The organism is Paenibacillus sp. J31R98, from assembly GCF_056269245.1.
This window is the reverse complement of record NZ_JBWDNO010000004.1, coordinates 1-115,343: the sequence shown is the minus strand read 5'-3', so window position 1 is coordinate 115,343 and position 115,343 is coordinate 1. Positions and strand designations below refer to the sequence as shown.

Below are 115,343 nucleotides of genomic sequence, written 5' to 3'. Positions count from 1 at the left end.
GCGCTCTTCAATCATATCGCTAATGATTTTGTCGCCATTGATTGTCAGTCTGCTGAGATGTCTGCCATGAACCGCATCATCGGTCAGCTTGCTCGTTGTAATGCTTTGATCCGCAATCTTGGAGGACGTTACCGCCTGGTCAATGAGCTTGATTGTCGAGATCGAGAAATCAGCTAGCTTCGGAGTCGAGATCGCCTGGTCACGCAAGTGCGTCGTAACAATCTCGCCATCTGTAACATGCTGCGACTTAATGGACCCTGCCTTTATTTCCGCCGATCCGACTGCTCCTTGCGCGAGAATTTCCGTTGTTACGCTTCCGGCCTGCAGCTCCCTCGTTCCAACCGCGCCCTCGACTAGATGCTCTGCTGTGATTTCGCCGAGTGCCAGATGCTTTCCCCGCAATACTCCCGGCGAGACATGCTCTGCGAGCAGCAGCCCTGGCTGCAGATGGCCTGACTCGATCGCGCCGTTGCTAATTTTCTCGCTCGTGATGGAGCCATCTCTCAGCTTGGAGCGTGTTACGGAGCCTTCGGCAAGCTTCGATGTCGACACCGCTTCATTCGCAATGTTCTCCGTACGGATGGCTGCGCTTCTCAGTTTCCCCGACGTAATGGACTGATCATCAAGCAGCTCCGTCGTCACGATCATCGGCTTCAGATGCTTCGTTTCAATCGATCCCTCGGCAAGCTTATCCGCGCTAATAGTACGGTCCGCCAGCTTCTCGGATGTAATGCTGTTATCGCGCAGCTTCTCGCCAGTAATGGAGCGATCGCGGATCTTCATACCGGAAATCGCGTTCTTCACGAGGTGATCGCTCGTGACGGATTCCGATGCAAGCTTGGAGGAGATGATCGCACCATCGGCAATTTTAATGCTTTCGACGGCAAAATCAGCAATCGTCTGCGTGATGACTGCACCAGGCTTAATGCGCGATGAATCCACTGCGTTATGAGCCAGCTTCTCCGTCGTAATCGCATCATCCGCGATGTCATCGGTGTGTATGAACGGAAGCGGTGAATCCGGCATGCGTTTCTCTTCGAGCATGACTTCTTTCTTTATGAGCTCCTGTTGAAGCAGCTCTTCCATGTATACCGCGTGGATCTCTTCTGCCTGCTTCACAGCTTCAGGGACAGATGGTTCTGCAGGAGCTGGGGCTGCTAGAGCTGCTGGGGTTGCTTGAGTTACGGGTGTTGCTGGAACTACTGGAGCTGCTCCCGCTTGCTCAGGCGCTTGTGCTTGTTGCACCGCAGCTTCTGCTACTGGCTCCGGCTTCACTTCCGCTGTCTCTACGGCTGAAGTACTAACCGCTTCGAAAGACACTGTAGGCGTTTCAACAATTGTTTGCTGATCGACTACTGTTTCTTGATTATGCTGCTCTTGTTCAGAAGCTTCTTGCTCCAATGCTGGCGCTGCACCATTTACCTGCACCAGTTTCTTGTCAGTTACGCCAGCTTTCGCCGTTGTTGTGGGTTTCTTCTTCTTCAATTCCTCGAGCCATTTTAACTCCGATGCGTTCGGATTATCCACGTAGAATAACGGCTTGCGCCCTTTGGGGCCTTTTCCTTTGCTGCTCTTCGCCATAGCCCTCTCCTTCTTCCACCTCAATGTCATAGACATCATATGCATTCACCCATGGGCAGGTCACACTACCGCTATGTCAAAATACGCCTGCAAACAGAAAAACTGCCCCCATATGGAGGCAGTTTAATAATATTTAACCGCTTTTATTGCCTGCGGTGAACTCCGACAGTCTGCTGAATATTTCCAGCGATGACAATTGTCACCGACGTCTGCTTCACTGTACCGTTGCTGTAAATGGCTTTAAACGTAAACGTTAGCGGACCTTCCGGCAGCTTCTCAAAATCCGTCTGCCACATATCCCCGCTCCAACTCGTATGCGCGGAATTCGCTGCAGTGAGGCTTATGGTTACCCCATTCATCGTGACCTTCACTTCATCGGCAACCGTAGCCGTGCCCGTGTCCGTTGTATTGGCGTTCAGCATGAACCGCTCTCCTGCCCAAAACACCTGATATTCACGTGGACTATTCTCGTCTCCGGAAGCTTTCTTGTTGCTCTCTTTACGGCGTTGCTCCCACTGACCTGTGTGCTCCACTTGCCCACTAACGGTAAGGGGAAGCACAGTAAGGAGCTTGTTCACCTTAACAGGCGAAGCTTTCCCATCAGAGACGGTCATCTGAACGGTATATGAGCCTGCGAGTTGCGCTTTGAAGGTTGGTCCTGCTGCTGCATAAGGATAGCTATCTACATAAGCAAAGTTCTGCTTAGCCCCAGATGAGTCCGTGACCAGATAAGTGACTGTTACATGATCCTGATCAGGATCATCAATTGACGGCAGCAATGTAATATTGTCACCTTCATAGATTGGCTTCGGCTTCCAATCAAAATCGGCTGTCGGCGGCCGATTCGTCTCGATATAGAAGTACTTCGGATCGCTGTACTCGCTCCATTCGTAACCGTCGAACACCCGGACAATGGCATACATATTAACCTTCTCAGGCAGATCCGCGCCTGGCGTCCAGAACTGATTACCCAGATACTTCGTACCTGACTGATATTCGAGCGTTCCTCCATAACGGTAAATTTTCATGTCAAACTGAGTCTGCGCATCATCATCCTTATCCGCGTAGTTCCATTCGAACTGAGGACGCAGCACCGCAAGCTTCGTTGGATTGTCCTGATCGTCGCTCGCCGGTGCATTAATATCAGCCGTTGGCTGCTGATTAACAATGCTCACTTGCTGGCTGTACTCCGCGGTTGCCCCCTCAGAGTCTTCGACAACCTGCCTAATCGTAAACAGTCCCATGGTGTTAAATGCCTTGTCCCAACTCGTACGCGAATCGCATGCAAACACTTCAGCGCTTCCCGTTGTCTCATTCTTAATGTTGTACTGATGTGGCAGGTTCGTACGATCGCCATCTTCTTTGTCAAAAGCTTCGGAGTCAATTGTGATCGGATCGCCGCGGAACGTGCTATCAACACTCGTTGTAAATCCTGGTTCCGGCGGTGTGTTCGGAGCTGGCAGCGCTGCGATTGGCAGATCCACAACCATGTAGTTGGACCAAGCTCCGTACTCGTCTTTAACCGCCATCCCTACCTCGTACGTACCCATTTCTTTCGGACTTACGAGTTTCTTTTCTACGAAGTCACCACTAGGGGTGATGTAGTAGAACATTTTTTGCATGATTCCTTTTGTCGCCAGATAATCAATGCCCGTGTTCTCCGTAGAGTAATCGATTGGGCTTTCATATCGGTCCGGATCATGACTGTGGTCTGTCCATAGAACCGTGTTGTCATCTGGTGATATAGCAAGCTCGAAATCCGAGATCGGCCTGCGGTGAACCGTAATTTTCTTCGTGAACATATTGGACAATTTGCGGTAGTCGTCAAAAGTGTCATCCGGTGATAAATAGTCCGGATTCGGGTCGTCCTTTGCTCTTAACCCCACAACATAATCACCGACTTTATCAAACTTCAGCTGCGCGATACTAAATGATTTACCATTCAGATCAGAGACACCTTGGTTATGAATAAATCGCGGCGTGTGACTGACGTTCCATGTATATTTGCCCTCGGTTGGCGGGTCGCCTTCTGGGTCGTTAAACACAATATTGCTGTATTCAACTTCAGCTGAAGCGTCGGTCCCTGAATCATCCAGGATCGCATATTGATCGGACCAGATGTTCATTTCACTTGCCTGCTTAGCTGAGATGCCCCAAAAGTTTACGTTGCCCTTATCGGAATATGGGCCAAAACGACCGGAAGAAAATGAACTATCTTGCGTCTCGATAATCGGCACTTTGTTCAAATAGACCGTCAGCTCTTTCCCGATCGCCTTAATTCTAAAGACAGCATTCGTATCATCCTTGAACGGGTATGTCGCGCTGCCAAGTACCGTTCGAATTCCTCCAACGTATTTCACTAGCTGCACAGCTGTAGATGTCCCTTCAACCGCGTACCGATTATCAAGATCTAGCATGCGTAACGAGAAGCCAAAATCTTGATTGTCATAGCTCGTGAAAGCCATTTTCATCGAGAAGTTCAGTTCAGCATCCGCATACTCGTCCTTTGAAACGAATTGACCTAAACGGAACCGTTCCGGTATTTCGATTGTTGAAGGTTGTGACATTTGCCAGAGGTACATATAATTATTAGCTTCTACATTGTTAACTCCCGCGTTGTTGTAATGCGATAAGGTAACAAACAATCCATCATCAATATACATGACATAATTGACGCCTGTCGTCGAATCATAATTCGACGGACTCATGTACTCACTATACGTATACGGGCTTCCCCCTATAAACGGATTCGGATATACGGCCGTATTAATATTCGTTCCGGTTCCATTGTGCATCGAAGTGCGGTATCCATCTATCGTCATGACTTCTGTCTTCTTCGCTGTCTTACGCGGCACCACTGACCCATCCTGGAGGATGGAAAAATCCGCAAACGTGGAGTCATACTTATATTGACCGGATACGTCTAGCGCGCTTCCTGAATCGAGATTTATGGCTTGGAGATAGTTATTGCATGAAGTTTTACCATCCGAAGTGTAACTTCGAGCAATCAGCTCTCCTTTTGCCGTATTCAGGATTAACACCCCGTACTGGTCAGCCTTAGAAGCTAAAAAGTTACAGTACCCGTTCATTGACGCCAATCCAGTAAGGGTTGTCCTCCAAACCAGATCATATTGATTATCGAACTTCAAAATAGCTGTATTTGCGGTAGGCACTTTCGTTGTTCCAACGCAATTCTCGTAACCATAGAAATTCCCTTGAGCATCCGAATAGACGGTCGAGGAATCGAATGTACAAGTTGGCATATTCGTCCTTGCGGCAATCGCTTTGCTCGTTACGACTTCCGCATTTCGATTAAATTCGAACACCTTCCCTTTGGTGAACACGACGACATTATCATTCTTCTTGAATGATGCAACATAGTAACTATTTCTACCTGTGACGCTGAGCACAGTAGACTTGTTCCATCCATGATCGGATGCCTTGCTAATTAACGCACCAGAAAATGCATCATAGGTGTAAACATCATTATTTACGAATGCGTAAAGCGTCCTATCCGCAAGTTCGAAACTGACATTATCCGCATATTTGAAAGTCAGCATAAAATCGTACGGCGAAACACCACCAACGTAGTTCCAAACGGTATCAAACCCATTCGTGCTGGATTTTTTCTCAGTCGATAATCTGGATTTATTCATCGCGTAGATGATTTTGTCCGTACTGTCATTGTCCTGATAGTAGAAGTACTTTTCGTTCGATCGCAATACAGGAACTTGAAACAGCTCGACAGGGTTATTTCTCTTATCAAGCACAGGTTGCCCCAAGATTACCCCTCTACCGGCACGATATGGTGAAAATCCATTTGCACCATAACCATAATCTTGACCAGGTTCAAACGTGTGCTGATTGAAATCCGATCCGTAGTACTTTTCTTGGTAATAGTGAGAATATTGATGCTCCGATTGCTTTCCGATTCCGCCTTCGAGCGTACCGTTTCGAATCGTCCAATTCATCTTGGGATTCGCAATACGATTGCCCGTGTTCATATCAAGCAAGTCCCAGGTATCGAGGATGTCCTGAGCTGCATAACTTTTCGGAAGATCCAAATCCGGCTGCGGATTCTTTCCTTCTACATCAAATGAAACCTCTGGCGCAAGATTCGAGACGTTTAGAGTGTAGGACGTCAGGATAGCCCAGTTGGAAGTATCACCTGACATTCCGTACTCTTCGGTCACTTTCACATAGAATAGATACTTGCCTACCTTATCCGGAACAAAAGTCAGCTGCTCAAGCGTACCCTCAATGTCATGCCAATCATTATCGTAGAAACCATTATGATTCGCATCGTATTTGTACTTGTACTCTGCTTTCACGATTTTATCGCCATCCGGACTCGTGGAGAGATTCGGAATTATGACCGTTTCGCCGCGAATACCGACACTCGGTACCATCAGCTTTGCAATTGGTGGTAGATCCGGTTTTACGATAATAGTGCATGTTCCGGGTTCGAGTGATTTCAATCCCTTATTGTCGTAAACGTCCAAATTCACGAATTCTTTCATATCCGCATTCGTTGTATTTTCATAGGATGTTTTTACATTGGACCACTCGTCATTGCTATGGTCGATGGTACGGCCTTTCACAGGACTGTAGCTATTACTTGCATTAAACTTCGTCATATCTACCGGATGATTCGCAATCACCGGTGACGGACATTGAGCAATCGGAATGGGGTTTTCCGGCACGACTTGGATATAGGTACAAGCCGTCGCCGTTGCACCAAATTGATCGCGCATCATTCCGCAAACGTAGTGATATCCAAGCGAGTCCATTTTCAGCCCGTGCTGGCCATTTCCGTACTCTGTACTGTTGGCTGGTATGGACTGCACGAATTCGTCATCGGTTGCGTAATCAAAGCCCCTAAAAGACATCGTATCCCCGTCAGGATCATAAGGCGTTGGAACCTCTGGATCACTGATAAAGATCAAGTCTAGCTTCGTATTCACGATAACCTGATTAACCGGGTTCTTGTTATCACTCGGATAGACAAATCCAATTCGGAACTCTGGTGGGCTGTTCGTTGTCGGTCCTGCTACATCAAGCGTCTTTGGACCAATCCAGTCCGATGTACCGCAATCCGTGACGATCTTCATCGAGACATCATGGCTGCCAACACCGATATTCCATGGATAGTTGCTATAAGGATAGCTCGAATCTGTGTTCATTCCATATACAGCAGGACTTTGCCAAGTAGTGCCATCACGCTCGATTTTGTAGTAATGGTATTGATAGTTACAGCCGTTAAGCTGAAAATCCCTAGGAAGCAGCTTAAATGAGTCCTTGTAAGCAATACTGGGCGGAAGAACATCAAAGTCTCCCGTAAACTTAGCTGGCTTCTCGTAAAAGAAAGAAACAAAACCATTTTTGTTTCCAGTCGCACTCAAATAAACCGATTGGCCCGTCAGAGATGTCTGTAGATCCGAAAAGGCTACGTAAGAGAGATTACTTCCTAGATAGTTTCCATACTGAGTATCATATCCGTACGACTTGCTATATGGCATAGAGCTAACGTCTTCTGCCGTGAGATTAACTTGTTTAAAAGCTCCTTTAGCGCCTTCTCTCACCATATGCCGGATCTGTATTTGGCCAGCGACATTCTTCTCGTAGTAGAAGGTAATGTAGGCATCCGTCTGAGACGCCGTAAGGTTAACCGTCTGGGAAGTCCCTGTTCCCTCGTAGGTTATGTAAGTGATATATGACAGGTTGCTGCCGGTAACTTTTCCGTATTGGCTATCAGAATTGTATGAATCCTTAAAAGGAAAAGTAGCAACCGGTACGAGTTGTTCATTGGCCTGCGTATATGTTCCAGTCGATCCGTTTCTGACCATATGCCTAATATGGACTTCGCCCTTGGTATCAATCTTGTAATAATAGTTCAAATAAACGGTCGAGGCGAAATTGGTCGAATCATATTTTCCAAGATTGTATTCTGCGGGAGCAGCTACCTTCTCGCTAAAACTACCCGAAACTGTCGTCTTCTTCTTATATCCTGTGTATGCATAGCCAGAACCGGCAGTTGGATCATCATGCATATAGGTATAGGTTTGACCAGGAACAAGTTCTTCTTCCCTATCTACTAATCCAGCCACCCTGTTAAGACTATTACCGTTATCGTCATAATGTTTAATGACGATTTTACCTTGCTTCTTTTTGTAGTAGTAGTTCACCTTATACTTGTCAAAGCTACCATCATACGTCGACAGTGATGGGGTTCCTGAAATGAAATTGGTTGTAGCTGGATCAACAGCATCTTTTGCTTCCTTGTACTTATCCGCATAATCATAATCAGAACTTGTTCTCGGAGCAGGCGGGTATTTATCTCCTCGTTTCATTTCACCCGATGGATGATCTATCTTTGAATCAAGCGACTCTCCGGTTGTGATATCAAAATTATGGACCTCGTATTGACCTGCAAGCTCGAATTTGAGAAGTACTGGGAAGAAGTAGCGATAGCCGTCTACCGCTGGTGCACAAGTAGAACAGGCGTGTTCGGGATCGTCATAGCGTAAACTATAACCAGGTGGCAAACCTGTTGAATTCCCCAGATTACCACTAAATTTTATAGTAAAGGATACGCTGCTCGTATTCTCTCCTTTCACATCTACTGCGTCTGATGTATTTTGATTTAGACCGAGATAATCAGCATAGATATTGTAGTTATCACCTATCCTTGAAGAAAAGTATTTTCCATCGGAATTTGATCTGTATGGCGTTGCTGCAACACTTACAACTTTTCGACCAGGGAAAGAAAAATTATAATTACTTGAAAAGGATACTGAAGCCCCCAGACTTTTCGTCGTCCGATTCCCTGAAGAATCTTTCCATATATCATAGTAGCCAAAAGCAACGGCATAACGAAGATTCCCTTCAGCAACCGGTTGGATATTCGAATTGCCACCTAGTGATGCAGCCTGCATCAATGAGGGGGGGTAAATGGACATTATTGATAACATTAATGTCACAATAACGGTAATTGAAACTAAATTTCGTATTAATCTCGGTTTCATCAGATCGACTCCATAATATGGTTATATTTTTTACTCATAACAAACGTTCCGATTCTTTCTTCGCTCTGATATAGATGTAATAAAACTTTATTCAAGTTTTTCTGATAGGAGAAAATAAAAAAACACCAGCAAACAAGGGGGGGGGGGACCCTGTGAGCTCGGTGCTTCCGGCTAAATTCGTCTTTTTCTTCTTTTAGGGAGATACTTCCAAAGCGCAATTTTTCTACTACAAAGGATTCTTCATGATTACACCAGTGTCTAAAGGTAGTTTCATACCCACGAAATCAATTTCTTTAAAGGTAAATTGTTTCCACTCATCTCCAAGTACTATCCAGTCTTTTCCTGACGGAATCGGGTAACAATTTAATCGAATATCATCTTTCGTTACACGATTATTAGCACTTCTCCAACGAATCGGTAAGTTTTTATTTTTTGTTAAATAATAAAAAGGAGTAAGCATTGTCCCTTTATCAGTTGAAGAAGTTTGGAGCACTTGTTCACCTTCAATATAAGCAAGATCCATTCGATAAAAGTTTTCACCAAAAACTGAGAATGGTAAGTCAGCTTCAGTTAAAACTGCGACATGATTCGGATCTTTCCGGTCCTGAAGATATTCTTTATACCCTGGATACTTTTTAAATAAAGTGGCTGCATCAACAATCTTTCCTTTAACTACATCCTCGATAGTAGGAATATTCTTATTACCAATCCAAACGAACTTCAAATCTTCATCATATTCAACCGGAATACCAAGTCCTTCACTAACTACACGTAAAGGTACCATTGTGCGACCGGAAATCAGTTGAATAGCCGAGGAAAGGGACAACTTGACGTTATTTATTAACGCCGACTTTGCGCCGATTGTCAGTTCCAGCTTTTTGTTCGCTTTCAACACAGTAATCTTCTTGCCAGTCGGAGTTACGACAGCCCCCATTTTTTCAGACACAAATCGAATTGGGACAAGGATTGTTCCATTGTCATTTACTGGCTGAACATCAGTTGCGATTTGCCGAGCATTATACAAGACTTTAATTGGCATTTTTGCGTTCTTAATGACAGGGGTTTTTGCAGCTGATGTTTCAGTGCCCTGACTCATAATCCCTACCAATGTCATCGTAGCAAGAACGGCGACCATCACTTTCGTTTTGTTAATGCTTTTCTTCATGACCTATTCCTCCTAAATTATCAAGTTGTTATATTCATTCGTAGATTCTGTAAGTCCTAGATTCTTCGAATCTAAACACTGAAATCGCCAAGTCTCCCAAACCAAACAAAAAAGCACCGCCTGCAAGCCAAATAATCAGCCCGCAAGCAGGTGCTTCCTACTTCGTCCATCTCTTATAGAGTATTTCTATTAATTACCATACTACTTAGTTATACGACAAATTTCAACCAAAATTTTCTTTAATAAAATTTTATATTCGCTCTCTTTGCAACTCTTTTCCGCATTTCCACGCTGTTCAACATGCTTTTCCTAATTACTTTCGCACTCACTATCAATACTCACTCAATATTCTTTACTATTTCTCTCTCATCCCAGCCTCGCGCTGCGCCTCATCGAACAGCTCCAGCCACCGCGCCGCGGAATGCTGCCACGTAAAGTGCTGCTCCACCCGCTCCCGGCTCCGCAGCCCCATCTCTTGCCGCAGCCTGTCGCTCTGCAGCAGTTCGAGCAGACGCGCTCTCATCTCCGGCACGACGTGATCCGGATTCACGAGATACCCCGTTACGCCGTCTTCGATGATCTCCTTCATCCCACCAGCACGCGTAGCCACGACCGGCAAGCCGCAGGCCATCGCCTCCACGTTTACCAGACCGAACGCCTCCCGCTTCCCAGACGGCACAACTGCGACATCCGCGCCGAGAAACCAGCCCGGCACTTCGCCATAGGGAACATAGGGAACGAACTGTACGTACCCTTTCATCTTCCTGCCAAGCCGGTGCAGCTCACGTACATAAGCCGTCGTTCGACGAGATCCATAGAACGCCCCGCCTACGATAACAAGCAGAACCGACGGATGCTCCTCGATGAGCCGCGGCATCAGCTGAAGCAGATGGTGCACCCCTTTGATCGACAACAGCCTGCCCATAAAAAGCACAACGCTGCGGCCAGCCCAGCCCCGCTCAGATCGCAGCAGCATTCTCCTCCGAGCGCCTTCTTGCGTATACTGTGAGACGAACCGCTCTGTGTCTACGCCGGGATACACGACCCGAAGCTTGTGCGCATATGCCGGTACGCGAGAAGCCGCATCTTCACGCAAGTATTCGCTGTTCACGATTACGCGGTCTGCTGCGCGAAAACTCCGCTCAAGCTCGGCCTCGCTTATCGCGCTTTTACGAATAAACGTAGAAGAGTGCAGATTGAGCCAGATTTTCCCGGATGGCGCAAGCCGCCGAAGCCGAAGCACATAACGCGGCCGATTCTCCACCTGCGTCAGATCAGGCTGAAAACGCAGCAGCGCGCGGCCGACCCGCTTCAGATAAAGTCGTTTGCTCGCAGCCGGAAACCGCTCCACCGCCGAACCGCTCAGCTTGCCTTTACTCCCCAGCGTCCGGCTGCTTCTGCCATATATGCACGGTTCAATGCGAGGAACGAGCAGCGGAACCAGCTTCTCTACCACCCGTTCGACAGAGCTGCTGTTCTGCGAAGGGAGCGGAAATGTGCCCGGCGTTACAAAAGCGATTCTCGGTCTAGCCATCCATAAAGCCCGCCTCTCATCCGAATAAGCTTGCTAACGTAGCATACGTGAAGCGGATGAGCTTGGACCCGCGCGAAATGCCCTTATTTCTTGTACCACTGCCTCTTCTAACTTCGCCTGTCCATCAGCTGCTGCACGAGCAGCGCCAAGCCATATGGCCCTAGGTAGGCTCCGCTCACAAGAAAAACCGGACTCTGCAGCACCTCATGCACCTGAGTCATAAACACCGTATCATCTAGTATCGTCCTCGCCACACTTGTCGCAGCCACAACGAAGAAGCCCAGATAAGACAGCACCGCCAAGCCATCCAGCAGCATTTTGACACCGTACGACTTTCCTCTCAGCCATATAAGCAGCGCAGCTCCTAGCAGCGCGCCAGCAAGAACTAATCCCGCCATCATATTCACCTCACTTGCCAGTATTCGCGCAAGTAGGCTGCTATTAAACGTGCTGGAAATGAACTCTATTGCTAATTAAGTCGCGATATGTCACACTAGTTCACAGACAACACAACAACGTAGAGTTCCACCGTAAACCGAGAGAGGACGTGAATTACCGGCATGACCAAATGGCTGCTCCGATCAATGACCGAGCTTAGCTCGCGCAAATGGATTTCGCGAATAACCGGTCGATTTGCCCAGTCGCCCGCTAGCCGGCGCTTTATCCCGAAATTCGCCCGTATGTACGGGATTGCTATAGAGGAAGCCGAGAAGCAGCTGCATGAATATGGCACGTTGAACGAGTTTTTCACGCGCAAGCTGAAGTCTGGCGCACGTACAATAGATCCAGACGCTGCTACACTCGTAAGCCCGGTTGACGCCCTTATTACCGGCTGCGGCCCGATCGAGCAAGGCACGATTCTCAATGTGAAAGGCCAGGATTACACGATTGAGGAGCTGCTAAACCGCTCGCCGCGCATGGAGAATTACAAGAACGGCTACTACATGGTGCTCTACCTGAGCCCGACAGATTACCATCGTATACATACGCCAATTGCTGGCACGGTTGTAGAACGTGAGCATGTGCTCGGGAAAGTATATCCCGTCAATGACTTCGGTCTTCGTCATATGCGCCGAGTGCTCAGCCGCAACGAGCGATTGATTACTTATATGAGGCATGCGAATGCGGAGACAGCCATCGTCAAAGTAGGCGCAATGAACGTCAGCAGCATCAAGTACGTACTCCCGCTCCGTGAAAAAATGGACAAGGGCGACGATCTCGCATATTTCGAGTTCGGCTCCACGGTTGTGCTCTTGACCGAAGACGACAGCTTCCTCCCGCGTCCTGACCTGAAGACAGGCCTCAAGGTACGGATGGGCGAACGTCTAGGCACGCTAACTTCCTCATAAACGCAGCAAAGCGGCAGGATCTCTACAGATCCTGCCGCTTTTTAATTGTCCAACATCCTAACGAATCTCCGACGGACTCTTCCCCGTATACTGCTTGAACTGCCTACTGAAGAAGAAGATATCCCGATAGCCAAGCGCGTCGGCAACCTCCGTCACATTCATTCCCGCATGCATGAGCAGATGCTGTGCCCGTTCGATCCTGGTCCGAATCATATACGTTTGCACGGAAGTGCCGATCATTTCCTTAAATTTAATGGAAAAATATCTTGGCGACAGCTGCGCCCGCAGCGCCAAATCCTCGACGCGGTGCACTATACCAGGGTTTTGCCGAATGTAGTTCGCAACCTCATGAATCGCTTCGGTCAGCTGATTGCTTCCTTTGCGCTCAACGGGATCTTCCATATCCTCTCGAAGCAAGTAGATCATGAGCTGCTTCAAGATCAGTTGCGCTTCTTCCTCAGCCGCATACGTCTTCACCAGGAACAACCGTACGTAGCGAGAGAGCAAATGCTCCAAATCTACTGTCTCGTTTATGATCCGATATGACTGCGGTACAAGATCCACCTGCTCAGCTACGTCAAAATGAATATATGTCAGTACTAGCGGCTTCTGTGGATTATGGGTAGCACTCGTATGATCGCCCGGCTTAAACAAGAAACAGCTGCCTTTGCTGACTTGATATGGCGTGCCGTTTAAGATGACTTCACCGCTGCCGCTCCATACGTAGAACAAATCGTAATTCGCGAGCGGCTTCTCACGCTTCTGCCACTTCCATCCGGGCTCGCAGACGATTTTGGCTAAGGCGGGCTTCAAAATAAAGGATGTCGGCGGACAGTGCAGCATTACAGCTTCCTCCTCTTGCATCGTACAACTCTATCGATGTCATCATACAATACTGCGATTCCTTTGCCAATATTGCGCCAAGCCGCCCGGGAACGCAATCCTGAAAAAAGTGCAAAAATATAATGAGATAACATGGTCTTCCACTCCGAATAAGTGTTATAATATCAGCTAACGGTTTCCTGGTGGAAACCAAAAATGAGAATGAATCGCCGGAAGGATGAAATGAAGTCCATGAACCCACTTGCTGAAGCACTTAACGCCACGATTGAGCGCGAGAACGGCCATGTTTTCGCGATGTTGTCCACACTCGGTAAAGCGATCTACTTTCCGAAGGAAGGCATTTTGAGCCAATCGGCCGAAGCAAAAGCAAAGGCAAAGAAGTACAACGCAACGATTGGTATCGCAATTGAGAATGGCCAGCCGATGCATTTGAAAGTCATCCAAGACACACTCTCCGCTTATAATCCGAAGGATCTCTATGAATATGCACCGCCAGCAGGCAAGCCAGAGCTGCGGACGGCATGGCGCAGCAAGATGTTGAAGGAGAACCCATCGCTCGCGAATAAAAACTACGGCAACCCTGTCGTAACGAATGCTCTTACTCACGGTCTTAGCATCGTCGCTGACCTGTTCGCAGATGCCGGTGATGCTGTCATTATTCCGAATAAAAACTGGGAGAACTACGAGCTAACCTTCGGCATCCGCCGCGGCGCAGTAATGGTAGAATACCCGCTATATAACAGCGAGAACCGCTTCAACGCTCAAGGTCTTCGCGAAGCATTGCTTGCGCAGAAGGACAAGGGCAAAGCGATTGTCGTGCTGAACTTCCCGAACAATCCGACTGGCTACACGCCGGGCGCTGAAGAAGGCCAGGAAATCGTAGCCGCGCTGAACGATGCGGCTGAAGCTGGCATCAATGTCGTTGCTGTTACAGACGATGCATACTTCGGTCTCTTCTTCGAAGGTTCGATGCATGAGTCGTTGTTCGGCCAATTGGCAGGTCTGCACCCTCGCGTGCTGCCGATCAAGATCGACGGCGCAACGAAGGAAGAGTACGTATGGGGCTTCCGCGTAGGCTTCATCACGTATGCAGATGCTTCGGACGCAGTCCTTAGCGCTCTGGAACAGAAGACGCTCGGCATTATCCGCGCGACGATCTCCAGCGGTCCGCATCCATCGCAGACTTTCGTGCTGAAAGCACTGCAAGCGCCTGAATTCGAAGCGCAGAAGGAAGAGAAATTCGCGATTATGAAATCCCGCGCGAACCGCGTGAAAGACTTGCTCGACAGCGGTCGCTTCGGCGATGTATGGTCGTACTACCCATTCAACTCCGGTTACTTCATGTGCCTCAAGCTGAACACGGTCGAAGCGGAGAAAGTACGCACACGCCTGCTTGAAGAGTATCAAATCGGAACAATCGCGCTAGGCGAGACAGACCTGCGCGTCGCGTTCTCTTGCATCGAAGAGGAGAACCTGGATGAGCTGTTCGATACGATCTATAAAGCGGTGCAGGATGTTGCGGTAGCCTCCAAGTAAGGCTCCGGAGCTCCGGAATTTGCGACTGGCACTCCATTGGTGTTCCACCTGAGTTGTGTCAGTTCGCATACTCCGCTAGCAATAAAGAAAGGGCAGTTATTCACTTGAGGTTCAATTGACCTCATGCGAATAACTGCCCTTCTTTTTATCACAATGCCGCTTGCTCTTGCGACTGCGACTGCGACTGCGACTGCGACTGCGACTGCGATTCTGATTGCTCCCCTTGCTCCTTCGCCAACACAAACCGATTCGCCGGAACCTTCAGCCCCAAGTTGCCGCGAAGCGTATCCGCTTCATATTCGGTGCGGAACAAGCCGCGCTGCTGCAAGAGAGGCACGACATGGTCGACAAAGTCCTCCAGACCATTCGGTACCGCAGCGGCGAGCATGAAGCCGTCAGCCGCACCACGAACGAACCATTCCTCGATCTGATCAGCCACTTGCTCTGGCGTGCCGATGAACTTGCCGCGCGGCGTCGCTGCTTGCAGCGCAACCTGGCGAAGCGTAAGGCCACGCTCCTTTGCGTCCTTCTTGATTTTGTCCGTACCGCTCTGGAAGCTGTTCTTGCCGAGGTCGCCAAGCTCCGGGAACGGCTCATCCAGCGGATACTGGGAGAAATCATGATGCTCGAAGAAACGGCCTAAGTAATTGAGCGCATTCTCAATCGTGATAAGACTCGCAACCTCTTGATACTTGCGCTCAGCCTCTTCTGCCGTCGCGCCGATAATCGGCCCGATACCTGGGAATACAAGCATATCATCAGCCGAACGGCCGAAGGCTGCTGCGCGCGACTTAATATCTTGATAGAATGCGATAGCATCCTCAATCGTCTCATGCCCGGTGAAGATCGCATCCGCTTCCTTCGCTGCATAATTCTTGCCGACTTCCGAAGCGCCTGCCTGGAAGATTACCGGCTGCCCCTGTCGTGAGCGCGCAATATTGAGCGGTCCCTTCACGGAGAAGAACTCTCCTTCATGATTCAGCGTGTGCAGCTTCGCCCGATCAAAGAAGACTCCTGCCGCTTTATCCCGCACGAATGCGTCATCTTCCCACGAATCCCACAAGCCCCGCGTCACTTCCAAGTATTCCGTCGCGATGCGATAGCGAAGATCATGCTCGGGATGCTCTTTCTTGCTATAATTCAGCGCCGAGCCTTCGAGTGGGGAAGTGACGATATTCCAGCCAGCCCGACCGCCGCTCAGCACATCCAGTGAACCGAATTGGCGCGCCACAGTGAATGGCTCGCTGTATGAAGTCGACAACGTTCCGACAAGACCAATATTCGAACTAATGGAAGCCAGCGCGCTTAAGAGCGAGATTGGCTCGAAACGGTTCAGGAAGTGAGGAATGGATTTCTCGTTGATATACAAGCCATCGGCAATAAAGATCAGATCCAGCTTGCCCGCTTCAGCCTTCTGCACCCAGCTCTTATAGAGTTCAAAATTAACGCTCGCATCCCCTTGCGTGTCCGGATGTCTCCACATGGCTGGATTTCCGCCGACACCGTGAAGCAGTGCGCCAAGTTTCAGTTGTTTCGCATGGTTACTCATTCTAGCTCCTCCTCTACCTATCCCTGAAATGGATTAAACGACAACATATGCGGAGGCAATCCGCTCAATCTGCCCAATATGAACGTGTACGTGTTTGATGAAGCCCCAAACCACATCGCGAACCGATACCGTTTCGCCTTTGAAGTTAACGCCTGTGCGTTCCCATTCGGAAGGAGTAAGCCGCTTCAACAGCAGAAGGTTATAGGTCAAATACGCTCCATAGAATGCCAAAACATCCTGTGCCCGGCCAACGTTTGCCCTCGACGAGGAGACCCACTCATCCTGATTGAACGCTGGAAGCTGAGCAGAAGAACCTGCTAGTATCTCACGAATGCGGAAGCCTACCACAATATGATGGTCCGCCAAATGCGAGAGCACCTCCGTCGCACTCCATACCCCAGGCGCCGCCTGCCAGTTCAGTTGATCCTCATTCAAGCTTGCAATTGCCTGCTGAAGCTGATCGCGCAGCGCTGCATAATCCAGAAGAAGCGTATCAATTTGGTTCTGTGTCATCCGTTATTCCTCCTATCCTATCGTGGAAATCGAATTTTATATCTCTTTCAAAGCCAGCTCTGCAAAGCTCGCAAGAAACTGCGCGCTTGGCAGCAGCGCTTCCTCATTCACGTCAAACTTCGGATGATGCCACTCCTGGCTGCCGCCGACACCCATGAAGACGAACAATCCAGGCACCTCTTGCTGATAGAAGGCGAAGTCTTCCCCAGCCGGCGAAGGAACCGGCACAATCGCCTGAAGCCCTGCCTCCTGCGCAGCTCTCACGCCAATCTCCGCAAGCGCCGCGTCATTCACAACAGGCGGCGGACCTTCTATCCAGCGCACATGCGCCTTCGTTCCGAAAGCAGCGGCAACGCCCGCTACCACTTCGTCGAATCGCGCCAGCACACGCTCGCGCACCTCCGAGCCAAATGATCGCACCGTTCCTTCCAGCACAGCCTGCTGCGGAATGACATTCCAAGCGGTTCCGCTATGCAGCTTCGTCACACTAATGACGGCGCTCTCCAGCGGACCGACATTCCGGCTCACGACCGTTTGGAGCGCCGTGATGATATGCGCTGCCGTAATGATCGGATCAAGCCCTGCCTCCGGAACGGCAGCATGTGAGCCGCGCCCTTCGACTTCAACAACGAAGCCGTCGGCTGCCGCCATGATCGCACCTTCTTTGATACCAACGGTGCCGACCGGCAGATCCGGCTTGTTATGCATGCCGACTATAGCGCTGACGCCTTCCAGCGCACCTGCGGCAATCAACTGCTGTGCGCCTTTCGCCTTCTCTTCGGCGGGCTGGAACAGGAGCCGCACCGTCCCCCGCAGCTCATGCTCGCGCTCCTTCAAGAGCAGCGCCGCGCCAATGGCAGCGGCCGTATGGAAATCATGCCCGCAAGCATGCATCCTGCCAGGATATCGCGAAGCGAACAATAATCCCGTCTCCTCCTGAATCGGCAGTGCATCGATATCCGCACGAATGGCAACCACCGGTCCAGGCAGCAACCCGCCAATCTCGGCGATCAACCCCGTCCGCAGAACGGCATAGCCATCCGAAACGGCAATCTCTGCCTCCTCTAGCCAACGACGAATGGATGCTGTCGTCTCGAACTCCTCATGAGACAGCTCAGGATGCTCATGCAGATGACGCCGCACCGCTATGAGCCGCTCAGCTAAAGCAGAGCTTTCACTTTCAACCGTATTGCTCATGTCCTTCCCCTCCATTCAGCCGGCAACGGACACTTCCGCGAAAGCTTCCTTCAGCAGCTCGAATGACCGAATCCGTTTCTCGAAATCAGGCACTGCAGCCGTCACGATGAACTCGTCGACGCCATACTTTTGCTGCAATTCAAGCAACCGATTACGAACCGTTTCTTGACTGCCCTTCGTCACTTCGGGCTTCGTTATTTCAATGCGGTACTTCTCATTCGACTGACGTCCGTATTCTTCCGCCTGCTCGACAGTACCAACCGTGAGCGTTCTTCCGCTCTCCAAATGAATCTTTACCTGCGTATGTTCGCCAGCAAGCGCGACAGCTTCCTCGTCGGTTTCCGCTACAATCGCTGCTAGTGCAAAGATCGGCAACGGCTCCCGGCCGAAGGAACGATCGAATTGCGTCCTATAAGCCTCGAATGCTGCAAGCGCAACTTTCTCATCGCTATTAATAAATTGAGAGAATACATAAGGGAGCCCCAAGCTCGCTGCAATTTCAGCGCTGCCTACACTCGTGCCGAGTACATACAGCTCAGCTGGAACCTCCGGCTTCGGCGAAGCGGTCAACCCGTGAAGCGGATGATCCTCCGCAAGCGTGCCGTGAATGAAAGCGCCAAGCTCCTCGATCTTCTCGGTTAACGATGGCGCATTCTGAACACCGCGCTGCAAGGCTTGCGTCGAACGCGGAAGGCCGCCCGGCGCTCGGCCGATGCCAAGATCAACGCGCCCCGGTGCCAGCGCTGACAATACATTGAAGTTCTCCGCCACTTTATAAGGGCTGTAATGCTGCAGCATGACGCCGCCCGAGCCGACGCGAATGCTCGACGTCTTGGCGAGCAAATGCGAGATCAGCACCTCCGGCGATGATCCGCCGACAAAGCCGGAATCATGATGCTCCGACACCCAGAATCGGTGATAACCAATCTCTTCGGCGCGCTGTGCCAGCGCAATCGTATGCTGAAAGGCGGTCGTCGCGGTCACGCCCGGATAGATGATCGTTTGGTCCAAAATACTTAACTGAATCGCCATCGTACATTCCCCCTGCTCGCTTAGATGGAATAAGCCGGCTCTGGCATAATCCGTTTCAGAAATTGCTTCGTTCTCTCTTCCTTCGGCATGCGGAAAATCTCTTTCGGCGTGCCTTCCTCCACGATGACGCCTTCGTCCATAAACACGACATGGCTGGCGACATCTCTTGCAAAGCCCATCTCGTGCGTAACAACAATCATCGTAATGCCTTCTGACGCTATTTTGCGGATAACCGCCAGCACTTCGCCGACCAGCTCGGGATCGAGCGCCGACGTCGGCTCATCGAACAGAATGACTTCGGGATTCAGCGCCAGCGCACGGGCAATGCCGACCCTCTGCTGCTGCCCGCCGGAGAGCTGGCTTGGATACGCATCCAGCTTTGCCCCGAGTCCTACCTTCTCCAGCACCTCGATGCTCCGGCGGCGCGCTTCGTCCTTCGGAAGCTTCTGTACGATGACAAGTCCTTCCATCACGTTCTCGAGCGCCGTCTTATGACGGAACAAGTTATAATGCTGGAATACCATCGCGCTCTTCTGCCGAAGCTCGTAGATCTCCCGCTTATGGGCCGTCTTGCAATCGACAGCGAAATCGCCAATCTCGATATGCCCGTCACTCGGCCTCTCCAGATAATTAATGCATCGGAGCAAGGTCGTTTTGCCCGAGCCGCTTGGACCTAGAATGACGACGACTTCGCCTTTATTCACCTGCAGGTCGATGCCTTTCAGCACCTGCTGCTTGCCGAACGACTTGGATATGCCTGTCAGCTTAATCATGCGACTCCACCTCGGTTGTACAGATTAATGCGTTTCTCAAGGATCGCGGCGAACCGTTCAATGATCACCGTCATGCCCCAGAACAATATCGCTGCAGCCAAGTAAGCCTCAAAAAACTTCCAGTTCGTCGATGCGACGATCTGCGCCTTGGCGTTGATATCAACGACAGATACCGTAAAAGCAAGCGTTGACGCATGCAGCATGCCGATGACGGAATTCGCAAGGTTCGGCACGCTAGCAGCCAGTGCCTGGGGGAAAACAATTCGACGCAGCGCTTGCGACGTCGTCATTCCGATCGAATAGGCTGCTTCGATCTGTCCGCGATTGACCACGAGCAGACCGGAACGAACCACTTCCGACATGTACGCGCCTGCTGTAATGGAGAAGGAAAGGAAGGCAAAATCTATCATCGGTATCGAAGCCGACCGGAAACTTAGCCCAAACTGCGAACACAGCCCGTCAACGATCATCGGAAGCCCGAAATAGATAAGGAGCAAATGCGTCAGCATCGGCGTGCCGCGAATGAACGTCACATAGGAGACCGCAATCGGATATAGCACAGGCACCTTATAGATGCGAATAAGGGCAACAGCCGTTCCGATGACAAAGCCGCAAAGCACGGATACCGCTGTAATGAGCAGAGTCGTCGGAATGGCGGACAGCAGCTGAACGAGCGCCGTCCATATAAAAGCCGGATCCAGCTTCATGGCTTCTGCGCCTCCTCTCTAAGTCGAACGCTGCGCGGGCTGCGCAGCCGGGACCATAGCGATTGCCAATTTCTTTGGCTAAACGCGCTATATGCCGGGGCATCCTCGCGCTTCTCGTGCCGCAGCAGCCTGCGCTCTGCCACCAGAAGCAGCCGCTCGAGCACAATGCTGATAATCAAATAAACGAACGCGAGCGCGATATAACTCTCGATAAAATGCCTCGTCACCGAAGCAAGCGTCTGCGATTTCCCTGTCAACTCCATGACGCCGAGCGTAAATGCGAGTGACGTGTCCTTCAGCAGCGCAATCAGCACATTCGATAGCACCGGCACCGCAATCGCGAGCGCTTGCGGCATGACGATTCTAGTAAAAGATTGATAGCCTGTCATTCCGATCGCATAAGCGGCCTCAACCTGCCCCCGGTCTACCGAAGTGACCGCCGAGCGAATCGTCTCCGAGACATACGAGCCGGTGTGCAGCCCATAGGTCAGAATGACGAAGAAGAGGACCGGCGCTTTACTTAGATCAAGTCCAACAAGCTTCAGCACTTCAGGCAGTCCGTAATAGAACAGGAAGAGCTGGATCAGGATAGGCGTCCCTCGGAAGAAAGACGCATACACCTGCGAGATCCGCTGCAATACCGGCACCTTATACAGTCTTGGCAGAGCAGCTATAAATCCGAATAGAAGTCCGAGCAGCAACGCCCCGAATACGATGAAGAGTGTTGTGCCAAGCGTGTGCAGCAGCTTCGGGATAAACTGGAACACATAGCTGATATCAAACGTTGCGCCCATACTTCTCCCGCCCTTTCATTTATTGCGTATAGTCGGCTCCCAGCCACGTTGTGCTCAGCTTGCTAAGTGTGCCGTCGGACTTGATTTCGTTCAACGCGCCGTCAACGGCGTCAGCCAGCTTCTGCTCCTTCGGATCGTCCTTGCGGAAGACGAACAGCACATCTGCTTCTTCAAGCGCATCTCCGACAGCCTTCAGTTCGCTCTTCGGATCAATAAGGGAGAGCGTGAAGTCCGCGCCAAGCGTCGCTTGCACACGACCGCTCGTCAACTGGCTAACCGTATCGTTCGCTGCTCCATTCGTATAGACAATATTGATCGCATTGTCGTGCTCTTTATTGTAATTCTCCGCCAGCGTCGCTTCCGCGCTTGTAGCGGTAGTCAATAGTTTCTTGCCCTTCAAGTCATCCAGTTTCGTAACCTCGCTGTTGTCCTTCGCAACGATCAGCTTTGTTTTCCAATGTGCGTAAGGCACTTTGTTAAACAGATACTTCTCCGAACGCTCCGTATTCTTCTCCATCTCATGAGCGACAAAATCAATTTTCTTCGTCTCAAGGCTAAGCAGCAGGTTGGTGAAATCAAGCGTTTGGAACTCGAATTCATAACCCGGCAGACGCTTGTCGATCTCCTTCACCAACTCAACGTCAAACCCTGTCAGCTTGCCGTTCTCGTCAATGAAGCATACTTTCGGGAACTGCGTACCTGTGCCGACAACGATTTTCTCCACTTTATCTGTCGCCGCCGCATCGCTGTTCGCGCTTGCTGTATTGTTCGCCTTCGCATTCGAAGTGTTCGTGCTTGCTGCCGTATTCGCATTGTTATTTGAGGAGCACCCTGCTGCCACCAGCGTTAGAGCTACGAGTGCAAATCCTGTCGGGCCGATAAGTTTCTTTTTCATTTCCTTCTACCTCCACTGTGGTTTGAGTTATTCGAACCGCCACAAGTATGGTAGATTCGGCCGTTTATTAAACTTTATAATTCCAATTGATTTAATCGGAATTGTTGTTGCACCTAATTTAGCATCCGCTCCTTGATTCAGTCAATGGACTCATCAATAGAGATTTTCTATATACAACTCTGCAAAATGAATCGGTACTATGTCGCCTCTATTTCAATGGGACCGAACAATGATTTGCCAAGCTCGATGAAGGTATCGACAAAATATGAGTGCTCATTGCCGCGCGTAATCAGATTGGTCTGCAGCGTAATGCCGCTAACCTCCGGAATCTCAATCGGAATCAGCTGCCTGTTCGCTACCTCCTGCCTGACGCATAGCTGCGGCAGAAAGCAGATGCCGGCGCGCCCAAGTACAAGCTTCTTCGCCGTCTCGGAATTGTCGACCAAATATTCTATATTCGGCTGCTCGGCAAGATTGTCGAATGCGCGGTGCACCCTCATCCAGTCGAGAGAACCGCATTCGAAGAAGACAAGCGGATGGACGCCGATGTCTGCGATAGACACTTCTTGTTTCTTCGTGAATGGATGGCCTTCATACACATAAAGCCGAATCGGATCCTCGTAAAATTTGACAGAAAGCAGCGTGGGGTGGACGATTTTGCGTACGAAAGCAAGGTCGAGCTCCTTGTTATGCAGCTTGCTTACAAGCTCATCCGACGTTGCAGTAATGACTTTGACATGAATATCCGGATAACGCTGCTTCAACCTGGGCAGTAGTTCCGGGAGCATATAGTTGGAGACGGAGACCGTTGCGCCGACCCGAATTTCGTGAGGAATGGTCTTGCGCTGCTGGATCTGGAGCTTGCCTTTCTGGAAGGTTTGCATAATTTGCTGCGCAAAGGGGAGAAACTGCTTGCCCTTCTCCGTCAGCACAATCTGCTTGCCTAGACGGTCAAACAGCTTGCAATCCAGCTCCCGCTCCAGTGACTGAATCCGCGCCGTCACGGAAGGCTGTGATAGGTAGAGCACGTCGGCCGCCTTATTGAAGCTGCCGTAATGATTGACGTATACGAAAGCCTCCATATTCTCGATATTCAAAAGTTGCACCGCCTTTTCACACTAAAGTTGATTATTCCGATTCACAAACTAGGATTTATAATCAAAATTCTATAGCACTCTCGCCGTTTCGTCAACGATATGGTAATCTCATCCTTTCTGCTTGGACTTATAGCTTCTTTCTATCGATGAATTGAAGTTTTTAATATCCTATTTAAACGCTCGGAATTATCGGTTAAAGTGGGAACATGACGAAGGGAAGATGAAGGAGGCTGCAACGATGAGTGCAATTGAATCTTTAACGATACGCGATGTGACGAATGAGGACCGGGAGCAAGTACTGAAGGTGCTGTTAGCGGCCTATGGACAATATGAACAAGTGCTGCCTGCTGACAAATGGGAGCTTTATCGGCAATCTATTATTGCTTCCTTCGATCAGGAAGGACCCGAAGCGCGAATTGTAGCCGAGTCGGATAACACAATCGTTGGCTCGGTCCAACTGTTTGTCTCCTCTGCCGCCGCTTACGGCGCTCCCGAACTTGGCATAACAGGCCCAATCATTCGGTACTTGGCTGTCTCTCCAGATCAGCGGGGACGCGGGGTTGCAACAGCACTCATCCGCGAGTCCATTAAACGCTCCCTCCACCTCGGCGCGGAGTGGCTGAATCTGCACACGTCGGATATGATGGCGTCGGCGGTGAGCTTGTATGAACGGCTCGGCTTTGAGCGAGCATACAACACCGATGTCCAGAACGGCGAAATCCTCGTTAAAGGATACCGGATTAATCTGAAGAGCGAACAAGCGCTTCAGCTCTAAATAAACCAAAAAAAGTGGCAAGGGCAGCAGTGGGGATTGGATCATTCCCTACCTTGCCCTTGCCACTTTCATTTCGTCTAATCCTAATCTTCTTCTGGATCGGCCAACATCTTGCGTTTCAGGCTTCTTGGACGCAGAAACAATATATAGAGCAGCGCTATGACAAGCGAAGCTCCCGCTTGCGGTGCATATCCATTCGGCAGTAGCCAGATACCTTGCGGCAGCCAGATGATCAACGCGCACAGCAGCGCAGCCCTGCGATCGACGCGCAGTACAGCCGTTTGGCGCGTCGCTTCCGGCAGCGGATAGACATGGCGCCACACCGAATGCCGATGCGCCTGCGCGAGCGCCCTTAACTGAATGCCTGTCAGCCATACGAACAACAGACAGACGCCGGCGGAGCCCCAGCCCGCCCATAATGCTTCATATGCGGCAAGCCAGCCCGTAAATACGCCAAGTGCCGTTAACCGCAGCACAATGCCGCCAAGCTCCGTGCGAATCAGCGTCTGCGTATAGAGATAGAAGAATGCATTAGACTTGCGGTACGCAATCATCTTGGCCACCCAAGCCGCATACCTGCGGGACTTGACCCCGGCCGATTCGGTTGGTATATCGGCGAAAGCGCTGAAGAACACGGTATATCTGCGGCGCGTGCGCTTCTCCTCCTCGATCAGCAGTAGCCATGGGATCGGATAGCGCGGCAGCCGATTATAAATCACAGCGAGCAATACAAACCAATTCGCGAAGAAAATGAGCAGCGATCCCTTGAGCAGCCCCGTTATTGCGAGAGCTATCGCAGCCCAGCGCAATACGCGCAGTAATCTGCGGCTGCCTGCGTTAACGATCTGCCGTTCTCGCCATGATGCTGTGATCTGCAGCATTTTCGTTACGATTACGGCAAGCACGACAACGATGGCGCTTGTCCGCCCATCGCCGGCATGATAAAGCGGCAAATACGCGGCGCAGCCTATGAGCACCGCCGCTATGCCTGCCATTCCGTTGTAGCGCATGGAGCGCCGGATATAGGCGGGCATCTCCGCTTCGCGCGGAACGAGGAAGACGATGTCCGCCTCGCGAAGCCAGGTTCGAAGCGGACTCCAGCAGATGAGCGGCGTCAGCACAAGGATGCCGACAAGCACGACCGGGAAGTTCGCCGGCAGATTGCGAAGCAGCATACCATATCCGGTTATGCCGGCGAGCAGTGCCATAATGGTCACGCCCGGCAGCCCGCTCTGCGCCATATAGCGGAAGTACGGCATCGATTCCTTCCAGAACGCAGCTGACCGGGAGCGCCACAGCGCCTCAACCGAACGTTCCATGATGAATGCCCCCGCCTCCGGCCTCGCCTTTACCATCGCCTTTGCTAGTCACAAGCCGATAGAACGCCTCTTCAAGCACGCCTGAACTACGGTCTTCCGGCATGCCGGCCGCGCGGCACACATCCTGAAGCGTGCCTTGCGCCACAATTACGCCTTGATGAAGCACGATAAATCGGCTGCAATATGACTCCACCGTCGCGAGAATATGCGAGCTCATGAATACAGCCGAGCCCTCTCTCGTCACCTCGACAAGCTTATCGAGCAGTGACCGAATCGCAAGCGGATCAAGCCCCAGGAACGGTTCGTCAATGACGTAGAGCGACGGCCTTGCGAGCAGCGCGTTCATAATCATGACCTTCTGCCGCATCCCCTTCGACAGATGTGCCGCGAATGCCCCGCGCTTCGGCGTCATGTAGAATTCCTCCAGCAAGCTCTCGCTCCGCTGCCCATATACCGGCTCCGGCACATCATACGCCATCCCGGTCAATCGCAAATGCTCCTCAACCGTAAGCTCATCGAACAAGAGCGGCGACTCCGGCACATAAGCAAGCGAGCTGCGATAGGTATCCGGCTGTTCAGCAAGCGTATGCCCGCCGATCCGAATTTCGCCTTTATGAGGCTGCATAAGGCCGAGTATATGTTTAATTGCGGTACTTTTGCCTGCGCCATTAAGGCCAATCAGTCCAACCATTTCGCCTGCTCCGACCTCGAAAGACAGATCATGCAGCACCGGCCTGCGCGGACTGTATCCGCCTGTTAATCCTTTTACCGTTAATACGGATTCCATCTACTGCGCACCTCCTCTTCTCTCACCGATACTACCAAATTTTACGCAAAATGAAAAATGACCGTAAACACGTAAAAAAAACCTCGCGCCTGCCATATCGGCAAAGCGCGAGGTTTCTATCGTGCGTGGCTTACAATTAAGCCAGCACTTTAATGGAATAAACGATGTTATTGATAACAGTAAGCTCAACAGCGTGACCGACAACAAGTTTAGTCGCATCGCCAACGATGGCAACATCAGGAGAAACATTCAATACGATTGCGTTTGTTGTACCATTAACCGTTTGCGTAATCGATACCGTTGCGATGTCGCCTTGCGCATTCAGCGAGAAAGCGTTGAATAGACCCGCTTGCTTTGTAACCGCAGGCTGTTCAGCTGCCAGCTTCGTTACTTCGATGAACACAACTTTGCCGTTGTATGTGCGAACAAGCACTTCATCGCCAGCTTTCAGCGCAGTCGCCGCTACCTTCACATTGTCGCGGAAGATAAATACGTTCGGATCGAGCGCAAGCGCCACTTCTTTGTTGTCAGACTTCACAACTGTGATAGAGTTGCCCGAAGCTGCTGCTTTCAGCTTGCCTGTGATTGCTGTTGCATCATTATCATTCTCTGGCAACTGCTCGTCTGTACGGCCAAGCAATGCAGCCAGCTCAGCACGAGTCACTTGTTGGTTCGGACGGAATGTGCCATCCTCGTAACCTTCGATCAGACCTTTCTCGATTGCAACCGCAACGTAACCAACGGAGCCCGCTGGAATTTTGTCAGCATCTTCGAAATCAAGGTGGGTGTTCACTTTTGCCTTCGCTTCTGCATCAAGACCCATTGCTTTTACAAGCAAAGTCGCTGCGAACAGACGGCTTGCAGGCTTGTCCGCTTGGATAACAGTATCAGTCTCTGTGAACAGATCCTTCTCAAGCGCTACCGCTACATAACCAACAGCCCAAGGGTACTTCTTCGCAAGCTGGTCAGCATCCTTGAAGTTGAGCTTCGTGCTCATCTCCGCTTGCGATTCCGCTTGATCTTTCAAGCCCATCAAACGAACAGCTGCAACGATGGACTCAATGCGAGTGATCTTCTGCTGCGGCTTGAACGTACCGTCTTCATAACCATTGAATACGCCTTTGGAAGCCAAGCGGATGATGTACTCAAGCGCCCATTTCAGATCCTTCTCGTCTTTGAACTGGAGGTTGATTTCATGCTTATTTTTATCTTTTTTGTCATCATGTTTGCCGTTGTCATGACCTTTATCGTTGCCGTGTGCAAAAGCGCTGCCCGCGCCACCTGCCAATGTTAGTAACGCTACGGACGTAATTGCCGCCTTTTTCAAAATGGCTTTCTTCATGTTGTGCCACTCTCCTCGCGAATACGGTCATTGCCGTTTTTTTACTTTCGCTCATACCGTTCGGGGAGCAGTGAAGAGTTTCAGGGGGTGTTTGCCAAAAAAAACGATTTCATTCGCCAAAATATGCAAATCCCCCCACTCCAAAAGCCAGCGAAAATACAGCAATATTCCTGCAAAAAGCGAGTAGGAATGCGTGTTACGCCTGTTCGTTAGCCGAGTACGCCAACGGGAAATATTGATTGTTGTACAAATCGCCCTTCTTCGGACGAGGACCGAGCAAACGGATGTTATCGACGTTCTGTTTCTTCTCATAAGCCATGCCTTTAGGGAAATAATGGCCGACGACGCACAGGCGCGGATCATTGGAGAAGTTCTGACGTGAACCGTGAATCGTAAGCGAATGGTGGAAGCTCACTTGACCTGCTTTCAGAATAAGCGGCTCTTCACGCCACGGCTTCGCTTCGACTTCCATTTGTTTCTTCACTGCTTCCAGCTCTTCGTTAAAGAAACCGTCCGAGTTCAGCAGCCCCCACTTGTGCGAGCCAGGAATAACCGACATACAGCCGTTGTTCAAATCCGTATCTTGCAGCGCGACCCAAGCGGTAACAAGGTTCGTCGTATCTGTGCACTGCCAGTACATGTAGTCTTGGTGCCAGCCTACATTGCCGGCAGACGTTTGCTCGCCTTTGCCTGTACCCGGCTTGTAGATCACTTGGTCATACCAAACGCGCGCTTCTTCCGAGTTCATCAGGTTCGCTGCCAGTTTCCCAAGCTTCGGGCTTGTTACTACGTTTCTAACGACATCGTTAATCCACCAAGCGTTATCGATCTTCCGAAGACGGTTCGGCTTATCGTCCGGCTTCCACTCCCAGAGCGGGAATCCATCACCGTCATAATCGTTCGTCCAGATGCGGTCATGTGCTGCACGCATCTCGGCAACTTCCTCCGGCGTGAATACAACATCGCTTACCCAATATCCATTCTCTTCGTAAAATTCCTGAGCTGCTTTCTCTTGTTCGCGCGTCATGCTAGTCAACATTTATATTCTCGCTCCTTCAACATGTGTTTGTATATCCTTGCACTTACTATAACGCTCACAGCTTGATCTTGATTGTAAAAGATTGAATCCATTTGTATAATTGTAAGATGATTGGAGAGTGAATGATGGCAAACAACCTTCTTCTTCCAAAGTTTGAATCATTAATCCAGCTCATTGACAGCAATTGGAGCCATATCCGTATTCACTCCTGCGGCTTCTGGGAGAAGCGCGGCTGGAATGGGCCTGGACGAATGTTTGAGTTCACCTATTTGGTTAGCGGCAGTATTCGCTTGCAGCAGGATCGGCATAGCGTCGATGTCAAACAAGGCGATCTGCTGTTTGTACAGGACACACTTCGCAACAGCTCGTGCGCGGACGGTGAATTCCAGTTGTACTACATTGGCTTCTACGCGGACAAGCCAGAGCTAGCCGTGGCGATTCGTGATTTGTTTACTCAGCTGGAGCTTGATACGAAGCCGCTTCAGCTGCAAGGGCTGCAGCAGGATTTTCGCTCCATGATGGCGGATCTTAGCTTCGGGAGACATGATTCCGTGCTGGTGAAACTGCATTTCTTGCATGTGCTTGTTCGTATCTATCACGGCATCGTGCAAGCGGGGCGCAGCGCGCATGAGCGGCTTATTCACGCCGTTATTAATGATCTGCACGAGCTATGCCGCTCCGAGCAGAAGATTAAGCTCGCCGATGTGGCGGCACGTTATTCGCTTAATGAGAGGTACCTCAATCATCGGTTCAAGCAGGAAACCGGCGTTACCATTGGCAACTACATTACGGCAATCCGCGTCGAACACGCCAAGCGGCTGCTCGAAACGACCGAGATGCCGATCACAACCATCGCCCATGCAACAGGCTTCTACGACGGCGCGCATTTCAGCCGCACGTTCAAGAGCAAAGAAGGTATCTCGCCGCAGGAATATCGGGGGCTGCAGCAAGGAATTCCATTGCCATAGGTGCTTTACCGACTCTCGCCTCACCACTCGTCCCGTCTGTTTCGCTGAGAGAGGCTTTCCCGCTCTCAGATCACCGTACCCATCATTTTGTGTGTTGAGAGAGGGTTTATCCTCTCTCAGTGTCAGTTGAGGTTGTTAGTTTACCCATTTCGCAGCTGAGAGATCATATATGTGCTCTCGTGCAACTTTTCAGGGGTTTTGGAGGCTGAGAGGACGTATGTGTGCTCTCAGCATTTCTCACCAAACTCACAAAACTAAAAAAGACCGAAAGCACATCATCATTGTGCTTTCGGTCTTTTTCAAATTACTGCGGCTCGCCCTGCTGCTTCGCTTTCAGCCACTTCGGCGCGCCTTTGTTCTTGCGCTCGCGTTCCTGCTCGCGCTTCGACTTCGTCGGCTTCGCCGAACCTGCGCCAGCGCCGCTCTGCCTGCCGCTGGCACCAACGCTCGCGCCCGCGCGAGGCGCTGCTCCAGCGCGGCCTGGCTTCGCCGCGCCTTCGCTCGCAGCTCCGCCGCCGCTTCCCGGACTCGCCGGCGCCGCTGCGCGAGCCGTCGTCGCCGGGCGATCGCTGCCGCCGCCCGGCCTGCGCGCGCTATCGCCGCGGCCAAAATCGCGGCCACCCTGCTCTTCGCCGGGATTCCAAAGCTTCCCGGCGAACATCGTCTTCTCCTGCAGGTCGATACCGAGCTGCTTACGGAATTTATCCATAATGAACAACTGATTGCGCAGCACGATGGAAATAACCGTGCCCGGTTTACCCATCCGCCCCGTCCGGCCGGAACGATGCACATAGTGATCCGCATCAAGTGCCGGATCAAGATGAACAACGAGCGGCAGGTCAACAATATCAAGCCCGCGCGCCGCCACATCCGTTGCCAGCAGCAGCTGGCAGCGTCCGTCGCGGAATCGCGCAAGCGTCGCAGCACGCCGCTGCTTGTCCGCATCGCCGTACAGCGTCTCCACCGTGAAGCCCTCATAGCTCAGCTTCGCTTCATAGTTTGCAATTTCATCTGTTTCATTGATGAACAACAGCGCGGATTTCGGCTTCAGCATCCGAATAAGCTTTCTTGCCGTATCCACCTTGTCGCGTCGTTCGCTCACGACAAAATAATGCAAAACCTGCTTGCCCGCCTGCTGATCTGGCGACACATCAACCCGCTGCGGATCGCGCATCCACCGCTCTTCCACTTCCGCCATCGCCTGCGGACGCGTCGCGGAGAAGAAGGCGATCTGGCGATCGCGCATCATACCGCGCAGCAGAGATTCCACTTCTGTCGTGGAGCCGAGGTTGAACACCTGATCCGCCTCGTCGATAATGACAAGCCGAATTTGGTGCAGCTTTAGCTTGCCGGAGTTCACAAGCTCATGAATACGTCCAGGCGTACCGACGACGATATGCGGATGAAGCCTCAGCTTCTCCACCTGCCTCTGCATCGACGCGCCGCCGATTAGCTGCTGCGTCTTTACGCCGATCGGCTCGCCGTAAGTTTCGGCAACCCGGAAAATTTGCATCGCCAACTCCTGAGTCGGAGCGAGCACCATCACCTGAACCGCTTGGTTGGATATGTCCACTCGCTCAATTGCAGGGAGCATGTAGGCTAATGTTTTGCCCGTACCCGTCTGCGACTTTGCAGACACGTCATGCCCTTCCATCAGTACCGGTATCGTAGCCGCCTGAACCGGGGTCGGCGCAGCAATCTGGTTGCTATTCAATGTTTCGATCAGCTGCGGCTGCAGCTTCAATGTTTCCCATGTCACTCTTATCAAATCTCCTCATGTTCAAGCGTACTATTTGCGGTTTAACCAGCGGCCTGCAATTCGATCCGCAAGCCTTGGGAACAGCCCATACACCTTTATTCCTACAGAAGCCGATAAAGGCAAATCTACCTCTGGCGTCCTGCGCTTTATCATTTGTACAATCGCCCTTGCTACCCGCTCCGGTGTCAGCATATACCCACGCACGTTGTTTGCATATGTACCTTCCGGATCAGCCGTATGTAGAAAAGGCGTATCTATCGGACCCGGATTTATAGCCGAGACAGCAATATTCATTGGCGCGAGTTCAGCGCGCATCGCATTGGTCAAGCCGAGAACGGCATGCTTCGTTGCCGCATAGCCCGAGGACTTCACAGTGCTCAGCTTGCCTGCCATAGAAGCGACATTAATAATATGGCCACCGCCTTGCTTCTGCATAATCGGCAGCACTGCTTTGCTGCAGCGAACGATGCCCATATAATTGGTGTCCATCATTTCGGCGAATCGTTCAACGGGCGCATCTGCAAAATGTTCAAACACCCCATAGCCTGCATTGTTCAGCAGTACATCAATTCGTCCATAATCCTGCACCACCTGATCCATAACCGAAACAATTTCGTCAAAATTCGTCACATCCAGCTTGTAGCAGCCAAACGTACTAGTAAGAGAGGACGCCATTTGCTCAAGCTTGTCCAGCCTTCGTCCCGTTATGATCGGAATAGCGCCTGAAGCCGCAAGTATTCGCGCCGTTTCAGCGCCTATGCCGCTCGCTGCGCCTGTAATCAGTACAATTTTCCCATGCAACAATCGAATCACCTTCGCTCTTAAGTTTACTGCAATGGGGACAATTAGGCAAAATCTGCCCGAAAACGAAAAAAAGCTCCCCCGGGAGCTTGACTCGTGTTACGATGCAATTAGTACTTGAATATCAAGTTCACCAATGCCATCCATGATAAGCGGGATTGTTAGAGCCTTCGATGCATTGAAACCGGCAGTTTGCGCGGAATGCAGTACTTTCGGAGGTGTAATATCTACCCTTACGCCTTGGTTGAACAACATCGTGCTGGCATTGCCGCTGATCATATTACCAAGCTCAGAGATGGCGCTTTTGCCCATTTCATCCATCTCAGAAATGACAAAGCCGCCCATCATTGCGGAAACCATCTTGAGCGCTACTTCCTCGCTTAAGCCAAATACAATATCGCCGTTCATTTGACCGTTAATGCCAATTTGAATCCATATGTAATTCTCGACATATTTAATTTCTTTGACGCCGAGCTGGCCAGTTGAAGGTTTGACCTGAATTAGTTGTTCGATAACAATCTTGGCGGACTCTAGAAAGGGATTAATATATTCGGCCTTCATATTGGGTGTAGCGCCCCTTTTCGACTTAATTCGATTGCTTTCTCGTTACAACTGATTATACAAGATATGCTAGGTCAAGTATACTACTCAATTCGTGTAAAATTTTAAACTTTGATAGCGAATCTTGAACAATAGAGTCCTTAGGAGGATTGACGTGCCGAATATTTGGACGCATTTCTTATTCGGGCAGAAGTGCCTGCAGGAACTTGGGGAAGCGGATTTGATCGCAGTCCCGCACCTGGAACAGATGTTTAATATGGGCTGTCAAGGTCCCGACTTTCTGTTCTACCACAACTTCCTGCCATGGAAGAAAGATACCCGCATGAACATGCTGGGATCAGAGATGCATCAGCATCACTGCGGGGAAGTCATTATGGATATGCTGGATCCGCTCGAAGGACAAGCAGCGCCGCAATCGAAGCAGCAGCCTGCGCTCGTCTATGCGCTTGGCTTCTTGCTGCATCATCTGCTGGACCGCGTCATGCATCCGTATGTGTTCAGCCGCTCCGGATCGCGCAAGTGGGATCACCAGCGGTTCGAAGTTATGATGGACACCTTAATCGTGCGAAAGCTGCTTGGTGTCGAAACGTGGAAGACTGAAGTTTGGAAAGAAATCGATATTCGCGGCGAGCTGCCGCCTTTAATTGTGAATGCATTCGAGCAAATCGCAGCCGTTCATTATCCGGCGCTGGCGGCACGGATCCGGCGTGAAGACTGGCGTGCTGCCATACGCGACATGATTGCGGCACAGAAATTATTTTACGATCCAACTGGACTTAAACGACTGGTCACGTTCGGTCAGATCGATCCATTCGTCTTTAAACGCGAGCTTCCGGCACTTGATATATTGAATGAAAGTCAACGACCTTGGCTTGACCCGACTGACGGAAAAACCTTACATACGGAGAGTGTCTGGGAGTTGTGGAACATCGCAATGGAAGAAGCACTTCCGGTCGTACGCGCCGTTCTTCTCTGGCTTCGGGCCGACGATTCGTCACAGCCTGAACCTAGCCGTGAAGCCCCTTCCCGCAATCAACTGCGAGAAGAGGCCGTCCAGCTAATTGGCAACCGCTCTTACGAAACCGGCCTGCCTTGCGAGAGCATGACCGCCATTCAATACGAGGACCCGATCTGGCCTTCGTCGTTATCGTTATGACACTCGGCCACTGTTCGTGCGGCGATAACGCAGCCGCAGGAGCCGCAGCCGGTCATACAGCTGATCGATCGGCTTGCCCCTTCCCTGCATCGTTTCCTCGCCATAAACTTGATTTAGCACCGGCTTCAAATATCGGTCCCCGATCGTGAGCAGCGCATCCCATAATTGCTGCTGCTCCGCTGGCGGGATATGGCTCAGCTCTCTCTCAATTAACGGTTCCATATCGTAACCCTCTGTCTCCAGCTTCTCGATCCGATCCATAAGATCCCTTCTCGGCAGCTCCACCTCAGCTAGTAGCTCGTCAATTGTTTTGCCTTCTGCAATAGCTTGAAGCAATGCTCGCTTCTGGTGCTGGCGGTCCATCTGCGTTTTATATTTATTCTCCTTCTGCTTGTAGATCCAGCCCGTATACTGCTTTGGGTCCAGTGCTTCAGCCACCCAATCGAGAGGAAAATGCGTCTGGCGCTCGAACTTCTGCGTAATCGCCAGCACTTCCTCACCATAAGTCGCTTGCCTTGTTTCACCCCAGCCTGGAATTTGCAGAAGCTCATCCGCTTGCTGCGGAACATAACTGCTGATCATCCAGAGCATCCGGTTCGTCGCCACAAGATATGCGGACTTCTTGGCTGCAGCCGCTGCCCGCCGGCGCCATTCCCGCAGCGCTTCGAAGATGGCTTCATTCGGGTTCGACTCGCCGTAGCATTGAATCATCGAATAGAGACTGCCGTTCTCATCCAAGCCGCGGCGCTCCTCAAGCATGCCGTCAATGAGCGGCGCATATCCTTCTCCCATACGAACAGCAATGCCGTGACGGAATGCCGTAATCATCTCCTCCCATGACCCTCCCTCGAACCAGACCGATTGCTCCTCAGGAGCCGCCCCCGTCCAAATAACGGACCAAACGCCATTTTGCTCACAGATAGATAGCTGCGCTTGCTCTACCCCACGATCTGTTCCCGCTTTCTCAAATGTGTTCAAAAATACGACCTGCATGCAGGCACACCTCCGTAGTATGTAGTATCATCTCGGTCGCGTAAGGTGCGTCGCACAGCAAGTCGCCGTACAACAAAAAAAGCACCCCTAACGCCAATAAATGGCGAAAAGAGGTGCTTCCTCACGTACAACGATTTGATTGCTCACATCATAGCACAGCATCTATGGCAAGGCAACATCCAATTTTGCCAAAAGGTACCTAATGGTGTCGTTGCCCCATTCCAAAGAGTGATGCTATGATAGAGTGAGTTTAGAAGAGGAGCGAATTTCGATGCAAATGAATGATTATGATTTTATGTCCGATACCACGGAAGACACTTCGACCCGCTTCGTCACGTTCATCACGCCGAACCTGAAGCGATTCGATCTTGCACTTACATCGACGAATCGGTTCTACGGCAAGAAGCTCATCACCGATTTGCAAAGCGGCCGCACTGCAATTGTCGGTCAGGATGACCTGGACGAGGAAGGGTACCTGGAATTCACATTTAAGCTCACGGAAGAGGAAGCGATGGATCTTCGCCAGTTTTTAGAATTAGTGGTTGGAACGGTGAATTTTACCGACTAATCCCGGGTACACTGTGACGGTAAAACATTAGCCGCCATCAGGAGGTACCTATGTTTAAAGATAATCGCCAACCCTATGCTGACTTGAAAACGGTCGAATCCCAGCGAACTGATCTTGCCGCCGAAGAGTTTCCCGATGGCCCGTACGGGTCTAACCGGATCCTCGCGGAGTCGCTTAGCACGAACAGGCCTTGGCGGATCGATCAGCGCTCACCGAATCGATTCGATTACGAGAATCATGAGCTGCATGCAGGTATAGATCGTGATTATCCTGGTGATGATACTTACCCGGATGCAATGGATGAACCGTGAACAATAAACCGTCTGGCTTATGCCAGACGGTAAGGATTTATCAATATCCAGACCGTTTGGCATTTGCCAAACGGTTTTTTCTATTACCATTTCAATTGTTGACCGAATAGAAGGGCATTGCTGAGGGATCTTCCAGGTGCGGTGACGGTTTGGCCTTGGAACCACATTCCGGACGAAGCGCCTCCGTCGAGATTCATCGCTTGCTGCGCGCCAAGCTTCACCATCACTTGCGCCCACTGCTTCATTGTCGCCCCAGGCACCGTTGCGAGCAGAATGGAGCCGTCCTTCATGATGGCGATGCCGCTGCGCGCGCCGCCGCCTGTCAGGATCTTCGGATCTTGGAACCCCTCTGCGGCCGGATTAACGGTCACAGCACCATTCGTCACAAGTCGTGGCCCTGCGCCTACAGCGGTGTGAACATCAGACCAATCAAGCATCTTTCCCTGCATATTGGTTAAGCTCACTGTATATTCGACCTGCGAACCGACCTCGAACCGTTCCGCTTGCCCCTTTTCTCTACCTTGGAAAACGAGCACATATCCGTCTGACGGAATCGTTGCGTTAACTCCGTGATGAATTGCGACTACCTTGCGGTCCCGAACGACGACCGCCGCATCTGCTGCGAAGCCTAGCGTCTTGCCCCTTGAGGGCGTGAATAGCATCGCAGAAGCACTTCCTGTAGGCTTCCGATTCATGAAGTAGACATACCACGAGCCAGTGCCTCCTTGCTTGCGGCTAACCGTACCGCGCACATTGATGCGCAGCGAGTCCATCACGGCGCTTCCGTCCCAGCGAAAGCCGATCGTCGTTCCGCGGTTGCCAATATGCTCCGCCAGTCCGCTGCTGATGATATTGCCATAAGGATCTGGAATGTCCGTATACGCATCAAAAAATGTTCCGTTTATCGCGATGTCCGCCTTATAAAGCGAGGCGATTTGGCTGAGCGGCTGCGTCGTGCCGACACGCCTGTTCGCGATTCCTGCGGCAACCGGCATCCCTTTGGGAATCCGGATGGTGTTCACGGTAAACGTTGAACGACCTGCCGTCACTTTGCGAACTTCACGCTTCGGCTTGAATGCGAGCTGCGACGGCGCAGCCTTCGTGACGGTTACCGATAGCTTCAACACTGCGGCTTCTGAGCCTTCTGCTGCTGACGCCTTTATCGTCAGCGTCGTCGTGCCTGGTGCAATCGGTGACAATACGCCTGCCGAGTTTACGGATGCGACAGCTGGATTGCCTGTAGCATAATCCAGAAATGCTGGCTTGGCTAGCTTCAGCTTAGCGCTGACCGGCAGCTGTTTGCCGAGCGGAAGCGTTATGGAAGCAGTCGGATAGCTAATCAGCTTCGGCACGGACAGCTTCGTTTGAGTTTGAGCTTGAGCTTGTGCTTGTGCGGATGGCTGCGCCGCCCATACAGCGTCCGCTCCTGCAGTAATCATCGTGAGCGCCATCAGAGCAGCGATGGCTCGTAGTGCAGTTTTCTTCATAACTGGATTTACATCCCTTCTGACTGTATAAATTTGGATAGCACTTTATTTTCTTCGGCCACTTGGGCGATGAAATGAAGCGTTATACGTAAAAAAGAGACCGGAATGCTGCTCCGGTCTCTCTGGCTATTACGATTCGGCATGGCACAGCGACATGTTTGCTGTGTGCGCTATCTCGCTAACGAATCCTATTGACGCTATTTCGCGATTTCGGCGCTTTTCTCCAAGCTAACGAACTCCAGTGAAGTTATTTCACCATTTCAAGGTGATTTTCCACCGAAAAGCTTCAATAACGCTGCTGGAGTTCGTTAGGATGTGCAAAAGGTAATTTTAGCGCAAATAAGAACTGACTGATTCGTTAGGGGAGCCGGGGTTCCGGGGTTCCCGGGTACTACTCCTCCATCAACACCGTCTCGCTCAAAGACCGATCGCTTACAGAAACGCGGAACGTCTTCACCTCGAACGGCGCAAGCGCGACACGGCTTGATATACCGAGCACCGGAATCTCCACCGTCGTCTCCCGAGCGCTGCCCGTCGGCTCGAATAGTCGCAGAACATAGTCGTCGCCGCGCTCCACCTGCTTGAACGCGCCGAGCTGCACGACTGCATCCGTCAGCACGACGAGCGGCGTTACCGGCTCTCCGCGCCCCGAAGGGAAGAAGGATAGCGCGTACGGCACTTCATTATGAATCGCCGCTTCACGGTCCACCGCGCCGAGACGCTCTTCCACAGCTCCGCCGTTCAGCCAATATGTGAACTCGCGCTCGCCTTGATCGATTCGCGGCGAGAAGCGGTCCTGCACGATCAGCGGCCGTTCCATGATCGGATGCGCCGTGTAGCTTGGGCTGCGCAGCAGCGTTGGCCGGATCGCACCATTCTTGAAGTCCGAGCCGTACGTGCCGTTATTGATCAGCGTCAGCGCCACACCAGCCCCCGCTGAGCAAGCTGCTGTCCATTTCTGCGCGACAGCCTCCTGCCCGGTCGCATCAAGCTGCTGCACACCATACATCGTCTGGCCGATGTACGAAGCGCCGCCATCGCCAATAGCCGTCGGAATGGACAGTTTCAGCAATTTGTTCTTCTCGTTCCAGAAGACGCGGACATGCACTTCAAGCTCGCTACCCTGCTTCGGCAGCTTATAAGTAAGAACAAGCTTAGAGTCGTTATACGCGAGCATCGCTTCAACAACCGTGCGAACCTCACCGTCCTCAATGATGCGAACTGACGGCAGAAGCTCGTGGCGCAAGCCGGAGAAGTCTGATCCGGCACCTCGGTCCATCAGCTGGAACGAGCCAATGTCCGGCTCGAACCGGTTCGTATCCATCCGCCACGGGTCCTCATTATCCGCGACAACAATCGGTTGGAACGCCCGCTCCGTCACATAGGAGACACCGTCAATCGTGTACTCATCCAGCAGCCCGGTATTCGCGTTAATGACGGCAGTCATTCGATCGTTCGAGAAGCGGATGTATCCACCTTCGACGACAACTTGCGGCAACGGCTTGGCTGGCAGCATCTCAATGCGGCAGTCGAACCGGTTCATTGAGGATGGTGCAAGCTCGGCCTGGAAGACGACGCGTTTGCGCCAGTCCAAGTTAATATTGCTATGCTCTTTCTCCGGCTGCGACGGTATCCGTTTGCCGTCCTGATAAACGACTGGCATAGAGAATTCGTCCTTCCAGTTCTGGTCAGCAAGCATGAATTCGCATGCAAACACACCCTGAACCGGATAAGGATGCGGATTATAGATCAGGATCGGATACTCGCCATCCTCCGCTTTGCGCTGTCCCGAGGCAAGCGCGAAGAAGGCGCGCGCCTTCAGCCTTGAGACGATTTCAAGGCCGTGTCCAAGCAAGCGCAGCGATGCATCCTCTGCCGGCTGCACCGACGAGCCCGGCAAAATATCATGGAATTGCGCGGTCATCAGATCTTCCGTCGCCAGCCGCAACTCTTCCCGAGGATACACGAGCTTGCCTGCTACGGCGGCGGCAGATAGCATTTTTTCCGTTAAATAAAGCTCGTTCTCAAGCAACCGGTGCTTCTGCTTAATCCGAATCATGGATGTATAGCAGCCGACGAAGCGCGGATTCAAGTCCCCTTCATGCGCGGGCAGCTCTGCACGGTTCACCCCCAGATCGGCAAAATACTGCTCCGGCGTCGAATGCACAATTTCCACATCTGAATCACGGTTCGCCATCAAACCGCCAATCTCGTTCAAATCGACGCGGGAAGGACCGCCGCCATGATTGCCCACTCCCCACAGCATTAAGCCAAGCGATTTGCCCTCACGCTGCACATGCTCGAGTCGTTGTTCGATCGCGCCGCGCGCCTGCCCCATTAGCGTGTTGTACTGATAAGTTTGATGCGCCATCACCTCAGAGCCGTCGAAGCCGATCCAGCGAAATTCGCGCTCAGGTCCGACCGTATGATCATCCGGACGCATGAACAGATAGGAGTCGAAGCCAGCTTGACTCATCAACTGCACCAAGCCGCGGGAATGTCCGAAGGAGTCGAAGTTAATCGCCGTCGTAGGCCGAGCGCCGAACTTCTCTGCGAAATACGCGCGTCCATGCAGCATTTGCCGCACAATCGACTCGCCAGAAGGCATGTTACAGTCAGGCTGCAAATACCATCCGCCCATTATATGCCACTTGCCTAACCGCACCAGCTCCTGAATTTCCGTAAACAGCTCAGGTTCATATTCTTCAATCCATTTGTACAGAATGACTTCGTTATGATTGAAAACATACCCCTCATACTCCCTGCAAAATTCAGCCGCAGCCCTGAACGTCGACACTGCTGCCGCCGCTCCTTCTTCCCATTCCCACTGCCATACAGGGTCCAAATGCGCATTGCTTAGTAAGTGAAGCTTCGCCGCCATCTGTTCATCCTCCTGGAAATATTTTTGTCTTACGCTCATGTTCGTTAGCAACATAAAATGTTTCTATCAAACATACAATACCGCACATTTCCAGCACTGTCGATAGAAAAGAAAGAAGGCGATTCTACCGCTCATAGCGTCTAGTAGATTCGCCTTCTTCTCCCTGCTATTCTTGTACAAATGCGATCTCGTCGAACCAAATTGTAAAGTCGCCTCCGATAGACGTGATCTGCAGTTCCAATAGGTTCAGCTGGTTCATGTCGGGATTGCCAGCCATGCTGCGCACCCATCCGTTCTCTTCACCAGTGAGCGGGAGACAATGATGCGACCAGCCGGTTCGCGCTTCCGAAGCGATCTGCGTCCACTCGAACAGCGGCCGTGCGGCAACCCACTGCACATATCGGTCATCTGTTTGTTTCATGCGAACGGTGAGCGCAGACGGAGGGAAACCTCCCCATGTCTCATGCGAGAATTTGATCCAGAAGTGGAGCTCACAGCCGAGGGTGATAGCTTCACTCGCCGCTGCATTAGGCATATCATGCTGCAGCTTCACAAGCGATGATGAGGATTGCAGCTGCAAGGATGGTCCAGTATCAAGCGACTCTAGCTCATTCACAGCAAGCAGCACGCTGCGGCTCGGAATGGCTTCCTTCATAACTATTGATGCCATATCGAAGCGATGCATCACTCGCTCCTCTGCCGGCAATACATTGAGATCAATCCAGTCGATATCTGCTGCGCCTGATGGGCTAATGACCGTAAGCCCCACACGATAAAATCCCGGATCTGCGTATACATGTTCGAGAACTGCAGCCTCGCTTCTTGTTCGATCCCCCAAGTCCCATAGGTAGGTCAAGTTGCCGCCGTCAGCATCCTGGCTGAACGAGCCGTCGAATTCCACTATGCCCCCTGCGCGCGGACTTACAGTCGTGAGTGTTGCCACAGCGACTGGCGATGCTCCTTGTGTTTCACACACCGTAACATCCGAGACATTAACTTCATGATGGAAGTCTCCGCTACCATTGCCAGTTATGGTGTTGCCTGCAAAATACAGCTGTTTCGCATGTTTGATATAAACACCGTATGTGTCGTTATCCGTAATCTCGTTCTGTTCGACGATCCAATGGCTCGCTTCATAGCCTTCCTTATAACCAATCGCAAGGCCCACGCTCTTATTATGATGAATCCGATTGCGCCGCATCGTAAAGTGGCTGCTCGAGCCGTTCACGACCGCGATGCCCGCATTGCCGAATTTCTCTGGTGCGTTCGCGACTCTAATGCCATTGTAGGCAGCTTCATTCTCGATGAGCACCGCGTGGCACGAGCCGCCGAGCCAGAAGCCGTAGCTGGAGTGATTGCCCTTATTGCGCACGAACACATTGCCTGGATCCCATACTTCCCACGCATTGTTGTGCGCATAGGAAGCATCGTTATTCTCAAAATAGTTGCCCGTGCTTACAAAGCCATTCAGCGAGCGAATAAATACGCCATCCCCGCCGTATGTAAAGTCATTATTCCGAATTCGGTTGTCATTCGATCCCGTCTCGATCAGCACGGAGGTTGAATCCCTAGCATGGACCTCCCCTGGGGCGATTCGGATACCATAATTCATGACGTTGCTGTCGATCTCGTTGCCCGAAGATCCCCATAGCTTCAAACATACATTCGTGCAATTGGCGAATGTGTTGCTGAATATTTGGTTACGATCTGCGTATCTCAAATAAAGCCCGTTCCAGACCCGATTCCCGATATTCCGGGAGATGACGCACTCAGTCACACGCTCCAGAATCAACGCGCCGTACGGCTCGCCGTCGCCCCAGCCATAATCAGGATCTGTATAGTTGTCAGAGAAATCATTGCCGTCAATTACCCAGCCGGAGCCGTTCGATACCTTCATGCCAACTTTGAAGCCATGCACGTTAAGGTTCTTCACTGTAACACCGCTATAGCCGTTGCAAAAAACACCCGTACCGTCGAAGCTGTGAATGTTGCTGAGCTTTCCTCTGCCGCGAATGACGGCTCCATTGCCATCAATCGTAATATGGTCGGCTGCAATAACGATGCCCTTGCTATTGCTAAAGTAATAGTCCCCTGGTTCAAAAATAACATCCTCGGTAATAATCATACCCGCATATGGCTTTATATTTTGCAGCATGCTGCCCGCTTGACCTCCACTTCTGAATGGGATTCAATCCGTTTGATCGTGATGGATGAAGTCGAGCTGCGCTCAATCAGCTGAACGTCCAGCTCGTAGAACCGATTCTCTCCGCCGTTTGATTCGATCTTGCCAATAAGGATCTCTGCCGCCATCTTGCCCATCTCTGCAATCGGCTGGGCAATCGTGGTCAGCTCCGGCTCGGTCATGCGGGTCATGCCGATGCCGTCGAAGCCGCACAATGCAATCTGCTCCGGCACTCGGATGCCCCGTCGAATCAACGCTTTCAGCGCACCAATCGCCATCATATCATTGCCCGCGAAGATGCCGTCCACGTCGGGATGGCGTTCGAGCAGCAGATGGACCGCCTCAATCCCGCTCTCAACGCAGTCACCAGGAATGAGCAGAGATGGCGAATACCAGGAATATTGCTGCGCAACTTGCTCATAGCCTTCAAGACGCTCACGTGCGGTGACGATGGATTGCGGTCCATAGATATGCGCGATCTTGCGGCAACCCTTGTCTAGCAGATGCTGAACAGCGAGCTTGGCACCTTTACGGTTGTCAGCACGAATGATACTGCAGTTATCCGCATTTCCGCTCCGGTCGAGTACGACAATAGGCGTGCCGGATTGACTCAGCTCCTGCAGATCCTCATGCAATAACGAATCCGATGCAAATATAAACCCGGCAACGCTGTTGCGATGGAGCGCTTTAATATATTCGAGTTCCTTTTCCCGGTTATTATCCGAGTTGCACAGGATGAGCGTGTAGCCTCGGCTGAGGCAAATATCCTCTACCGCTCGCGCGAGCTCCGGAAAGAACGGGTTCGATATATCTGGCAGGACGAGTGCGATAACTTCCATCCTCTTTCCTGTAAGCCCGCGTGCAATCGAGCTTGGCTGATAGTTCAGTGCCTCGATGGCTAGTTTGACTTTGCGTTCCGTCTCCTTGTTCACGTAACCGTTGCGGTTGATCAACCGGGACACCGTAGCGACGGAGACGCCTGCAAGCGCAGCTACCTCGCGAATCGTAGCCACCTTAGAATACAACGCCGCAGACAAGGGATACATTCGCATACGGAGTAAATTCTCCTGTTCGGATAACCGCCCGCGCACCTTGCTGCACATGCTTCTTGAATGCTTGATGAGACAATTGATGAATCGGCAATTGAGTTCCTGTCAGCTCTATCATTTGACTGTACAGCTCCGGACTCTTCTCAATCATTTCTTCAGCGATAACGAGCTCCTGGACGCAAAGCTCATTCAGAATGACTTGCAGCGTCTCGATGAACCCCGGCACGCCTTGCGTCAATGCGAGGTCGATACGCTTCATGTCCGCAGGGATCGGATAGCCGCTATCGCAAATAACAAGCTCATCCAAATGGCCGAGCTCCGCAATCAATTTTGAAATTTCCGGATGCAAGAGTGGTGACTTCTTCATAAGGACTCCTTTCATTCATTCAAATGGCAAGACATGATGTGGTACCGGTTACATAACTCAGCGATAGACTAGCATGGAAGCGTTTTCCTGTCAACGACGAAATGGGTTGGAGTAAAGAAAAAAGCCGAGCACGGATGTGATCCGCCTCGGCCTTGATAGTTAAAACTGTAGAATTATACGGTTGCGAACGGGTCCAGCTCACGTACCGGATGGCCGTCGAGAATCTTTACCAACGCTCCGAATTCGAGTTCTTCGAACTTCTGCGCCGCCGCATCCTTCGTAATATGCCAGCTGCATGCGGATAGCTCACAGCTTACCGGTACATTGATGCGAATCGTTGCAAGGTCACGGGATAGGTGCAGCATATCAAGATCGGCTTCGATTTTGGCACGAACACCTTTCGGCAGCTTCTCCAAGTTCAGCAGCACGCCTTCGATCGACTGGTATTCCTGGATGAGCTTGAGTGCTGTCTTCTCGCCAATTCCTTTGACACCTGGGTAGTTGTCGCTTGTATCGCCCATGAAGCCTTTCAGATCGATAACTTGCGTCGGCGTCAGCTGTCTCTCTTCGAGCAGAACTGCTGGATCGTAGACCGCATAATTCAGCTTGCCCTTCTTCATGATGACCACCTTCACCGTTTCGCTGACGAGCTGGAGCATATCATGGTCACCTGTAAGGATGTAAACTTCTGATTCCGAGCTAAGCTGAGTAGCAAGCGTGCCGAGGCAATCATCTGCTTCGAAACCGACGATGCCAATATTCTGAATGCCCATCGATTCGACAACGTCTTTCACCAGATCGAATTGCGGAATAAGCTCCTCCGGCGCTTCGCCCCGATTGCCCTTGTAGTCGGCGAACTGCTCGGTGCGGAAGGTCTTGCTCCCCATATCCCAACAGCAGACGACATGCGTCGGTTTGAACGTGTTAATCGCGTCAAAGAAATATTGGATAAAGCCATAGACTGCGTTCGTTGGCAGTCCTGCTTTCGTTTTGCGAATGTAACCAGTATAGGATGTTGCGTAGAACGCACGGAATAGTATCGCCATCCCATCGACAAGCAGCACTTTGCGGTTCGTGTTCTCGGACATGTGATCTCCCCCTTGATGATATCATTTATAGTAATCTATGATTCCAGTTCGCCTCTTATGAATCTTCCAATTCGCTCTGCAGCCTCTACTAATCTAGCTTCGCTCTCAACAAGCGCGATTCGGACATAGCCCTCACCTTCAGCTCCAAAAGCATCGCCAGGGATGACAGCGACTCCAGCCCGTTCGAGCATTTCCCGGGAAATGCGACGAGAGTCCCAAGGTTCCGACAGTTTCCATGTCATGTCAGGAAGCTTTGCCCAGATGAACATGGTCGCTTTCGGATTCGGCACTTCCCAGCCTTGACGGTGAAGGGCTTGGACGAATTCATCACGGCGCTTCTCGTAAAGTGTCCCGACCGGCTTATGGGTCGCCGGATCCATATCCTGCTGCAGTGCAATGATGCCTGCCTCTTGGACCGGGAGAAATACTCCGTAGTCAATGTTCGCCTTCAGCTCGCGCAGCGCTGCGACGGCTTCCCGATTTCCAGCCAGAAAGCCGATGCGGCAGCCAGCCATATTGAAGCTTTTGGACAAGGAATGGAACTCTACTGCAATGTCTAGCGCACCTTCTGCTTGCAAAATACTAGGAGGCCAGTAGCCGTCGAATGCCATCTCCGAGTAGGCTAGATCGTGAACGATCAGCACATTATGTCGCTTCGCGTATGTGATGGCTTTATTGAAGAATTCCAAATCCGCCACCGCAGACACCGGATTACTCGGATAGTTCAACAGCATGAACTTTGTGCGCTGCCACACCTCCTCCGGAATGGCATCGAAGTCGGGCAGGAACTGATTCTCTTCCCGCAGCGGCATAAGATACGGCTCCACGCCTGCAAGTGCAAGCCCCGCAGCATAGACGGGATAACCCGGATCTGGGAGGAGTGCAATATCTCCGGGATTGCACAGCGAGAGCGCCAAGTGGCCAAGGCCGTCTTGAGAGCCCATTAGGGAAACAAGCTCGTGCTCAGGATTAATCTGGACGCCGAACCGATAAGCCAGCCAATCCGACGCTTGCTTCAAGAAGCGAGCAGATCCTTTGGAGCCGGGATAGCCGTATGCATTGTCGCGCAGCACCGCTTCGCTAAGCGCAGTGCGGATGGCTTGCGAGGGCGGCAGATCCGGACTGCCAATACTCAAATCAATAACGTCGACGGCACGGTCAATCGCCGCCTTCTTCCACTCTGCTACTTCCGCAAAAATTGACGAGCCTAGATGAGACAGTCGCTCGGCGCGCCATCCTTTTGTAGTCACTGTATTCGTGCCTCCCTATGTCGATCAGTATGTTATCCGCGCCACACTTGCTCGAAATCTTCTTCTTTGAAGCCAACGGTTACCGTAGTGCCATCTGTAACGACAGGGCGCTTAATGAGGCGGCCGTTCGACGCAAGCAGCTCAATCTTCTCTTGATCGGACATGCTCGGCAGCTTGTCTTTCAAGCCGAGCTCCTTGTACACTTCGCCGGAAGTGTTGAAGAACTTCTTCACTTCGAGCCCGCTCCGCTTAACGAGGTCCGCAATCACGTTCGCAGGCGGCGCCGATTCAAACACATTATGAGACTCGAGCTCGTAACCTTGACTCTTCAGCTTCTTAATCGCGCTGCGGCATGTGCCGCATTTGGGATATTCGTAGATGGTTAGTTTTTTCATAAATACTCCTCTGACCCCTAAATCCCCTAGAAGGGGACCCCGAGGGCTCCCGCCCTCTGGACACCTAATGGTATAACGTTGGTGTAAGAGAGGTGTTCGTATGTTGGTTTTGTGGGTTATTAGTTGAAATGCCCGTGAAGCAAATCCCTGGGGGATCTGCTTTAGCTGCTTTCGGCGGTTTTTGCCAATGTGAATCCCGGGGAGATCTTCTTTGGCTACTTTAGCCGCTTTCCCGCCGATGTGTATCCCTGAGGGATACTCTTTTGCTACTTTCAGCGATTTTCTGCCAATGTGAATCCCTGGGGGATACTCTTTAGCTACTTTCGGCGGTTTCCCGCCAATGTGAATCCCTGGGGGATACTCTTTAGCTACGTTCGGCGGTTTTCCGCCGATGTGTATCCCTGGGGGATACTCTTTTAGCTACTTTGTGCGGATTCCTGCCGATGTGAGGTACCTGCTACCCCTCATTCACCATTTCGGGCGAATTTACGCCAAAGTAGGGTACCAATTACCCCTCTTTCACCATTTCAGCTGACTCAACCAGCTGCATCGCTCGCTACTCCAGCGCTCCGAGAGCCGCCTCGAGCTGCTGAAGATCATCCGGCAGAGCAGCTTCGAATGTCATCTGCTCTCCGGTCATCGGATGCTTGAATGAGAGGATCGCCGCGTGGAGAGCTTGACGCTGAACAGGCGCTTCAAGCTCCGGCGAGCCGCCTTCGGCTCCCTCTCCTGCGAACCCGTACAGCTTATCGCCGATAAGCGGGCAGCCGATATGCTTCATATGCACCCGAATCTGGTGCGTCCGCCCTGTCTCCAGCTTGATGCGCACCTTCGCTGCGGCACCGCCGCCATAGACGGCTTCGACCTCATAATGCGTGACGGACGGATATCCATCCAACCGAACTACACGCAAATGCGGATTGTCCGTATCACGATCAATTGGCTGGTCGATGGTACCCGCGACTTCCGCCGGGCATCCGTATACATAAGCACGATACCGCTTGTTCACTTCGCCAGCCTGCAGCTGCTCCGATAGCTGCTGGTGAATGTACGGATTCTTCGCGATCGCGACAAGGCCGCTCGTCTCTTCATCGAGCCGATGAATCGGACGGAACCGGACTTTCTCCCCTCGCGATTTCCAATGGTACACAACACCATTTGCCAGTGTCCCCGTATAATGGCCTTGCGTCGGATGAACAATAAGTCCTGGCGGCTTGTTCACGATAAGTAAGTACTTATCCTCGAACACAATATCAAGCGCCATCGACTCAGGCAAAATATCATCGGACTCTTCTTGCTCCATCCGTATCTCTATCAAGTCTCCAACAGCTATGCGATCATTCGTATATACACGCTCGCCATTAACCGTAATGCCCAGCTCTGTCAGCTTCAGTCGCGACAACAGCTTGCGGGAAACGCCGAGGCGGCGCTCCAGCACATTACGCACCATTTTTCCGTCATCTTCGCTACTTACAACAACTGCAAGCGGCTCATAATATTCCGCAGCAATTGGCACAATTCTCTTATGATGTTCCATTGCTTCCTTCCTGTCTCTCTTTTCCGTCATCACTCTTCTTGCGGAATACATCCGCACTCCGTATATATTCAGTATCCGGCACACCGAGCTTCGCATTCGCCGCGCGTGCAGCTGCGAAGAAATAATCGGACAACCGGTTCATATAAGTTTGTACCGGCTCATGTACTTGCAGCTCTGCGGCCAGCGTCACAATACGACGCTCTGCTCTACGGCAAACCGTACGGCACACGTGCAGCAGCGCCGACACCTCACTGCCGCCTGGCAATATAAACTTCGTAATCGCCGGAGCCGCGTCCGTATGCGCATCAATCCAGCCTTCTAGACGCGCAGCCGAGGCCGCAGTCATCTTAAGCTCGCGTCCGTTCGGATCGGCAAAAGCGAGGTCCGACCCGCAGTCGAACAGCTCCTGCTGGATTTCGAGCAGCTCAACCACAAGTTCCTGAAGCCCCGCCGACGCAGCGACCGCAGCCGTTTGACAGACAAAGCTGTTCAACTCATCCACAGTGCCATAAGCCTCAACCCGGCTATCGTCTTTGCGAACCCGGCCGCCTTTGACCGAGGTATTGCCTTTATCGCCTGTACGCGTATACAGTTTCACCGCTCGCCACCATCCCGTCCTATGAAAATCCTACTCCCCATCATAGCACAAAAGCCGCTGCTCACGCCTAGGTGGAGCCAATTTCCTGAGCTGCCATACTGCCTCGCTTTCCGTAAACGGCAAGCAGAATGAGACTGAACAAAAGCGCACATAAAGACAAGCTTGAAATAATCAAATAGAAGTAATGCATCCCTGCCGCCTCATACAACACGCCGCCCCCATAGGAAGCAACGATGCCCGATACGCCAAAGAACAGCAGCGCAAGCACAGTTTGACCTGTCGCTTTCCACTCTTCCGGCACAATCCGGTACAGATACTGGATCGCCGCTGAGTAGAAAATCGGGAACGTGAACATTTGCAAGCCTTGAATATAGACCAGCGCGTGCGGGTCAGTCACCCATGCCGAAATAAAGAACCGCAGGAAGTAGAAGAAGCTTGCAAAAGCAATCATCGCCAGCTCCCTGCCTTTACGCATCCACCAGAAGCTCAGCGCAAAGACGAGGATTTCCGTGCCAGCCGCGAGGAACCACGCTTGCCCGACAAGCTCCGGACTGCCGCCGAGATCATGCAGCGAAACGCCCATGTACGTGTCATTCATTCGGGACGGCACAGCGGCGAGAAATATCAAAACAAGAAACATCAATGTTTCACGATGGCTCAGAAACTTGCTGAGGCTCTTCATCGAAACCGGCTTGCTCGCCGAAGGCGCATCCGTCAAGGTCAAACAGACGACAAAGCTCACCGCGCATAATGCAGCGAAGAGCGGCGCCATCCCGTTCACGCCGAAGTAGAGCATGACGTAACCAACAGCCAGCGACATAACAGCGTAGCCGAGCGCACCGAATGTGCGAATTGAGCCATAGCTGACACCGCGAAGCTCGGAGGTCTGGAAGTTAAGGCTCTCCGTCAGCGGATCCATCGGCAGCAGGAAGCAGTAGAGCAGCATCGTGAACAGAACGAGCAAGAGGAAGCTGCCTGAAGCATAGAGCAGATAGCCAAGCACCGCCGAGCACGCGATTAGCACAAGCAGTACCTTGCGAATCGTCTTGGCACGGTCGCTTATCATTCCCCAGAACGGCTGGGCGAAGATCGATACGAAGCCGCCCGTTCCGATAATGATGCCGATCTTCGTAGCAGATTGTCCTTGCGCATCCAGATAGACAGGCAGGAATGAGATAAACATCGCGAGCAACGCGAAGAATAAAAAGTTAAATAGGCGCAGATTAGTCGGGGATTTCATGTTAAATCGTTTACTCCTTCTTCTTTTTGTACAAAAGAAAAGAAGTCCTTGATCAGGACCTCTTCCTCTCTCGAAGTCAAGCGCCGATTAGATCAGCCTGTCTCACGACTGCTGAGTTGCGTAGCTTCTTCGAAATTGCATATATTCGTTTATCTTCACATCGAGAAGTCGGCTTATCCCAATAACCTTCTCCGAACTGAATGTTGCTTCTTCAATATAGGACTGTTCCATCTTGACACGCAGCGCATAGATCTCGTCTTCAAGAAGACGTATGGATGAGGACATAAGCTTACGACCCGTTTTTGCACAAGCCATTGCCATCCCTCCTGTCATCAGCTCAACGAAAGTAAACTTGCGCGCACAGTATAAAGTTTTTCTAAATTATAACAAAGTTTGGGAATTCTGAGTAGTATCCAATTTAAGTCAAATTTATGACAAATCATCCTGCTTATCACAAAAGCTAGTTGCCTTTAAGCTCTCTTACGTAAAGTCCGATACGCTCAATCGCTTCAGTGATCAGATTGACATGTGTCGCATAGGAGCAGCGCAGATGGCCTTCTCCACCGAGACCGAAGACATCGCCCGGTACAGCCGCTACTTTATGCTTATTCAAGAGGCCTGTCGCAAACTCTTCCGAAGTAAGCCCGAGGCCTGCGATGGAAGGGAATGCATAGAACGCACCTTGCGGTTCGTGGCAATCAAGGCCAATCTCACGGAAGCCCTTAACAACGATTCTACGGCGCTGGTTATACGACTCCACCATTCGATCCTTCTCTTCCATGCCGTTGCGAAGCGCCTCAAGCGCTGCAACCTGTGCCATATTGGAAGCACACATAACGGTATACTGATGAATCTTGAGCATTGCCGAGATCAACTCAGGATGGCCGCATGCATAACCAATCCGCCAGCCCGTCATCGCGAATGCCTTGGAGAAGCCGCTAACCAGAATCGTGCGTTCCTTCATGCCGGGCATCGCAGCGAAGCTAACATGCTTCGTGCCGTAAGTAAGCTCTGCATAGATTTCATCAGAGATAACGATAAGATCATTCTCTTCCACAACCTTAGCGATCGGCAACCAGTCTTCATAGGTCATGATGCCGCCTGTCGGGTTGCTTGGGTAACATAGAATCAACACTTTCGAACGCGGTGTAATGACTGCCCGGAGCGATTCAGCCGTCAGCTTGAAGTTATCCTTCGCGAACGTCTCAACGCCAACGGGAACACCGCCGCTGAGCGCTGTGATCGGCGAATAAGAGATATAGCATGGCTCTGGCACAAGAATCTCGTCACCTGGTTCAATCAAGGCACGCAGCGCAAGGTCGATCGCTTCACTGCCGCCGACGGTCACGATGATTTCATTGGCAGGCTCATACTTCACATCAAACTCGCGGTTCAAATAAATGCCGATTTCTTCGCGCAGCTCAGGCGTACCTGCATTCGATGTATACTGCGTCTTGCCCGTTTCAAGTGCATACACGCTTGCTTCGCGCACATGCCATGGCGTCACGAAATCTGGTTCGCCTACGCCAAGTGTAATAATATCTTTGCGTCCGCTTGCCAAATCAAAAAATCTGCGAATGCCGGACGGTTTAATCGACCGTACCTGCTCCGAGAGATAATCCGACATGGATGCGCGGCGGGTTAATGTTCCGGTTTGCTTTTCCTCGTCTTTAATCATACGGAATTAGGCCCCTTTACGGTGAGACAAGAAGACGGTGGTCGTCCTCATGCTCTTCGAATATAATGCCGTCCTGCTTATATTTCTTAAGAATAAAGAATGTTTTCGTAGAGAGTACAGCGTCGATTGGCGACAGTTTATTCGATACGAAGGATGCGACGTCCTTAAGCGTCTTGCCTTGCACCTCAACGAGCAAATCGTATGCGCCGGACATCAGATAAACCGATTTCACTTCCGGATATAAGTAAATCCGTTCAGCGATGCCTTCGAAACCGCGGCCCCGCTCCGGTGTAATTTGAACTTCAATAAGTGCAGTTACTTTCTCGTCTTCAACCTTGCTCCAATTAACAACGGTCGCATATTTGACGATGATATGATCCTGCTCCAATTCCGCAATCGCCTGCTTTACCTCCGCGGCGGGCGCGTCAAGCATTGTCGCGATTAAATCCGCGCTGCGTCTTGCATCCTCTTTAAGCAGTTCAAGTATTTGCCTTTTTCGTTCATTCATCGTCAAACCCTCCTGTTTCCTTCACCATGCGAAGCTTCCAAGCCTCCAAAGTGAAATAGCTATAAAGATTATATTACAACGAATTAGGGCGTCCTGCAAAGCAGAAAACAAATACTGGGTTTCCTCACTAAAAAAGACCCCGAGGGGTCTTAGGCGGCGCCGCTGTCCTTACATATAGTACGGATTCGGGTTATGTTGATGCTGGGACTGTCCCGCATGCTGTTGATACTGCGTGTTTTGCAGTTGTTGATATTGCATCGGCTGATACTGCTGCTGCATGCGATTGCCGCCTCCCCCAAGGGAGAGCTGCTGCAGAAATTGGTCTGTCTTCTGCGCGGTCTGCTGATTCTGCTTCAGCTGCTTATCGATCTCCTGCCTGAGCGCAGGCGAGGATGTGCTGTACATATTGTTCTGTTCCATAAACTTAAACAGCTGTCCCTGCATCTGCAGCGTGCTGTTTAGCAGATTCGTAAAGAGCGAACGCACTTGCTGGCAGCTCGATTCTGTCGCAGCCGTCGTATATTCGCTCACGACGCGCTTCAAGTCGGCTAGTACCGTATAGGCTAAATCTTCATCGGTCAGTAAGTGATGATGCTGGGCTTGTCCTTGCTGTTGTTGCTGTTGTTGATATGGTTGCTGGTACATGATCGCGATCCTCCCCTTGTTATTGCTGCGGCTGCGTCGGCGCTAGCTGCTGATGCTGGCTAATGGATTGAAGCAGCATCTGCACATGCTGCTTATGGGTTTGAATCATTTGCTGACCTAGCTGACGTAAGGCGATATTGGTTGCGGACTCAGCCATAACTGCATTTTGCTTAATGAGCAAATCCTCATTGGAGATCGAATCCACCAAATACTCGAGTTCCTTGCCTGTTAAAGCTTGAAGCAATGTGTGTACCTCCTGAAAGTAAATAATGTCTTTCCTTGACTATGGTGTCCTTGCTTCCCATTTCCTATGTAGCCGTTTCTCCCCGCAGAAGGGGAAGAAAGCGGTGAGTCTTGCGGGTTATGGCAGATGAACGGTTTTGACATGATCGAAATGAAGATATACCGGGTTGCCGCCTGCTGTAGACAGTTCGATCATATTTTGTTCGAGGCCCTTGAGTACGCCGATCTTGTTCGGATTCTCCCCTAAGTCGAGGATGACAAATTCTCCAATCAGCTTGCGAAGCTGTTGATCGAAGGTTCTGGCGAGTGTAATAGGCGAGGGTTTGAGCGGAAATTGCTCCGGAGTGAGCGTATATGGCGTCACATTGGGGTTGTATGGAATTAAATATTTAAGATGCTGCAACGAGACGATAACGGAATGGTATACAGGAGAGTAGAAGACGAAGAAATCGTTCATTACGCTGGTCAAGTAGCCATGGATCGACTGATTGCCGGTTATATAGAGCTCAGAGAACATCCCTTTGGCATTCATAAGCACTTTGCGGTAAGAAATCGGATCGTTCTGCGGTTCAAAAGGGAGCTCAGGGACATCAATCTCTTGCTGCGAATCGCTCTTGGCCAGCCTAAGCTGCTGCAGATGGATCAAAGGAACGTACAGAAATTGCGTACCGTTATGAAGCACGAGAATATCTTGACCTAGATCAATGAGCTTGCCGCGAATGGGCACCGTCTTTCCTGAGATGTCAAGCTCGACATAACGGTCTAATAAAGGGTGACGATGTTTCATGAAATCGGCCTCCTTTCATCCTATTAAATGCGTCCATGCATAGAGACTGAGTTGACTTGCAAGCAGCGTTGCCCGCCGCCGGCTTAGAATAGCGGACACTGATATACAAAAGCAAGTTCCGAAGCGAGAAAGCGGATCAGACCAGTTTGCTGCAAGCCGTCCACAATCACATCAATACCGAACGCAAAGAAGAGGAGGTACCAAGGAGTCTTTGCCGCCACATCTCGCACGCAAGCGACGACGATGATCATGCAAATCAGAAACAGCCGCCAATCGACAGGAAGACTTTCTGGAAATGGTGTATGTGTGCTGGAAGTTATCATGAATCTCTCCCCTTGTCAGCGTTTAAGGCTTTAGCCGGGGCCGACTGAACACAACCGAGCCCCGACGCGAACCTTGGCCTTATTAACCGTGGGAGAATTATTTCCCTGATCTGCAGCTTTTGCCGTTACGGCCGCCTTTAGCCGAAGCATTACGGTTGTTGCGAGCGCCGCCTGTACCGCCGCTGCTGCCACCGCTTTTATTGCCGCCGCTGCCGCCAGTACCACGGCTGCCTTGGCTGCCTTTGCTGCCGCCGCTTGCATAGATGCCAGCAGTTTTAACAGTTTTGATGTGGTAAAGCGGGATTTGGACCAATTCTTGACCAACTACGAGCATGAGAGCTTGGTTGCCAACTTGTGCGACGAAGCCTTCAATACGTTCTGGGCCGCCCCAGTTGATTTGAACGAATTTGCGAACCAGTTTGTGAAGCACGCCATTGAAGCTGTCTGCGGTGATATATTTGTAGTGATCCATGCCATGTCCGTGGCTGGAGCTACCTGGAAGATCTGTTACGCTTTTTACATGCGATGCATTGATATACACGAAGCCTGTGCTATTCCGAAGCACAAGATAACCTGTTTTAACACCAACCAATCGGCCATCAAGCGATTCAGGACCTCCGCGATTAATGCGAACGTTCATACCCATTTGAGATTCCAAGAAGTTTTGCCCTCCCGATTCATTTTTAGGTGGATGATTACCAGTTCCTTGCGTTCTTTGACCGCTTCTGTTTCCGCTTCTGTTGCAGCAGCCACCATTTCCCATTTGCCAGTTGTTGTTTCTAACTTCCATACCAAAATCCCTCCGTAAAGTAATAGATTTTGACCTGTACCACGACGAAAGCACCGGTGCAAATACGTGACGATTCGACTGCCAAACTTACGGTTCATCCATCTCGCTTCGGCATTCATCCCTCCATTACTTGCCTCGGTGAAATCTATCATGGGAGACAATTTATAATGTATTTATATGTATCCCGTATCGTAGTGGTACTAGTTTCATATCTATTTTCTAGAAGATTAAGCATTAACCCAGTGCGATTAATAGATTCGCAACATAGCTTGTATTAGAAACTATTAAAGGAGGATTAACATACTTTGCAAAGAAAAATGACGACTTCGACACAAGGCTCGCAAGGCTCCCGTGGGTCTCAAGGCTCGCAAGGATCTCGTGGCTCTCAAGGTTCGCAAGGCTCCCGTGGTTCCAATGGTTCTCAAGGGTCCCGTGGCTCCAATGGTTCTCAAGGGTCCCGTGGTTCCAATGGTTCTCAAGGGTCCCGTGGTTCCAACGGTTCTCAAGGGTCCCATGGCTCTAACGGTTCTCAAGGGTCCCGTGGTTCCAACGGTTCACGCGGTTCTCAAGGCTCGCAAGGCTCGCAAGGATCTCAAGGTTCTCGTGGTTCCCAAGGTTCTCGCGGCTGGGATCCGGACAATGAATACAACTGGGGAAACAGCAGCACTGACGGTTCCTTCGGCACAAGCGCGAAAATAAGAGGAAATAACCAAGGTACTCAAGGTTCCTGCGGCGACACTCAAGGTTCTCGAGGCTCCAATGGATCCCGCGGTTCCCAAGGTACTCAAGGCACTCAAGGTTCTCGTGGTTCCAACGGTTCTCGCGGCTCTAACGGATCTTGCGGTGACCAAGGTTCACGCGGCTCCAACGGTTCTCAAGGTACTCAAGGCACTCAAGGTTCACGTGGCTCTAACGGATCTCGCGGATCCCAAGGTACTCAGGGCACTCAAGGTTCACGTGGCTCTAACGGATCTCGCGGTACTCAAGGTTCACGCGGCTCCAATGGCTCGAACGGCTCCCACTGCTAACTCGCAGCGAGCGAAAGCACCATTAGACGAATATCCGCATAGTGTAAATAAGCTGAAGCCTATCGAATGCGATAGGCTTTATCTTTTGGCTAAGGAGATGGTCTAATGTCCGGGGAAGGACTTCCTACTCGTAAAATAACAATTGACCTCGAAGATTTGCGGAGGCTGGAATCGGACGTTTGGAGCAACGAGTTCGCTCCCGTCAAACTGGAGATGAACGGCGTCGTGATGGATGCTCAGCTTCGGTTCCGCGGCGGTCACACGCGCAATTATCCGAAGAAATCATATGAGATTCATTATGGATATAATCGAATTCTGCACTGGAACGCCGAATTTGACGATCCTTCAATGATTCGCAATGCGCTCTCTTTTCAATTTTTCAATCTGATGGGTGTCCCCTCGCCAACGACGAGGCATATGTGGCTGGAATGGAACGGCAATCCGCATGGCTGCTACTTAGAGCTTGAATCGGTTGACTCGAGATTCTTCCGTAAACGGGGCATTGGGGCGAGATCGCTGATCTATGCTGTTAATGACAAAGCAAACTTCAGCAATATTGATCCTTACACCGATACGGTCAAGGAGACGATGTTCGAGGGATATCGGGTAATGAAAGGGACGGATTATACGCGTACGAAGCTCATCCGTTTCGTCAGACGCATTAATCGGCCGGCGAATTCTTCGCTGCGGACTTATTTGGCGAACCGGCTTGATGTCTATTTATATTTGAAATGGCTCGCAGGCGCAGTGCTGACCGGCAACTACGACGGGTTCGACCAGAACTACGCGCTGTATGAACATACAAGCACAGGCAGATACCGGATCATTCCGTGGGATTATGAAGGCACATGGGGGAGAAACTGCTACGGCAAGCTATGCGGTAGCGATCTTGTTGATGTGAAGGGGTATAACACGCTTACGCGGAAGGTGCTTTCCTACAAATCCTGCAGGCAGGTTTATCGTAAAATCCTCTCGAATATGCTCGCAACCAAATTTACAGTCGAAACGATTGCGCCGATGATTGCGAACCTGTACGAGAAGCTGGGACCGGCAATTCGGGATGATTTTACGCGCAAATGGCCCTATTACGCCTTCGAACAGGAGCCGCAAACCTTTATCGACTACATTGAAGAGCGCAGGGCCATTGTGCAAGATGTGCTCGATACGTGGAAAGATTAAACCAATTTAGGAATCAAAAAGTCCCATACTTAAATACCGCTCGCCGCTGTCTGGCGCAATGCAAAGCACTCGCCCGCCCTCGCCAATTCGGCGGGCTTGCTCCATTGCCGCCCATACTGAAGCGCCGGAGGATGGACCGAGCAGCAGCCCTTCTTCTCTGGCGAGACGGCGCATGGTCACAATCGCATCGTCATCGGACACGCGAACGATTTCGTCATACACCGATGTATTCAGAATAGCCGGCACGAAGCCCGGACTTGTGCCAACGAGCTTATGCGGACCCGGCTTGCCACCTGATAACACAGGAGAACCAAGCGGCTCGACGACAGCTACATACAGCCCTGGCAGCGCCGCTTTAAGAGTCTCTCCGGTGCCGGTGATCGTGCCTCCGGTACCTGCCGAAGCGACAAACACATCGAGCCTGCTCCCTGTCTGACGCAATATCTCCTGTGCAGTCGTGATGCGATGAATGTCCGGATTCGCATGGTTCTCGAATTGATTCGGGATATAGCTGCCCGGACGCTCAGCTTGCAGCTCGAACGCGCGTTTAATCGCGCCAGGCATCCGCTCGGCGGCCGGCGTCAACACGACCTCCGCGCCATAAGCTTTGAGCAGGCCGATTCGCTCCTTGCTCATATTGTCCGGCATGACCAGAATCAGCTTATAGCCTTTAGCTGCAGCATTCATCGCGAGACCGATGCCGGTGTTGCCGCTGGTCGGCTCAATAATTGTCGCTCCCGGAGCGATAATGCCTTTCTGCTCTGCGGAGGCAATCAGCGAGAAGGCAGCGCGATCCTTCACGCTGCCGCTCGGGTTGAAGCGCTCAAGCTTCACGAGCACCTCAGCCATCCCAGGCTGTCTCAATCTTCTTAAAGCAACGACCGGCGTTTCGCCGATCAATTCGGTTACATCGTTTACAATACGGGGCATATTCAGCCCTTCCCTTCCCCATCAGCCTCTCGAAGGAGAGGCACGTTCTTTATCAACATGCGCCGCCCGAAGGATCGGCCGCATTAACAACCATCCAATGATCGGAAAAGCGCCTACAGCCAGCATTAGCGATGGCACGACATACTTGGAGCCATCTATGAACGGCAGAACAAGCAAATACGCCGTAACTCCAATTACACGGCCTACCGTGAGTCCCGCCTCTCTCAGAATGACGAACTCCTCCCGCTGCTTGGCGCTGTCCTCATCGCTTCCGATGAGATCAAATACGGCCGATGTCATCGGTATAATATATAGAGGCATGAATAGCGCCGTTCCCAGACCAAAGATAAGTAAGGTTCGGTAATCCAGTGGCATGAACAGCACCGCGACAACAGCCGTAACCGCAATCGAGCCAATCATCATAGCGCCGTTTCTTCGATTCGGCTTCAACATCCTTCCGATCAGCCAGAAGCTCACGAGTGCAACGAGCGACGTTATTAAGGAGAAATTGCCGAGCTTCCCTTCATTCTTCGTCGCAATGTAGACAAGCAGGCCGATGAAGAACATGAAGACGCCTTCGCGCACTCCTTGCGCAATAATTGCCGGCACCGCCAGCCGCCAGCGGTTCCCACGCTCGCGCAGGATGCGAAAACCGTGAAACCATTCATACGTACCGCTAGATTCCCGTTTCTTCAGCCAGAAGCTGAGCACGACCGCAACGGCGAAGATAATAGCCGATACGGTAAAAATAATACTGTAACCGCGCTCGCCCTTATTCATTGTAATCAGCCAGCCCGAAATCCATGGCGCAATAATGCCCGCACCAGACCCGAGCAACCCGGCCCACCCATTGAACCGGTCTCGGTTGCCAGGCTCCGTGATCTCGAAGTAGACAACGTTGAACGCGAGCCAGAAGCAGCCATTGCCAATTCCGATTAGCAAGCCGAGTGGCACAATATAAGAGATAGCCGTCTTGCCAAGCAGCAGCACGACAAAATAGAAAACTCCGGACAGCGCAACGCCGAGCCGGAGGCTGTTCATTTTGTTATGCTGCTTCACCCATTTGCCAGCCAACCAGAACGTAAGACCGCTTACGACAAACTGGGTTAAATTGAACCAACCGATCAGCGCGAACGAACCGCTCGCTTTCCATAAGTAGACCGGCAGAAACGTGCCGGACAGCGCATTCGCGATACCGAGCAGCGCCTGTACCGCGAGCAACAGAATCGCTTGGCTGTCCAGCGCGCGACTGTCCATATTTCGTTTGTTTCCTTCATTCGATACCGTGCGAAGCTTCTCTCGCGTCTTACCGGCATGCCAGCGTGATTGCACTGTATGTTTGCCTTGCTCCAATAGCGAACCCTCCCGCCTGCTGCTTATAAGCTGCAGCGTTCTAGGCGTAAGTTACCCCCATATGGGATGCGGCATGCCGGAAAATGCTTCTAGTCCTGCAAATCCGACGCTTTGGCTAGCAAGCTGACCAGGCGTTCCTGAGCCTTCACCGAAAGTCTGCTCTGAGTATGGAAGCATGACGGGCATACATAAAGCACTAGCTCGAACGGTGTTGCCAGAATAGGCTCACCGAGTGCAGTAGGCACTTTGGGCGTAAAGCGCTTCTCCTTCACCGTCTGCGTGCCCGCTTCCAGCATAAACTCGCGGCAGGACGGACATTCAGGCGCTTCCAGCTGCTCGTCCAGAATACGGTTCATTGTCTCTTCAAGCGCGAGTTGATCACGATTGTACGGTCTCAGCTCGGACAAGTCATGGGAATGTTCAGTCTCATCTTCATACTCTTCATCCCAGTCACTCTCGCCCACTTGTGCATTTGAATCTGCCGTGCCCTCTGCTTCTTCATCATCCAGCTCCATGCCGAATTGAAGCGTGCGGTAGCCGGACAGCTCATTCTCGCAGTGCGGACAATTGCGCTCTGGTCCGATTTCTTCATCCCATACAATCTCGGTTTGGCACCAAGGACAGATCGTATGTTCATCGTGTTCGTGTTTCTCGTTCATTGTTGGTTCTCTCCCTACTGCAAATTATTGAAGCAAATATACGACGCCGAATATAACGAAAAGTGCGGCAAGCGCAAACAGCGTTCCCCATAAATATTTCATTTGTTTAGCAACAGCCTTTCAACAAATAATGAAAGCTACGCAATCGTAGCGCCAATGACGTAAGAAAGCGATATCGATATAATCATAGCGATAAATCCGACAGCCTTATTGTCCTTCTGAATCTCATCGTCGATTCGGAAGACCGGCGTCAGAAACTCGAATAAGAAATAAGCGGCTATGAGCAGCGCGAAGCCGAACGACGCCCACACAATGGACTGGTAGACGGTTTCGTTCGCTTCGATCGAGAATCGGAACAGATTGCAGATACCGAAGATTTTGCCTCCGGTCGCCATCGCAACCGCCATATTCCCGCGCTTGATCTCTTGCCAGCACTTATATTTGGTTACAAATTCAAAGAAGAACAGGAACACCAGCAGGGCAAGCACCGCTACTGATACATAAGCTAGCGATGCCGCAAACGTATTGCTGAGCAATTGATCGATTTCTTGTTCCATTCTCTATGCCCCCGCTTAGTTACTTCAATTCTGCAACTGTAACTCCGGCGCCGCCTTCACCATATCGGCCGAGACGGTAGCTCTTCACATGCTTATGTCTGCGAAGGAAATCGCTGATTCCCGTCCGCAGCACGCCTGTGCCAATGCCGTGGATAATGAACACTTGCCCGAAACCGGCTAGGAACGATTCGTCGAGGAAGCGGTCCACTTCCATCATCGCTTCCTCCAGGTTCGCTCCTCGCAGATCCAACTCGGAGCGCACATTCTCATCGCGCGTACGCTTGAGACTTGCGGCAATCTTAGGTTGCGCCTTGTTCGCTTCCGCACGCTTCACAAGCTCCAGATCGCTTAAGCTTACCTTCATCTTCATAATGCCAAGCTGCACGAAGGCATCATTGCCTGACAGCTCCACAACATGTCCGCGCTGATTCAGGCTGTACACCATAACCTCATCGCCGTTTTCAATTTGCTGCGGCTTCGCTGATTTCGACTTCGCTCCTGCCGCCTTGCGCTTCTCCGGAGTGGCTTCATCCAGCTTACGGCGCGCTTCGATCAGCTTATGATCCTTCACTGCCGCGCCTTCCATTTGCGCAAGCTTGCGCAGATCCGCGATGATCTCTTCCGCTTCGCGCTTCGCTTTCAGCATCACTTCGCGGGCATCATCCTGCGCCTTGGCTAGCAGTCGCTCACGCTGCTCCTCGAACTTCTGCAGCTCCGCTTCATGACTCGCACGCTCCGCCTCCAGCTGCTTGCGCAGCGCTTCGGCCGTCTGCCGTTCCGCTTCCGCTCCGATCCGATTCTCCTCCAAGGAGGCGATCATCGACTCGACGCGAACATCCTCTTCGCTCACTTCGCCGCGCGCGTGATCAATGATGCTGCGCGTAAGGCCAAGACGCTCCGCAATCGCGAACGCGTTGCTTCGGCCAGGGACGCCGATAAGTAAGCGGTACGTCGGGCTAAGCGTTGCAACATTAAATTCCATGCTAGCGTTAATAACGCCTTTGCGGTTATACGCATAAGCCTTCAATTCGCTGTAGTGAGTTGTCGCTATGATGCGGCAGCCAAGCTTATGGATATGCTCAAGAATCGCAATCGCGAGCGCAGAGCCTTCCGCAGGGTCTGTTCCTGCACCCAGCTCATCGAGCAGCACGAGGCTCTTCGACGTCATATTGCTCAAAATACGGATAATATTAGTTAAGTGACTGGAGAACGTACTAAGGCTCTGCTCAATGCTTTGCTCATCGCCGATATCGGCATAGATCGCATCGAATACGCACAGCTGGCTGCCGTCTTCGGCTGGGACGAACAAGCCGGACATCGCCATTAGGCTGAGCAAACCGATCGTCTTCAGCGACACCGTCTTACCGCCGGTATTCGGACCCGTAACGATAATCGCCGTGTAGTTATTGCCAAGCTCAACATCAATCGGCACTACATGCTCGCGAGCTATAAGCGGATGGCGACCGCGGCGCAGCTTCAAGAAGCCTCTGTCATTCATGAGCGGCAGCGTTGCACCCATCGTATGCGCTAAGCGCGCTTTGGCAAAGGCAAAGTCCACCTGGCCAAGCACATCCAGATCCAGCATCAAATCATCGGCATAATCTGCTGTCAGCGCGGTCAGCTTTTGCAGGATTTTTTCAATTTCCCGCTCCTCGGCAAGCCTTAGCTCGCGCAATTTATTGTTCATCACTACAATTGCTTCCGGTTCAATGAACAACGTTGCACCAGAACCCGATTGATCGTGAATAATACCGCCGAAGTTCGAACGGTACTCTTGTTTTACGGGAATAACATATCGGTCGTTTCGAATGGTTATGATGGCATCCTGGAGCATCTTCTGCACGGACGTCGAACGAATCATGCCTTCGAGCTTCTCGCGAACGCGCGATTCTCCGCTGCGCAGCTCTCTGCGAATGGAAGCGAGCTCGATGCTTGCGCTGTCCATCACCTCTGCTTGATCATCGATGCAGAGGAAGATGGCGTCTTCCAACGCTTTATGCTCCGTTAACTGCTCGACCATCGCCGCTAGCAGCGGAATCGAATGGTCATCGTGAAGCTGTTCAACATGGCGCTTCACCCGGCGTGAACCGCGAACGGTCTCCGCAATTTCCAGCAACTCCGCAGGATTCAGCGTACCGTTAATCTTCGAACGAAGCAGAGCTGGCTTAATATCGACAACGCCGCCGAATGGCGCGCTGCCCTTGAGCCGATCAGCCTTATAAGACTCATCTGTAATCGCAAGGGAATGCTTCACCATTTCCAAATCGGAGTTTGGCTGGAGCGCCTGCACCGCTGCTTTTCCAAGTGATGTCGCGGCATGCTGCTCTAATTTATTTACAATTTTGGCGTAATCGAGTGTTTGTAGTATTTTGTTGTCCAAGCGGGCACAACTCCTCTCGTTTCTTATTATAGCGGATGGACGCAGTCTATGCCATGACAAGCAAAGGCTGCCATGCATGACAGTTGCAAAAAAGGTAACACTACATGTACACGAGGAGTAACACCATCTCCGAGTAAGGAAGCTCTTCCAAAAAATAGGTACAGGAGGTTTTCCGTTATGCATTTTCTAGGACATGTAGTCAGATTCATTGTATCAGCGATTGTATTAATGATCGTCGGTTATATTGTTCCACAATTCAGTGTCGGCGGTTTCTGGAGCGCTTTATTCCTCGCTCTCGTCATCGCAGCGCTTGGCTGGATTATTGAAGGAATCTTCGGCAAAAGAGTTACGCCATTCGGACGCGGCATCGTCGGCTTCTTATGCAGCGCACTCGTCATCTGGCTGGCTCAGTTCATCGTTGGCGGCGTTCACGCAACTTGGCTCGGCGCAATATTGGCAGCGCTTGTTATCGGGATTATCGACCTATTCATTCCCGTCAGCACGCCATACGAAGCTGGACGCGAATAAATAGACAGAACGAACAAGCAAGTCTATATGGGCACTTAAGTCTGCAGTCTGCTGTATTCAACAGATCGTCACAGTAATTTTATCCATGGCAAGGTATACTAGATACATGATTGATACCAAGCTATGGAGGGTTATCTTGTGAAAAAATTACTGCTTATTGCTTTTATGATGGTCGCAGCAGTTCTTGTTCTGGCGGCTTGCGGCGAGAATAAATCGGGCAATACGAATACAGGCGCGGGTGTCGAGGAAACCGGTAAAGCAGCTTCCGCCAAAATCACGATTAAAGCGAAGCGTTACGAGTTCGATCAGCCTGTCTACAAGATCAAGAAAGGCGAACCAACCGAAATTACGCTGAAGTCGGAAGACGGCATTCACGGCATCGAAGTGTCTGACTTGAACGAGCTGAAGATCGACAGCGACAGCCCGAAGGTCGTTACGATCAATGATGCAGGCGAATATGAATTCCACTGCGACATCATGTGCGGCAGCGGTCACTCCAAGATGATTGCGAAGCTGGTTGTAGAATAACAGACCCGAAACCGTCCCTTCAAGGGACGGTTTTTTTATATCGATTCGTGATGCGATCCATCAATAAAGCTGATGAAGCACCTCAATTAGCCTCTATATTGGTTTTACCAACAGCAACATATAAGAAAGCCTTATAGCTGCACTATTTCAACGTCCGCCGGATGCTGATACGATGTGTTCAACAATGATGCAAAGGGTGGTCTCCATGGGCAAGCTGAATGGACAAGTAGCGGTAATTACAGGCGCGGGGACAGGACTCGGCAGAGCAACGGCAATTGATTTTGCACGTGAAGGCGCGCATGTCGTGCTGCTCGGCAGACGGCCACACAAACTTGAAGAAACGGCGGAACGGGTTGGAAACAGTGAAGCTGGCGAAGGCAAGGTACTTGTAATCCCGTGCGATACTTCGGATGAAGTGCAGGTACAAGCCGCTATTGAGCGGGTCATCGCCGAGCTGGGTAAGATTGATATACTCGTGAACAATGCCGCGGTACTGGAGCCTGGCAAAGTCATTGAACTGACGGCTGCGGAGTGGGCGCTTCAGCTGAGCGTGAATCTGACAGGGCCATTCCTGATGACACGAGGCGTCCTGCCACTTATGCGACAGGCTCGTTATGGCCGGATTATTAATATCACTTCCGGTCTTGCCTCGAACGGCGCTGGCGGTTATGCCGCATACAGCGCATCCAAGGCTGGCCTCGAATCACTAACGCGGACGACGGCGGATGAAGAGCATGACTTCGGCATTCTTGTGAACGCGTTCAACCCGGGCACGATCCGCAGCGAGATGCATGCAACAGGCAAAGATCCTCACCAAGTGACCTCTGAGCTCATTCGTCTCGCTTTGCTTCCTCAGAACGGCGTGACGGGCTCGATCGTTACTTATTAATGAAGCATTGAATTCCATCAGTCGTGAAAAATAGGGCTATGTCCGTATGAGTCGGTTCCAGTAGAAACCTTCATACGTGCATAGCCCTTTGTGTTGGCATTTATGGAGCCTGCTCTTAATTATCCGAGATAAGCTCAATCCACTCATTATACTCCGTTTGCAGCTTGGAGTACTCAATCTGCAGCTTGCTGTGCTCCGTTTGCAGCTTCGCATGCGACTCGCGAATCTGCTGCTCGGATTGGCCCGCTTCTTGCAGCGCGGACTCGAGCTCTGCGAGGCGTTCGCTTATTTGCAACGTCTCTTGCTTCACTTTGCTCGCTTCCTCTTCCGTCAACAGCAGCTGCTCAAGCAAGCCGGCTTCCGCTTCCGCATGGGCCGCTGCTTCCCGCTTCGCAAGCTGAATCTCGGACTCGGCCGCCTGCACCTGATCATTCAGCTTCGAGGACGCTTCTTCAGAGATCCGCTCAGCTTCCGCCATATGCTGGCGAGCCTCACGCATCCATTCGAATGCACGATCTTCAGCGGCTTGCAGTCTGCCGGCTAGCTCTTCCTTCTGTTCCGCGAGCTGCTTCAGCTCCTGCTGGAGCGCATCGCGCTGCTCCGCTAGCAAATGCTGCTCCTGAGTGCTACTTTCAGTAGCCTGATGCGTTTCTTTCAACTGAGTACGAAGCTCAGCCAGCTGCTCCTCAAGCTCAAGAATCGCTTCCTGGCGATGCTGGTCCTCCAGTTGGAAGGAGGCAAGCGCCTGTTCCATCTTAGACACCGCGTTCTCACGCTCGTAAAGCTCTTGTTCAAGACGCTTGACGGTTTTGCGCAGAGACTCGTCCTGCTCGGCTGCCTCCAAGACGAACAGCTCCGCCTGGTCTTCTGCATCCTTGAGCTTCGTTTGCAGCACACTCAGTTCGCGTCCGGTTTCTTCAAGCAATGTGGAGAGTGAATTACGTTCGCTCTGCCAAAGAGCCTTCGCACTCTCCGCAGCTTCTTCAAGCGCCGCATATCGCAGCTCTGATTCATCGCGAACCGCATCCAGCTCTTGCTTATATCTAGCGGCTACAGCTTCCGCTTCATTTGCTCCTTCTTGCAGCGCTTCTTCAAACAGCGCTTGTCCACTATTGCGCTCTTGCTCCAGCACAGCTGCAGCTTGCTCACGCTCTTGCGTCAACTCTGCTTGGTGCTTCTCGCGCAATTGCGCGAGCGTTGCAGCTGCTTCTTCACGCGCCTGAGCTATCGCTGCTGCGGCTTCTACGCGCTCTGCTTCCAGTTCCCCTTGCGACGCTAGCCGCAGCTCCGCTAGCTGCTCCTCCGCCGCGGCGGCTGCTTGCGAAGCTTCGCCGCGAATGCGGTCGAATCGCTCCCGCGCCGCTTGGCGAATGCGCTCTACTTCCGCTTCCGCCGTCGCGCGCGCTTGCTCCGCCTGCTGCTGCAGATCTGCTCGCGTTTCTTCAAACATCTCTGCAGCTGCAGCTGATGCCGTCTCATGCATCAGACGCTCTTTGCCAAGCTCGTCTTCATGCGCAGCGAGCGCTTCTGCAAGCTGCACTTCGGCAGCTTCACGTTCACTTGCAAGCTGCGTTTGAAGTGCTGCCAGCTCGCGCTCATGTCCTTCGCGAGCTGCTCGCAGTGCAATAGCTTGCTCTTCGAGCTCAAGCTCCTGCTCGAAGAGTTGCTCCGCCATTGCCGCTTCCAGCTGCTTGCGAAGCTGCGCAAGCTCTGCTGCTGCCGCTTCACGGCCTTCAGCCAACTGCGCGGCTGCCGCCTCTTGCTCGCGGGCCAGCTGTGCACGGCCCTCTTCGATCGCTTGCGCAAGCTGCTCTTCAAGCGCAGCTCGCTTCCGCTCATGCTCTTCGCGAGCTGTACGCAGCGCGATAGCTTGTACTTCGAGCTCAAGCTCCTGCTCGAAGCGCTGCTCCGCCATCGCAGTTTCATGCTGCTCGCGCAGCTGTGCAAGCTCCGCTGCTGCCAGCTCCCGCTCGCTCGCCGCTTCGGTTGCTGCCGACTCAATTGCCTGCTCGAGTCGTCCTTGCAATTCCGAGCGCACTTGCTCAAGCTCCGTGCGAGCCGCTTCTTGCTCGTTCGACAGTTGAGCCTGCAGCTCTGACTTCACTTGCTCCAACTCTACGCGAGCTGCTTCCTGATCGTTCTCGCGCTCCGCTGTAAGCTCTACCCATACTCGCTCCAGCTCTGCTTGGGATGCCGCTGCTGCTTCGCGCTCACTTGCCAGCTTCGCCTCAAGCTCGGCACGCACTCGCTCTTTCTCAGCTGCCGCCGCCTCGCGCTCGCCTGCCAGCTTCATCTCGAACTCGCCGCTTACTCGCTCCAGCTCTTCACGCGCGATTTCACGCTCGAACTCCAGCGTCTCCTCTGCGTTCTCGCGCTCGCCTACCAGCTTCGCTTCAAGCTCGCCGCGTGTTCGTGTCAGCGCCTCAGCTGCTGCTTCACGTTCGCTTGCGAGTTCCGCTGCCGAAGCACGAACCGCTTCGTCCAAGCGCTCTTGCAACTCAGCGCTCGTCCGTTCAAGCTCTTCACGCGCTCCCTTGCGCTCGTCCTCGAGCTCGCCGCGCACGCGCTCTTGCTCTGCCGCCGCCGCTTCGCGCTCGCTTGCAAGCGTCGCCTCAAGCTCGACTCGCATCTGCCCAAGCTCCGCCGCCGTCTTGCGCTCGCTCGCCAGCTGAGATGCCAGCTCGTTCCGCACACGTTCCAGCTCTTCACTCGCGACTTCACGCTCGAACTCCAGCGTCTCCTCCGCGTTCTCGCGCACATTAGCGAGCTGTGCTTCTAGCTCGCTGCGTACTCGCTCTTGCTCAGCAAGCGCTGCTTCACGCTCGCTGGCAAGCTTCGCTTCAAGCTCAACTCGCATTTGCTCAAGCTCCGCCGCCGTTTTACGCTCGCTAAGCAGCTTCGCCTCAAGCTCAACTCGCATCCTTTCCTGCTCCGCATGCGCCGTGTCGAGCTCACTAGCGAGCTTCGCCTCAAGCTCAACTCGCATACTCTCCTGCTCCGCATGCGCTGTGTCGAGCTCACTAGCGAGCTTCGCCTCAAGCTCAACTCGCATGCTCTCCTGCTCCGCATGCGCTGTGCCGAGCTCACTAGCGAGCAACTCTTCAAGCTCGCTGCGTACCCGCGCCAGCTCCGCCGCTGCCGACTCACGTTCGCTCTCAAGCTCCGCTGCCGCGCTGCGTACCGCTTCTTCCATGCGACCTTGCAGCGCTGCGCTGGTCCGCTCCAGCTCTTCGCGCGCCGACTCGCGCTCGCTTCCAAGTTCGCCGCGTAGTCGCTCTTGCTCCGCCTCTGCTGCCGCGCGCTCGCTTGCCAGCAGTGTCTCCAGCTCGACTCGTACGCGCTCGAGCTCATCACGAGCTACTTCACGCTCGAATTCGAGCGTCTCGTCCGCATTCAGGCGTTCGCTTGCCAGCTGCGCTTCCAGATCGCCGCTCACTCGCTCAAGCTCTGCGGCCGCTGTTTCGCGCTCACTCGTCAGCTTCGCCTCAAGTTCACCTCGCACGCGTTCCAACTCCGCACGAGCAACCTCACGCTCGCTATTCAGCAGTGCTTCCAGGTCGCCACGTACCCGCGCCAGCTCCGCTGATGCCGCTTCGCGCTCTGCCGCCGCAGCGCGGACCGCTTCTTCCATGCGACCTTGCAGCGCTGCGCTTGTCCGCTCCAGCTCTTCGAGCGCAGACTCACGCTCGCTCTCCAGCTCCGCTTCGAATTCGCTTCGCACTCGATCTTGCTCTGCCGCAGCCGCTTCACGCTCGCTCGCCAGCTTCGCTTCCAACTCGCTTCGCACTCGATCTTGCTCTGCTGCTGCCGCACCAAGCTCACTCGCCAGCTGCGCTTCTAGCTCGCTTCGCACCCGATCTTGCTCTGCCGCTGCCTCCTCACGCTCACTCGCCAGCTGCGCTTCCAGCTCGCTCCGCACTCGCTCTTGTTCTGCCGCTGCTGCACCTAGCTCATTCGCCAGCTTCGCTTCCAGTTCGCCGCGCAATCTCTCGAGTTCCTCACGTGCCAGCTCACGCTCGAATACGAGTGTTTCTTCCGCGTTCTTACGCTCGCTCGCAAGCGTCTCTTCCGCATTCACTCGTTCTGCATCGAACTGCTTCTGTAGCTCGTCAAGCAGCAGCTTTAACTGCTCCAGCTCAGCTACCGCTTCCTTGCGGCGCTGCTCAATCTCATGCATGCGCTCGTTCTCGCCGCGCAGCCGGAAAACATCTTCAGCCATATGTACTGCTGCAAGCATGGAAATCTTCGGCAAATCCAGCATTGGATAGCCTTTAGCCAGCTTGTTCATATTCTCATCAACAAGCGCGGCAATACGCTTGATGTATTCGGGATTCGTATGTCCTGCCAGTTTAAATTGGTTACCGTATATATCAACCGTTACTCGTGTCCGATCGGCAGCGTTCATAGGGGTGTTCCTCCTATAGGTTCATAAGTCCAAACTACAGTTCTATGCGACAATCGTTGCCATCTTCCACATGCTTTTTTAGCAATAACCGACGACTATTCTGCCCCCGATCAATACAAAGTCTGACAAATAGGATAAAGCCGCATCGAATATTCGTTCTTGGGCCTCGCAGCACGTTTTGCCTATTCAAGAAATAGACAATATCCGTTTTTGCTTGGCAAAGAACTAATTCGATGCGGCTTCCGGCATCTCCTGCCTATTTACGCAATTCTGCTGCAAAAGATTGTTCCAAATTTGCGACAACTTTGCCGTGCAGCTCCGTTACTTCTTCATCCGTCAATGTGCGCTCCGCGTGGCGGTATACGAGCGACAATGCGACACTCTTCTTATCAGCACCGAGCTTCTCGCCCGTATAGATATCGAAGATGCGAACCGACTCGAGCAGCTCGCCTGCCGTCTCGCGAACAGTACCAACAAGCTTGCCTGCTTCCACCTCGCGGTTCAGCACAACTGCAATGTCACGCTCCATCGCCGGGTAGCGAGGCAGCGCTTTGTAAACAATGTCGAAGCTCGCTGCATCATACAGCGGCGCAAGCTCCAATTCAAGCACGTACGTATCGCCAAGATCGTGATCGTTCTGCGTCGTAGGGTGCAATTGGCCCATGTAGCCGATTGTTACCGGACCGCGTTCGCTAGCGTACACAATGGCTGCCGTACGGCCCGGATGCATATGCTCCGGCTGTGCGGCTTCGTAGCTGATGTCGCCGCTGACGCCAAGCAGATCCGTGATCGTCTCAATCATGCCTTTGATATCGTAGAAGTCATACGCTTCCGCTTTGCGATTCCATGCCGCAACATTCTTGTTGCCCGTGAGCAAAATCGCCAAACGATGCTTCTCATGCGGCAAACGCGTAAGCTCCGCCTCATCTGTATGGAAGACGCTGCCGATCTCGAAGACTGCGACATCGTCATTCTTCCGGTTGCGGTTGTATGTCGCCGTCTCCAGCAATTGCGGCAGCAGGCTTGTGCGAAGCACGCTGCGGTCCTCGCTCATCGGAAGTGAGAGACGAACAGGGAACAGGTCTGACCCTGTCAAAGCCGGGAACAGCTTCGTGCGGTCTGGATGCGTGAACGAGTAGCTGATCACTTCATGAAGGCCTGCGTCTGTCAGACGTTTGCGAAGCTCGCGGCGAATTGCCTGCGGCTTCGTCAGCGCGCCTGTTGTTGCCGCGCCTTCAATGGCCGTCGTCGGAATATTGTCGTAACCGAACAGGCGGGCTACCTCTTCAATCATATCAACGTCACGCGTAATGTCGCCACGGCGCGAAGGCGTCTGAACGGTAAATACCCCTTCTGCGGACAATTCAAACGGGAATTGCAAACGGCCGAAGATCGTCTCAACCTCAAGCTTCGAAAGATCCGTGCCAAGGTAACGGTTGATTTTATGAAGAGATACACTCACAACGGTCTGTTTCGGCTGCTCTGTAAGCTCTTCGACGATGCCTTCAAGCACAAGACCGTCCGCATACTTCTCCATCAGAGCTGCTGCACGATTAAGCGCAGGCACGACGCGAGCCGGATCTACGCCCTTCTCGAAACGAACGCTTGATTCCGAACGAAGTCCCACTTGGCGGGACGTCTTGCGGATCGTGCCGCCATCGAAGCGAGCTGATTCCAGAAGGATATTCACCGTACCGTCTGTAACTTCCGAATTCGCGCCGCCCATTACGCCAGCAAGAGCAATTGGTTCGCTGCCGTTCGTAATGACAAGCATGCTCGAATCGAGCTTACGCTCTTGGCCGTCAAGCGTGTCAAGCACTTCGCCGTCACGCGCCATACGGACAACGATACGTCCTCCTGCCACTTTATCCGCATCGAAGGCGTGCAGCGGTTGGCCATATTCGAGCAGCACGTAGTTCGTGATGTCAACGACGTTGCTGATCGGACGAATGCCAGCCGCCATCAGACGGTTCTGCATCCATTGCGGAGAAGGACCGATCTTCACGCCTTTGATATAACGTGCAGAGTAGTGCGAGCACTGTTCCTTCGCTTCAATGCGAACGGACACATGCGCAGAAGCCAGCTCTGCCGCGTCACTCACGCGGTTGTCAGGCAGTTTGACTGTTCGGCCTGTCAGTGCGCCTACTTCATAAGCAACGCCAAGCATGCTGAGGCAGTCCGAGCGGTTCGGCGTGAGGTCAAGTTCTAGTACTTCATCATCAATTGCCAGCACATCAAGAATGGACGCGCCTACTTTTGTTCCTTCAGGCAGAACAAGAATGCCTTCTTGCTGTTCTTTAGGAAGCAGCTTCTCGTTAAGACCAAGTTCCTTCGCCGAACAGATCATACCCTGGGATTCAACGCCGCGCAGCTTAGCGCGCTTGATTGCGAAGTCGCCTGGAAGCACGGAGCCGATTGTTGCTACAGGAACGAGCTGTCCTGCCGCAACGTTCTTCGCGCCGCACACGATTTGAAGCACTTCCGGGCCGCCAACATCAAGCGTACATACGCTCAGTTTATCCGCGTCGGGATGCTTCTCGCGAGTAAGCACGTGACCGACCACAACGCCGGTTTTAACGCCTTTATTGCGGGATTCCACGACATCGATCTCGATGCCCCCGCTAGTCATCAGTTCAGCCAGCTGCTCGCCGTTGTAACCGTTCAGATCTATATATTCGCTTAGCCATTTATAAGAAACATTCATCTTTAGTTAACCTCCCTCTCACATTCGGACAAACTGGCTTAGGAAGCGCAGATCGTTCGTATAGAAATGACGAATATCGTCGATGCCGTACTTGAGGAGCGCGATACGCTCTACACCCATACCGAATGCGAAGCCGCTGACTTCGTTCGGATCGTAGCCGCCCATCTCGAGCACGCGAGGGTGAACCATGCCGCAGCCGAGAATTTCAAGCCAGCCGGTCTGCTTGCACATCCGGCAGCCATGTCCGCCGCATTGTACGCAAGTCACATCCACTTCAGCGCTCGGCTCCGTGAATGGGAAGAAGCTCGGACGCAGACGAATTTGCGCTTGCTTGCCGAACATTTGCTGCACGAATTGAAGCAAGGTGCCCTTCAAATCGCTCATGCGGATGTTCGGTCCGATAACGAGACCTTCGATTTGATTGAACTGGAACGAATGCGTCGCATCGTCATCGTCGCGGCGATATACTTTGCCCGGACAGATAACTTTAACCGGCTTGCCGTTCATCGCTTTCATCGTGCGAACTTGCACCGGCGATGTGTGCGTACGCATCAGGATATCTTCCGTTACATAGAACGAATCCTGCATGTCGCGAGCTGGGTGGTTCTTCGGCAGGTTCAGCGCTTCGAAGTTATAGAAGTCGGACTCGACCTCAGGACCTTCCGCAATCGTATAGCCCATGCCGATAAAAGCATCCTCGATCTCCTGCGCCACTTTATTCAGCGGATGAATCGAGCCTGTGCCGAGCTTCTTGCCTGGCAGCGTCACATCGATCGTTTCCTCGCGCAGGCGATTCTCCGTCTCAGCTTGCTGGAATGCAGCCTGCTTCGTCTCGATGACTTCTTCAATGGCAGCGCGAACTTCATTGCCGACTTGCCCGATAACCGGACGCTCTTCAGCGCTCAGAGCGCCCATGCCGCGAAGAATTTCGGTGAGCGCGCCTTTCTTGCCTAAATACTTGACCCGCAAATCATTCAACTGCTGCGGCCCGGCTACTTGCTGCAGCTCCTGCAGCGCCTCGGCGCGCAATGCTTCCAAACGCTCTTTCATCTTCTGACCATCCCTCTCTTAAACAAATAAAAAAACGGTCCCTTCTCCCCGTAAGGGACGAAAGAACCGTGTTACCACCCTAATTCGAACTTCTCCGCAATCAACCTCGCGAGAAAAGTTCCTCAAACTCCGGATATCGGCCGGAAAGCCGGTACTCTCTACCAAGCGCAGCTGACCTGCAGCCGCCCCTTCAAGAGCCTGCTCGGAAGTGAACTTCGGCAGCCTGATTTCCTAAAGACGCTCTCAATCTATGGCGTCTTCTCCCTGTTAAGAAAGCACTGCGTACTCTTCTTCCTCATCGCATTGACATATATGTGACTTCTATTATAAGTAATTACACTGTCACTGCGCAAGTCTTCTCCGCGAAAAGCCTGGATTAACGTTTCTTCCGTGTTACCGCAACGACGAATGCGGAGCCCGCAAGCACCACAGCTACAATCGACAGAATGCGATTGAACGTATCAGACGAATTTGAATCGCTGTCAGCGCTCGCCGCTGTTTCCGGTGCAGACGCATCGCTAGACGTCGTTGCTGCGTCGCCTGCTGGCTCTACTGCAGATGTACCGCCGCCGTGACCGTCCCCTGCGCCTGCAGCCGCCGCTGTAACCGTCGTTACGGAAGCCGGGTATTCCGCTCCATCGCCGCCAACCCATTCCACTACCGACTTGTCACTGTAAGTTTGGTAAGCTTTCCAGACAAGCTGCGTTGCATCCTCTGCTACTTTGCCGGATAAGCGGAACTCCGTAAATTCAGTCTGCGACAAGCCTGCGCCTTCAGCAGTCCATGTAATCGCTGTGATCGCCTTCGTGCTTGCATCTCGTTCAAGCTCGTATTTCCAGCCTGTTTTCGGCTCAACACGGCTTACTTTCACGCCATCAGCCACTTTTACTTTAACAGCCGTAGTCGTTACGTTCTCTTTCTCGCTCGGCACGCGGACCGCGAATACCTGATAGCTGTTCTGTTCCACCGTTGGCGGCTGTACCGTAACGTGCGCGCTTGCGATGCTTGCGAACAGGAATAGCGATAGTGCCGTTAGGCCAAGCACGGACCATTTCTTGATTTTTTTCATTTGGGATTGCCCCTCCTCATTATTCTCTATTGAGGAGTATAGCCCAGAATAAGGAGGTGGGCATGACTCGATAGGGCTATATGATTGTTACAATATATTGTCCGCTCGTTCATTTCTTGGGAATTAAACCTTTCTCCAGCGCATATCGCGTAAGCTGAACCCGATTGTCGAGATGGAGCTTCTGCAAAATGTTCTTCAAATGATTCTTCACCGTATGCTCCGAAATCCCGAAGCTCTCTGCAATCCGCCGGTTGGAGCTGCCTGAAGCGACCCCTTCGAGCACTTCGCGCTCCCTTTGCGTCAGCGCTGTATGGTGAGCTTCTTCATCAGAGAGGTTCCCAGTGGGTTCTGTTGCGCTCCGGGTATGCTGCCCCTTGCTCCCGCCGTTAAACTCCTGCAGCATCCGAAACGCCAGCTCTTTGGACAGCGGCGTCTCGTCCACCGCTATGGCGCGAAGGTATTCCAGCCATGCCGACGGCGACAGGTTCTTGAGCAAGTAGCCCTGCGCCCCGCGCTTGATCGCTTCGAATAGATCAGTAATATCATCGGAGACCGTCACCATAATGATCTTAATCCGTGGGTCAAGCGCTTTAATATGCTGCGTCGCTTCCATACCGTTCATTACCGGCATATTAATATCCATCAGCACAAGATCCGGGACAAGCTCTGCAGCTAGCCTAACCGCCTCTTTGCCGTTCGCCGCTTCCCCTACAATAAGGAAAGTCGCATCGCTGCTGACAATATCCCGCATCCCTTCACGGCCATGCGGATGATCGTCTGCCAGCAGGACTGTAATTTGCTTATGCTCGCTCATCGGCGCGACGCCTCCTTGATGACTTCTACTGTTGTGCCGTGCGCCAGTTCTTCCTGGCTTCGCACATGAAACTGCCAGCCCATCGCCTCTGCGCGGTCGCGCATCATGCGAATGCCGTACCGCCCTTTGGCGTCCAACTGCTCCTGCAGCGCGCCAACGCCGTCATCCGTGATCGTGCAGCGGAAGTCAGCTCCATCCGCTTCGCCTTCCGGCACAGCGTGCACAATCAGCTGCTTGGCATGCGCATGCTTCTGCACGTTCAGCATCGCCTCGCGAACGATGGCGAGCAGCTCCACCTTCTCTTTGCCGCTGAGCCGGCTGTCGCCAAGCTGCCAATCCAGCCGCGCATCCAGTCCGCCGCGCCGCAGTTCCTCCGCCATCTCCCGAACCGCCTGCATCCACTGCACGTCGGTTCGGGATGGCTCGCTACGCAGGCTCGCGATCGACTGTCGCACATCTTCATAGACATGGCGAACGGTGCGCCGCAGCTGCTGCGCTGTCTCCATGACTTGCTCGTTGTCCTTCGCATGTTCAAGCTTGTCGAGCTTTACCGATAAGAGGAAGAGAGACTGCGATATGCCGTCATGCAGCTCGCGCGCCAGCTGCTCGCGTTCCATGAACGCCGCTTTGGCAGATTTGGCTTGCTGAAGTGATTCATTCGTTTCCTCCAGCATCTGAAACAGCTTGATGACGAGCGTCGCCGTTACGGTCATCACGATGACAGGCGCCAACCAGTTGCCCAGCTCCATCGAAACATAAGGCAGCAGGATCGTGTGCCTAAGATATTCCCACAGCGCAATCGTCAGCGTCGGCGTCCACAATATAAACCATTTGATCCGCTTATACGACGACATCGCAGCCTCCCCCTTTCTCGCTTCAATGATACGCCATCTATATGATTAGTAGTTGCGGAATTCCGTCTTCTCGACTGTCTCATTATCGTCTTTGTCCATCACACGAACCTCTGCTTGCCAACGACCTGCGAACGGCACGAAAGGACCTTCCGCTGTAAACGCCGCCTTCACGAAGCCGTCGAACGTTGTAATTTCCGGATCTTCAAACGCTTTGATCGGCACGTCAATCGGTCCGAGATCCTTGCGATCCAGTGAGAACAGGCGCAGCTTCACCGACTTCGGCGCGCCTACCGCATCCGGCAGCCATACTTTGACGATGAATGTGTTGTCGCCTGGCTTATTAGGCGTTACTCGAAGCGAGAGATGCATTTTGTCGCCCATCTTGTGGTACATCACAGGCTCATTCGCCGGCAATGGACTTATATAGGTAAAGAGCGCCGCACACACGATAATAAGGGCCATAAGCGCAGCATCAGCACGAAGCAGTACCGTTGTCGGCAGATCGCCTCTGCGTACGCGCATGTGAAGCAAGCCGCCAACAACAAGCACGAGGACAACAAGACCTGTCTTCACAAGCAGAATCGTTCCCCATGCGGTATAGAACAGGTATTGAAGCGACGGCAAGAAGAGCAGCGTTAGGCCGATCCCTGTCAGCACGAGCAGCGTAATCGACAGCAAGGCTGCCCGCGAGAACACAACGGCGAAGCGTCCTGCTTCCTTGCGGTCAGATATCCACAGCACTAGAAGCAGCAGCAAGCCGCCAACCCACACCGCTGCAGCCGCAAGATGTACGAAATCGAACAACACGGACGACACTTTCGGCTTGAATACGACCGCGTGTCCGCTGAAGCTCTCCAATAGTAGAATGCCAGCTGCCCATAATGCCTTCATTATTGGACCGAAACGGACGATAATAAATCCGATGAGAGCAAGCAATAGCAGCGCCACCCATTCGCGTCCGATCGTCGTCTTCAGGAATAGCTTGCTGTACTCCGAGCTTGGATAGCCGTTAAGGATTTCGCGAGCGTGTACGAATATATAAAGAAGAGACGCAACGAGAAGCGTCTGGAGGCTGATCATCTCCCACTTCTTCTGAAGCAGCCGCAGCTGTTCGCCGCCTCCTCTTACGAGCAGCGGCCACAGCATTAGGCCAGCCGCCAATAGCAGCGATGCGTAGTAGACAGCACGCACTGCATAAATAATGAATTGATTAATGGTCAACTGAGTGGATACACTATGTCCCTCATGACCAAGTTCTTTGTGCGGATCGAAGGTTGCGGCATCAACTCCTTCGGTCACATTGCCGATAACAAATACGTACGACCCGCTTACCGGATGTCCGTCTTCGGAAATGATTGCATAAGAAACGGTGTATACGCCTTCTGATAGCTTGGGCAGCGGCAGGGTAAGCGACTGTCCGTCCTTGCTGGCAGTAGGCGCTTTGTCTGTTACAGGGCGGGATTTGGAATCCAGCACTTTAATGGCGCCAACCTCCGGTTCAATCGGTTCATTAAAGGATAGCTCGACAGCCTTCGGGCTTTGCTCGTATTTCGCATTCGGCTCCGGCATAGTTCGCTCAAGCTCCGCATGTGCGGCTGCTGCTCCCGGCATGCTAAGAAGCATCAGGCACATCCAGATGGAGATGGCTGCTGCTTGGATAAAAGATAGGTATTTGTTCGATTTACGGCTCATGGCGGATTAGAAGTCACGTCCTCTCATTAACAATAGGTTATGTCGATAAACAACTCAGCCTTAGTGTACTAAAGGTGAACGTCTAACACCAATGTCAATTTCCAAAACTGCTTTAGCACAGGCTGTGATTTCGACCTGATTTATCCCTATTATTGTCACCACATGGGAAGGGCAGTTAGTGCTATAATTAGTTTCCGTCGTTTTGGATGTAGCTAACTTTTTTATAGAAGCGTCTGTCTTAAGCGTAGAAGTTTGTAAGACTTCTGAAGGTGCGTCACTATACGTTTTCACCCTGTTTTCATGCTCAAAAAGAGGTGTAACGGACTCACTAGATGTCGAATACTATAACTTGACAGACACTATATATTGGTGTAATTTAGAAAAGCAATAACAACATATTGTGTATCAGGGGTTGTCGGAAGACAATCTTCGACAAGGAGAGGCTCTGCTCGTGGATATAATTAAGAGGAACGGTCAGAAAGAAGAACTTATCTTTTCAAAGCTAAAAAAAGTCATCGATTTTTCGTGTTCCGGCTACAGCGATTGTGACCCGCTAGAGCTTGAAACAGCTTTGCTTCCATACTTCCGCAACAACATTACTACTAAGGAAATTCAACGCACACTCACACAAGTTGCAGTAGAGAAAACAAGCATCGAGCAGCCGAATTGGCAATACGTTGCAGCTAAACTTCTTGTGTATGACCTCTATAAAGAATCTGCAATTAACCGCAAATACGGCTATTTTGGCTATGGGGATTTCTATTCTCTCATTACGTACCTGACAGACAAAGGGCTCTATGGCAGCTACATACTAGAGCACTACACACGCGATGAAATCCGTGAGCTCGGCAACTACATCGTGCCTGAGCGCGACTACTTGTTCAACTACATCGGCCTAAAGACGCTTGCTGACCGTTACTTGATCAAGAGCTTCAACGGCGATGTGCTTGAGCTTCCGCAAGAGCTGTTCATGGGCGTAGCGATGCACCTTGCTATGAAGGAGAAGGACAAGCTGGGCTGGGCTCGCAAGTTCTATGACGCGCTGAGCCGTCTGCAAATGACGGTGGCAACGCCAACGCTCGCAAATGCGCGCAAACCGTTCCATCAATTGTCCAGCTGCTTCATCGACACCGTGCCTGACAACCTGTGGGGTATTTACAATGTAGACTCCAGCTTCGCGCAAGTGTCCAAATTCGGCGGCGGCATGGGGATCTACATCGGTAAAGTCCGCAGCCGCGGCTCCAACATCCGTGGTTACAAAGGTGTTGCAGGCGGCGTTGTGCCTTGGATCAAGAACTACAACAATACGGCGGTTGCAGTTGACCAGCTGGGCGTTCGTTCCGGCGCGGTTGCGGTATACCTGGACGTATGGCATAAAGATATTTTCGACTTCTTGAACCTTAAGACGAACAATGGCGACGACCGGATGAAGGCGCACGATATCTTCCCTGGCGTATGTATTCCAGACCACTTCATGCGTAAAGTGAAAGAGCGTGAATCCTGGTACCTGTTCGATCCGCACGAAGTTCGCAGCTACATGGGCTGGGCACTTGAAGATGCTTGGGGCGAAGAGTGGGAACGCCGCTACGAGGAGTGCGTTAATCACCCAGAGCTTTCCCGTGATGAAGTACCCGCTATCGAGATTATGAAGAAGATTCTTGCGAGCTCCTTCGAGACAGGTACGCCGTTCATCTTCTTCCGTGATACGGTTAACCGCGCGAACCCGAACAAGCACAAAGGTATCGTCTACTGCTCGAACCTCTGCACCGAGATTTGCCAAAACATGAGCGCTACAGAATATGTGACGACAACTCATGAAGACGGCATTATTACAACACAAGTGAAGAGCGGCGACTATGTTGTTTGTAACCTATCTTCCCTTAACCTCGGCCGTACAAGAACGCTTGAGGAAATCGAAGAGGTTGTATACTGCCAAATGCGGATGATGGATAATGTTATCGACCTGAACCATTACCCAATCCCGCAAGCGGAAATTACGAACCAGAAATACCGCGCTGTCGGTCTCGGCACGAGCGGTTACCACCAATGGCTCGCGCTTAACGGCATCGCATGGGAGTCCGAAGAGCATCTGGACCGTGCCGATGAGCTGTACGAATGGATCAACTACTATGCCATCAAAGCATCGATGGAAATCGCCAAGGAAAAAGGCACTTACCGCGTATTTGAAGGCAGTGAATGGCATACAGGCGAATTTTTCGAGCGTCGCGGTTACGATGCCCCACACTGGCAGAAACTGAAGAAGGATGTAGCTGAGAACGGCGTCCGCAACGCATGGATGTTCGCAATCGCGCCTACAGCGTCCACTTCGCTCATCGCTGGTTCGACGGCTGGTATCGACCCGATCTTCAACAAGTTCTTCGTTGAAGAGAAGAAGAACGCGGTCATCCCGCAAACAGCGCCTAACCTGAACGAAGAGACATTCTGGTTCTATAAAGAAGCGCATCACATCGATCAGCACTGGAGCATCCGCGCAGCGGGCCGCCGTCAGCGCCACATCGACCAAGCGCAATCGTTCAACCTGTATATCACGCCGGACTATACGGCGAAGGAATTTATGGATCTCTACATGGCAGCATGGGAGAACGGACTGAAGACCGTTTACTACTGCCGTAATAAGAGCCTTGAAGTCGAGGATTGTGTAAGCTGCAGCGCTTAATTGTCGTTGAATGATGTGCCCTGCAGGCAGTATGGATCTCCAATCGCTGTTGTAGTTCGGATTATTTCTGATTGTATAAAACATTTATAGGTAATAATCCGACTACAAAGGCGACCGCTCCGCTTTTCCGATTCCATACTGCCCTTCAGGCACATTTTCAACGAGTTTATTAAACTAAGCAGCTACATGAGGAAGCAGAAGGAGGCAGCCCATTTTATGGATCTGCAGAAGAAGAAGCTTTTTAACGAAGAAGGCGACCGCGATTGGGGTAAACGCCGTATTATCGGTGGTAACACAACGAACCTGATCGAGCTCAACAACGTGAAATACGACTGGGCAACGAAGATGTACCGCACGATGATGAATAACTTCTGGATTCCAGAGGAAATTCCACTTGCCCAAGATGCGAAAGACTATAAGAACCTGTCGCTCTCCGAGCGTAACAGCTACGATAAAATCATCAGCTTCCTAATCTTCCTTGATTCGCTTCAAACAGCGAACCTGCCGAACATTAACGAATATATTACAGCGCCTGAGGTAAACCTGTGCTTAACCGTACAGGCGTTCCAAGAAGCTGTTCATAGCCAATCCTACTCGTACATTCTAGACAGCGTCGTCTCTCCTGAAGTACGTGATCAGATCTACAACTTGTGGCGTGAAGATAAAAACCTGCTCAAACGGAATCGTTTCATTACGGACCTGTATGAGAACTTTATCGCGAATCCATCGTCGCAAAACCTTCTTAAGACAATTATGGCGAACTACATTCTCGAAGGCATTTATTTCTACAGCGGCTTCAGCTTCTTCTACGCGCTTGGTCGTCAAGGTAAAATGCTCGGGACTGTGTCCGAAATTAAATATATTCAGCGCGATGAGCTTACTCATCTTGCTCTGTTCCAAGGTATCTTCCGTGAAGTTCGTAAGGAGAACCCGGAGCTGTTCACACCAGTTCTGATCGAAGAGCTGCGCCAAATGATGCGTACAGCTGTTGAGCATGAAATCGAGTGGGGCAAATACATTACAAATAACCAAATTCCTGGTTTGACAGACGAGATTATTGAGTCGTACATCAAGTTCCTCTCCAACGAACGTCTGCGCAAGCTGAACTTGGATATTCTTTATCCGGAAATCGTGGAGCACCCAATGAAATGGGTAGAGAGCTTCAGCAACATGAACGGCATGAAAACTGATTTCTTCGAACAAAAAGTAACCAATTACAGCAAATCGTCCAACCTCAACTGGGGCGACCTGTAGAACATACGAAGACTGCCGATTATTCACGGCAGTCTTTTTGATTTTTATGTGTACAATATGCTTGTTTCGGCTTCTTCGTGATACAATAAGGATAAGAGACTTTTGGGACTTGCGGGTCACAGGTCTTCTGTATTCACAACAAGAATGGACACCTCTATCACCTTTACATACTGAATCTGCAGCAATCCCCTCTGCTGACGGATTTATTCGCGCATATCGGGACAGACAAGGCAACATATGCGTAGGAATTGGTCTATTCTTCAACTCATCAATTGACCAAACTAATTACATCCTATAATCGAGTATCACACAACGTACTCATTCTGAACTGGACTTACGTCCAGCTGAGAAACTAGACCAGAGCCAATTCACGGTAAGTATCGCTTCCTTGTACACTGATTAATGGAAGAACACGTGAAGAAGGAGGGAAACTCATCATGTCCGAGAAAGTTTATGTGACCAATGCTGTTATTGTTATTGTGCTGCTCCTGTTAGCTCTGTTCGCTGGACTTGCATCAGGAACTCTTGCTTTCCGCAAGACGATGGAAAGCTTGAAACGCACCGCTCTTGTTACGCTAATTCTGCTCGCAACCATGACACTTCTTGCGATCGGCAAAATGATACTTCTGATCGCGACATATTCCTACCGTGAATGGTTCGTGCTTGATAATTTGCTTCTGTTCATCACTTTGATTGCCCTGCCGTCAGCGGCTATTGCCTTCTTCTCGCTCCCTCGCCTGATGGAATTAATTCATCTCCAGCCTAAGAACCGTGAAGAGACAGCTAACCGTACGAAACGCCGAGCGGCTTCTGAAGTCGCCCTCGTTGTACCCATTCAAGCTTTCGTCGTGGAAGCCTTGATCTATGCCGCGATTAATGTCTTTCCAATCGGCATGGAATACCGCAAACTGACCTTGCTAGTCGGTATGCTCATTCTGGCTTCGCCAGCGCTGCTGATTTGGCGTCAATCCATCCGTCGCAGAACAATTCATCGCGATGACGGAACAGCGGTCATTCATACGATCAAACGTGTCTTTATCTATACAATGGCCTGTGTGCTGCTCGCCTTCGGGATTATCCACACGATGAACAACGTAAAAACGCTCAGCGGGGCGGCTGAGCGTAGTGCAACAATACGTATAACGATGACTTCCACTTCGCCATCTATTAATGAATAAGAAGCAACGCCGCGTCAGATTTGCCCGTTCTTGCGGGCAAAGTAATCGGGCCAATAAGGCTCCTCAATTGCAAGGCAGCCACGCGGCGACTCCCATACATACACCCATCCGCTCTTAGCAGGCGAATCCACATCCTGTACCCAGACCCGTTCGTAGTCATTGTCCTCTTCGATACCTAGAAACTGCTCCAGCTCATCCATCCGTCTTAAACCGTTCTCATTCACCTCTACCCACAACCCGCGCACAATCATACTGCTCTCGCGCGCCTTATCATCACGGAGCAGTGCCGGATACGGTCCGTAATCAACAAGCCGCCCATGAATGACGCCAGGCTGCGAGGCGCGGATATAATCCGCCGCCACATGATGATTGCTATGCCCCGGCAATAATGAACCATAAATAAATACCGTTGTAAGTCGCTCCAGCATGCTTCAAAAACTCCTCGAGGCTAAGTTACGCGGACTGACTGCGGTGCCTGAACCAATTCTCAAACAAATTCGCCGGAATCGGCTTCGTAAAGTAAAACCCTTGCGCTTCCTCACAATTGCGATCGCGTAAGAACTTGATTTGCTCGTCATTCTCTACGCCCTCTGCGGTCACTTTCAACTTCAAATTCTTCGCCATCGTCGTAATTGTAGATACGATTGCAGCGTCGCTGCCGCCTTGCGATAAATCGCCGACAAACGAGCGATCAATCTTAAGCTTATCGATCGGGAACCGCTTCAAGGAGACAAGCGAGCTGTAGCCTGTACCGAAATCATCAATACTGATCTGCACACCAAGTTCCTTCAAGCTTGCCAGCGTCTCGGCGGCGAACTCGACGTCACTCGTCATGCTCTCGGTAATCTCAAGCTCGAGGAATTGAGGCGGCATTCCGGTTTGCACTAGAATCTCTTTAATTCTCTCCGCGAGCTGATGCTGCCTGAATTGGCGCATCGACAAGTTGACGGACATCATCATTGCCGGAAGTCCAGCTTCCTGCCAAGCAACATTTTGCTTGCATGCCGCCCGAAGCACCCACTCGCCGAGTTGGAGAATAAGTCCGTTCTCCTCGGTCAGCGGAATAAATTCGCCAGGCGGCAGCAGTCCGCGCTTGGGATGATTCCAACGGACAAGCGCTTCGACGCCAACCACTTTACCAGAGCTTAAATTAACGAGCGGCTGGTAAGCCAATGAGAATTGCTCCTGTTCGATTGCTCTGCGCAGATCGCTCTCCAGACGCAACCTGTCATGCGACTTCTGGTTCATCTCCGGCTCGTAGCTCGAATATTCGTTACGGTGCGCTTTGGCGCTATACATGGCGGTATCTGCGTTCTTCAGAAGCACTTCAACACTGTCGCCATCCTTCGGGAAGAAGGAAATGCCAAGACTGATCGTAATATGATATTCCGCATCGCCAAGAACGAAAGGTGCATCGAATAACCCCATGATTGCTTTTGCCTGCTTATCGACACGTTCATTCTCCGCTTCGTGAATATCCGGCATCAGCATAACAAACTCGTCTCCGCCCATCCGGAACAGATGTTTCTCCTTGCCTGCCGCATAGCGCAATCGCTCGGATACAGCGAGCAGCATTTGATCACCGAATGAATGTCCAAGCGCATCATTGACGTTCTTAAATCGGTCGATATCGAACAGAAACACAGCCAGTCGGCTATCGCTCACTCTAGCGCGCGCCAGCTCTTCGTCAAGCTTCTCTTTCAGCAGTCTACGGTTGGACAAGCCTGTCAATTCATCATGGTAAGCCAAATAATTAATGCGAGATTCGGACCGTTTCTCTTGTTTGAACGGCTCGTAGATAGTTACGTAATAGATCCCCTTCATTAGAAAATAGTAGCCAGCAAGCTTATAAAGATGACCGAATACTAAATCGCTGCCATGAAGATTAGTGCCTAGGATGAATTGCAGGTTCGCGATCATAAAGAATACGAGAGATTGAATGATCGTTAGAAGAGCTTGTGGGCGCTCCGTCCGATTCAAGTACAAGAGCATCGTAATGGTGCTTATGTAGGAGAAAATAATGACAAAATGAACAAGCACGCGAAGCAATTCAAGCGGCTTGCCACTGAGTACCGGTACCGAAGGCATTCCGGCAATGGAGTAATAGAATACAGCTAGTATTGCAGCAAGGCCTAGCGACAAGGCGAAGGCTGGCAAGCGCCTTGATGCTCGGATGGGCTCATCGTTCTTGCGGAATATAACAAACAAGCCGACTGCGCCGACTACCTGACCGGTGTCCGAGAACAGTGACGATAGGGTTGTCTCCCCTGCCGTCATATAGTAGGGCATTCCTTTCGAGGTCAACGCGTGCAATAGATCAAACAAGCCGATCGCACTAAATAAAGCGGCTGTGTACAGCCGATGTTTCGATAATGATTTGGCGAAAAATAACCAGCCGAGTACTAGCATCGTAAAGCAGATGGCAAAGCCGATAAATTCCATGCCAGAATGAACGAACAAATACGTCCGTTCTGGGATCGCCATATAGAGTTCACGATGAAAGCAACGCACAAGAATAAAGCTGAAGATGGCGACCAATGCCGTCCACATCGTTATTTTTTCCGCCCGGTTTATTGACATGATGTCCTCCTTCAAAAAAAAGCCACTGCTGTCTGCATGTCTGTCGCGAATGAATCCATATTCTTAGTAAGCATGCGGCGGTCGAAGTTCAACACCGGCGCCTTCCAAGCCATGGCGCAGCATCGCGGCAAACTCGGCGGCATGCGGACCGTCACCGTGCAGGCAGACAGTATCTCCCTGTACGGTCGTCTCTTGTCCTGATGTTGTCTTGACCTTGCCATGGGTTAGAATGGTGAGTGTTTGCGCCAGCGCAGCCTCAGCCGTCGTAAGCAACGCGCCCGGCATGTCTCGCGGCGTCAGCTTGCCATCATGCTGATAGGTGCGATCGGCAAACACTTCGGATGCACGAAGCATCCCCTGCTTGTCCGCCGCTGCCAGCAGCTCGCTTCCCCATTGCCCGAATATCAATAAAGAAGCATCGAACGATCTCACGGCGCGCACGAATGCCTCCGCAAGGGCAGGGTTGCGGCCGGCCATATGATAGAGTGCGCCATGCGGCTTCACGTGTCGCAGCGTGCCGCCGGTGATGCTGTGAACGAAAGCTTGCAGCGCTCCGATTTGGTAGAGCGTAAAGTCGTAAACCTCCTGCGGGCTGACTGCCATCTCCCGGCGGCCGAAGCCGAGCCGGTCAGGCAAGCCCGGATGCGCGCCGATGGCAACGCCCGCTTCCGCGGCCCGTTCCACCGCTTCTCGCATCGTGTGCGGATCGCCGGCATGGAAACCACAGGCGATATTCACGGAGGTTACATGCTCAAGGAGCGCCGCATCTTGACCAAATGTATAGGCGCCATAGCCTTCGCCAAAATCACAGTTCAAATCAATGCTTCTCTTCGCGTGAATCATACCTGTATCAATAGTCATATCGGCAACTGGCGCTCCATTCTTTACCTCAAATATGGTGGAAGCGGCTGCGCAGCCGGATGGCTGCGGCTAACAGCCGCATCTCGCGTTCTTGGTCCAGCAGAATTCGCTGCGCCTCGCCTAATGTCACTTCTGTAAATGTCAGCCAATCGCCAGGCCTGCACTGCGCAAGCACAGGCAAATCGGCGCTGATGACGTGCGCAATCTTCGGATAGCCGCCGGTCGTCTGACAATCGGCGGCTAATATTATCGGCGTCCCGCCATGCGGCACTTGCACCGTGCCGGCGATGACGCCATGGGACAGCAGTTCTGCGCTGTCCGAGGTTTCAAGAGGGGGTCCATCTAGGCGGACCCCCATTCGGTCCGAGGCGGGAGCTACGCGGTAGCGCTCCCGCATGAACGCCGTACGGTCCGCTTCGCGGAAATGCCCGTACTCGGCGCCGGGCACCACGCGAAGCGCCGTGGTGCCTGCCGTGCTGCTGCTGTGCGAAGCTAGCAGCGGCGTTCGCGGCGGAGCCGCGAACCAGGCCGGGGCCGCCCAGTTCGGGCGGCGGCCCTCGGCCGCGCGTGCGCGCCCTGCGGCGACGGCTTCGCTGCCGCAGGGGAGCAAGTCGCCGCTGCGCAGCTGGCGGCCCGCGAATCCGCCGATGGCAGCGCGCGTGTCCGTGCTGCGGCTGCCGAGCGCCAGCTCTGCGTCAATGCCGCCGGCAACGGCGACGTAAGCGCGGCAGCCGCTGGCCGCTTGGCTGAAGGCGATGACCGTGCCTGCTGCGGCCCATACTGGCCGCCACTGCGGCAGCGGCTCGCCGTCAATCGTCGGCGCCATATCCGCGCCGGTCACTGCGAGCAGCATATCCTGCTCAAGCCGCAGCTGCGGCCCGCTTAGCGTCAGTTCAAGCCCGGCTGCGCCTTCGGCATTGCCGACAAGCAAATTCGCAATCCGCAGCGCGATGCGGTCCATCGCGCCGCCCTCCGGTATGCCGCCTTGGCGCCAGCCGGGACGCCCCAAATCTTGCACCGTCGTATGGAAGCCCGGTCTCATGACAGTTATCGTCATAGCTTATTCTCCCAGATCATGCGATCCCTCAGCGATAGGAACGAATCGAACGACATCCCCCATCCGAAGCAATATCGGCTCCTCACGTTTCGGATCAAACAAAGCAATCGGCGTGCGGCCAATCAGCTGCCAGCCGCCCGGAGTAGCCAGCGGATAAACGCCGGTTTGCCCGCCAGCGATGCCGACAGCTCCAGCCGGAACAGCGCTTCGCGGCGAGGATCGTCGGGGCTGGCTTAGCTCCGGCGGCAATCCCGTCAAATACGGAAAACCCGGCATGAAGCCAATCATCGCCACACGGTACACCGCTTCGGCATGCCGCTTAATGAACTCATCTTCGCTCATTCCAGATCGTTCCGCACACTGCGTCAGGTCAGGACCATCCATTTTGCCATAATAAACGGGAATTTCGAGGATACGCGTCTCGGAATGTATAGCTTGTGTAAGCTGGTGATTCTGCACCTGTACAATCGCCCGTACCTCGGCAGCCGCCTCTTCATACAAGAGCTGCAGAGGATCATAAACGACGGTAACCGTCGTATACGCCGGAACTACATCTATAATCCAGCTTCGCCTTACCGCTCGAAGCAGTTCCGCAATCGCTGCGCATTGCTGCCATGCTGGCTGATTCTCAAATTGAAGTGGCAGCTGAATGACGAGCGCGCGATCGCCAAGCGGTATTATGCTACTATTGCTCCCATCCGCCGATATCACAAAATTCACCAATTTTCTCAAAATTTCAACATTGCAAATATAAGTTGGAAGGTAATTCCGCCTATCTTATTACCCTCTAGTTTGTACCATTGCAGCCCTCTTTGTCCAGCATGACTTTAACACTTCGCTAAAACATTTTCCGACAAAAGGAGCCTATCTTCTACGAAGTATACCGATTGATCACATCGACGAGCAGATCGTTCAGCACTTTCACTTCAAATTCGCCTACAGCCGGCTTCAAATGATCGTTTCCAATGCCGCTGTGATCGGTCAAGAACAAGTAAGTACCGCCCGTCGCAGCCGCAATAAACCGCATAAGATACTCCGTGCTGACATCCACGCCGCTTGAAGCGACCGGGATTATCCGAATGCCTTCGGCAGCAGCAGTCTCAATCAGCTCATGCATGTGCTTCGTTACTTTACGGTCATGATGAGGCGGGGCGTCCAGCACGAGGAACAAGAGGCGCGCTCTGGCGTCATTGCTCCACTTGTGTTCATTGATTGCGTTATCCAGTGCTTGATCGACCGCTTCCGGAAAATCTCCGCCGCCTGCCGCTTTCTGCTGTCCGAGCTGCTTTACAACTTCATCAATATCGCCCGTAAAAGGGAAATCACGCACAACGTAGGAATCATACTTATCCCGGTAAAAGTTCGCACTCACACGGATATCCAGCTGCTGTCCGTTGTCCTCGCCGACACGCTTGACGACGTCCTTCAGTTCTGTTTTGAGATAGTTCAGCTCATCCTCCATCGAACCCGTCGTATCTACGACGAGCATCAGATCAAGCGCAGTCGGGATTTTGGCTGTTTCGTCGAGATCGATTTTCAAAGCAGAATCTCTTGGAATCGGCACATTCTCGTACCGTTTCTCGCTGTTGCCGGATTGCACAACCACCCCGTAAGTGTCCTCCGTCCCTTGCTCATCAAACAAGCCTGCAAAAGCATACGCTTCCCCGTCCATATTCGTGCGAGCTTCCCAGACTGTCTCTCCGTCTTCATCCACGATGCTGACATCCGCATCAGGGACGGGCTTGCCGTTACCCGTTACGACCACTTCCAGCCGATTCTCCGGGAACATCGACCAGTACGACTCGTTATCCGCTCCTTCATTACCCTGAAGCAGCTTCTTCCACTTCTTCCACTCACTTAGATCATCCCATTCCCCTGCTGTTAATTGGCCTGGTTGCGAGCTGTCGTATTGCGAGTTGCCCGTTTCTTCATGTGAATCCTTCGAATCTGAACGATCTTCGTCTGCTGCAGGTTTGTTGTCTGGTGATGCTGTGCTGTCCGAGGAGTTGTCAGATTTGCTGGAGTTGGATGAGGTGCTGCTGTCGTTGGTTGTGCTTTCTGAACTGTTTGCACCTGAGGTGTCGGAGGCTGTATCGTCCGCCGCCGTGTTCGAAGTGTTAGCGTTATTGCTTTGGTTGTTGTTGCCGGAAGAGCATCCCGACATAAGCATAATGAGTGCGGTGGCCACTAGCAGGCCTGCTTTGATTTTAGCTGCGCGTTTCTCGCTTTTTTCTCTCTTTGGTTTGAGTCGCTTCGCTTGTTGATGCATTTCAATTCCCCCTTGAGTGGCAAGTTAAGCCGCCTAATATTTGTAAAAGGCACCTTATTACTTTCGACGAGTACCCAAGAGCAATTGTTGCAATATCGGAGGGGGGACATTACAATCGGGAGAAGATTATTTTTGCGAGTAGAAAGGAGGCTTGCCGACTTGGAAACGTATCATTTGGCGGAGCTTAGCATCACTTATAACGAGATCACGACGCGGCTTGCCTTCACGGCTGCCCAGCTTGTTGTCGTCACGGAGACGGGCTTTAAGCTGTGGTATATCGAGATCGACGGGATGACGCAGACCTCGTTGCTTCAGATGTTCAACGAATCCGAGCAAATCGGCGTTGCGCTTGCGGGGATCACTGCAGGAGGCAAGCCGTTCAATGCATACGGCTACTTCCATCCCAACGTCCAGCACCACGCAGCAGCGATCCGCGGCGATGGGGAGTTGGCTGGGTTTTAAAAAAGAGTGCAGGAGGGCACGCGTTAGGGTGCCTCTCTTGTGCTTTTTTTGTTCGTGCGTAGCGTTGGAGGGGGCGTGAGGGGTAACCGCTACTCCTCTTGGGTTGGTTTTGCTGGTTTTTTGCTCAAGAAGGGTACTAGTTACTCTTTATGTAGTCCACCAAACCAGCTACTTTCTCACTTTCCACCTGATTTCCACCAATGTAGTCCACCAAACCAGCTACTTTCTCACTTTCCACTGGATTTCCACCAATGTGGTCCACCAAACCAGCTACTTTCTCAATTTCCGCCGGATTTCCGCCAATGTGGTCCACCAAACCAGCTACTTTACCTATTTCCACCGGATGTCCACCTATGTAGTCCAACTAACCAGCTACTTCCCTTCATTCCATACTACTTCCTTCGAAGAGAAGCACCAAGGGAAACTCTTTCTGCTTTCTAGTCCCCGCCACTGTGTAACCCTACGGGTTACTCTTTCACCGATTCCACCGCTTTCCCACCAATGTAGATACCTGGAGGACTCTCTTTCTCCATTTCCGCTACTTTCCCACCAATGTAGATACCTGGAGGATACTCTTTCACCGATTCCACCGCTTTTCCACCAATGTAGATACCTGGAGGATACTCTTTCGCCGATTCCACCACTCTCCCACCGATGTAGATACCTGGAGGATACTCTTTCGCCGATTCCACCTCTTTTCCGCCACTGTGTGTCCCTACGGGATACTCTTTCACCGTTTCCACCAATTTCCCACCCCGGAGAACTCTCTTTTTCAACAGCCGCCACCTACCCACCAAAACAAAAAACACCGACCCCATCCCTACGAGGGATGAAGCCGATGTTTATGACTCACATCAGTACTATCAATCACATTTCCGCTCTTGCTCTCTTTGCCCACTATGACTCTCAAGCTCATTACTACCGCTACACCGTTATCCCTTTAAAGAACAACTCAAACGCCATCGCCATCCGATTATCGAGCGGCTCGTCGGTTTCCTCCATCGACCAGATGATGAGTGTGCCGAAGTAGGATTGGAACGCCTGCTGGGCGATCATCTCGGCGGGCATATCGCGGCGAAGCTCGCCATTATCTTGACCTTGCCGGATAAGTGGAAGTAGCACTTCCTTGAGTGAGTCGAGTAACCGGTTGTGCGTCTCCAGCTGGCGTTGGCTGCCGAACATCGCTTGGAAGAGAGCACGCGTCAGTGTCTTGCTCAGCTCAAACTCCTTCACGAGCTGGAAGATCAATAGCTGAAACCGCGGCACGAGCGGACCCGACTGGTCCTTCAGCTTCTCCACTTCATTCATGGCGAATACCGCCTGCAAATCACATATAAGCTCATCCTTCGATGAGAAATAGTTGAAAAAGGTTCCTTTGGCTACGCCGGCCTGCTTCGCAATCTCTTCGACTGTCGTCGCTTCATAGCCATGGTCAGCGATCAAATCAAGCGCCGCTTCCTTGATGCGTAGGCGCGTCTGTTCCTTCTTGAGCTCGCGCTTCATCGTTCGTTCCTCCGTCATTTCTGCGTTCTACTCTATTTTTATTGTAGCATAGCCCCTACCTACCGTAAACATTACATGACCGACAGTCCAACTTTACACATAACCACTATGCCATTAGCTTACAACATATGCTCTTTAACACCCGATTTTCCTGCAAAATAACTTTGTGAAATAATTATGACCGACAGTCCAAAATATTGACTTCCGTTTTCCAGTTGCGCTATAACTAAACATAAGGAATACGAATTCAAGGAGGAATTCAGAAATGACAGAACGATTAATCCGCGGACTTGCCAAAGCCAAGTGGGCGATTATTATCGGCTGGCTCGTCATTACGGTCGTCTCCGTGCTGACGCTGCCGAATTTGCAAGACATCGTCCGCCAAACGGAGCAGAAGTTTATCCCGGCCGATTCCGAATCGGTCGTCGCGAAGCAGCTGCTTGAGCGGATCAATCCGGAGACAACGGTGAAATCAAGCGCCATTATCGTCTTTTCACGCGAAAAGGGACTCACCGAGCAGGATCGCAGCTGGCTGAAGGCCAAAGTCGATGAGCTCTCCAAGCTGAAGGCGGATCAAGGCTTCAAGTCGGTGCAATCCGCCTATGAAACGCCGGAGCTCGCCTCCAAGTTCCGAAGCAAAGACGGTACGACAGAGCTCGTCATCGTCGGCTTCACGAATGCGGATAACGACACGCTAACTCAAGATGCGGTCGATATTCTAGCCGCCAAAGTCGAAGGCGCCCCAAGCGGCACCAAGGTTGAGCTGACGGGCAGCGCACCGATCGGGAAAGATTTTCAGAGCAGCTCGGAGGAAGGCCTGAAGAAGACGGAGCTCCTCACCGTCGTTCTTGTTCTCGTCATTCTGCTCATTGTCTTCCGTTCGCCGGTTGCGCCGTTCATCCCGCTTATTACGATCGGTCTATCGCTCGTGATTACGACGGGACTTGTAGCTGCGGCGACGCATCTCGGCATGCCAGTCTCCTCCTTCACCCAATCGTTCCTGATTGCGGTCATGTTCGGAGCAGGCACGGACTACTGTATTCTGCTCATTCAGCGGTTCCGCGAGGAGCTCGGCCATGACGGCGACAGAGTGGAAGCGCTCGTCAGAACGATGCGGACAGTCGGCAAAACAGTTGCTTACTCGGCAAGCACGGTGTTCGTAGCTTTCTTCCTGATCGGCTTCGCCCAGTTCGGACTTTACCAGTCGGCAGTCGGCGTAGCGATCGGCGTAGCAGTTACGCTTATTGCAGGCTTAACATTGACGCCTGCGCTCTTGATGGTGTTTGGCAAAGCGACATTTTGGCCTTCCAAATCTGCAGGCCAAGGTCACGGTGAATCGAAGCTGTGGAAAGGAATGGCGTCCCTTGCTGCACGGAGGCCTGTTGCCATTCTGCTCGTAACCGTACTGCTGCTAACGCCTCTTACGCTGCTGTACCATAACAAGCGATCCTTCGACGATCTCGCCGAAATCGATCCGAAGCTCGGTTCGGTTCAAGGATTCCGCCAAGTCGAGCATTCCTTCGGCTCGGGAGAAGTGTTCCCGCTGTCCGTTGCGCTGACTTCGTCCGAGTCCATGCGAACGCCGACAGCACTGGCTGCGCTTGAAACCGCAAGCGCGAGCGTCGCGAAGCTAAGCGGCGTCAAGGAAGTGCGCAGCGCCGTTCGTCCTCTCGGCGAGCAGCTGAAGGATCTGACCGTATCGGACCAGTTGACCAAAACAACGGACGCGCTTCAGCAGATGAAAGACGGCGTCGACAAAGTCGCAGGCGGCCTGCAAACTGCCAGTGGTTCGCTCGACAGCGGCCAAAGCGACGTCCAGAAGCTGACGGACGGACTTCGTACGATGGCGTCCAAAACAACCGAAGCACAGAGAGGGCTGCAGAAAATATACGGAGGCCTCGAGCAAGCGTCCACCGGAGCAGGAAGCATCGAAGGCGGGCTAAAGCAAAGTACCGCCGTCTCGGATTCGATGAGCAGCAACCTGCAAGCGCTCCTGAAGAAGTATCCTGAGCTGGCTAAAGAACCAGAGATGCAACAACTGCTCGGCAAGCAAAAGGGGCTCTCAGGCGGCTTGCATCAATTACAGAGCGGAGCAAGCCAATTATCGTCAAGCTTCAAGAAGCTGAATCCCGGCGTGCAATCCGTCACAAGCGGCCTCGGTCAGCTAGCAGCCGGTCAGAATGATGCGGCAGATGGAACCGCAAAGCTCGGCGGCGGCCTCAAATCGCTGACGAGCGGCCTGAAGGACGGTGCGAAAGGACTTGGTGATGTTTCGAATGGTCTCACGACCGTCAGCGATGCACAGAAGTCCATTGGAGATAGCCAAATTCCAGGCTGGAATCTGCCTCAGACAGCGCTTGATACGCCAGAGATGCAGCAAGCGCTTGACTACTACATCTCAAAGGATGGCAAGACTGCGAAGCTCGATGTCGTGCTTGCCGTGAATCCTTATTCGCCGGAAGCGCTGACGACCGTGGAGCAAATCCGCGATGCGCTTCACAGCAGTCTCGATGGCGGTTCCATCACAGGAGCAAAACTGTATATTTCCGGCACATCGGCTCAGATTAATGAGCTGAAGGACATCTCGAAGAAAGACTTTACGAGAACAGGCTCGTTCGTGCTGATCGGTATATTCATCGTGCTGATGATTCTGCTCCGATCGATTATAGCGCCGCTCTACGTGCTGCTGTCGCTTGGCTTTAACTTCCTCGTGACGATGGGGATCGTAGAATTCATCTTCGTTGATCTGCTTGGCAAAGAAGGGCTGTCGTGGAGCGCATCGTTCTTCGTCTTCCTCATCATCGTGGCGCTTGGCGTTGACTACAGCATCTTCCTCATGGCAAGGTTCAAGGAAGAGTATCGACCGCGCGGTGTTACGTACGCGATGACGAAGGCGATGTCGACGACCGGAGGCGTTATTATCTCGGCAGCCGTCATCATGGGCGGCACATTCGCTGCGCTGATGCTCTCAGGCGTCAACACGCTGCTGCAGATCGGTGCGGGTATCGTAATCGGACTGATCCTCTACGCGACGGTGTTCATGGGACTCGTCGTTCCAGCCCTCGCGAATCTGTTCGGCGAAGCGAACTGGTGGCCATTCCGCAAGATGACCGTAGAGCTGCAAACAGAAACAGAAACGGATGCGAAGCCAGAAGTAAAAGCAAAACCGAAGCAAGCCCCGGAGCTAATATAGACTTATATACAAATGAAAAAGGACCTCAACATCACGCAGATACCGTGTTGTTGAGGTCCTTCTTATTTGAGAGCAAACTTATTTAAGCTTCCAATACTTGTCGAGCCGCATCGTAGGTATAGGCAAACAGCTCGATCAGCTCCAGATGCTGCACGTATTCAATCGCGCTTCTGGTCTCCTCTGAGCTTGCTCCTCTCTCCTGCAGCGCAACCATGCTCGTGAACGCATTCGGATTCCAGCGAACCTGCTGCTTCATATGAAGCAAAGCATCACGCACCTGTCCGTCCGGCAGATCGCCAAGTACGACGCTGTGCTGAATCCAATCCGCTACTCGCGCTTGCAGCTTCTCCATCGCCGGGTGAGCGCCCGCTTGGCTGAACCAGTAGTTCGCGTTCGAGTAATCGCCTTCCATTCGATGCATAATGCCGTGCCAATAAGCGCCTGTCGCGTCATCCTCAATCTCCTGCGACTGCGAATGCGACGCGTCCAAATTATCATTGAGCAGATACAGCCCTGCCCGAAGCGCAATAAGCGCAGCTTCGGCAGCTCTCGTCCTTAATGTTGTTTCAAGCGGCAAGTCCGCAATTGGATAATCAAGCTCCGGGTCCCACGGATGTTTCGGCGACAAGGCCGACAGCGTATGGCGTGCTTCCAAACGCTCTTTGATTAGCGCTAGTGTATTCTCCATGTAACAGCCACTCCCTCTCAAGTTCAGTAACGCCAATCAAGGTATAGAATGGACTTTATTGTAATGGAAGCCCTACCAAATTTCAATACGGACGAGCAAAAGAGCTGAATCATATAAAAACAGCACGGAATTTCTCCGTGCTGTGCTTCGATTCATTCAACCGTAAGGCCCGCGCGGATGAAAGCCCATCAGCCGTTTCAGCCTCGGATTCCCCTCCACAAGGTCGATCACTTCCCGCGGCATCACATAATTGATGAAAGGATAGAAGCGCTGCGACACCCATCGTCTCCCGTATGTGACTTGCTGGACTTGCCGGACCCGGTCGCTTTCATTTTTGGCGCCGCGATGCCAGGTTTGGCCGTTGAAGTAAAGCACATCGCCCTTGCGTGCCAGAATGGAGACTGGTCCTTGGCCGTTATAGTACGGGGTATCCTTCGGAGAATCTGGATGCCTTCCGCTGCGATGACTTCCCGGCACAAGCTGTGTCGGTCCCATATCTTCCGTTACATCTGTCAAGTAGTACATGGCAGTGAACATGAAGCACGGCATCATAATGCGCGGATCGAGCTCCACTTCCTCCGGGATCGGGAAGAACAGATCTTCATCCACATGCCAGAAATCAATCCCAGTGCCTGGCGTCGTATAGAGCGCATTGTTCGAGAACATGTGGCAATTCTTGCCGAGCACAGCCTCTGCAAACTCCACGGTTGGCGACTTATTGATCAACTGGAGGAAGCTATCGCCCCGCTCGAACATTTTGGTTCTCAGATTGGCACCGTACCCGTCCGGCTCCGTCGTCTCGAAGATGCGCTGATGCGCCCGCTGAAGCTCATCCGCTTCCTCTTCGCTAAGAGCGTTCCGTACCAGTGTGAAGCCATCCCGGTAAAACTCCTCGATGTGCTGATGCAAATCGATGGAGCCTAAGCTTGTCCCAGGCTTGTTTGCGTCGACCATATGTACTCTGACCTCCAGATCAAGGTTTGCTTGTTCGGATTCATTTTCACTATTACGTGTATGTTGGAAGCGAGCAAAGCATGACCGTGCACAAAAAAGACGGCAAAAGGTTGTTCGCCTTCTGCCGTCTCTAAGTTCGTTAGGTGTGACTCGATTATTTGCTGTGCAATACTTCTGGAGTCGTCAGTTTATCGTAGAAATCAACTGATTTGTCCTTATCCGCGGAATCGCGAAGCGCCATCGCCGAGCGAGGGTGCTCGTCCAGCATGCCTGTAATCATGTAAGGGATAATATAGCCCCACTCTTCTTTCTCACGGAGCGGAATCATATATTTCTCGATCATGTCCAGCACTGGACGCACGTTGTACTTCGTATTCTTCAGATGTGCAACGAGCAGCTCAGTCGGGCAGTTGCCTGCTGCGCGGCCCATGCCGTATACGGAAGCGTCGAGGAACTCTACGCCCTTCTCAACGGAGATAAGCGTGTTCGCGAATGCCAGCTGCATATTGTTGTGCGTGTGCACGCCAAGACGCTTGCTCGGCAAGTATTTCTGGAACTTGCTTACCAGGTAGTTGAAGTCATTCGGATCCAAGCTGCCATAGGAGTCTACAACATAAACCACGTCTACGACACTTGCTTCGATCAGTTCGAACGCTTCAAGCAACTGGTTCTCCATAACATTGGAGAGCGCCATAATGTTGAGTGTTGTCTCATAGCCACGCTCGTGGAATACATTCACAAGCTCAAGCGCCTTAGGCACGTCTTGAATGTAGCACGCTACACGGATCAGATCGAGCATGCTCTCTTCACGAGGCAAAATATCATTCTCATCTACACGGCCGATATCGACAAGCGCCGACAGCTTCGTGTTCAGCTTCTGCGGAATCACTTTACGCAGGAAGTCATCGTCCAGGAAACGCCATGGGCCTGCGCCTTCAGCGCCTTTGAGCAGCTTCGGCGAGTTTTTGTAGCCGATTTCCATATACTCAACGCCAGCTTCATTCAACGAATTGTATAAGTGCTGAACGAACTCTACGCTGAAATCCCAGTTATTGACGAGTCCGCCATCGCGGATCGTACAGTCGACGATTTTACAGTTACTTTTCTTCGAAGCATTCATAGCACGATAGTCTCCTTTGCAGCCAGAACTTGTCTTTTCTAATCATAATACTTGATATTGGCTATGAACGCAAAGTCAATTTGTCAGATTTGCACGAATTATTAGCATGAACCGATTTGAAAATTTCGCTTCGTGCTCGCGATGATTTATATGAAAAAAATAATAAAGCTCACCTTCGCAAAAGGATGAGCTCCATAGACCAAGTAAATGAGCGACTATACCATATCCTCCGCACGAACGACTTCATCGAATTTCTCCGCTGTAATGAGCCCGCTTCGAATCGCCGCTTCCCGCAGCGTCAGCCCTTCCTTATGCGCTGCCTTCGCAATCGCAGCAGCATTCTCGTAACCGATGTGCGGATTCAGCGCCGTTACGAGCATAAGCGATTCGCTCAGATGTCGTGCAATCGCCTCTTGGTTCGGTTCAATCCCGCGCGCGCAATGCTCATCGAAGGAACGCATCGCGTCGCCGAGCAGCCTCGCCGACTGCAGAAAGTTGTGAATAATGACCGGCTTGAATACATTCAGCTCGAAATTACCTTGGCTTGCTGCGAATCCGATTGTCGCATCATTACCCATTATTTGGCAAACAACCATGGTGAGCGCTTCACATTGCGTCGGATTGACTTTCCCCGGCATGATGGAGCTGCCTGGCTCATTCTCCGGAATCCGAATTTCCCCGATGCCGCAGCGCGGGCCGCTCGACAGCCAGCGGACGTCGTTGGCGATCTTCATCAGATCTGCTGCGAGCGCCTTGAAAGCACCGTGGACGAAGACGATCTCGTCGTGGCTCGTCAGTGCCTGGAACTTGTTCGGCGCGCTGATGAATCGCTTACCAGTAAGATCGCTGATTGCCGAGGCGACTTTCTCGCTGAATCCCGGCGGGGCGTTCAGCCCTGTGCCTACAGCCGTACCTCCAATCGCAAGCTCGCGCAGCTCCTCCAGGCTATGCTTCACGTTGCGCTCGCCTTTCTCGAGCATGCGCACCCAGCCGCTAATTTCCTGCCCGAGCGTGAGCGGAGTCGCATCCTGCAGATGCGTGCGGCCGATCTTAATGATATCGGTGAACGCTTTGCTCTTCTCCGCAAGCGTCGCCTTTAGCTGCGCGATTGCCGGCAGGACGGTGTCCTCCACCGCAATAAGCGCGGCTATATGCATGGCCGTCGGGAAGGTGTCGTTCGAGCTCTGTGAGCGGTTGACGTCATCGTTCGGATGTACGGCCGCGCCCGTCGTCGCGCCCTGCTCCTTCAGCAGCTGCGCCGCTCGGCGAGCAATGACTTCATTCACGTTCATATTCGACTGCGTGCCGCTGCCTGTCTGCCATACGGAGAGCGGGAATTCCTCCTGCCACTTCCCTGAGATGACTTCGTCAGCGGCAGCTGCAATCGCATCAGCCTTCTTCGCGTCTAGCTTGCCGAGCCCGCCGTTCACCGAGGCAGCCGCTTTCTTCAAGTAAGCGAATGCGGTAATAAGCTCCCGCGGCATCTTCTCCGACCCAATCTTAAAGTGGTGCAGGCTGCGCTCCGTCTGAGCGCCCCACATCCGGCTCGCGTCTACGGCGATTTCCCCCATGGAGTCTCGCTCCATCCGAACATCCATTACTTTTTCCTCCTTAGAATCGACTTATTTATATATACCCTATGAAAAAAGCGATGCCGCTAAGCATCGCCCCAAATTCCATGATTGCCTATTTCTCAGGCTCCGATACGGCAGCCTAGAATTGATTCCGCAGCGCTTGCGGCAGCTCGCGGCTCTTGCGCGTGTCCACATCCATCGCGACGCTCGTCACAAGAGCATCTGCGCACAGCTCGCCGCGTTCATTCACAATCTGCTGCTTCAGCACGTAGCTTGTGCGACCTGCCCGCTCCGGCGCTGTCGTGACGGTCAGCTTGTCGCCTTGCTTGCATTCTTTGCGATAGTTGATATTAATGTTCACCGTTACCGTTTGAATGCCCATCCCAAGGAAGACGTCGTAGTGCAGCCCCGACTGCTCATACCACTCTTCTCTTCCCCACTCCAAGTATTCGAGATACTTGGCGTTATTCACATGGCCGTTCACATCAATTTCCGTGGAACGGACGATTAGCTCAAGTGTTGCTTCCATTGCAGATCACATGCTCCTTTGCCTGCCGCTTCTTATCAGGCGTCATGCTTAAGCAGAGGCATTTCGTTGCCTTCATGTTAGCGAGTTGCTGCGGTGTTGTCAAAATGATAGGTGCCTTTGTAGAGAAGAGCGAGGAACTAGCAACCTTGCAATATACCGAGTTGAGAGAGGTTTATGCCTCTCTCAGAGTGCGAACTGCCTAGGTTTGCTTGATGAGAGAGGTAATTGCCTCTCTCGGAGCAGCATAAGCTCGGAAACCAGACAATTTCCGAGTTGAGAGAGGTTTATGCCTCTCTCAGGGTGCAAACTGCCTTGGTTTGCTTGATGAGAGAGGAATTTGCCTCTCTCGGAACGACTGTAAGCCGTAGCTTCCCGCAACATACAAAAAACCGCCCCTCTCTCACCAAGAGAGGGGGCGACCACAATTCATTACCACTCCGCGAACGAGCCGTCATCGTACGCCAGACGAGGCGTGTCCCAGTCCCCGGCGAAGCTGCGTTCGATGAGCGCTTCTTCGTTGATTTCGATGCCGAGTCCCGGTCCTTGCGGAATCGCGACATGGCCGTCGATGACTTCGAACGGCTTCTTCAAGTAGCCTTCGCCAAGGTCCCACTTCTCCGCCATCGACGGATGCTCTTGAATGAGGAAGTTCGGCGTGCAAGCGTCAAGCTGCAGGCAGGACGCGAGCGAGATCGGTCCAAGCGGATTGTGCGGCGCGATGGACGCGTAATATGTCTCCGCCATGGCGGCGATTTTGCGGCCTTCGAAGATGCCGCCGGCATGGCACAGATCCGGCTGCACGATCGCGACCGCGCCTTTCTCCAGCGCTTCGCGGAAACCCCAGCGCGTGAACAGACGCTCGCCTGTCGCAATCGGAATGCTCGTCGATTGCGCGACGCGCAGCAATTGATCAACGTTCTCCGGCAAGCACGGCTCTTCGATGAACATCGGATAATACGGCTCCAGCGCAGCCGCCAATCGAATCGCCATCGCCGGGCTGACTCGCCCGTGGAAGTCGATTGCGATATCGACGCCGCTGCCGACCGCTTCGCGCGCTGCGGCGAATTTGTTCACTTGGCTCTCCACGAAGGCGAGCGAATCCACGTGGCGCACAGGAGCGTCCACACCTGTCTTAATCGCGTCAAAGCCAGCCGCGACCCGCTTCTTCGCATTCGCCGCGAACTCCTCCGGCGTCGCGCCGTGACAGTGGCAGTACATGCGGATCTTATCCCGCACCCTGCCGCCGAGCATCTCATAGACAGGCAAGTTGTAGAACTTGCCTTTAATATCCCAGAGCGCCTGCTCAATTCCGCTGATCGCGCTAACGAGCACTGGACCTCCGCGGTAGAATGTACCGCGGTACATGACTTGCCAGTGATGCTCGATGCGCAGCGGATCTTCGCCGATCAAGTAACGCTTCAGCTCTTCAATTGCCGTAGCAACCGTTAAGGCGCGGCCTTCCACGATCGGCTCGCCCCAGCCGACGATCCCTTCGTCGGTCTCAATCTTCAGAAACAGCCAGCGAGGCTTGACATGATAGAGCTTCATATCTGTTATTTTCACAATTCAAATCTCCTTCGCATCGTAAACTTTGACTCGGTAGCACACGCCGCTTGCGATTAGCCGCTCTGGTTAGCTGTTCTGATTAGCCGTTCTGGTTAGCCGTTCTGATTAGCCGTTCTGATTAGCCGTTCTGGTTAGCCGTCCTACTTAGCTGTCCTTGCCCTTCTCCGCCCATACCGGGAGCAGAGCGCCGCCATCCATATAGATCGTCGTTCCCGTCATGTAGCCCGCGCTGTCCGAGGATAGAAATACCGCTGCCTCGCCAACCTCTTCCGGTGTACAGAACCTTCCCATCGGGATGCGCGAAGAGATATTCTCGATCATCTTCTGCACGCGTTCATTGCCATCCGAAGTCCAGCTGTTCTTCGTATAGCCAGGAGCAATCCCGACGACCCGAATGCCGTGCGGAGCGAGGTCGAGTGCCATGTTCTTCGCCAGCTTGTTCACCGCAGCCTTCGCCGCCGCATACACGGTCGAGCCCGACCAGTTGCCCTCCGCATGATTCGAGCTGATATGAATGATGACGCCTTGCGTGCCCTGCTTCACCATCAATCGCGCCGCATACTGCGAGCAGAAGTACAAGCCGCGGAAATCCGTATGAACCACCTCGTCGAACAGCTCCGGCGGCGTCTCCAGAAACGGCTTCATCCGTGTAATGCCCGAATTGTTCACAAGCACATCGAGCCGGCCGAACCGAATCTCCATCTGCTCAATGAGCGAAGCGACGCTATCCAGATCGGCAATGTTCGCCTGCACCGCTTCTGCCCGAACGCCATAGCCCAGCAGCTGCTGGACTACTTCCTCCGCCTGCTCGGCGCTCTTGTTATAGTTGACGCACACATCGTAGCCCGCCTTGGCAAAAGCATGCGCAATCCCTTTGCCAATCCCGCGCCCCGAGCCGGTCACCAATGCCACTTTACGTTCCAAAGCAATCTCCTACCCTTTGAGCCCTGTAAAAGAAACGCCTTTCTCAATCAGCTTCTGACAGGACGTAATGATGAGCATAAGCGGAATTGTAGCGATAACGAGACTTGACATAATGACGTTTGCCCCAAGGCTTGCCCGCTGCTGGAAGTCATTCAGCGCAACGGTAAAGGTCCATACATCCTGCGTCCGTGCCACGACGAGCGGCCACAAGAATTCGTTCCATACCGCGATGAACGTCATAACCGCAACAACGGTGAAGATCGGCGCCGACATCGGCACAACGATGCGATAGAAGATTTTGACTTCGCTTGCGCCGTCAATTCGACCTGCCTGCAGAAGCTCGCCGGGGAGCTGCTCGAAGAACCCTTTGAACAGGAAGATAACGATCCCCCAAGCGGTATGCGGCAAAATAATGCCCCACAGCGTATTGACCAGATGCAGCTTATCCATCGTGAGATAGAGCGGTACGAGAATCGCGATCTCCGGGATCATAATCGTTGCGACGAAGAAGAGCGTCAGCCATCCTCCGATGCTTCGGCGAACGAGATGCGCCAGTGCGTAGCCCGCGGTTCCGCCGATGATGAGCTGTAGAATAATCGTGACTCCGGTGACAACAACGCTATTTAGCAGAAAGTGAGGAAAGCCGTAAGTTGCGCTGCTCGACTTGCTGTCCGAGCCGCCGGTCATCGCCCATAGCACGATATAGTTGTCGAACAACCGCTTCCAATCACTTACTTCGCCGATCGTCAGCACTTTTCCTTTGACCACTTTGGATTCGGACAGCCATTTCAATGCATTGCTCGCCTGCTGCGGCAGCTCTGTTGGAATTGCCTTCTCGCCGCTATAGGAATCGCCGTCGCCAATGTAGTCGAAGGTGGTTAGCTTGCGATCGCGAATCTTCTGCAGCTTGTTCTTCATCGTTGCATGAGTTGCGATCATCGTCGGGACAATCTCAGATCGTCCCACTGTAAACTTATATGCGGGCATGGATGCTTTATAGACGACGACGCCGTCCTTAACGCCTGTAATCCTCATCGCACCGACAGCTTCGTTCTGCATTCTTTTCCAAGTGAACCAGATTGCTTCCATCGCATCCAGCTCATAATCCGCTTCCTTCAAATCCGCGCCGTCATAATTCAGCGTGACACTGACCGTCTTCGGCACCTCGGGAAGCCACGTAGGAGGAAACTTATAGATGGATATGTTGTCCTTCATCGACGAACTGATCATCCAGACCAGCGGCACAATCGAGGTCAGGATAAAAAAGACAGCAACCGAGTAAGAGACGATCTTGACGGAGAGTCCGCCTTTCTCCTTAATACGTCCGCGTCCAGCCATGAGCTGCTCCTTCCTGCTTCACAAATCTCGCAAATCTCGCATATTTCACAATTCGCTTGAGGTTAATCCCGATTCGATACCTTAATCTGCACATACGTAATGATTGCAATAATGACGAACATGACGAACGAGATCGAACCTGCCACTCCAAAACGGAACTCCTTGAAGGAACTGTTGAAGACAAGCATGGAGAGTGTCCGCGTGCTATTCGCCGGACCGCCGCCTGTCATGATGTACATCGGGTCGAACGTTAAGAAGACGCCGCAAACAAACGAAATAAACTGAATGCCGATAATGAATTTCAGGCTCGGGAATATGATTGAACGCATTCGCCGCCATGGGCCTGCACCATCAATCTTCGCCGCTTCGATATTTTCGCTTGGAATGCCTTGCAAGGCCGAATAATAGATCAACATCCCCATTCCTGTCGCGAACACGCCTGGCAGCACGATCGACCACTTTGCCGTAGCAGGATCATTCAGCCAGCCATACGGACCAAGACCGATGAAGTGAAGCAGATAGTTCAATAAACCGTAATCCGGATTGTAGAGCCACTTCCAAAGCAGATAGCCCGCAACCGCTGGAACCGCCGTCGGCAATAAGTACAGGGAACGGAGCGTCTTGCTCGCAAACTTGATCTCGTTCAGCAGCACCGCCTGTACAATCGGCACCCAGAACGTAAGGATGAAATAAATGAAGAAAAACGCAAACGTATTCTTGAGTGCATTCCAGAACTCGGTCGAATGAATCAAATACTTATAATTATCCAACCAGACGAACTTGCCCGGCGGGTTGATGACTTTGTAATCGAAGAAGCTCATATATACGGCTTGGATGAGCGGATAGTACTTGAACAGCAGGAAACAAACAATCGCAGGGGTCAGGAATGCGATGGATGTCCAGGAGATCTTAAACCTCGGACCTGTCTTGATCCGCACTTGCACTTGAGGCTGCTGCTCTATGGCTGGTTTCAACGTAGTGACGCCTCCCTTCGAAAATGGCAGGCGGAGCAGCGCAGCTGGCACCTCATGTGCCCGCCGATCGACTCCGCCGTAGTTAACGCTGCCTTATTTCTTCACGGATGCGTTATACGCATCGACAACTTCTTTTTGCGCTGCGTCTTGCGCTTCCTGGAGCAGCTGCTTCGGATCTGATTTCTCATCTGTCAGCGCTTTTTGAACCGCTTTAACGACATATGGAGTCAGACGCTCTTTCAGGAAGTACTCGAGATGTGTGTCGGAAGCTGCTTTGTTCACGGCTGCTACAAGCTCAGGCGAGATGTCTTTCGCGAATTGCGATGGATCAACGTCGCTGCGAACGGACAGCAGGTTAGGGAAGATACCGTTGTCTTGTTGGAATTTCAGGAATTTCTCCGCTACTTCTTTGGAGTTCATGTAAGTGATGTATTTCCAAGCTGCGTCTTGCTTCTCCTTGGACGTCTTCGGATTGATAATCCAGTAAGCGCCGCCGATTTGGCCTGGGCCTTTGCCGCCAGGACCTACCGGATACGGAGCAAAGCCTACATCGTTCAGATCCATACCTTGCGCAACATAGTCGCCGAAGCCGCCGGATGCTGCATTCGACATGGCTGCTCGCCCTTGGAAAATATCGTTCATATTATCCTGGTAGCTTTGAAGCACGTTGTTTTGAACGATTTTGTACTTCCACTTGAGATCTTTATAGAATTGCAGCGCTTGAACCGAAGGATCTTCAGTGAACGCCAATTGCACAGTGCCGTCGTCATTCACGTGTGTCAGGTCGCCGCCCGCTTGCCATACGTAGTACTCGAACCACCAGTCCGCCCATTCCATGCCAAGCAGCGTAATGCCGTACTGCTTCTTGGACGTATTCGTCAGCTTCTGGCCGAATTCAACGAGCTGATCCCAGTTCGCCGGAGGCGTATCACGGTCGAGACCTGCTGCTTCGAACATCTTCTTGTTCCAGAACAAGCCGGTTACGTACATATCGTGCGGAATGCCATATACTTTGCCGTCAATTGTTCCTGCTTGCATCGAAGAAGCAATAAACTGATCTTTGTCCGCATAGCTATCCCAGTAAGGAGTAAGGTCAAGCGCAAGACCTTGACCTACCCAGTCCGCAATGATTGGGAAGTGAGCTGCATGGTAGGCATCCGGACCGTTGCCGCCCGCCATTGCCGTTACGAATACTTCACGGTCATTCGTGCCTTGCGGCATCAATTCGTGCTTCACTTTAATGCCCGGATTCGCCGCTTCGAAATCCGCATACACTTCTTCTTTCACCGATTTCATCGTATCGTCCGGATTCGGCTGATCCCATACGGTAATGTCGACGTTGCCGCCGCTTGCAGCTGCGTTATCTGTTGTCGCTGCATTATCTGATGTGTTGTTTGTCGTTGCATTCGTGTTCGAAGTGTCGTTCGTCGTTGCAGTATTGTCTGACGTGCTATTGTTGCTTGTATTCGAGCTAGTATTGTTGTTGCCGCCGTTACCGCCCCCACAAGCTGAAACAATGAGCATTAAGACGAGAACAATTGCCAAGCTTGACCATGTTCTGAACTTCAACTTGTTCTTCAATTGACTGCCTCCCTCGAATGGTTATCTGATTTACAACTCAAGTATAGGTCCGAAATGGTAGCGCTTTCTATGTAATATCTTAACATTCGATTAGCAATATTTTAATCAATTGTGTAATTCTGAGACTCCCTAAAAAAGGAAAATAGCCGAAATTGTCGAATACGTTTCGCAAAAGGGAAAGCGGTTACATCGTTAGGGGGCCTGCCATGCAATTCCGTAATAAAATGATTCTCTCCTTCTTCATCGTCATCGGCCTAACAGCCATTATCATGGGCTACTCCTACTACCGCATCATGAGCCGCGAGCTTGAAGCCTCTACCCTCCAAGGACTGGAGAAGATGACGGAGCAAACAGTCGATACACTGAATCTCCATTTCAAGACGATCTCGAATACGGGCTACAGCTATTTCAGCGATACATCGCTGCAGAAATTCCTCGACGGTCCCCCGAACTTCGACAATGAACAATATTACCGCAATAAGCTTGCCTCTCAGAAGGTGCAGAATCCGCTCATCTCCTTCATCGCAATTACCCGCATGGATGGGATGCAAATATCCAGTTATTACTATTACAACGCGAGTGTCAAAGAGCTGCTGGATCAGCAGCAAGCCAAACTTTACGAGAAGGCGCTTCAGATGGATGGCTTCCCGTTCTGGACCGTCTCGTATACGACCATTAGCACAACTGTGACTCCGGTTCAATCCGTCAGCTATATTCAGCTGCTTAAGCGCATTACGATGAATGCGCAGCGCCCCATCGGCTATATCAAGATCGATATGGACCCTGGCGTGCTTGACAAGATATTACTCGGCCTGCAAAACAACAACGGGAGCAAGTATTACATTGCAGACCACGCCGGACGCATCATCTATACGCACAATAAAGCGGAGATTGGCAAGTCCATTGCAAAAAGTCCGTTGTTCGCAGCCTATAAGCAAGCGCAGAAATCGAATGAATACGTTAACTTCCGTTTTGTGAATCAGGACAAAACGTTTATCGGCTATTATGAACGATTGAATGCCGGCGACTGGATCATCATCGGCAGCGTTCCTTTAGGCCAAGTTCTGCAAAAGGTGAATACATTTCGCAACACGCTCATCGTCGTCGCTATGATCAGTGTCCTCTCTGCCATGCTGCTCGCTTCGCTCATTGCTGCAGGCGTAACTCGTCCGCTGAAAGAGCTGAACAAGAAGATGAAGCAGGTGGAAATGGGCGACTTTGGCGCAACGGTTGAAGTGAAGGGCAATGACGAGCTGTCTACCATTCAGCATAGCTTTAACAAGATGACCTCCGAGATCAGTACGCTCATCTCCAAAGTCTACGAGACGGAGCTGCTCAAGAAAGAGGCTGAGATCAAGGCGCTGCAAACGCAGATTAATCCGCATTTTCTCTACAATACATTAAGCACCATCGACAGCATCTCTTCGATAGATGGGGACGAGCGAGTCTCGTATATTTGCATCGCCCTCGGGAGCATGCTCCGCTACAACCTGAACGGCGGCAGTCTGGCAACCGTACAGGAAGAAGTGACGCATCTGGACCAGTACCTGTCTATCTATCAGATCCGTTTCGCCAAGCTGTTCGCTTATGAGATTGACGTGGAGCCCGGCATAGAAGATTTGATTTTGCCGAAGTTTCTAATTCAACCATTGGTTGAGAATGCGATCATCCATGGTCTGGAGCAGAAGGTCGGCAACAAGTGGGTACGCGTTACGATTGGCAGTCTTGATGAAGCCTCGCTGAAAATCATCGTGGAGGATAACGGAGTCGGCATGGACCCTGCCATGATCGAGCTCTTCCACCGCAAGCTAAGCAACCCGAGCGATATCGTGTCCAGACAGTCCTCCTCCCGCACCATGATTGGACTAGCGAACGTATTCAGGCGCATTCAAATGTACTACGACAGCGACCCGAGGGTTGAAATTGAAAGTCGGCCGGGCGTTGGCACACGGATTTATTTTGAGCTGCCGAAGCAGACTGCAGGAGGGGATGGAGTGGATGAAGGTACTCATCGTTGAAGACGAGCCGCTGCTGCGGGAAGGTCTCATACGGAAGATTGATTGGAAGACACTCGGTCTTGAGCTTGCCGGAGAGGCTGGAGACGGTTTCGAAGCGATGTTCCAGCTGGTGAGCTGCCAGCCGGATATTGTCTTGACCGACGTCAGAATGCCGGGCATGGACGGTCTTCAGTTCATTAATCAAGCTCGGGTCAACTTCCCGAATGTGAAGTTTGTCATCATCAGCGGCTTCAATGAGTTCGAATATGTGCGCGAAGCGCTGCTCTATAATGTGAAGGATTATCTGCTAAAGCCAATCGACAAACAGAAGCTGCACGTGCTGCTCGCTGGACTTGTCGAGGAGCTGAAGGCGGAGCGGCAGCAGGAGGCCGATCGTTCCAAGCTGAATGAGCTGAACGAGATGATTCGCCAGAGCAACTTGCAGCCGCTGGATTTTCAGCTGACGCATCTGATCTCAGAGCAGGATGCTCGCTGGGATGGGCTGCCTGTAGGCTTGGTGCGTGGCCGATCCTTCGCTGGCGCGTCGGTGCGAATTGTATTCCGTAACGAGACCTCTCGGTTTGGCGACAATGATGAGCCGCTCGCCCGCTTCGCGGTGCAAAACAGCATCGAGAATGCACTCGCTGCGCTTCCGATTGAAGTCATCGCGTTCAAGCATGCTTATCACTCGGAAGAGATTGTTGTCTTCCTCGGTTCACAAGCGGATCGGCTTGACCTCGGGCGTATTGGGGAGACGCTCACGCAGACGATCAGCTGGATTCGCCAGCATCTCGGCCTTATCGTCTCCATCGGCGTCGGCGGCGTGAAGGAGGAGCTGACGCAGCTTCGGCTCTCCTGCATGGAAGCGCGGAAGGCTCTGCAGAACCGGCTGTTATTCGGGAATGGGAATGTTTATTTGGACTCTGGTGGCGGAGTGGCTGGAGTGAATGGCGCGGCTGGAGTGAAAAGCGGAGATGGCGCGATTGGTGCGGCTAGAGTGAAAAGCCCGGAAGGAACGGCAGTCGCGATTGGCGGTAATGGAGTGAACAGCGCTTCGTTGCTGCTGAATCAAGCGGAGCGCGGGTTGACCGCCATGCTGGAGGAAGGACGGCACCGCGAGTTTCTGGATTATGCGGCGCAGCTGTTCCGCTCCCTCGCGGAGTCGCCGGACGCGCGGTATGAACAGGTGGAATATCTGTATACCGAGATCATTCATATGCTCCGCAAGCATGCCGCCAAGACGGCCATCGACCTGCCGAACTGGAGTCTCGGCACACCGTTCGCCAGTCTCGAGAGCCTGACGGACTGGCATGATATTATTGTGATTATCGAGCAGCAGCTGGAGCGGTTAAGCAGCATGCTCGATCGCGGCGCAGAGCGCTCCTGCGACGAAATCATCGAGAGCGTGCAGCTATATGTGCAGCAGCACTATGACGAGGACTTGTCGTTGCAATGGGTGAGCGACAACTACTATATTCACCCGAATTATTTCTCGAAGCGGTTCAAGAGCGTCGTCGGCGTCAGCTTTAACGACTATGTCACGCGTGCGCGGATTGAAAGGTCGAAGGAGCTGCTTCGAACAACGACGCTGAAGATCGCGCGTATCTCTCAGCTGGTCGGGTACGAGGACCAGAATTACTTCTGCAATGTGTTCAAGAAGGTGACGGGCGTTAGTCCGTCGGCTTATCGGGTTTAGAAAAAGCCTCGTCCTTCCGCGCTGGAAGGTACGAGGCTTTTAATTTGATACGGCTTTATTAGCTAATGTGTATCCCTAGAGTACTCTCTTTCACTCATTTGGCTGCTTTTCCACCAATGTGTATCCCTAGACTACTCTCTTTCACTCATTTGGCTGCTTTTCCACCAATGTGTATCCCTAGAGTACTCTCTTTCACTCATTTGGCTGCTTCTCCACCAATGTGTATCCCTAGAGTACTCTCTTTCACTCATTTGGCTGCTTTCCGGTTAGTCGCGGCTCCGCAGCTTCGCCAGCAGACGAAGAATTTCAATATACAGCCACACGAGCGTCACCATGAGGCCGAACGCGCCGTACCATTCCATGTACTTCGGTGCGCCTTGGTTTGCACCTTGCTCGATGAAATCGAAATCCAGCACAAGGTTCAGTGCTGCGACAACGACAATAACAAGCGAGATGCCAATGCCGAGCGGCGTGCTGTCGTGCAAATATGGCACCGATACGCCGAACATGCCAAGAACCATGCTTACGAGGTAGACGAGCGCTATGCCCCCGGTTGCTGCGAAGATGCCGAGCTTGAAGTTCTCCGTCGCTCGGATCAACCGCGTCTTGTATGCAACAAGAAGGGCGAAGAACACGCACATCGTAATAAGCGCGGCTTGCAGCGTAATGCCGTGGTACTTGGTCTCGTATCCTGCCGACAATGCACCAAGGAAGCAGCCTTCGAGCGCCGCATAGATCGGAACGAGGAATGGTGCCGTCGTTGGCTTGAAGCTGATGACGAGCGCAAGGATGAATCCGCCGATAGCCCCGGCCACTACGAACGGAAGCACATTCTGGCCTTTAAAATACATCGACCACGTAGCGAACGCGGCGCCAAGGAGGATCGCCAGCGTAATGAACGCTTTGTTGACTGTCCCGTTAATGGTCATCCGGTTCGTGCTGGAATAGTTACTTGTTTTCTCAAATGTTTTGTCATTCAACGTGGGATTACCGCTGCGACCTAGCACGATCAATCACCTCTTCATATAGTTGTAAGCTTGTCACCATTATAGCACTGTCTTGTCTATTTCATGCCATCTCTATAGCAAAAAAGCCCCGCCCGCTCCATCCGGAGCAGGCGAGACCCAAACCCAAACATACTCTCACACTCGCAAACGACTATCCCTCATCCGCCCACGAACGCACCGGGCGCCAGTTCAGTAAGCGACCCGCCAGCTCGTTGCTGACGATCGCTTCGCGTCCCTCGAAGCGCTTCCGACGGTCGCGCACCGCGGGGTAGAACTCATCGAGCAGCCGCTCCGTCTCCCAATCGCTCAGCGTATCGCTGCTCGTAATGCCAAGTGACACATAGCCGAGTCCATCGGCGGTGAGCGCAGCGATTGTGGCGGAGACAGCATCATCCACATGGATGTAGCTCCACAGAATATTCTTGAAGCGCGAAGGATCGGCGAAACTTTGCCGAAGCCCACGCAGCTCCTCCCCGGTGGTGATCATCGAATAACGCATCGCCACGACCTGCATGCCATTACGGCGATTGAACATCTCCGCCGTTTGTTCATTCACAATCTTCGAGAGCCCATAGCATTCCTGCGGAATCTGCGGATGCGCTTCATCGACCGGGAAATAATGCGGGTCGAACGGAGACGGTGCCCAGCAGAAGCCGTATGACGACTCGCTTGAAGCGATTACCACCTTCTTAATACCAAGAATGGAAGCCGCCTCGAGCACATTGTACGTAGAGTTCACATTATTCGCAAAAATATGTTCATACGTATAGCCCGTCGGAGACGGGATCGCCCCCAAATGGACAATGGCATCCGCGCCGTTGATGCCGCTGATCACTTGCCCGAGTTCAGATAGATTCACCGTTATCTGCTTGCAGCGCAGCTTGTCGCTCCTGCGAGTATCCAGCGCAACGACCTCATACCCCTGTCGCTGTAGTTCCTCTATGACGCGCACGCCAAGCCTACCGCTTGCTCCCGTTACTGCGATCGTTTTCATAGCAATCACCTCCATGAATTATGGACGCACAAGCGTGCCGTCCGCCTTGCGATCTGTCGGGTATGGGAAATGGTACGCCTTGCGGTTCCACTTTTCATCGACCAGTAGCGCCGCTTTCTCCTCGTCGATATCAACGCCGAGCCCCGGCTTCTCCGATAAGTACAGATAGCCGCCTTTTCGCTCAACATGCCCTGGGAACGCCTCGCATTCCGCGTCCTTGAAATGATTAATCTCCTGAATGCCAAAATTCCACACGGCACGGTCCAGATGAACCGCCGCCGCCTGGTTCACCGGATCGTTCTCGCCGCCCTCCTGCCATGCGGTGCGGACGCCGAAGTTCTCGCCGAGCGCGGCGATTTTGCGGCAGGCGCTGATGCCGCCTGCTTTGGAGACGCGCACGCGAATGAAATCGATAAGCCGCTCGACGATGAGATCCGTCCACTCGTGCGGGTTGGCGAACAGCTCGCCGACCGCTTGCGGCGTCGTCGACTGCTGGCGCAGATGGCGATACCAGCCGATCTGCTCCGGCGGCAGCACATCCTCAAGGAAGAACAAGCTGTACGGCTCCAGCCGTTTGGCCAGTTGAACCGCGCCAATCGGCGTCAAATGCTCATGCACGTCATGCGTAAACTGCATGTCGTTGCCGAACTTCACGCGCAGCTTCTCGAACATATCCGGAATGGCGTTCAAATAAGTCGTTTCATTGAATGTAGCGCCGATCGACCAGTGCGGGTTAGGCAAGTTCGCCTCGTTATCCTTCAGGAAGCCGCCGCCGCCGTAAGAACCGAGCTGACAACGGATGACGGTATAGCCCTCTTCCTTATACCGGTGCACCGCTTCTTCCAATTCCACTTGATCGCGGCCGTCCGCATGGCCGTAGCACGGCACCGCAGCACGGCAAGCACCGCCTAGCAGCTGATACACCGGCAGCCCAGCCTCCTTGCCCTTAATATCCCAAAGCGCCATATCAATGCCGCCGATGGCCGTCTGGGTGATTGAGCCATGCCGCCAATAGCCGCTCTGATGCAGCGTCTGCCAAACATCTTCGATTCTGCTGGGGTCCCGTCCAATCAAGAGGGGAGCAAAGAGCTGCTCCACCACCTGAACGACCGCCTCCGGATTGAATATATCCGTCGCCGAACCGATTCCATAGAGTCCATCCTGATCCGTCGTCACCTTCACAATTGTCCAGCTGCCATCATGCCGTGTACGAATGCATTTCACGCCTGTAATTTTGGCCACGTTCGTTACCTCCGAATCTTATGAAAGATGATAAGTGCCTCTTCTAGCCGAAGTTGACTGATCATACGATGCCATACCGAGTGGAGCTTAAGTAAACGCTTACGAAATTCTGGAGCTGTTATGCTAGGACTGGGGAGCAGGGGATGTGCAAAGGAGGGCTGATCTGAATGAAAACTGGCTGTTTCCCCTATTGTAATCAATTCCAACTTTTGTATAAAGAGGCTTGTCGGAAGTATTTTGCATGCGTGATGACATGTTGCAGTACCTCATGTGCGGGAGCTTATCCCCCAAAAGCAATGCGATAACCGTCTACATCTTCAATCGTTAATTCGCTGAAGATGTCATTCAAATCCGGTCTTCTTACAATCGGAATATGATAATAGCCCACAACCGGCATACTCCTATGCTTAATGGCTTCGTGATCATCGTATCAACCTCCTCTTTTGTTCCGTAAAAGACCAGATTCGCATCTCAACATTCTATAAAAGCTATCCGCCTTCACCTGCTCCCCATCACAAAATAAGCGCAAAATGGTTCCGAATCCATTGAATTTTATTTGATCTTCGACCTAAAGTTTACCCGTGCTGCCAAAAGGTTTAAAATGAGAGTGGTCATTAGATTAAACGAATAGCGAGGTACGTTAGCCATGAATCATGAAACGATGGAACTGATGAAGACTCTGACCGATTTTCAAGCGGCATCCGGATTCGAGCGAGAGCTTAGAGGCTTTGTACGCGGAGAAATTGAGAAATATACGAGCGAGATTGTAACTGACAGACTTGGCAGTATTTTTGGTGTGATGCGGGGCGACGAGAGCGGTCCGGTCATTATGGCAGCAGGCCATCTGGATGAAGTTGGCTTCATGATTACCGGCATCACCGAGAACGGCATGCTCAAATTCCAGACGCTCGGCGGCTGGTTCAGCCAGGTGTTGCCTGCGCAGCGCATTCAAGTGATGACCGATAACGGTCCAATCGTCGGCATTATCGGCACGACGCCGGTTCATCTGCTCGATGAATCAGCGCGCGGGAAGCCGCTCGATGTGAAAGGCATGTACGTCGACATCGGCGCGGACAGCCGCCAGCATGCCGAAGAGGTTGGCGTGCGCATCGGCCAGCAAGCGGTGCCTTATTGCGAGTTCACGCCACTGGCGAATCCGAAGAAGATTATGGCAAAAGCATGGGATAACCGCTACGGCGTCGGCCTTGCCATCGAGCTCCTGAAAGAGCTGAAGGGCAAACAGCTGCCGAACGTGCTCTACTCCGGTGCTACGGTTCAGGAAGAGCTCGGCCTTCGCGGCGCGAAGACGGCATCCTCGCTCATTAAACCGGACTTGTTCTTCGCGATGGATGCGAGCGCGGCGAACGATATGAACGGCGACAAGTCGCAGTTCGGCCAACTTGGCAAAGGCGCGCTGCTGCGTATTTACGATCCAACTATGCTGACTCACCGCGGTATGGTCGAGTATGTGAAGGATATGGCCGATACGCACAAAATTCCGTATCAGTACTTCGTCTCGCAAGGCGGTACAGACGCTGGCGCGGTACATACGCAAGGTATCGGCATCCCGTCGACGGTTATCGGCGTATGCGCAAGATATATCCATACGTCCGCATCCGTTCTTCACACGGACGACTACGATGCGGCGAAGGAGCTTCTCGTGAAGCTGGTTCAAAATTGTGACCGGACGACATATCAGACGATTATTGACCGTGCATAGAAGAGGAGGTCGCCACTAGTAATAGTGGCGGCTTTTTTTGTGCGGAGAGTAGGTAGCGCGGCAGTAAAAAGTTACTTTGAACCGTTCGATCCGCACTACCCCTCTCTTCACCTGTCCTCCCACTCTAACGAACTCAGGAAACGCTATTTGCCCAATTTCGCCCACTTTGAAATTCTAACGAATCGAGGAAACGCTATTCGGCGAATTTCGAGTGTTTTACGGTTGTTTTTGACCAAATAACTTGCCTGGAGTTCGTTAGATTTTAGCATTGTGCGATTTTGACCAAATAGCGTTTCTGAGGTTCGTTAGCGCAGTTAGTGTACCGAAAACAGAATACATGCTGTGTATACGAAGCTTGCAACCACCCACGATGCCAACCCCTAACCCCTAACGGAACCAGGAAGCGCTATTTGCTCATTTTCGCCCAATTTGAAATTCTAACGGAACTAGGAAACGCTATTCGGCTAATTTAGCATGTTTCACGCTTGTTTCGGGCCCAATAACGTCGCTGGGTACCGTTAGAATTTTGCAGCGTACAATTGTGGCCGGATAACGCTTCTTAGTTATGTTTGCGCATTTACTTTACGGGGACAGCGTCGGGTGGCGACTTGTGGTGGTCGGGGTTCCAGGGTTGCGGGTTGCGGGGTTGCGGGGTTACGGGTTACGGGTTACGGGTTACGGGTTACGGGTTACGGGTTACGGGTTACGGGTTACGGGTTACGGGTTACGGGTTACGGGTTACGGGTTACGGGTTACGGGTTACGGGTTA

At 52.2% G+C, this 115,343-nt stretch carries 97 protein-coding genes (1 of these 97 running past the window's edge); 20 read left to right on the top strand and 77 right to left on the bottom strand.

Going from position 1 to position 115,343, the window contains the following annotated elements; translation table 11 throughout:
• The 5 genes from AC0YNX_RS16955 to AC0YNX_RS16935 form a co-directional block, all read right to left on the bottom strand.
• Positions 1–1,581, bottom strand: partial view of a WIAG-tail domain gene (locus tag AC0YNX_RS16955; protein ID WP_475816880.1) — the start only. 4,305 nt of this gene lie to the left of the window's left edge; 1,581 of the gene's 5,886 nt are visible here — the first part of the coding sequence; the start codon lies at positions 1,579–1,581; the stop codon falls past the left edge of the window.
• A gap of 143 nt (positions 1,582–1,724) precedes the next feature.
• Positions 1,725–7,931 carry a hypothetical protein gene (locus AC0YNX_RS16950; protein WP_475816879.1) on the bottom strand — a complete coding sequence of 2,069 codons (6,207 nt, stop codon included), beginning with the start codon at positions 7,929–7,931 and terminating at the stop codon, positions 1,725–1,727.
• A gap of 901 nt (positions 7,932–8,832) precedes the next feature.
• Complete coding sequence (locus tag AC0YNX_RS16945) at positions 8,833–9,771, bottom strand: copper amine oxidase N-terminal domain-containing protein (protein WP_475816878.1); 939 nt, start codon at positions 9,769–9,771, stop codon at positions 8,833–8,835.
• A 355-nt stretch (positions 9,772–10,126) separates the two neighbouring features.
• Positions 10,127–11,305, bottom strand: coding sequence for a glycosyltransferase family 4 protein (locus AC0YNX_RS16940; protein WP_475816877.1), 1,179 nt, complete (start codon positions 11,303–11,305; stop codon positions 10,127–10,129).
• Between the two features lie 107 nt (positions 11,306–11,412).
• On the bottom strand, positions 11,413–11,706 hold the full coding sequence (locus AC0YNX_RS16935) for a hypothetical protein (RefSeq protein WP_475816876.1): 294 nt from the start codon (positions 11,704–11,706) through the stop codon (positions 11,413–11,415).
• 159 nt (positions 11,707–11,865) lie between these two features.
• Between AC0YNX_RS16935 and asd the strand changes: the two genes are divergently transcribed.
• Complete coding sequence (gene asd, locus AC0YNX_RS16930; RefSeq protein WP_475816875.1) at positions 11,866–12,654, top strand: archaetidylserine decarboxylase; 789 nt, start codon at positions 11,866–11,868, stop codon at positions 12,652–12,654.
• A gap of 57 nt (positions 12,655–12,711) precedes the next feature.
• Here asd and AC0YNX_RS16925 read toward each other — a convergent pair whose 3' ends face one another.
• Complete coding sequence (locus AC0YNX_RS16925; protein WP_475816874.1) at positions 12,712–13,497, bottom strand: helix-turn-helix domain-containing protein; 786 nt, start codon at positions 13,495–13,497, stop codon at positions 12,712–12,714.
• Positions 13,498–13,728: 231 nt separating this feature from the next.
• On the opposite strand from AC0YNX_RS16925, the gene AC0YNX_RS16920 reads away from it, so the two are divergent.
• On the top strand, positions 13,729–15,033 hold the full coding sequence (locus AC0YNX_RS16920; protein WP_475817228.1) for an aminotransferase class I/II-fold pyridoxal phosphate-dependent enzyme: 1,305 nt from the start codon (positions 13,729–13,731) through the stop codon (positions 15,031–15,033).
• 148 nt (positions 15,034–15,181) lie between these two features.
• Here AC0YNX_RS16920 and AC0YNX_RS16915 read toward each other — a convergent pair whose 3' ends face one another.
• The 9 genes from AC0YNX_RS16915 to AC0YNX_RS16875 all read right to left on the bottom strand — a co-directional run bounded on the left by AC0YNX_RS16915 (position 15,182) and on the right by AC0YNX_RS16875 (position 23,590).
• Entirely contained in the window at positions 15,182–16,582 is a 1,401-nt protein-coding gene (locus AC0YNX_RS16915; RefSeq protein ID WP_475816873.1) for an LLM class flavin-dependent oxidoreductase, read from the bottom strand.
• A 33-nt stretch (positions 16,583–16,615) separates the two neighbouring features.
• Positions 16,616–17,095: a DinB family protein gene (locus tag AC0YNX_RS16910; RefSeq protein ID WP_475816872.1), complete on the bottom strand. Its 480-nt coding sequence runs from the start codon at positions 17,093–17,095 to the stop codon at positions 16,616–16,618.
• Between the two features lie 36 nt (positions 17,096–17,131).
• Positions 17,132–18,292: an amidohydrolase gene (locus AC0YNX_RS16905; protein ID WP_475816871.1), complete on the bottom strand. Its 1,161-nt coding sequence runs from the start codon at positions 18,290–18,292 to the stop codon at positions 17,132–17,134.
• A gap of 15 nt (positions 18,293–18,307) precedes the next feature.
• Positions 18,308–19,324 carry an LLM class flavin-dependent oxidoreductase gene (locus AC0YNX_RS16900; protein ID WP_475816870.1) on the bottom strand — a complete coding sequence of 339 codons (1,017 nt, stop codon included), beginning with the start codon at positions 19,322–19,324 and terminating at the stop codon, positions 18,308–18,310.
• A 20-nt stretch (positions 19,325–19,344) separates the two neighbouring features.
• Positions 19,345–20,097: an amino acid ABC transporter ATP-binding protein gene (locus AC0YNX_RS16895; protein ID WP_475816869.1), complete on the bottom strand. Its 753-nt coding sequence runs from the start codon at positions 20,095–20,097 to the stop codon at positions 19,345–19,347.
• On the bottom strand, positions 20,094–20,804 hold the full coding sequence (locus AC0YNX_RS16890; RefSeq protein WP_475816868.1) for an amino acid ABC transporter permease: 711 nt from the start codon (positions 20,802–20,804) through the stop codon (positions 20,094–20,096). The genes AC0YNX_RS16895 and AC0YNX_RS16890 overlap by 4 nt, the downstream gene beginning before the upstream one ends.
• Complete coding sequence (locus tag AC0YNX_RS16885; protein WP_475816867.1) at positions 20,801–21,598, bottom strand: amino acid ABC transporter permease; 798 nt, start codon at positions 21,596–21,598, stop codon at positions 20,801–20,803. Before AC0YNX_RS16885 ends, AC0YNX_RS16890 begins: the two co-directional genes overlap by 4 nt.
• 19 nt (positions 21,599–21,617) lie before the next feature.
• Complete coding sequence (locus AC0YNX_RS16880; protein ID WP_475816866.1) at positions 21,618–22,493, bottom strand: transporter substrate-binding domain-containing protein; 876 nt, start codon at positions 22,491–22,493, stop codon at positions 21,618–21,620.
• Between the two features lie 197 nt (positions 22,494–22,690).
• The gene (locus AC0YNX_RS16875; RefSeq protein WP_475816865.1) at positions 22,691–23,590 is read right to left on the bottom strand and encodes a LysR family transcriptional regulator; all 900 of its coding nucleotides are present in this window, start codon (positions 23,588–23,590) and stop codon (positions 22,691–22,693) included.
• Positions 23,591–23,828: 238 nt separating this feature from the next.
• On the opposite strand from AC0YNX_RS16875, the gene AC0YNX_RS16870 reads away from it, so the two are divergent.
• On the top strand, positions 23,829–24,365 hold the full coding sequence (locus AC0YNX_RS16870; protein ID WP_475816864.1) for a GNAT family N-acetyltransferase: 537 nt from the start codon (positions 23,829–23,831) through the stop codon (positions 24,363–24,365).
• Positions 24,366–24,448: 83 nt separating this feature from the next.
• On the opposite strand, the gene AC0YNX_RS16865 is transcribed toward AC0YNX_RS16870, so the two are convergent.
• The 4 genes from AC0YNX_RS16865 to AC0YNX_RS16850 all read right to left on the bottom strand — a co-directional run bounded on the left by AC0YNX_RS16865 (position 24,449) and on the right by AC0YNX_RS16850 (position 28,852).
• Positions 24,449–25,720: an ABC transporter permease gene (locus AC0YNX_RS16865; RefSeq protein WP_475816863.1), complete on the bottom strand. Its 1,272-nt coding sequence runs from the start codon at positions 25,718–25,720 to the stop codon at positions 24,449–24,451.
• On the bottom strand, positions 25,668–26,471 hold the full coding sequence (locus AC0YNX_RS16860) for an ABC transporter ATP-binding protein (RefSeq protein WP_475816862.1): 804 nt from the start codon (positions 26,469–26,471) through the stop codon (positions 25,668–25,670). The genes AC0YNX_RS16865 and AC0YNX_RS16860 overlap by 53 nt, the downstream gene beginning before the upstream one ends.
• Before the next feature lie 136 nt (positions 26,472–26,607).
• Positions 26,608–27,813 carry an S-layer homology domain-containing protein gene (locus tag AC0YNX_RS16855; RefSeq protein ID WP_475816861.1) on the bottom strand — a complete coding sequence of 402 codons (1,206 nt, stop codon included), beginning with the start codon at positions 27,811–27,813 and terminating at the stop codon, positions 26,608–26,610.
• A 196-nt stretch (positions 27,814–28,009) separates the two neighbouring features.
• Positions 28,010–28,852: a phytanoyl-CoA dioxygenase family protein gene (locus tag AC0YNX_RS16850; RefSeq protein ID WP_475816860.1), complete on the bottom strand. Its 843-nt coding sequence runs from the start codon at positions 28,850–28,852 to the stop codon at positions 28,010–28,012.
• A gap of 122 nt (positions 28,853–28,974) precedes the next feature.
• Here AC0YNX_RS16850 and AC0YNX_RS16845 point away from each other — a divergent pair, with 122 nt between their 5' ends.
• A complete protein-coding gene (locus AC0YNX_RS16845; protein ID WP_475816859.1) occupies positions 28,975–29,820 on the top strand; it encodes a helix-turn-helix transcriptional regulator in 846 nt (281 codons plus the stop codon).
• Between the two features lie 304 nt (positions 29,821–30,124).
• On the opposite strand, the gene AC0YNX_RS16840 is transcribed toward AC0YNX_RS16845, so the two are convergent.
• The 3 genes from AC0YNX_RS16840 to AC0YNX_RS16830 all read right to left on the bottom strand — a co-directional run bounded on the left by AC0YNX_RS16840 (position 30,125) and on the right by AC0YNX_RS16830 (position 32,941).
• Positions 30,125–31,579 carry a DEAD/DEAH box helicase gene (locus AC0YNX_RS16840; RefSeq protein ID WP_475816858.1) on the bottom strand — a complete coding sequence of 485 codons (1,455 nt, stop codon included), beginning with the start codon at positions 31,577–31,579 and terminating at the stop codon, positions 30,125–30,127.
• A 30-nt stretch (positions 31,580–31,609) separates the two neighbouring features.
• Positions 31,610–32,383: an SDR family NAD(P)-dependent oxidoreductase gene (locus AC0YNX_RS16835; RefSeq protein ID WP_475816857.1), complete on the bottom strand. Its 774-nt coding sequence runs from the start codon at positions 32,381–32,383 to the stop codon at positions 31,610–31,612.
• A 96-nt stretch (positions 32,384–32,479) separates the two neighbouring features.
• On the bottom strand, positions 32,480–32,941 hold the full coding sequence (locus AC0YNX_RS16830; RefSeq protein WP_475816856.1) for a chemotaxis protein CheX: 462 nt from the start codon (positions 32,939–32,941) through the stop codon (positions 32,480–32,482).
• Positions 32,942–33,095: 154 nt separating this feature from the next.
• On the opposite strand from AC0YNX_RS16830, the gene AC0YNX_RS16825 reads away from it, so the two are divergent.
• Positions 33,096–34,097, top strand: coding sequence for a zinc dependent phospholipase C family protein (locus tag AC0YNX_RS16825; protein ID WP_475816855.1), 1,002 nt, complete (start codon positions 33,096–33,098; stop codon positions 34,095–34,097).
• Here the strand turns inward: AC0YNX_RS16825 and AC0YNX_RS16820 are convergent.
• Positions 34,092–35,090, bottom strand: coding sequence for an HRDC domain-containing protein (locus AC0YNX_RS16820; protein WP_475816854.1), 999 nt, complete (start codon positions 35,088–35,090; stop codon positions 34,092–34,094). The two genes, AC0YNX_RS16825 and AC0YNX_RS16820, sit on opposite strands and share 6 nt — an antisense overlap.
• A 271-nt stretch (positions 35,091–35,361) precedes the next feature.
• On the opposite strand from AC0YNX_RS16820, the gene AC0YNX_RS16815 reads away from it, so the two are divergent.
• Both AC0YNX_RS16815 and AC0YNX_RS16810 read left to right on the top strand, forming a co-directional pair.
• Positions 35,362–35,658 (top strand): DUF3055 domain-containing protein, encoded by a 297-nt coding sequence (locus AC0YNX_RS16815; RefSeq protein ID WP_475816853.1) that lies wholly within the window; start codon positions 35,362–35,364, stop codon positions 35,656–35,658.
• 50 nt (positions 35,659–35,708) lie between these two features.
• Positions 35,709–35,969: a hypothetical protein gene (locus tag AC0YNX_RS16810; protein WP_475816852.1), complete on the top strand. Its 261-nt coding sequence runs from the start codon at positions 35,709–35,711 to the stop codon at positions 35,967–35,969.
• 83 nt (positions 35,970–36,052) lie between these two features.
• Here the strand turns inward: AC0YNX_RS16810 and AC0YNX_RS16805 are convergent, their stop codons facing one another.
• The 20 genes from AC0YNX_RS16805 to AC0YNX_RS16710 all read right to left on the bottom strand — a co-directional run bounded on the left by AC0YNX_RS16805 (position 36,053) and on the right by AC0YNX_RS16710 (position 55,115).
• The gene (locus AC0YNX_RS16805; RefSeq protein ID WP_475816851.1) at positions 36,053–37,456 is read right to left on the bottom strand and encodes a phosphodiester glycosidase family protein; all 1,404 of its coding nucleotides are present in this window, start codon (positions 37,454–37,456) and stop codon (positions 36,053–36,055) included.
• A gap of 391 nt (positions 37,457–37,847) precedes the next feature.
• Positions 37,848–40,337, bottom strand: coding sequence for a glycoside hydrolase family 38 N-terminal domain-containing protein (locus AC0YNX_RS16800; protein ID WP_475816850.1), 2,490 nt, complete (start codon positions 40,335–40,337; stop codon positions 37,848–37,850).
• A gap of 166 nt (positions 40,338–40,503) precedes the next feature.
• Positions 40,504–42,492, bottom strand: a complete 1,989-nt coding sequence (locus AC0YNX_RS16795) for a right-handed parallel beta-helix repeat-containing protein (RefSeq protein WP_475816849.1) — start codon at positions 42,490–42,492, stop codon at positions 40,504–40,506.
• Positions 42,477–43,571, bottom strand: coding sequence for a LacI family DNA-binding transcriptional regulator (locus AC0YNX_RS16790; RefSeq protein WP_475816848.1), 1,095 nt, complete (start codon positions 43,569–43,571; stop codon positions 42,477–42,479). Before AC0YNX_RS16790 ends, AC0YNX_RS16795 begins: the two co-directional genes overlap by 16 nt.
• Positions 43,534–43,935 carry a D-ribose pyranase gene (gene rbsD / locus AC0YNX_RS16785; RefSeq protein WP_475816847.1) on the bottom strand — a complete coding sequence of 134 codons (402 nt, stop codon included), beginning with the start codon at positions 43,933–43,935 and terminating at the stop codon, positions 43,534–43,536. Before rbsD ends, AC0YNX_RS16790 begins: the two co-directional genes overlap by 38 nt.
• A 173-nt stretch (positions 43,936–44,108) precedes the next feature.
• Positions 44,109–45,023, bottom strand: coding sequence for a 5'-3' exonuclease (locus AC0YNX_RS16780; RefSeq protein ID WP_475816846.1), 915 nt, complete (start codon positions 45,021–45,023; stop codon positions 44,109–44,111).
• Between the two features lie 35 nt (positions 45,024–45,058).
• Positions 45,059–46,273 (bottom strand): aminotransferase class I/II-fold pyridoxal phosphate-dependent enzyme, encoded by a 1,215-nt coding sequence (locus tag AC0YNX_RS16775; RefSeq protein ID WP_475816845.1) that lies wholly within the window; start codon positions 46,271–46,273, stop codon positions 45,059–45,061.
• A gap of 32 nt (positions 46,274–46,305) precedes the next feature.
• Positions 46,306–46,668, bottom strand: a complete 363-nt coding sequence (locus tag AC0YNX_RS16770) for a Spx/MgsR family RNA polymerase-binding regulatory protein (protein ID WP_475816844.1) — start codon at positions 46,666–46,668, stop codon at positions 46,306–46,308.
• A 556-nt stretch (positions 46,669–47,224) separates the two neighbouring features.
• Entirely contained in the window at positions 47,225–48,205 is a 981-nt protein-coding gene (locus tag AC0YNX_RS16765) for an RluA family pseudouridine synthase (protein ID WP_475816843.1), read from the bottom strand.
• Positions 48,192–48,803, bottom strand: a complete 612-nt coding sequence (locus tag AC0YNX_RS16760) for a cob(I)yrinic acid a,c-diamide adenosyltransferase (protein ID WP_475816842.1) — start codon at positions 48,801–48,803, stop codon at positions 48,192–48,194. The genes AC0YNX_RS16765 and AC0YNX_RS16760 overlap by 14 nt, the downstream gene beginning before the upstream one ends.
• Positions 48,804–48,870: 67 nt before the next feature.
• Entirely contained in the window at positions 48,871–50,043 is a 1,173-nt protein-coding gene (locus AC0YNX_RS16755; RefSeq protein WP_475816841.1) for an MFS transporter, read from the bottom strand.
• 102 nt (positions 50,044–50,145) lie between these two features.
• A complete protein-coding gene (locus AC0YNX_RS16750) occupies positions 50,146–50,358 on the bottom strand; it encodes a Spo0E family sporulation regulatory protein-aspartic acid phosphatase (protein ID WP_475816840.1) in 213 nt (70 codons plus the stop codon).
• 145 nt (positions 50,359–50,503) lie between these two features.
• Complete coding sequence (locus tag AC0YNX_RS16745) at positions 50,504–51,721, bottom strand: aminotransferase class I/II-fold pyridoxal phosphate-dependent enzyme (RefSeq protein WP_475816839.1); 1,218 nt, start codon at positions 51,719–51,721, stop codon at positions 50,504–50,506.
• 16 nt (positions 51,722–51,737) lie between these two features.
• Positions 51,738–52,229, bottom strand: a complete 492-nt coding sequence (locus AC0YNX_RS16740) for an Lrp/AsnC family transcriptional regulator (protein WP_474652494.1) — start codon at positions 52,227–52,229, stop codon at positions 51,738–51,740.
• A 168-nt stretch (positions 52,230–52,397) separates the two neighbouring features.
• Positions 52,398–52,874, bottom strand: coding sequence for a spore coat protein (locus tag AC0YNX_RS16735; RefSeq protein WP_475816838.1), 477 nt, complete (start codon positions 52,872–52,874; stop codon positions 52,398–52,400).
• Between the two features lie 19 nt (positions 52,875–52,893).
• A complete protein-coding gene (locus tag AC0YNX_RS16730) occupies positions 52,894–53,118 on the bottom strand; it encodes a hypothetical protein (RefSeq protein ID WP_475816837.1) in 225 nt (74 codons plus the stop codon).
• 117 nt (positions 53,119–53,235) lie between these two features.
• Positions 53,236–53,904 carry a DUF2642 domain-containing protein gene (locus tag AC0YNX_RS16725; protein WP_475816836.1) on the bottom strand — a complete coding sequence of 223 codons (669 nt, stop codon included), beginning with the start codon at positions 53,902–53,904 and terminating at the stop codon, positions 53,236–53,238.
• An 83-nt stretch (positions 53,905–53,987) separates the two neighbouring features.
• Positions 53,988–54,227: a hypothetical protein gene (locus tag AC0YNX_RS16720; protein ID WP_475816835.1), complete on the bottom strand. Its 240-nt coding sequence runs from the start codon at positions 54,225–54,227 to the stop codon at positions 53,988–53,990.
• 97 nt (positions 54,228–54,324) lie between these two features.
• On the bottom strand, positions 54,325–54,885 hold the full coding sequence (locus AC0YNX_RS16715; protein ID WP_475816834.1) for a hypothetical protein: 561 nt from the start codon (positions 54,883–54,885) through the stop codon (positions 54,325–54,327).
• The gene (locus AC0YNX_RS16710; RefSeq protein WP_475816833.1) at positions 54,864–55,115 is read right to left on the bottom strand and encodes a hypothetical protein; all 252 of its coding nucleotides are present in this window, start codon (positions 55,113–55,115) and stop codon (positions 54,864–54,866) included. The genes AC0YNX_RS16715 and AC0YNX_RS16710 overlap by 22 nt, the downstream gene beginning before the upstream one ends.
• A gap of 661 nt (positions 55,116–55,776) precedes the next feature.
• Here AC0YNX_RS16710 and AC0YNX_RS16705 point away from each other — a divergent pair.
• Together AC0YNX_RS16705 and AC0YNX_RS16700 are read left to right on the top strand one after the other, a co-directional pair.
• Positions 55,777–56,151 (top strand): hypothetical protein, encoded by a 375-nt coding sequence (locus tag AC0YNX_RS16705; protein ID WP_475816832.1) that lies wholly within the window; start codon positions 55,777–55,779, stop codon positions 56,149–56,151.
• Positions 56,151–57,224 (top strand): CotH kinase family protein, encoded by a 1,074-nt coding sequence (locus AC0YNX_RS16700; RefSeq protein ID WP_475816831.1) that lies wholly within the window; start codon positions 56,151–56,153, stop codon positions 57,222–57,224. The genes AC0YNX_RS16705 and AC0YNX_RS16700 overlap by 1 nt, the downstream gene beginning before the upstream one ends.
• Before the next feature lie 6 nt (positions 57,225–57,230).
• Here the strand turns inward: AC0YNX_RS16700 and cysK are convergent, their stop codons facing one another.
• From cysK to AC0YNX_RS16675, 5 genes are all read right to left on the bottom strand, one after another.
• Entirely contained in the window at positions 57,231–58,154 is a 924-nt protein-coding gene (gene cysK, locus AC0YNX_RS16695; RefSeq protein WP_475816830.1) for a cysteine synthase A, read from the bottom strand.
• Positions 58,155–58,175: 21 nt separating this feature from the next.
• A complete protein-coding gene (locus AC0YNX_RS16690) occupies positions 58,176–59,507 on the bottom strand; it encodes an MFS transporter (protein ID WP_475816829.1) in 1,332 nt (443 codons plus the stop codon).
• An 89-nt stretch (positions 59,508–59,596) separates the two neighbouring features.
• Positions 59,597–60,166, bottom strand: coding sequence for a hypothetical protein (locus AC0YNX_RS16685; RefSeq protein WP_475816828.1), 570 nt, complete (start codon positions 60,164–60,166; stop codon positions 59,597–59,599).
• A gap of 137 nt (positions 60,167–60,303) precedes the next feature.
• Entirely contained in the window at positions 60,304–60,723 is a 420-nt protein-coding gene (locus tag AC0YNX_RS16680) for a DUF350 domain-containing protein (protein ID WP_475816827.1), read from the bottom strand.
• Positions 60,724–60,742: 19 nt separating this feature from the next.
• A complete protein-coding gene (locus AC0YNX_RS16675; protein WP_475816826.1) occupies positions 60,743–63,103 on the bottom strand; it encodes an endonuclease MutS2 in 2,361 nt (786 codons plus the stop codon).
• 177 nt (positions 63,104–63,280) lie between these two features.
• Between AC0YNX_RS16675 and AC0YNX_RS16670 the strand changes: the two genes are divergently transcribed.
• The 3 genes from AC0YNX_RS16670 (at position 63,281) to AC0YNX_RS16660 (ending at position 65,048) form a co-directional block, all read left to right on the top strand.
• A complete protein-coding gene (locus AC0YNX_RS16670) occupies positions 63,281–63,631 on the top strand; it encodes a phage holin family protein (protein WP_116189405.1) in 351 nt (116 codons plus the stop codon).
• Between the two features lie 138 nt (positions 63,632–63,769).
• Complete coding sequence (locus AC0YNX_RS16665) at positions 63,770–64,159, top strand: cupredoxin domain-containing protein (protein WP_475816825.1); 390 nt, start codon at positions 63,770–63,772, stop codon at positions 64,157–64,159.
• A 184-nt stretch (positions 64,160–64,343) separates the two neighbouring features.
• Positions 64,344–65,048 carry an SDR family NAD(P)-dependent oxidoreductase gene (locus AC0YNX_RS16660; protein ID WP_475816824.1) on the top strand — a complete coding sequence of 235 codons (705 nt, stop codon included), beginning with the start codon at positions 64,344–64,346 and terminating at the stop codon, positions 65,046–65,048.
• 115 nt (positions 65,049–65,163) lie between these two features.
• On the opposite strand, the gene AC0YNX_RS16655 is transcribed toward AC0YNX_RS16660, so the two are convergent.
• The 7 genes from AC0YNX_RS16655 to AC0YNX_RS16625 all read right to left on the bottom strand — a co-directional run bounded on the left by AC0YNX_RS16655 (position 65,164) and on the right by AC0YNX_RS16625 (position 77,636).
• Positions 65,164–69,453, bottom strand: a complete 4,290-nt coding sequence (locus tag AC0YNX_RS16655) for a hypothetical protein (RefSeq protein WP_475816823.1) — start codon at positions 69,451–69,453, stop codon at positions 65,164–65,166.
• A gap of 256 nt (positions 69,454–69,709) precedes the next feature.
• The gene (gene pheT / locus AC0YNX_RS16650) at positions 69,710–72,157 is read right to left on the bottom strand and encodes a phenylalanine--tRNA ligase subunit beta (RefSeq protein WP_475816822.1); all 2,448 of its coding nucleotides are present in this window, start codon (positions 72,155–72,157) and stop codon (positions 69,710–69,712) included.
• Between the two features lie 18 nt (positions 72,158–72,175).
• Entirely contained in the window at positions 72,176–73,207 is a 1,032-nt protein-coding gene (gene pheS, locus AC0YNX_RS16645) for a phenylalanine--tRNA ligase subunit alpha (protein ID WP_475816821.1), read from the bottom strand.
• A gap of 376 nt (positions 73,208–73,583) precedes the next feature.
• Positions 73,584–74,276 carry a YcnI family copper-binding membrane protein gene (locus AC0YNX_RS16640; protein WP_475816820.1) on the bottom strand — a complete coding sequence of 231 codons (693 nt, stop codon included), beginning with the start codon at positions 74,274–74,276 and terminating at the stop codon, positions 73,584–73,586.
• 109 nt (positions 74,277–74,385) lie between these two features.
• The gene (locus AC0YNX_RS16635; RefSeq protein WP_475816819.1) at positions 74,386–75,090 is read right to left on the bottom strand and encodes a response regulator; all 705 of its coding nucleotides are present in this window, start codon (positions 75,088–75,090) and stop codon (positions 74,386–74,388) included.
• Positions 75,087–75,944, bottom strand: coding sequence for a sensor histidine kinase (locus AC0YNX_RS16630; protein WP_475816818.1), 858 nt, complete (start codon positions 75,942–75,944; stop codon positions 75,087–75,089). The genes AC0YNX_RS16635 and AC0YNX_RS16630 overlap by 4 nt, the downstream gene beginning before the upstream one ends.
• Positions 75,945–75,989: 45 nt before the next feature.
• On the bottom strand, positions 75,990–77,636 hold the full coding sequence (locus AC0YNX_RS16625) for a copper resistance CopC/CopD family protein (protein WP_475816817.1): 1,647 nt from the start codon (positions 77,634–77,636) through the stop codon (positions 75,990–75,992).
• A gap of 451 nt (positions 77,637–78,087) precedes the next feature.
• Between AC0YNX_RS16625 and AC0YNX_RS16620 the strand changes: the two genes are divergently transcribed.
• The 3 genes from AC0YNX_RS16620 (at position 78,088) to AC0YNX_RS16610 (ending at position 82,745) form a co-directional block, all read left to right on the top strand.
• The gene (locus AC0YNX_RS16620) at positions 78,088–80,313 is read left to right on the top strand and encodes a ribonucleoside-diphosphate reductase subunit alpha (RefSeq protein ID WP_475816816.1); all 2,226 of its coding nucleotides are present in this window, start codon (positions 78,088–78,090) and stop codon (positions 80,311–80,313) included.
• Positions 80,314–80,529: 216 nt separating this feature from the next.
• A complete protein-coding gene (locus tag AC0YNX_RS16615) occupies positions 80,530–81,567 on the top strand; it encodes a ribonucleotide-diphosphate reductase subunit beta (RefSeq protein WP_126018925.1) in 1,038 nt (345 codons plus the stop codon).
• Positions 81,568–82,004: 437 nt separating this feature from the next.
• Positions 82,005–82,745, top strand: coding sequence for a hypothetical protein (locus AC0YNX_RS16610; protein WP_475816815.1), 741 nt, complete (start codon positions 82,005–82,007; stop codon positions 82,743–82,745).
• A 14-nt stretch (positions 82,746–82,759) separates the two neighbouring features.
• Here the strand turns inward: AC0YNX_RS16610 and AC0YNX_RS16605 are convergent, their stop codons facing one another.
• The 6 genes from AC0YNX_RS16605 to AC0YNX_RS16580 form a co-directional block, all read right to left on the bottom strand.
• Positions 82,760–83,173, bottom strand: a complete 414-nt coding sequence (locus tag AC0YNX_RS16605) for a gamma-glutamylcyclotransferase family protein (protein ID WP_475816814.1) — start codon at positions 83,171–83,173, stop codon at positions 82,760–82,762.
• A gap of 25 nt (positions 83,174–83,198) precedes the next feature.
• Positions 83,199–85,325 (bottom strand): bifunctional diguanylate cyclase/phosphodiesterase, encoded by a 2,127-nt coding sequence (locus tag AC0YNX_RS16600; RefSeq protein ID WP_475816813.1) that lies wholly within the window; start codon positions 85,323–85,325, stop codon positions 83,199–83,201.
• Positions 85,326–85,388: 63 nt separating this feature from the next.
• Positions 85,389–86,186, bottom strand: coding sequence for a LamB/YcsF family protein (locus tag AC0YNX_RS16595; RefSeq protein ID WP_475816812.1), 798 nt, complete (start codon positions 86,184–86,186; stop codon positions 85,389–85,391).
• Between the two features lie 28 nt (positions 86,187–86,214).
• Complete coding sequence (locus tag AC0YNX_RS16590; RefSeq protein WP_475817227.1) at positions 86,215–87,228, bottom strand: 5-oxoprolinase subunit C family protein; 1,014 nt, start codon at positions 87,226–87,228, stop codon at positions 86,215–86,217.
• An 18-nt stretch (positions 87,229–87,246) separates the two neighbouring features.
• Positions 87,247–87,963 (bottom strand): 5-oxoprolinase subunit PxpB, encoded by a 717-nt coding sequence (gene pxpB, locus AC0YNX_RS16585; protein ID WP_475816811.1) that lies wholly within the window; start codon positions 87,961–87,963, stop codon positions 87,247–87,249.
• A gap of 151 nt (positions 87,964–88,114) precedes the next feature.
• Positions 88,115–89,512 (bottom strand): vWA domain-containing protein, encoded by a 1,398-nt coding sequence (locus tag AC0YNX_RS16580; RefSeq protein WP_475816810.1) that lies wholly within the window; start codon positions 89,510–89,512, stop codon positions 88,115–88,117.
• Positions 89,513–89,671: 159 nt separating this feature from the next.
• Here AC0YNX_RS16580 and AC0YNX_RS16575 point away from each other — a divergent pair, with 159 nt between their 5' ends.
• Positions 89,672–89,974: a hypothetical protein gene (locus tag AC0YNX_RS16575; protein WP_475816809.1), complete on the top strand. Its 303-nt coding sequence runs from the start codon at positions 89,672–89,674 to the stop codon at positions 89,972–89,974.
• Positions 89,975–90,110: 136 nt separating this feature from the next.
• On the opposite strand, the gene AC0YNX_RS16570 is transcribed toward AC0YNX_RS16575, so the two are convergent.
• From AC0YNX_RS16570 to AC0YNX_RS16560, 3 genes are all read right to left on the bottom strand, one after another.
• Positions 90,111–90,314 (bottom strand): hypothetical protein, encoded by a 204-nt coding sequence (locus AC0YNX_RS16570; protein ID WP_475816808.1) that lies wholly within the window; start codon positions 90,312–90,314, stop codon positions 90,111–90,113.
• Between the two features lie 127 nt (positions 90,315–90,441).
• Positions 90,442–90,717: a hypothetical protein gene (locus AC0YNX_RS16565; protein WP_475816807.1), complete on the bottom strand. Its 276-nt coding sequence runs from the start codon at positions 90,715–90,717 to the stop codon at positions 90,442–90,444.
• Positions 90,718–90,898: 181 nt separating this feature from the next.
• Positions 90,899–91,477, bottom strand: coding sequence for a TetR/AcrR family transcriptional regulator (locus AC0YNX_RS16560; RefSeq protein ID WP_475816806.1), 579 nt, complete (start codon positions 91,475–91,477; stop codon positions 90,899–90,901).
• 265 nt (positions 91,478–91,742) lie between these two features.
• On the opposite strand from AC0YNX_RS16560, the gene AC0YNX_RS16555 reads away from it, so the two are divergent.
• On the top strand, positions 91,743–94,670 hold the full coding sequence (locus AC0YNX_RS16555) for an MMPL family transporter (RefSeq protein ID WP_475816805.1): 2,928 nt from the start codon (positions 91,743–91,745) through the stop codon (positions 94,668–94,670).
• 82 nt (positions 94,671–94,752) lie between these two features.
• On the opposite strand, the gene AC0YNX_RS16550 is transcribed toward AC0YNX_RS16555, so the two are convergent.
• From AC0YNX_RS16550 to AC0YNX_RS16505, 10 genes are all read right to left on the bottom strand, one after another.
• Positions 94,753–95,358 carry a hypothetical protein gene (locus tag AC0YNX_RS16550; protein WP_475816804.1) on the bottom strand — a complete coding sequence of 202 codons (606 nt, stop codon included), beginning with the start codon at positions 95,356–95,358 and terminating at the stop codon, positions 94,753–94,755.
• Between the two features lie 156 nt (positions 95,359–95,514).
• Positions 95,515–96,312 (bottom strand): phytanoyl-CoA dioxygenase family protein, encoded by a 798-nt coding sequence (locus tag AC0YNX_RS16545; protein ID WP_475816803.1) that lies wholly within the window; start codon positions 96,310–96,312, stop codon positions 95,515–95,517.
• A gap of 154 nt (positions 96,313–96,466) precedes the next feature.
• Positions 96,467–97,432 carry an aldolase catalytic domain-containing protein gene (locus AC0YNX_RS16540; protein WP_475816802.1) on the bottom strand — a complete coding sequence of 322 codons (966 nt, stop codon included), beginning with the start codon at positions 97,430–97,432 and terminating at the stop codon, positions 96,467–96,469.
• A gap of 215 nt (positions 97,433–97,647) precedes the next feature.
• Positions 97,648–99,030 (bottom strand): class II fumarate hydratase, encoded by a 1,383-nt coding sequence (gene fumC / locus AC0YNX_RS16535; RefSeq protein ID WP_475816801.1) that lies wholly within the window; start codon positions 99,028–99,030, stop codon positions 97,648–97,650.
• Between the two features lie 115 nt (positions 99,031–99,145).
• A complete protein-coding gene (locus AC0YNX_RS16530; protein WP_475816800.1) occupies positions 99,146–99,535 on the bottom strand; it encodes an acyl-CoA thioesterase in 390 nt (129 codons plus the stop codon).
• 429 nt (positions 99,536–99,964) lie between these two features.
• A complete protein-coding gene (gene dgoD / locus AC0YNX_RS16525) occupies positions 99,965–101,098 on the bottom strand; it encodes a galactonate dehydratase (RefSeq protein WP_475816799.1) in 1,134 nt (377 codons plus the stop codon).
• A 147-nt stretch (positions 101,099–101,245) separates the two neighbouring features.
• The gene (locus AC0YNX_RS16520) at positions 101,246–102,025 is read right to left on the bottom strand and encodes an SDR family NAD(P)-dependent oxidoreductase (protein ID WP_475816798.1); all 780 of its coding nucleotides are present in this window, start codon (positions 102,023–102,025) and stop codon (positions 101,246–101,248) included.
• A gap of 9 nt (positions 102,026–102,034) precedes the next feature.
• The gene (locus AC0YNX_RS16515) at positions 102,035–103,363 is read right to left on the bottom strand and encodes a carbohydrate ABC transporter permease (RefSeq protein ID WP_475816797.1); all 1,329 of its coding nucleotides are present in this window, start codon (positions 103,361–103,363) and stop codon (positions 102,035–102,037) included.
• Positions 103,364–103,425: 62 nt separating this feature from the next.
• On the bottom strand, positions 103,426–104,337 hold the full coding sequence (locus tag AC0YNX_RS16510; protein ID WP_475816796.1) for a carbohydrate ABC transporter permease: 912 nt from the start codon (positions 104,335–104,337) through the stop codon (positions 103,426–103,428).
• A gap of 93 nt (positions 104,338–104,430) precedes the next feature.
• On the bottom strand, positions 104,431–105,918 hold the full coding sequence (locus AC0YNX_RS16505; protein WP_475816795.1) for an extracellular solute-binding protein: 1,488 nt from the start codon (positions 105,916–105,918) through the stop codon (positions 104,431–104,433).
• A 206-nt stretch (positions 105,919–106,124) separates the two neighbouring features.
• Here AC0YNX_RS16505 and AC0YNX_RS16500 point away from each other — a divergent pair, with 206 nt between their 5' ends.
• On the top strand, positions 106,125–107,936 hold the full coding sequence (locus AC0YNX_RS16500; RefSeq protein ID WP_475816794.1) for a cache domain-containing sensor histidine kinase: 1,812 nt from the start codon (positions 106,125–106,127) through the stop codon (positions 107,934–107,936).
• Positions 107,917–109,611, top strand: coding sequence for a response regulator (locus AC0YNX_RS16495; RefSeq protein ID WP_475816793.1), 1,695 nt, complete (start codon positions 107,917–107,919; stop codon positions 109,609–109,611). The genes AC0YNX_RS16500 and AC0YNX_RS16495 overlap by 20 nt, the downstream gene beginning before the upstream one ends.
• A gap of 266 nt (positions 109,612–109,877) precedes the next feature.
• On the opposite strand, the gene AC0YNX_RS16490 is transcribed toward AC0YNX_RS16495, so the two are convergent.
• The 3 genes from AC0YNX_RS16490 to AC0YNX_RS16480 form a co-directional block, all read right to left on the bottom strand.
• Positions 109,878–110,618, bottom strand: a complete 741-nt coding sequence (locus AC0YNX_RS16490; RefSeq protein ID WP_475816792.1) for a Bax inhibitor-1/YccA family protein — start codon at positions 110,616–110,618, stop codon at positions 109,878–109,880.
• Positions 110,619–110,769: 151 nt separating this feature from the next.
• Positions 110,770–111,612: an NAD-dependent epimerase/dehydratase family protein gene (locus tag AC0YNX_RS16485; RefSeq protein WP_475816791.1), complete on the bottom strand. Its 843-nt coding sequence runs from the start codon at positions 111,610–111,612 to the stop codon at positions 110,770–110,772.
• Between the two features lie 18 nt (positions 111,613–111,630).
• A complete protein-coding gene (locus tag AC0YNX_RS16480) occupies positions 111,631–112,854 on the bottom strand; it encodes an enolase C-terminal domain-like protein (protein ID WP_475816790.1) in 1,224 nt (407 codons plus the stop codon).
• Between the two features lie 646 nt (positions 112,855–113,500).
• Here AC0YNX_RS16480 and AC0YNX_RS16475 point away from each other — a divergent pair.
• Complete coding sequence (locus AC0YNX_RS16475; protein WP_475816789.1) at positions 113,501–114,574, top strand: M42 family metallopeptidase; 1,074 nt, start codon at positions 113,501–113,503, stop codon at positions 114,572–114,574.
• Positions 114,575–115,343: the final 769 nt, after the last annotated feature.

What these genes read in the sequence shown, in the direction of transcription:
- AC0YNX_RS16950 (WP_475816879.1), bottom strand. Translation starts at nt 7,931, where the DNA reads ATGAAACGAGGAGATAAATACCCGCCTGCTCCGAGAACAAGTTCTGAT.
- AC0YNX_RS16945 (WP_475816878.1), bottom strand. Translation starts at nt 9,771, where the DNA reads ATGAAGAAAAGCATTAACAAAACGAAAGTGATGGTCGCCGTTCTTGCT.
- AC0YNX_RS16940 (WP_475816877.1), bottom strand. Translation starts at nt 11,305, where the DNA reads ATGGCTAGACCGAGAATCGCTTTTGTAACGCCGGGCACATTTCCGCTC.
- AC0YNX_RS16935 (WP_475816876.1), bottom strand. Translation starts at nt 11,706, where the DNA reads ATGATGGCGGGATTAGTTCTTGCTGGCGCGCTGCTAGGAGCTGCGCTG.
- asd (WP_475816875.1), top strand. Translation starts at nt 11,866, where the DNA reads ATGACCAAATGGCTGCTCCGATCAATGACCGAGCTTAGCTCGCGCAAA.
- AC0YNX_RS16925 (WP_475816874.1), bottom strand. Translation starts at nt 13,497, where the DNA reads ATGCTGCACTGTCCGCCGACATCCTTTATTTTGAAGCCCGCCTTAGCC.
- AC0YNX_RS16920 (WP_475817228.1), top strand. Translation starts at nt 13,729, where the DNA reads ATGAACCCACTTGCTGAAGCACTTAACGCCACGATTGAGCGCGAGAAC.
- AC0YNX_RS16915 (WP_475816873.1), bottom strand. Translation starts at nt 16,582, where the DNA reads ATGAGTAACCATGCGAAACAACTGAAACTTGGCGCACTGCTTCACGGT.
- AC0YNX_RS16910 (WP_475816872.1), bottom strand. Translation starts at nt 17,095, where the DNA reads ATGACACAGAACCAAATTGATACGCTTCTTCTGGATTATGCAGCGCTG.
- AC0YNX_RS16905 (WP_475816871.1), bottom strand. Translation starts at nt 18,292, where the DNA reads ATGAGCAATACGGTTGAAAGTGAAAGCTCTGCTTTAGCTGAGCGGCTC.
- AC0YNX_RS16900 (WP_475816870.1), bottom strand. Translation starts at nt 19,324, where the DNA reads ATGGCGATTCAGTTAAGTATTTTGGACCAAACGATCATCTATCCGGGC.
- AC0YNX_RS16895 (WP_475816869.1), bottom strand. Translation starts at nt 20,097, where the DNA reads ATGATTAAGCTGACAGGCATATCCAAGTCGTTCGGCAAGCAGCAGGTG.
- AC0YNX_RS16890 (WP_475816868.1), bottom strand. Translation starts at nt 20,804, where the DNA reads ATGAAGCTGGATCCGGCTTTTATATGGACGGCGCTCGTTCAGCTGCTG.
- AC0YNX_RS16885 (WP_475816867.1), bottom strand. Translation starts at nt 21,598, where the DNA reads ATGGGCGCAACGTTTGATATCAGCTATGTGTTCCAGTTTATCCCGAAG.
- AC0YNX_RS16880 (WP_475816866.1), bottom strand. Translation starts at nt 22,493, where the DNA reads ATGAAAAAGAAACTTATCGGCCCGACAGGATTTGCACTCGTAGCTCTA.
- AC0YNX_RS16870 (WP_475816864.1), top strand. Translation starts at nt 23,829, where the DNA reads ATGAGTGCAATTGAATCTTTAACGATACGCGATGTGACGAATGAGGAC.
- AC0YNX_RS16865 (WP_475816863.1), bottom strand. Translation starts at nt 25,720, where the DNA reads ATGGTAAAGGCGAGGCCGGAGGCGGGGGCATTCATCATGGAACGTTCG.
- AC0YNX_RS16860 (WP_475816862.1), bottom strand. Translation starts at nt 26,471, where the DNA reads ATGGAATCCGTATTAACGGTAAAAGGATTAACAGGCGGATACAGTCCG.
- AC0YNX_RS16855 (WP_475816861.1), bottom strand. Translation starts at nt 27,813, where the DNA reads ATGAAGAAAGCCATTTTGAAAAAGGCGGCAATTACGTCCGTAGCGTTA.
- AC0YNX_RS16850 (WP_475816860.1), bottom strand. Translation starts at nt 28,852, where the DNA reads ATGTTGACTAGCATGACGCGCGAACAAGAGAAAGCAGCTCAGGAATTT.
- AC0YNX_RS16845 (WP_475816859.1), top strand. Translation starts at nt 28,975, where the DNA reads ATGATGGCAAACAACCTTCTTCTTCCAAAGTTTGAATCATTAATCCAG.
- AC0YNX_RS16830 (WP_475816856.1), bottom strand. Translation starts at nt 32,941, where the DNA reads ATGAAGGCCGAATATATTAATCCCTTTCTAGAGTCCGCCAAGATTGTT.
- AC0YNX_RS16820 (WP_475816854.1), bottom strand. Translation starts at nt 35,090, where the DNA reads ATGCAGGTCGTATTTTTGAACACATTTGAGAAAGCGGGAACAGATCGT.
- AC0YNX_RS16815 (WP_475816853.1), top strand. Translation starts at nt 35,362, where the DNA reads ATGCAAATGAATGATTATGATTTTATGTCCGATACCACGGAAGACACT.
- AC0YNX_RS16810 (WP_475816852.1), top strand. Translation starts at nt 35,709, where the DNA reads ATGTTTAAAGATAATCGCCAACCCTATGCTGACTTGAAAACGGTCGAA.
- AC0YNX_RS16805 (WP_475816851.1), bottom strand. Translation starts at nt 37,456, where the DNA reads ATGAAGAAAACTGCACTACGAGCCATCGCTGCTCTGATGGCGCTCACG.
- AC0YNX_RS16800 (WP_475816850.1), bottom strand. Translation starts at nt 40,337, where the DNA reads ATGGCGGCGAAGCTTCACTTACTAAGCAATGCGCATTTGGACCCTGTA.
- AC0YNX_RS16795 (WP_475816849.1), bottom strand. Translation starts at nt 42,492, where the DNA reads ATGCTGCAAAATATAAAGCCATATGCGGGTATGATTATTACCGAGGAT.
- AC0YNX_RS16790 (WP_475816848.1), bottom strand. Translation starts at nt 43,571, where the DNA reads ATGCGAATGTATCCCTTGTCTGCGGCGTTGTATTCTAAGGTGGCTACG.
- rbsD (WP_475816847.1), bottom strand. Translation starts at nt 43,935, where the DNA reads ATGAAGAAGTCACCACTCTTGCATCCGGAAATTTCAAAATTGATTGCG.
- AC0YNX_RS16780 (WP_475816846.1), bottom strand. Translation starts at nt 45,023, where the DNA reads ATGTCCGAGAACACGAACCGCAAAGTGCTGCTTGTCGATGGGATGGCG.
- AC0YNX_RS16770 (WP_475816844.1), bottom strand. Translation starts at nt 46,668, where the DNA reads ATGAAAAAACTAACCATCTACGAATATCCCAAATGCGGCACATGCCGC.
- AC0YNX_RS16765 (WP_475816843.1), bottom strand. Translation starts at nt 48,205, where the DNA reads ATGGAACATCATAAGAGAATTGTGCCAATTGCTGCGGAATATTATGAG.
- AC0YNX_RS16755 (WP_475816841.1), bottom strand. Translation starts at nt 50,043, where the DNA reads ATGAAATCCCCGACTAATCTGCGCCTATTTAACTTTTTATTCTTCGCG.
- AC0YNX_RS16750 (WP_475816840.1), bottom strand. Translation starts at nt 50,358, where the DNA reads ATGGCTTGTGCAAAAACGGGTCGTAAGCTTATGTCCTCATCCATACGT.
- AC0YNX_RS16745 (WP_475816839.1), bottom strand. Translation starts at nt 51,721, where the DNA reads ATGATTAAAGACGAGGAAAAGCAAACCGGAACATTAACCCGCCGCGCA.
- AC0YNX_RS16740 (WP_474652494.1), bottom strand. Translation starts at nt 52,229, where the DNA reads ATGAATGAACGAAAAAGGCAAATACTTGAACTGCTTAAAGAGGATGCA.
- AC0YNX_RS16735 (WP_475816838.1), bottom strand. Translation starts at nt 52,874, where the DNA reads ATGTACCAGCAACCATATCAACAACAGCAACAACAGCAAGGACAAGCC.
- AC0YNX_RS16725 (WP_475816836.1), bottom strand. Translation starts at nt 53,904, where the DNA reads ATGAAACATCGTCACCCTTTATTAGACCGTTATGTCGAGCTTGACATC.
- AC0YNX_RS16720 (WP_475816835.1), bottom strand. Translation starts at nt 54,227, where the DNA reads ATGATAACTTCCAGCACACATACACCATTTCCAGAAAGTCTTCCTGTC.
- AC0YNX_RS16710 (WP_475816833.1), bottom strand. Translation starts at nt 55,115, where the DNA reads ATGAACCGTAAGTTTGGCAGTCGAATCGTCACGTATTTGCACCGGTGC.
- AC0YNX_RS16705 (WP_475816832.1), top strand. Translation starts at nt 55,777, where the DNA reads ATGGATCCCGCGGTTCCCAAGGTACTCAAGGCACTCAAGGTTCTCGTG.
- AC0YNX_RS16700 (WP_475816831.1), top strand. Translation starts at nt 56,151, where the DNA reads ATGTCCGGGGAAGGACTTCCTACTCGTAAAATAACAATTGACCTCGAA.
- cysK (WP_475816830.1), bottom strand. Translation starts at nt 58,154, where the DNA reads ATGCCCCGTATTGTAAACGATGTAACCGAATTGATCGGCGAAACGCCG.
- AC0YNX_RS16685 (WP_475816828.1), bottom strand. Translation starts at nt 60,166, where the DNA reads ATGAACGAGAAACACGAACACGATGAACATACGATCTGTCCTTGGTGC.
- AC0YNX_RS16680 (WP_475816827.1), bottom strand. Translation starts at nt 60,723, where the DNA reads ATGGAACAAGAAATCGATCAATTGCTCAGCAATACGTTTGCGGCATCG.
- AC0YNX_RS16670 (WP_116189405.1), top strand. Translation starts at nt 63,281, where the DNA reads ATGCATTTTCTAGGACATGTAGTCAGATTCATTGTATCAGCGATTGTA.
- AC0YNX_RS16660 (WP_475816824.1), top strand. Translation starts at nt 64,344, where the DNA reads ATGATGCAAAGGGTGGTCTCCATGGGCAAGCTGAATGGACAAGTAGCG.
- AC0YNX_RS16655 (WP_475816823.1), bottom strand. Translation starts at nt 69,453, where the DNA reads ATGAACGCTGCCGATCGGACACGAGTAACGGTTGATATATACGGTAAC.
- pheT (WP_475816822.1), bottom strand. Translation starts at nt 72,157, where the DNA reads ATGAATGTTTCTTATAAATGGCTAAGCGAATATATAGATCTGAACGGT.
- pheS (WP_475816821.1), bottom strand. Translation starts at nt 73,207, where the DNA reads ATGAAAGAGCGTTTGGAAGCATTGCGCGCCGAGGCGCTGCAGGAGCTG.
- AC0YNX_RS16640 (WP_475816820.1), bottom strand. Translation starts at nt 74,276, where the DNA reads ATGAAAAAAATCAAGAAATGGTCCGTGCTTGGCCTAACGGCACTATCG.
- AC0YNX_RS16635 (WP_475816819.1), bottom strand. Translation starts at nt 75,090, where the DNA reads ATGAGCGAGCATAAGCAAATTACAGTCCTGCTGGCAGACGATCATCCG.
- AC0YNX_RS16630 (WP_475816818.1), bottom strand. Translation starts at nt 75,944, where the DNA reads ATGTCGTCGTATAAGCGGATCAAATGGTTTATATTGTGGACGCCGACG.
- AC0YNX_RS16625 (WP_475816817.1), bottom strand. Translation starts at nt 77,636, where the DNA reads ATGAGCCGTAAATCGAACAAATACCTATCTTTTATCCAAGCAGCAGCC.
- AC0YNX_RS16615 (WP_126018925.1), top strand. Translation starts at nt 80,530, where the DNA reads ATGGATCTGCAGAAGAAGAAGCTTTTTAACGAAGAAGGCGACCGCGAT.
- AC0YNX_RS16610 (WP_475816815.1), top strand. Translation starts at nt 82,005, where the DNA reads ATGTCCGAGAAAGTTTATGTGACCAATGCTGTTATTGTTATTGTGCTG.
- AC0YNX_RS16605 (WP_475816814.1), bottom strand. Translation starts at nt 83,173, where the DNA reads ATGCTGGAGCGACTTACAACGGTATTTATTTATGGTTCATTATTGCCG.
- AC0YNX_RS16600 (WP_475816813.1), bottom strand. Translation starts at nt 85,325, where the DNA reads ATGTCAATAAACCGGGCGGAAAAAATAACGATGTGGACGGCATTGGTC.
- AC0YNX_RS16595 (WP_475816812.1), bottom strand. Translation starts at nt 86,186, where the DNA reads ATGACTATTGATACAGGTATGATTCACGCGAAGAGAAGCATTGATTTG.
- AC0YNX_RS16590 (WP_475817227.1), bottom strand. Translation starts at nt 87,228, where the DNA reads ATGAGACCGGGCTTCCATACGACGGTGCAAGATTTGGGGCGTCCCGGC.
- AC0YNX_RS16580 (WP_475816810.1), bottom strand. Translation starts at nt 89,512, where the DNA reads ATGCATCAACAAGCGAAGCGACTCAAACCAAAGAGAGAAAAAAGCGAG.
- AC0YNX_RS16560 (WP_475816806.1), bottom strand. Translation starts at nt 91,477, where the DNA reads ATGAAGCGCGAGCTCAAGAAGGAACAGACGCGCCTACGCATCAAGGAA.
- AC0YNX_RS16555 (WP_475816805.1), top strand. Translation starts at nt 91,743, where the DNA reads ATGACAGAACGATTAATCCGCGGACTTGCCAAAGCCAAGTGGGCGATT.
- AC0YNX_RS16550 (WP_475816804.1), bottom strand. Translation starts at nt 95,358, where the DNA reads ATGGAGAATACACTAGCGCTAATCAAAGAGCGTTTGGAAGCACGCCAT.
- AC0YNX_RS16545 (WP_475816803.1), bottom strand. Translation starts at nt 96,312, where the DNA reads ATGGTCGACGCAAACAAGCCTGGGACAAGCTTAGGCTCCATCGATTTG.
- AC0YNX_RS16540 (WP_475816802.1), bottom strand. Translation starts at nt 97,432, where the DNA reads ATGAATGCTTCGAAGAAAAGTAACTGTAAAATCGTCGACTGTACGATC.
- fumC (WP_475816801.1), bottom strand. Translation starts at nt 99,030, where the DNA reads ATGGATGTTCGGATGGAGCGAGACTCCATGGGGGAAATCGCCGTAGAC.
- AC0YNX_RS16530 (WP_475816800.1), bottom strand. Translation starts at nt 99,535, where the DNA reads ATGGAAGCAACACTTGAGCTAATCGTCCGTTCCACGGAAATTGATGTG.
- AC0YNX_RS16515 (WP_475816797.1), bottom strand. Translation starts at nt 103,363, where the DNA reads ATGGCTGGACGCGGACGTATTAAGGAGAAAGGCGGACTCTCCGTCAAG.
- AC0YNX_RS16500 (WP_475816794.1), top strand. Translation starts at nt 106,125, where the DNA reads ATGCAATTCCGTAATAAAATGATTCTCTCCTTCTTCATCGTCATCGGC.
- AC0YNX_RS16495 (WP_475816793.1), top strand. Translation starts at nt 107,917, where the DNA reads ATGAAGGTACTCATCGTTGAAGACGAGCCGCTGCTGCGGGAAGGTCTC.
- AC0YNX_RS16485 (WP_475816791.1), bottom strand. Translation starts at nt 111,612, where the DNA reads ATGAAAACGATCGCAGTAACGGGAGCAAGCGGTAGGCTTGGCGTGCGC.
- AC0YNX_RS16475 (WP_475816789.1), top strand. Translation starts at nt 113,501, where the DNA reads ATGAATCATGAAACGATGGAACTGATGAAGACTCTGACCGATTTTCAA.